This is a genomic window from Solwaraspora sp. WMMD1047 (assembly GCF_029626155.1).
Classification (GTDB): Bacteria; Actinomycetota; Actinomycetes; order Mycobacteriales; family Micromonosporaceae; genus WMMD1047.
Genome location: NZ_JARUBL010000001.1, coordinates 6,356,596 through 6,471,055, shown reverse-complemented (window position 1 = coordinate 6,471,055; position 114,460 = coordinate 6,356,596). Strand labels below are relative to the sequence as shown.

Below are 114,460 nucleotides of genomic sequence, written 5' to 3'. Positions count from 1 at the left end.
GGGCTTCTACTTCATGGGCAAGGACAACATCGTCTTCCACTCGGTGATCTGGCCCGCCCTGCTGCTCGGCTACTCGGGCGAGGGCGACCACGACGGCCAGCCCGGCGACCTCGGCCGGTTGAACCTGCCGACCGAGGTGGTCTCCAGCGAGTTCCTCACCATGGAGGGACGCAAGTTCTCCTCCTCCCGGCAGGTGGTGATCTACGTCCGGGACTTCCTCTCCCGGTACGACGCCGACGCGCTGCGCTACTTCATCGCCGTCGCCGGCCCGGAGAACCAGGACACCGACTTCACCTGGGCCGAGTTCCTGCGCCGCAACAACGACGAACTGGTCGCCGGCTGGGGCAACCTGGTCAACCGGTCGATCTCGATGGCCGCGAAGAACTTCGGCGCGATCCCGCCGATCGACCCCGCCGGCCTGACCGAGGCGGACCAGGCGCTGCTGGCCACCGCCCGGGCCGGCTTCGGCGCGGTCGGCGAGCTGATCGAGAAGCACCGGCAGAAGCAGGCGATCGGGGAGGCGATGCGGGTGGTGGCCGAGGCCAACCGCTACCTGTCCGACCAGGCGCCGTGGAAGCTCAAGGACGCGGCCGACAAGCCCCGGATGGGCACCATCCTGCACGTCGCCCTGCAGGTGGTCAGCGACGCGAACACGCTGCTGACCCCGTTCCTGCCGCACTCCGCGCAGAAGGTCCACGAGCTGCTCGGCGGGACCGGCGTACACGCTCCGATGCCGTCGATCGTGGAGGTGGACGACCTGGACGCCGGACCGTCCTATCCGGTGCTGACCGGCGACTACACGCTCGGGGCGCGCTGGGAGTCGGTGCCGATCGTGGCCGGTACGGCGCTGGCCCCGCCGAAGCCGGTCTTCCGCAAGCTCGACCCGTCGATCGTCGAGGAGGAGCTGGCCCGCCTGGCGGGCTAAGCCCGTACGTGCACGTGCGGGTGGTGCCGGCCGGGGCGGGAATGCGTCGCTGACCTTCGGACCGGCCGTGTGGTCTGCGTCCCCTTGGAGGGCAGCGGTAGCCCTACCCGACCGACAGCGACCGGGTGCGTGGCCGGTGTCGCGCGTCGAGCCGTTGATGATCTGAGCACTACTGCTGTTATCGGTGACGTTTAACAGCAGTAGTGCTCAGATCATCGAGGGGATCGCGGCGTTTACACGTCCGGGTCGTCCGGGTCTTCGGACCGGTGGTCGAGGGTTAGCTCGAAGAGTGCCCGTTGCGCCCGCCGGCCGTACCAGCACAGCCCGGTCTCCTCGCCGAGGAGTAGGCCGCACTGGCAAGTGTTCTCGTCGCGTGGCTCGTGCAACTGGAGCAACTGCCGGAGCGTGTCCGCCTGCGCACCCGGCGGGATCGCGTTCGGCATGACGGCCGGCCCGTTGTCCGGCCCCACGGGGGGCGCCGGCCGATCCGGGTTGATGTAGTCGGGGATTATCCGGGGCGTCTCGTTCCCGGACTCCAGACAGCCGCCCAAACCCATCGGCGGACCCCAACCGCCGGACAGGGTCCCGGTCGGAAACGGGGGAATCCTCCACCGGTACAGGTCCGCGTCTTCCGGGGTGACTTCGATCCCGGCGCCGCTCCCGGTGTCGATCCATTCGAGGCGGGGTCGCCCCGGGGTGTCGAAGTGGCCACCGATGCGCCGGCCGTTGATCGGTGTCCAGGGCCGTCGCCGGCCCCGCTCGGGGCCGGGGCTTGGTTCGTCGTCCGTCGTTCCCATGTGCGGCTACCTCCCGGTCGGGGTCGGTGGGTCGCGGTCCGTGGTCGGGAGACCCGGCGCCCGGGGTAGGGGGGTCGGTTGGCGATATGACAAACCCCGGGCACCGGGCGCCCCTCGGGGGGCAGCGTGTTCACTCGCTGCCCTTCGGGGCTCCCCTCACTGCACCAGAGGTGACCCCGGGAGCGCGGCGATCACGGTTGCGCCCCGCCCCAGGGCTTTCCTCGGCCCCGGTTCCCGCCGAGACGTGGCGACGGGTTCCGAGTGGCGCGACGGTTCTCACGACCGATCGCATCCTGTGGTTGATCGGCCGCGCCGGGACCCCCTTCACGAATCCCTCGCCGTGCGCCTGAGATCCACCCTGGACGACGGGACGGGGGAAGCGAAAGATGAACACAGTTGAGAGTGCGGACACCAAATTCACCAGGGGGGATAAACGTGAATGACCTTCCCGGCGAGCTACGCAGACTACGGCTCGTTCGTAGGTGGAATCAGCAACAGCTTGCGAAAGCCGTCGGTGTCTCCAAGTCCTTGATCACCAGCTTCGAAACGGCCCGACTGGTGCCACAAGACGAAACCGCTAAGGCGCTCGATCTGGCCCTCGGGTCCGGTGACCAGATACAAAAGCTGTCGGCGGAGATGCGAGGCGACCGCCGGCCGTGGTTGCGCTCATGGCGCGATCACGAGCGCCGGGCCGTACTGCTGCGTTCATGGGAACCGCTCGTGGTTCCCGGGCTGCTGCAGACCGAGGAGTACGCGCGCGCCATCTTCGAAGCCACACCAGCGAACGCGCAAAAAGTGGATGACCTCGTGTCCACACGAATGGCCAGGCAAGCAGCAGTGCTTGAGCGAGACCCGCCGGCCACGATTGCAGCCGTGATGGCTGAGGCTGCCCTGGACATGGGCGCACGCGAAATCATGAAGCCGATGCTCGGGCGCCTGGCTGATCTCGGTCACCGGCCGAACGTTCAGTTACGGGTCTTGCCTCGGAGCGTTGGCTTTCACGCTGGTCTCGCCGGACCCATCAGCATGGCCACCCTGCCTGACGGTCGACGGGTGGCCTACCTGGATGATCAGCTCAGGGGGCGCACGGCCGTTGACGCCGCGGAGACGGGCGAGCTAGAGCTAGCCTTGACCGCTATCGAAGGCTGCGCGCTCAACATCCCGCAGTCCCGCGACCTGATCTTAAGGATGATCGATGAACGCGAATGAGCCGACGTGGCGGAAGTCGTCCCGATCCAACGGAGCAAGCGGCAACTGTGTTGAGGTTGCTGACAACGTCCCGGGTCGCGTGCTGGTCCGCGACAGCAAGGACCAGACCGGTCCGGCGCTGACCTTCGGGCCGGCCGCGTGGTCCGCGTTCGTCCAGGCCGTCAAGTAGCCCCAGGGTCACCAGGAACCCGGGCCGTCGTGGTCCGGGTTCCGTCGTTCAGGGCCGCTGTCGGCAACTTCTGGGGTGAAGGCGCGGATGGCTCCGGGCAAACGTGCATGGCGAGCGCTGGATGAAACTACGCGGCGCGTTGGGTGTGCGACGCTGTCGCTGGTCCTACGGCTCGACCAGGTGGACGGCGTACCGCTGGTCCGGGTCGTAGTCCTGGCCGGTGATCTCCCGGATCACCGACCAGACGAAGTTCTCGTCGTGCCCCCAGCTCGGCACCTCGATCGACGACTCGAACGGCAGCGGCTCGCCGACCTCGTCGATCGGCTCGCCGTGCTGGAAGATGGCCCGCCGGACCAGTTCGCCGTCGTCGTGCACCCAGAATCCGTAGATGCTGGCGACGCTGCTGAAGACCACCGCCAACAGGCGGCTGCCGTCGAGCCGGCGCGGACCCTCCTCCACCACCTTCTCGGTGCCCGGCACGAACCGCAGGTCCGGGTCCCAGAGCTGACTCCAGTAGTCCCCGTCGGCGAGGTAGATCCGGCCGCCGGGCAGGTTCGCCGTCGCCTGGTCGGCCGGGACCTCCTCGTCGGTCGGCACGCAGAGCACGTCGTCGGGGAGCAACCGCAGCAGATCCGAGGCCGGCCGCTCGCTCACGAACAGCGCCGAGGTGTTCCAACCCATGCCAGCATGATCCCCCGGCGCTGGTTCCGTCGCACGGACCGAGGTGGTTCTCGATCACCCGGGTCCGGGCAGGGACGGACTTCCAGCCCGGCCTCGGTATGGACCGGCTGACCCGCTACTCCTCCGGGTCCGTGTCTAGATCGATCAGCTGGGCGAGCTCGTGAGCGGTCATCCGCTGGGCTGCTGATGCCTGTCCCCACTCGTCGAATCGGATCCCTTCGGACTCCAGAACCAGCCGGGGGTCCTCGGTGCGCTGCGGATCGGGCCACCGGAAGTCCGGCGACACGGTTCCGTGGATCTTGAGTACCCGGTGCCCGTTCGGCATCGTGACAGACGCCAGACGCCCCGCCACAGCCCGATGGTGGGTTCCGATGACCTCGGCCACGTCCGAGTAGCTGGTCCAGCGGCCGGATGGAATCGAGGCCAGGACCTGAGTCATGATCGCCCATCTGGGTGAGACGGGCAGCGCCCGGGCGTTTTCGTCCGGACCCGGCCAGATCCGTACGATCCGGTCAGCCAGCTCGCGGCCCCTCCGATGGATCTCCAAGCGACTCCATTGCGGCGCAGCGGCGATCTCCCGATTCATCGCCAGCCCGCTGTCCGCCAGGATCTTCTGCTTGGCGACGAACCCGTCGTTCGCCAGCTTCGCGTTGTAGGCGGTGAGGCTTAGATTGCCGAGTGTGTGTACCAGCGAACTGTGCACGTCTTCCGGAGTCTCGTCGGGTTCGAGGTCCAGTTCGAGCATGGCGAGCCACTCCGGGGTGGGTGACTGCGGTAGGACGTGCTCGATGGTTAGTTTCGACTGCGCGAAGTCGAGTGGCTCGCCGTGCCGGTAGTCCTCCTCAAGGCAGCGCAGGACGTACGAACGCTGGGGACCCCGGCCGGTCCAGTAGAACGGGTTGGTGAGGACGGCATCCCGGACGAGCTGATCTGTCGGAAAGCGCCGCCGGGGACCGGACAGCACCCGGGTGATCGCCTGCGCCGACGGTACGGCGCTGCCGAGCTCCTTCACCAGAGACATCAGGACCCGGTTGCTCCCGGTGCTGGCGATGCCCACGATCATGCGTCTCACCAGGTAGCTCTCGACGACCCGCAGTGAGGCCGCGGCCTCACCGGCGGTCAACCGACCACTGTCCTGGGCCAGCAGGACGTGCAGCGCGATGGGATGGACGACGTTCGCACCCCATCTGTCCAGTCGGTCGAGCGCAACGCGGAGCGAGCCGTCTGGCTCCGACTGCGGCTGCACGATCCGGCGGAACAGCCGAGCCTTGAGATGCAGATCGACGATCCACTGCTCTATCTCCGCCTCCTCCCGGAACTGCTGGAGACGTTGCTGTTGGGCGTGGTAGATCGACTCCTGTGTTGCCCTGTCGTCGCCTCGCAGCACGAGGTCGAGCCAGATCAGCTGTTCGAGCTGCTTGTCCGTCAGTAGTTCCTGCAGCGGCAACCACTGGAACTGGTAGACATGCTCGGCTCGGCTCGTCAGCCGCATGAAGAGGTAGTTCCGTAGCAGGTCGGCCTGGGTCAGGCGCAGGCCGGTGTGATTCAGCGACTCGAAGATGCGGTAGACGTTGTCGTCGATGTGGGCGGCGATCTCGACGATGCTCAGTCGGGCGGCGATGGCCTGCTCGATCCGGGCGATATCGTGCGGGTCCTCCGGGTCGTCAGCCTGAATCAGCGCCGACCGGAAGAAGCGGTACGCCTCGCCAATGCGGTCCTCGCCACCTGCTTCGGGCGCGGACTCGACGAGAGAGATCCATGATGTACGGTCGGCCTGGGTCGGCAGTAATGTGTAACGTTCATCCGCCGGTGCGTACTTGTTGATCAGGTACAGATCATCGATCCGGGCGGCTGCCTGAGGGTCACTCTCTCGCACATGGTCCCGGATGGCGCACAACAGGATGCTCAACGTGGTCAACCGTTGCTGGCCATCGACGACAAGCCAGCGCTGGACACCCGCGGGAGTGTTCGTCGGGTTGGGAGCCAGGACGACCGAGCCGAGGAAATGGGTGGACGAGCCCGGGGTATCGACCAGGCCGGTGAGGTCGCTCCACAGTTGCCGGAGATGCTGCTTCTGCCAGCTGTAACGCCGCTGGTACAGCGGTACGACGTACTGGCGCTCCCCCTGAAGGAGGCTCTTCAGAGTCGTTTCGCTGGCTTTCACGGCGCTCCCCAGATCGGCCCGAGTGGACGCTGAACCCTGTCAAGCCGTCCACCTGGACGGGAGTATCGAGTCGCCAAGCTGACAGTACTGGTCGTTGGTGGGCCGACGGGTGGAGCGGGACCGACTAGATCCGGTAGTTCACGTCCAGCCAGCGGTCGTCGGCCACCTCGTTGCCGGGCGCCCACACCTCGTACACGCCGCGTTCGAGGCACTGCGCGCCGAGATCGGTGACGCTGTCCGGGTCCGGGCGGCGCAGCCGCAGCCGCAGCCAGCCCGACTCCTCGCGCAGCACCAGGCAGTCGGCCCCCCGCCAGGTCACGTACCGGGCGCGTCGGCTGAGGGTCTCGACCGGGTATCGGGCCGCCCTTGTCATCGCCAGCACCCGGAAGCCGTCGGGTGGGTCGGCGAGCGCCTCGTACTCCTGGCCTTGATAGCCGCCGACCAGCCGGGTGGTGCTGCCGCGGGTCCCGATCGGGACGTACTCCTGGTCGCGGGCGATGCCCGGCACCGCGTCCAGCAGGTGGCGCCAGCGGGGGCCGACCATCCGCAGCCAGCCCCGCTGCTCGGCCTGGTAGCTGAAGAGCAGGACCTCCTCGCCGTCCGGCGGGTACGCCAGCAGGGCCGCGTTCGTCGGCATCGGCAGGTCGGCCAGGTCGCGGGTGACGAACTCGGGGATCAGGTGCCGGCCGCTCGGGGTGAACCCGGTGCCGAGCACCGGCGGGCCGATCCGGTAGTGCGGCGGCATCGCCATCAGGCCGCGGTAGCGGTCGCCGATCGGCGCGTCGTAGTCGACCGGGTCGATCGCGCGCCAGCGCAGCACGAAGGTCACCTCCGGCACGCCCCGGTTGGCGTCCACGTCGGTCCGCAGCACCGCCAGGTCGGCCGGGGTACGCAGGTGGGCCACGTCGTGTTCGCGGTAGCAGAAGCCGGCCGGCAGCCAGCCCTCCAGATGGCCGGCGAACTGCCGGGCGGAGAGGACCTTGACCAGTTGGGTGCCCCGGGCGATGACCGCCGACCGCCGGACCGTGGTCAGGACCGGGTCCCCGGCGTTCACCGGGCTCTGGCTGAGCTGGTGGATGTCGGCCCAGGTCCGGGTCCGGCTGAGCGGAGCCATCAGCGGGGCGTCGCCGTCCGCCGGGCCGCTGGCCCCGGCCGGTAGGTGCACGGCGCCGATCTCGCTGGCGTGCACGAAGCGGTGCCACGGGTAGCGGGCGCCGGGCCGGGTGTCCGGCAGGAAGCCGTCCTGCTGCCGGTCACTGAAGATCTCGTACGCGGACCCGCGGGCGATCTCCTCCGCCGGGTGGGTGACGCCGTCGTACGTCACGTGCAGCCCGGCTGACGCCTCGGACACGCCGCGGGCCTGCGGGGCAACGCTCACCGGGATCACGATAGGGACGTTCGATTCCGCCCGGGTGAACGGCGGGTTACCGACTGGCAGCGGTACGCGTCGCCTCGGCGGATATCCCGTCCCGGCCGGTGATCAGATGTGTGATGCTGTCGGGCGATGACTGAGCAGACCGGGTCCCGCCGGGAGCGCGCCGCGCGCCGGGCGGGCCAGTTCCCACCGTTGCCCGAGCCGCTTCCGCTGCCGGTGCTCGACAGCCACACCCACCTCGACCTGACCATCTCCGAGACCGGCGGCGCCGAACTGGGTGGCGATTCCGGCCTGGACGTACCGGCCGACCCGGTGGCCGCGGCGGTCGAGCTGGCCGCCCGGGCGGGCGTGGACCGGCTGGTCCAGGTCGGGGTGGACCTGGACTCGTCCCGGTGGGGCGCGGAGCTGGCCGGCCGGGAGCCGGCGGTGCTGGCCACCGTCGCGCTGCATCCGAACGAGGCGCCGCGCCTGGCCGACCTGGACGAGGCGCTGCGGGAGATCGAGGCGTTGGCCGGCGCGGACCGGGTCCGCGGCATCGGCGAGACCGGGATGGACTTCTTCCGCACCGGTGAGCAGGGGCGGGCCGCTCAGGAGGCGAGTTTCCGCGCGCACATCGCGATCGCCAAGCGGTACGGCAAGGCGCTCGTCATCCACGACCGGGACGCGCACGCCGAGGTGCTGCGGATCCTCGACGAGGAGGGTGCCCCGGAGACGGTGGTGCTGCACTGCTTCTCCGGCGACGAGGTGTTCGCCGCCGAGTGCGTACGCCGGGGTTATCTGCTCAGTTTCGCCGGCACGGTGACCTTCGGCAACGCCGGTGCCCTGCGGGCGGCGGCCCGGGTGACCCCGCCAGAGCAGCTGCTCGTCGAGACGGACGCGCCCTACCTGACCCCGATGCCGCACCGGGGCCGGCCGAACGCCTCGTACCTGATCCCGCTGACCGTCCGGTCGCTGGCCGAGACGACCGGTACCGACCTGGCGACTCTCTGCGCGGCGATCTCCGCGAACGGCGACCGCGCCTTCGGCCCCTGGTGATCACGGGCCGGTGACCACCTGGGCCGCCCATGGGGTGATCACGAAGCCCCGCTTGACGGTGAGCAGTTCGACGCTCGCGGTCCAGGCCCGGATTCCCTCGATGCCGCCGAGGGTCTGGGTGGTGAACCGGAACAGGTCGGCGTAGGTCGGCAGGATCACCTCGCACATCAGCGACTCCTGGCCGAGGGTGGCCGCCACCTGGCGTACGCCGTCCAGTTCGGCCAGTTCCCGGGCGACCGTGTCCAGCCGGGCCGGCGCCACCGAGAGCCAGAACAGGATCTCCGCCTCGAAACCGAGCGCGGCGGCCGGGACCAGCGTGACCACCTGGAGGCAGCCGCCGTGGTGCAGCGATTCGAACCGGCGTCGGACGGTGCTCTCGCTGACCCCGAGGCCGTGCGCGACGCCCTGGAAGCTGGCCCGGCCGTCCTGGCGGAGCGCGGCGACGATGCGTTCGTCCATCTTGTCCAGGTGCACCGAGGGGCAGTCGTGCACCGGCGGCGGTGTGGTCGGCCGGCCGCCGGGGCCGAGCAGGTGCCGGCTCCACTCGCGGGTGGACTTGTAGGTGTGCAGTCCGAGGTCGGCCACGCTGCCGCGTACCCCGGGGATGCTCTGCAAGCCGCTGAGCAGCACGCTGTGCAGGCCGGCCCGTTTCGGCACCAGCACCTCGGCGACCAGGTCGCAGCCGCCGGTCACCAGGGCGACGAACCGGACCTCCGGCATGGCCGCCAGCGCGCGGGCGGCCGGCAGTTGGCCGCCGGGTACGCATCGGATCCGGACGATGAGCAGTTCGGCCACGCCGCCGCCGGGCTGCGGGGCGACGGCGACCTTGACCCGCCCGTCGGCGAGCAGTTGCTGGGCCCGCCGGGCGACCGTGGTCACCGAGGTGCCGGTGAGCTGGGCGATCTCGGTCCAGCTCGCCCGGCCGTTGACCTGGAGCGCGGCGACGATGCGCCGGTCGGTCGTATCCAACGGGTACGCGACGGCGTGGCGACTCACGGTGATCAGGGTGGAGCACGAGGTGTCAGGCGGCAAGGGCCTTATCTACCAGTAGGACTGATTAGCGGCAAAGGCCAAGTTTCGCGTGCCCTACCGGTAACCGCCACCCCTGACCCGTTCGCCCAGGTTGGCCCCGGTGCAGAACGATCATCGATCTCGTTCGGCGCCAGACGAATTTGAGAGTTGCCCGGCCGGGCAGCCGGAGATGGTCGGTGTGGGTGGGGTTCGAGGTGGCCGTACGCTCTGGGGCGTGACCGGACTGCTCGGCCCGGCGGAGATCCGGGAGCTGGCCGCCCGGCTGGGCGTGACGCCGACCAAGAAGCTCGGCCAGAACTTCGTCCACGATCCGAACACCGTGCGCCGGATCGTGGCGACCGCCGGCCTGACGGCCGACGATGTCGTGCTGGAGGTCGGCCCGGGGCTCGGCTCGCTGACCCTGGGGCTGCTGTCGGCCGCGGCCCACGTGCACGCCGTCGAGATCGATCCGGTGCTGGCCGGGACGCTGCCGGAGACGGCGAAGGCGGCCGGCGCGGACCCCGGCCGGCTGACCGTGCACCAGGCCGACGCGCTCCGCGTCACCGCCGCCGAGGTCGGCGCGCCGGGGCCGACCGCGCTGGTGGCCAACCTGCCCTACAACGTCGCCGTACCCGTGGTGTTGCACCTGCTCGCCGAGCTGCCGGGCCTGCGGCACGGCCTGGTGATGGTGCAGAAGGAGGTCGCCGACCGGCTGGTCGCGGGGCCGGGCTCCAAGACGTACGGCATTCCGTCGGTGAAGCTGGCCTGGTACGCCGCCGCCCGCAGCGCCGGACGGGTGCCGCCCAATGTGTTCTGGCCGGTCCCGAACGTCGACTCCGGGCTGGTCGCGTTCACCCGCCGGGAGCCGCCCCGCGGCGACGTCGACCGGCGGCGGGTCTTCGCGGTGGTCGACGCCGCCTTCGCGCAGCGCCGCAAGACGCTGCGCGCCGCGCTGGCCGGCTGGGCCGGCGGCGCCGACCGGGCCGCCGCCGCGCTCGTCGCTGCCGGCGTCGACCCGGGCGCCCGGGGGGAGTCGCTGACCGTGCAGCAGTTCGCGGCCATCGCCGCGTCGGCCACGATGGGTACGCCGGCCGCCGAGTAGGCTGACGCCGTGCCGGCGGCGAGCCCGCCGGCGGGGAATCCGCCGACCCGAAGGTTGCCGGCGGGAAGATCGCCGGCAGGGAGGTTGCCAGGATGAGCGCGGAGCCGGTTCCGGCCGCTCCGGCCGGCTGGTCCGGGCCGGACCTGCGGCGTCAGCGGCTGGCCAACCACACCGTGGAGGACGTGCTGGCGCTGCCCCCTGACGCCCCCCGGGTGGAGCTGCGTGATGGAGTGATGATCGTGGTTCCGTCACCGACCTTCGGGCACCAGAGGATCAGCACGTTGCTCTGGTCCTGGCTGCGGCAGCACGCCCCACGCAATCTCGAACCGAGCATCGCCATGGGCGTGCTCGTCGGGCCCGGGCAGACCTTCGAGCCCGATGTCCTGCTGCTGGTCGCCGAGACGGTGCACCTGAACAGCCACTATGCGACCGCCGACCAGGTGGTCCTGGTGGTGGAGGTGGTCTCGCCCGGGACCCGGCGCCGCGACCGGCTGGAGAAACCCGCCGGGTACGCCGCGGCGGGCATCCGGCACTACTGGCGGATCGAGCAGGACCCGCTGCACGTCCACGCGTACGAGCTCCGGGGCGATCGGTACGAGCTGGTCGCCGACTCGACCGAGGAGCTGGTGCTGGCGAAGCCGTTCGAGATCCGGCTGCGAGTTCGGGACCTCGCCGCGTGACCGAAGCCTGGTGGCCGGAGGAGGACGACGACCGGCCGGGACGAGGGCTGTCCGGCCCGGTGAAGGTCCGCGTCCCCGCGAAGATCAACCTGCATCTCGGCGTCGGGCCGCTGCGCCCCGACGGCTACCACGAACTGAGCACCGTCTATCACGCGATCGCCCTGCACGACGAGCTGACCGCCCGGCGCGGTGACACCCTCACCCTGACCATGGAGGGCGAGGGCGCCGGCGAGCTGGCCCTGGACGAGTCGAACCTGGTGCTGCGGGCGGCCCGCGCGCTGGCCGCGTACGCCGGCCGGCCCGCCCACGCCCGGCTGCACCTACGCAAGCAGATCCCGCTCGCCGCCGGGCTGGCCGGCGGCAGCGCCGACGCGGCGGCCACCCTGGTGGCCTGCGACGCGCTCTGGGGCACCGAGCTGTCCCGCGACGAGCTGGCCGCGATCGCCGCCCGGCTCGGCTCCGACGTGCCCTTCCTGGTGTACGGCGGAACCGCGCTCGGCACCGGCCGGGGCGAGACGGTGAGCCCGGTGCTGGCCCGGCCCACCACCTGGCACTGGGTGGTGGCGGTGGCCGACGGCGGCATCGCCACGCCGGCCGCGTACGCGGAACTGGACCGGTTGCGGGCCGGCTACGCGGCGCCGGAGCCGCTGGCGGCGCCGGACGGCCTGCTGGCCGCGCTGCGCCAGCGGAACCCGCGGGTGCTCGCCGCCAGCCTCGGCAACGACCTGCAGGCGGCGGCGCTGTCGCTGCGCCCCGCCCTGGCCGACACGCTGGCCGCCGGGACGGCCGCGGGGGCGCTGGCGGGGATGGTCTCCGGTTCCGGGCCGACCTGCGTCTTCCTGGCCGCCGACGCGGCCCACGCCGACCAGGTGGCGGACTCGCTGGCGGCCTCCGGCCACTGCCGCGCGGCGTGGCCGGCCACCGGCCCGGTCGCCGGCGCCCGGGTGGTCTGAATCCGACCGCCCGGTCTGTAGCCGGCCCCGGTCTCAAGCCGGCCGCCCGGTCTGGGGCTGGCCGCCGGTCTGGGGCTGGCCGCCCGGTCTGGGGCCGGCCGTCCGGGTGGGGTGGGCCGGCCGCGCAGCCCGTCCGCGTACCCTTGAATTCTCCAGGCGTCCTTTCCGTGCCGGCCCGCCGGCGGATCGGGACGCCTTCACCATGAAGGGTGGTGGCGTGGCCAACATCGTCAACCTGGACCGGGTGTCCAAGGGCTACGGCGCGGTCGGGCAGTTGCTCACCGACGTGTCGCTCGGCCTCGACGACGCGGACCGGATCGGTGTGGTCGGGCTCAACGGCGCCGGCAAGTCGACGCTGCTGCGGCTGCTCGCCAAGCTGGAGGAGCCGGACGCCGGCCGGGTCACCCACCGCCGCGACCTGCGGGTCGCCTGGCTGCCGCAGAACCTCACCCTGGCCGCCGAGGCGACCGTCCGGGACGTGGTGCTCGGCACCGCCTGGCTCGACGAGGGCTTCGGCGCCGAGCACGAGTGGGCCGGCGACGCGGGAGTGCGGGCCATCCTGGCCGGGCTGGGCATGCCGTACCTCGGGCTGGACCAGCCGGTCGGGCCGATGTCTGGTGGTGAGCGGCGGCGGGTCGCGCTGGCCGCGCTGCTGGTCCGGCCGGCCGACCTGATCATCCTCGACGAGCCGACCAACCACCTCGACGTGGCCGGCGTGGACTGGCTGGCCAAACACCTGGTCAGCCGGTCGGCGGGCCGGGGCCGGTCCGGCGGCGGGCAGCTCGGCGCGCTGGTGGTGGTCACCCACGACCGGTGGTTCCTGGACGAGGTCTGCACCACCACCTGGGAGGTCGGCGACGCGACGGTGCGCGCGTACGAGGGCGGGTTCGCGGCCTGGACGCTGGCCCGCGCGGAGCGGGAGCGGGTGGCCGCCGCGACCGAGGCCCGCCGGCAGAACCTGCTCCGTAAGGAGATTGCCTGGCTGCGCCGGGGTCCACCGGCCCGCACCTCCAAGCCCCGGTTCCGCATCGACGCCGCGAACGCGCTGATCGCCGACGTGCCGCCGCCGCGGGACACGGTCTCGCTGCAGAAGCTGGCCACCGCCCGGCTCGGCAAGCAGGTGTACGACCTGGCCGACGTCACCCTCTACGCCGGGCCGAAGCTGATCCTGGACGATCTCACCTGGCAGGTCGGCCCCGGCGACCGGATCGCCATCGTCGGTGCCAACGGGGCCGGCAAGACCACCCTGCTGCGGTTGCTGGCCGGGGTGACCGAGCCGGACCAGGGCCGGCTGACCACCGGTTCGACGGTCCGGCCAGCGTTCCTCTCCCAGGAGCTGGGGGAGCTCCCCGGCCACCTGCGGCTGCTGGAGGCCGTGGAGGAGGTCGCCCGGCGGGTCACCCTCGGCGACCGGGAGCTGAACGCCGCCCAGCTCGCGGAGTTGTTCGGCTTCGGCGACAAGCGGCTCTGGACCCCGGTCAGCGACCTGTCCGGTGGCGAGCGGCGTCGGCTGCAGATGCTGCGGCTGCTGGCCGCCGAGCCGAACGTGCTGATCTTCGACGAGCCCACCAACGACCTGGACACCGACACCCTGGCCGCGTTGGAGGACCTGCTCGACTCCTGGCCCGGGACGCTCGTGGTGGCCAGCCACGACCGCTACCTGATCGAGCGGGTCACCGACGTGGTCTACGGGATGTTCGGCGACGGGCGGCTGGTGCACCTGCCCGGCGGCGTCGACGAGTACCTGGCCCGCCAGGAGCCGGGCACCGCCGGATCCGCCGGAACCGGGTCGGCCGCGCCGGGGGCGGCCGGGACCGGATCGCGGGGGGCCGACTCGGCCGGAGCAGGCTCGGCCGGGACCGGCTCGGCCGGGACCGACTCGGCCGGAAGCGGCGGCGCGGCGATGTCGGCCGCCGAGGCCCGGCTCGCCCGCAAGGAGCTGACCCGGCTGGAACGGCAGATCGGCAAGCTCGAACAGCGGGAGGGCGCGCTACACGAGGAGTTGGCCGCGCACGCCACCGACTACGGCCGGGTCGCCGAGTTGGACGGCCAACTGCGGCAGGTGCGGGCCGAGCGGGAAAAGATCGAACAGGACTGGCTGGAACTGGCCGAGCAGGTCCCGGAGAGCTGACAACGGTCGGGCCGCTGCCGGGCCTCGGCGCAGGGGCACGCCGCCCGGCTGCGGGCGCTGACCGGGGGTCTGCGGCAGGCCCGCCGGCCCGATGCGGGAGAATCACCGGTGACCCCCACCGGAACGGCGTTGGAGACTGACGACTATGCACAACCCGGTCAACCACCCCGCGCAGCCGATCTACCGGGCGATCGGCGGCCTGATCGGCATCTACCTGGTCATCTTCGGGGTGCTGGGGGTGGTCGAGACCGGCGGCGGGGAACTCTTCGCGCAGGACGACACCGCGGTGCTCGGGCAGGGCAGCAACTTCGGCTTCTCGATCATCTCGGTGCTGCTCGGCGTGCTGCTGCTGGTCGCCGCCGGCATCGGCCGCAACATCGACGTCGCGGTCAACACCTGGCTCGGGTACGGACTGATGGCGCTCGGCCTGCTCGCGTTGGCCTTCCTGCGAACCGACGTCAACTACCTGAACTTCAGCATCGCCACCGTCGTGGTCGTCATGATCCTCGGCCAGGTGCTGCTGGTCGCCGGGATGTACGGCCGGGTCGGCTCGGACGACGAGAGCCGGGCCTGGCAGGACGGCCGGCTGCGCGCCTGACCGGAGGCTTTCCTGGTCGTTCCGGTGACCGGGTCGGTCCCGTCGGGCGACAATTCGGGATGATTGCCGCCCGCACCGAGGAGGGGCCGTGGCCCACATCCCCGTCAACCATCCCGCCCGACCGCTCTTCCGCGCCTTCGCCGGCCTGATCGGCCTCTACGTGCTGGTCTTCGGGGTGGTGGGGGTGGCGGTCACCTGGGGTGAGCCGCTCTTCGACCGGGGCGACCACCAGGTGCTCGGCCTGCGGGCGAATCTGGCGTTCGCGCTGGTCTCCGTCGTCTTCGGCATGATCATCCTGGTTGGCGCCGTGCACCGGGGCAACCTGGGGCACTACCTGAATCTCACCGTCGGAGTGGTCTTCATGGTCACCGCGCTGGCGATGATGACCGTCCTGCAGACCGAGCTGAACTTTCTCAACTTCTCCATGTCGACGGTGATCGTCTCGATGCTCTTCGGGCTGACCTTCCTCGCCACCGGGCTCTACGACAAGGTCGGCCCGGTGGAGCACGCCGAGTCCGTCGACCGGGTCCGGCGGGGCCAGGCGGCCTGATCGGGCCGTCGCCGGGGCCGGGTGCCGGCCGGTCTCCCGCGGGCCGGGCTCGCGACCTCAGCGGGGCCGGTGGGTCAGCAGGGTGGGCTTGGCCTCCAGGTGGGACAGCCCGTTCCAGGCCAGGTTCACCAGGTGGGCGGCGACCGTCTCCTTGCGGGGCTTGCGCACCTCCAGCCACCAGCGGCCGGTGAGCGCCACCATCCCCACCAGCGACTGCGAATACAGCTCAGCCAGCTTGGGGTCGTACGCCCGGCTCTTGAACTCGGCGCCGAGGATGTGTTCCACCTGGTGCGCCACGTCGTTCATCACGCTGCTGAAGTTGCCGGTCGCGGAGAGCACCGGCGACTCGCGGACCAGCACCCGGAAGCCGCTGGTCTCCTCCTCGATGTAGGTGAGCAGCGCCAGCGCGGCCTGTTCCAGCAGCTCCCGGGGGTGGCCGGCGGTCAGTGCGGTGGTGATCCGGTCCAGCAGGGCCAGCACCTCGCGGTCGACGACGACCGCGTAGAGCCCCTCCTTGCCGCCGAAGTGCTCGTAGACCACCGGCTTGGAGACCTTCGCGCGGGACGCCACCTCCTCGATGGAGGTGGCGTCGAAACCGCGCTCGGCGAAGAGCTGACGGCCGATGGCGATCAGCTGTTCGCGACGTTGGGCCGCTGACATGCGTACCCGGGAACTGGTCTTGGTCGCCGCTGGCGGCGGCGCTGGCGGCCGGTCGCGCCCGACGCCACCGTTCGTGCTCGGGCTGTCTGTCACCCGGCCATCCTGCCAGGTACCGGTCTGGTGCGGGTTGACCGGGACGATCCGCTCAGGTCGAGCTGCCGGGTTTCACCAGCTTCGCGGCGATCCGGTCGGTCTTCGGCCAGCGCACGTTGTACGCCCAGCCGAGCTTCTCGAAGACCCAGATGGTCCGGGCCGAGATGTCGATCTGGCCGCGCAGCACGCCGTGCCGGGCGCTGGTGGGGTCGGCGTGGTGCAGGTTGTGCCAGCTCTCGCCGAACGAGATGATCGCCAGCGGCCAGAAGTTGGAGGCCTTGTCACCCTGGCGCACCTCGAACGGGCGCTCACCGTAGACGTGGCAGACCGAGTTGATCGACCAGGTCACGTGGTGCAGCAGCGCGATGCGGACCAGCCCGGCCCAGAAGAAGGCGGTGAGTGCGCCCTGCCAGGACCAGGTGAGCAGGCCGCCGGCGACGGCCGGGGCCAGCGCGGTGAAGATGACGATGGCCGGGAAGAGCCGGTCGATCCGGCTGATGTCCCGGTCGGCGAGCAGGTCGGGGGCGAACCGCTCCCGGTTGGACAGTTCGCGGTGGAACAACCAGCCGACGTGCGCGTAGAACAGGCCCTTGGTCAGGCCCCAGACGCTGGTGCCGAACCGCCACGGCGAGTGCGGGTCGCCCTCGACGTCGGAGAAGGCGTGGTGCCGGCGGTGGTCGGCGACCCACTGGGTGATGTTGCCCTCGATGGCGAGCGAGCCGGCCACCGCGAGGGTGATCCGCAGCCACCGCTTGGCCTTGAATGAGCCGTGCGTGAAGTAGCGGTGGAAGCCGACCGTGATGCCGAGCCCGGCCACCAGGTAGAACGGCACGGCGATGGCCACGTCGGTCCAGCCGAGCCAGCCACCCCAGGCGACCGGGACGGCGGCGATCAGGGCCAGGAACGGGATGACGACGAAGCCCCAGAGGGCGACCAGGATGCCGGGGGACTGCGGCCCTTCGGTGAGCGGTTTCGGGCCGGTGGGCGGGGTGACGGGCGACTGATCGAGTACGGCGGTAGACATGGCACCTCGCTGGGGGTAGATCACTAACTTACGCCTACGTCACCGTAACCTACGGAAGCGTAAGTTGCTATGGACGCGATCCCGGCCGGGGCGCCGGACGTCGGGTGATCCAGACATCGGCGGTAGGCGTTAGGCTGTGAAGCAGAGCGATCGGCCGTGGTGTAATTGGCAACACGTCGGGTTTTGGTCCCGGTATTCTAGGTTCGAGTCCTAGCGGCCGAGCTGTCCCCAGAAGTCCGAATCTGGGGTCGTTCAGGGGAAGTGCCGACCATCCCTCCCCACGCGGTTAGCATGATGCCGCGACCTGCCGGCCGTCCTGACGGGAGCATTCTCGTGTCCCAGCCCCGGATCCGCACCGCCGTCATCCTCGCCGCCGGCGAGGGCAAACGGATGAGGTCCGCGCTGCCCAAGGTGTTGCACCCGCTGCTCGGCCGCACCCTGCTCGGGCACGTGCTGGCCGCCGCCGAACCGCTCGCCGCGCACCGCACCCTGGTCGTGGTCGGACACGGCGCCGACCAGGTCACCGCCCACCTCGCCGAGATCGCCCCGGACGCCGCCACCGTCCTGCAGGCCGAACAGCGCGGCACCGGGCACGCCGTCCGGATCGCGCTCGACGCACTCACCGACCTGACCGGCACCGTCGTGGTGATGAACGGTGACGTGCCGCTGCTGCGCCCGGAGACCGTCGGCGCGCTGATCGCCGACCACGAGTCGACCGGGGTCGCGGCCACCGTGCTGGCGGCCGAGGTGGCCGACCCGACCGGGCTCGGCCGGATCGTGCGCGACCAGGCCGGCCGGCTGGAGCAGATCGTCGAGGAGCGGGACGCGACCGAGGACCAGCGGCGCATCCGCGAGGTGAACGCCGGCATCTACGCCTTCGACGCGGTGCTGCTGCGCGAGCTGCTCGGCAAGCTCTCCACCGACAACGACCAGGGCGAGGAATACCTCACCGACGTCTTCGGGCTGCTGGCCGGCGCGGGCGATCCGGTCGGCGTGCACCTCGCCGGGGACCCGGTGGAGACCCTCGGCTGCAACGACCGGGTCGAGTTGGCGACGCTGCGCGGGCTGCTGCGCGACCGGGTCAACGAGAGCTGGATGCGCTCCGGCGTCACCCTCCTCGACCCGGCCTCCACCTGGATCGACGTCACCGTGATGCTCGGCCGGGACGCGGTGGTCGACCAGAACACCCAGCTGCGCGGCGCCACCGTGGTCGGCGCCGAGGCGCTCGTCGGGCCGGACGTGACGGTCGTCGACAGCAGCGTCGGGGCCGGCGCCACCGTGCTGCGCAGCCACGTCGTCGGCGCCGAGATCGGCCCCCGGGCCAGCGTCGGCCCCTACGCCTACCTGCGGCCGGAGGCCGTGCTGCGCGAACGCGCCAAGGCCGGGACCTTCGTGGAGGTGAAGAAGTCCGAGCTCGGCGAGGGCGCCAAGGTGCCGCACCTGAGCTACGTCGGGGACGCCACCATCGGCCCGAAGGCGAACATCGGCGCCGGGACGATCTTCGCCAACTACGACGGGGTACGCAAACACCACACCACCGTCGGCGAGGCCGCCTTCATCGGCTGCGACACCACCCTGGTGGCACCCGTCGAGGTGGGGGCCGGGGCGTACGTGGCGGCCGGCAGCGCGATCACCACGAGCGTGCCGTCCGGCGCGCTCGGCGTGACCCGCGCCCAGCAGCGCGACATCGAGGGCTGGGTGGCCCGCCGCCGGCCCGGCACCACCTCGGCGGAGGCCGCCGACCGCGCCCGGCGGGAGGCGGCCGGCACCGACGAGGGTGAGTCATCGCACGAGCCGCCGCGCGGCGGTGGCGACGGCGCCGAAGCCAGGCATACTGCAACCGAATAGTCCCTGGTCCCACTGGGAACGACAGAACCAGTGGGCCACCAGTTCCGGACCGGGCCGGCAATCCTCGGCCGGAACACCGAGTAACGGGAGCAGAGCGAGCCGATGGGCAGCATCGTCGCCGAAAACCGCAAGAGCCTGATGCTCTTCTCCGGCCGGGGCTTTCCCGAGCTGGCCAGTGAGATCGGCGAGGTGCTCGGCGTGGCGCCGACGCCGACCGACTCGTACGAGTTCGCCAACGGCGAGATCTTCGTCCGGTTCAAGGAGTCGGTCCGCGGCTCCGACGCCTTCGTCGTCCAGTCGGTCACCCACGGCGTCAACAAGTGGGTGATGGAGACGCTGATCATGGTCGACGCGCTGAAGCGCGGATCGGCCAAGCGGATCACCGTGGTCCTGCCGTTCTACCCGTACGCCCGGCAGGACAAGAAGCACCGGGGGCGCGAGCCGATCTCCGCCCGGCTCGTGGCCGACCTGCTCAAGAAGGCCGGCGCCAACCGGATCCTCACCGTCGACCTGCACACCGCCCAGATCCAGGGCTTCTTCAACGGCCCGGTGGACCACCTGTTCGCGATGGACATCCTGGCCGCCTACGTCGAAAAGCGGTACGCCGGCCGGCCGATGACGGTGGTGGCGCCGGACTCCGGCCGGGTCCGGGTCGCCGAGCGCTGGACCGACCGGCTCGGCGGCTGTCCGCTGGCCTTCATCCACAAGACCCGGGACCCGCTCAAGCCGAACCAGGTGGTCGCCAACCGGGTGGTCGGCGAGGTCGAGGGGCGGGTCTGCCTGATCGTCGACGACATGATCGACACCGGCGGCACCATCTGCAAGGCGGCCGAGATCCTGGACCAGGCCGGCGCGGCCGAGGTGCTGGTCGCCGCCACCCACGCGCTGCTCTCCGACCCGGCCACCGAGCGGTTGAAGAACAGCCGGATCAGCGAGGTGGTGGTCACCAACACCCTCCCGCTGCCACCGGAGAAGCAGCTCGACAAGATCACCGTGCTGTCGATCGCCCCGCTGCTGGCCCGGGCGATCCGGGAGGTCTTCGACGACGGTTCGGTGACCACCCTCTTCGGCGGGCTGAGCTGACCCCACCCGGACGCGCGGCCGGTCCCCTGACCCAGGAGGGGACCGGCTGAATGCCTCGCCGCGCCTCGGGTAGACTGGTGCGGTTGCCACGGCGAGGGTGCCCTGCGGGCCGCTGAGGAAGCGCCTAACGGACGCACCGTCATCGACGCGGTGCTCCGGGCAGTGTTCACACGCAAGAGCCCCAGCGAGCCCCTCGCCCCAGCACCGCCAACGACGTACCGCCGCAGCGACCGTATCAGGAGTCTTCCCGTGTCCGAGGTAAAGATCAGCGCCGAGCCCCGTACCGAGTTCGGCAAGGGTGGTGCCCGTCGTACCCGCCGGGCCGGCAAGGTGCCCGCCGTGCTGTACGGCCACGGCGAGAAGCCCAAGCACATCGCGCTGCCCGCGCGCGAGTTCGCCGCCGCGATCCGGCACGGCGGCGCCAACCAGCTCTTCGCCATCGAGATCAGCGACGGCACCCAGGCCCTCGCCCTGCCGAAGGCGATCCAGCGCGACCCGATCAAGGACAGCTTCGAGCACATCGACCTCCTCCTCGTCCGGCGCGGCGAGAAGGTCACCGTCGAGGTGCCGGTCCAGCTGGTCGGCGAGCCGGCCCGCGACACCCTGGTCATGCACGAGCACGACACCCTCTCCGTGACCGCGGATGCCACCCGGCTCCCCGACCACCTGGAGACCTCGATCGACGGCCTGGAGCCCGGCTCGCAGGTCACCGCCGCCGACGTCCGGCTGCCGCAGGGCGTCGAGCTCGCCGTCGACCCGGAGCTGGTGGTGGTCGTGATCACCGCCGCACCGACCGCCGAGCAGCTGGCCGCCGAGACCGGCGAGGTCGGCGAGCCGGCCGAGGCCGAGGAGGCCGCCGAGGCGCCGGCCGAGGCCGCCGAGGGCGAGGCCGCGCCGGCCCAGGCCAACGCCGAGGCCTGACCGAACGCATGATGTGGGGGCGCCTCCGGGGAAACCGACCGGGGGCGCCCGCGCAGCATGAGGAGAGGGACATCGTGGACGAGGCGCGGCCGTGGCTGGTGGTCGGCCTGGGCAACCCCGGCCGGGAGTACGCCCGCCACCGGCACAACGTCGGCTTCCTGGTGGCCGACCTGCTGGCCGACCGGACCGGCGGCAAGTTCAGCCGGCACCGGCGGGCGGTCGCCGACGTCGCCGAGGGCCGGCTCGGCTTCGGCGGGCCGAAGCTGATCCTGGCCAAGCCGCTCACCTACATGAACCTCGCCGGCGGACCGGCGGCCGCGCTGGCCCAGTTCTTCAAGGTGCCGCCGGGGCAGGTGATCGCGGCCCACGACGAGCTGGACCTGCCGTACGGCACGGTGCGGGTGAAGTGCGGCGGCGGCGAGGGCGGCCACAACGGGCTGCGCTCGATGTCCAAGTCGCTCGGCACCAAGGAGTACGTCCGGGTCCGGGTCGGCATCGGCCGCCCGCCCGGCCGGCAGGACCCGGCCGACTACGTGCTCTCCGACTTCTCCGCCGTGCAGCGCAAGGAGCTGGACTTCATCGTGGACCGGGCCGCCGACGTGGTCGAGTCGGTGGTCAGCGAGGGCGTGGAACGGACCCAGAACGCGTACCACGGGGGGTAGCTGCGGCCGCGTTTATGGGCCGCCCGCCCGGACGCCCGGTAGGGTTTCCGGCAGTAAGGAGGCGGAAACAATCATGACACGTACGGTGAGCCCGGTGCGTGCGCCCGGCGGAGCCCGCTGATGGCCGCGCCACCGGCCAACGACGGCGCCTTCGCGAGCTGGCTGGCCGGCCGGGCCGGCCGGGCCCTGCTCGACCTGCGCGCCGAGATCGGGCACGCCGACCCGGGCGCGCTCAAGGCCGCCGGTGACAAGGTCTCCCACGATCTGCTCCGCACCGAACTGGCCCGCTGGCGGCCCGGCGACGCGGTCCTCTCCGAGGAGGACGAGGGCTCCCGGCTGGCCTGGGCCGCCGACACCGAACCCGCCGCCGCCCCCCGGCTCACCGCAGACCGGGTCTGGATCATCGACCCGCTCGACGGCACCCGCGAGTTCTCCGAGGAGGGCCGGGCGGACTGGGCGGTGCACGTGGCGCTCTGGGCGCGTACCGCGGCCACCCGGCACGGCCTGGTCGCCGGGGCGGTGGCGCTGCCCGCCCAGCACCGGGTGATCGACACCGAGAACCCGCCCTCCTACCCGCCGATGGCCGTTCGTCCGCCGGCCGGGCCGACGATGCGGCTCGCGGCCAGCCGCAGCCGCCCCCCGGTCTTCCTCACCGACCTCGCCGCCGGCCTCGGGGCCGAGCTGGTGCCGATGGGCTCGGCCGGCGCCAAGATCGCCGCGGTGGTGGCCGGCGACGTCGACGCCTACGTGCACGCCGGCGGCCAGTACGAGTGGGATTCCGCCGCGCCGGTGGCTGTGGCGACGGCCACCGGGCTGCACGCTTCCCGAATCGACGGATCCGCGTTGCAATACAACGGGGCCGATCCGCGCCTGCCCGACCTGGTGGTCTGCCGGAAGGACCTCGCCGCCCGGCTGCTCGCCGCCCTGCACCGGCACCTCCCGACCGCCTGACCGGCGCCGGGACGGAGCCGGAGAACCGAACGGAAGAGTCTGGAGAGATCGCATGACCGAGCGAAGGAGGCCCGCGACATGAGCCCGACGGCCGCGTACCGGGTGTCGCACCTCGCGGCGCTCGAAGCCGAGAGCATCTTCGTCATCCGCGAGGTGGTGGCGGAGCTGGAACGTCCGGTGTTGCTCTTCTCCGGCGGCAAGGACTCGATCGTGATGCTCCGGCTCGCCGAGAAGGCGTTCGCGCCGGCCCGGATTCCGTTCCCGGTGATGCACGTCGACACCGGGCACAACTTCCCGGAGGTGCTGGCGTTCCGGGACCGCCGGGTCGCCGAGCTCGGGCTGCACCTGGTGGTGGCGAGCGTGCCGGAGGCCCTGCAGGCCGGCCTGGTCCGCGAGTCCGCCGACGGCATGCGCAACCGGATCCAGACCCCGGTGCTGCTGGCGGCGGTCGAGAAGTACCGGTTCGACGCCCTGTTCGGCGGCGCCCGCCGGGACGAGGAGAAGGCCCGGGCCAAGGAGCGGGTGTTCAGCTTCCGGGACGACTTCGGCCAGTGGGACCCGAAGAACCAGCGTCCCGAACTCTGGTCGCTCTACAACGGCCGGCACCACCCGGGCGAGTCGATCCGGGTCTTCCCGCTCTCCAACTGGACCGAGCTGGACGTCTGGCACTACATCGCCCGGGAGAACCTCGCCCTGCCGTCGATCTACTACGCGCACGACCGCGAGGTGATCGAGCGGGACGGGATGCTCTACGCGGTGAACGAGTTCCTGCCGGCCCGCGACGGCGAGACCCCCTTCGTCGAACGGGTCCGCTACCGGACCGTCGGCGACGCCTCCTGCACGGCCGCCGTCCGCTCCGACGCCGACACCGTGCAGACGGTGATCGACGAGGTGGCCGCCACCCGGATCACCGAGCGGGGTGCCACCCGGGGCGACGACCGGGTCAGCGAGGCCGCCATGGAAGACCGCAAGCGGGAAGGTTACTTCTGATGACCGCGACGGTGCCGCACACCGCCACCGAGCCGGAGCTCCGCGCCATGGACCTGCTGCGGTTCGCCACCGCCGGCAGCGTCGACGACGGCAAGTCGACGCTCATCGGCCGGCTGCTATACGACACCAAGTCGCTCTTCACCGACCAGCTCGCCGCCGTCGAGGCGGTCAGCTCGGCCCGGGGCGACGAATACACCAATCTGGCGCTGCTCACCGACGGCCTGCGGGCCGAGCGGGAGCAGGGCATCACCATCGACGTGGCGTACCGCTACTTCGCCACCCCGCGGCGGAAGTTCATCATCGCCGACACCCCGGGGCACATCCAGTACACCCGCAACATGGTCACCGGCGCCTCCACCGCCGACCTGGCGCTGATCCTGGTGGACGCCCGCAAGGGCCTGGTCGAGCAGTCCCGCCGGCACGCGTTCCTCTGCTCCCTGCTGCGGGTGCCGCACCTGGTCCTCTGCGTCAACAAGATGGACCTGGTGGACTGGTCCCAGGAGGTCTTCGAGCGGATCGCCGACGAGTTCACCTCGTTCGCGGCCAAGCTGGAGGCGCCCGACCTGACCGTGGTGCCGATCTCCGCGCTGCACGGCGACAACATCGTCACCCGCTCCGAGAAGACCCCCTGGTACGAGGGGCCGTCGCTGCTGCACCACCTGGAGCACGTGCACATCGCCTCGGACCGCAACCTGGTCGACGTGCGGTTCCCGGTCCAGTACGTGATCCGGCCGCAGTCGACCACCGTCACCGACTACCGCGGCTACGCCGGCCAGGTCGCCTCCGGGGTGCTCAAGCCCGGCGACGAGGTGATGGTGCTGCCGTCCGGCTTCACCACCCGGATCGCCGCGATCGAGACCGCCGACGGGCCGGTGACCGAGGCGTTCCCGCCGATGTCGGTGACCGTCCGGCTCGCCGACGAACTGGACGTCTCCCGGGGTGATCTGATCTGCCGGCCGAACAACGCGCCGGCGGTCGCCCAGGACCTGGAGGCGATGGTCTGCTGGATGGACGAGTCGCAGCCGCTGCGGGTGGGCGCGAAGTACACCATCAAGCACACCACCCGGACCGCGCGGGCGGTGGTGCGCGGGCTGCACTACCGGCTCGACGTCAACTCGCTGCACCGCGACGAGTCGGCGGCCGAGCTGGCGCTCAACGAGATCGGCCGGATCCGGCTCCGGACCACCGTGCCGCTGCTCGCCGACGACTACCGGCGCAACCGCACCACCGGCGGGTTCATCATCATCGACGAGGGCACCAACCGGACGGTCGGCGCCGGGATGATCGTCGAGACCTCCTGACGGTCATCCCGCCAGCCGCCGCGCCCCCGGGCCGGCGACGGCGGGGAAGGCGACCGGGGCGGTGAAACCCCGATCCGCGTACGCGGCGGCCACCGCGCCGGCCACCCGGTCCGCGTCGGCCGCGTCGACGAGCGCCAGTACGCAGCCGCCGAACCCGCCGCCGGTCATCCGGGCCCCGTACGCCCCGGCGGCCAGCGCGGCCTCGACGGCGGTGTCCACCTCCGGCACCGTGATCTCGAAGTCGTCCCGCATCGAGGCGTGCGAGGCGGTCAGCAACGGCCCGATCTCGGTGACCCGGCCCGCCTTGAGCAGGGCGACGGTGTCGAGCACCCGCTGGTTCTCGGTGACCACGTGCCGGACCCGGCGCCGGTGCACCGGGTCGTCGAGCCGGCCCAGCGCCGCGTCCAGCGCGTCGACCCCGACGTCGCGCAGCGCCGGCACGCCGAGCCGGTCGGCGGCCGCCTCGCAGGCCCGGCGGCGGGCGGCGTACTCGCCGGTGACGTGCCGGTGCGGGGCGCGGCTGTCGATGACCAGCAGGGCCAGGCCGGCGTCGGCCAGGTCGAACGGGATCTGCTCGACCTCCAGCGACCGGCAGTCCAGGAAGAGCGCGTGCCGGTCCCGGCAGCGGATGGACGCCGACTGGTCCATGATCCCGCAGGGCATCCCGGCGTAGTCGTTCTCGGCGCGCTGGGCCAGGCCCGGCCGGTCGTCCACCGGCAGGTCCAGCCCGCCGAGGTCGGCCAGGGCGGTCAGCACGGCGGACTCCAACGCGGCCGACGACGACAGGCCGGCGCCGAGCGGCACGTCGGAGGCGATCGCGAGCCGGGCCGGCGGCACGTCGAAGCCGGCCGCCCGCAGCACCCAGACCACCCCGGCGACGTACCCGCCCCAGCCGGTGACCCGGCCGGGGGCGTCGGCGTCGGCGGCGGTGAAGGTGATCCGCTCCCCGGACTGCTCCGACCAGACCGTCCACTCCGGCCCGGCTGCGCCCGCCTGACCAGGCCCGGCCGGATCGGACCTGGCCGGGCTGGCTGGCCCGGCTGGATCGGACCCGGCTGGGCCGGCTGGGCGGGCGGCGACCACCGTGCTGTGTGGCAGCGCGAACGGCAGCACAAAGCCGTCGTTGTAGTCGGTGTGCTCGCCGATCAGGTTCACCCGCCCGGGGGCAGCCCAGACGCCGGCCGGGTGGTCGGCGTACCAGGTGTGGAAGCCGTCGGTGGCGCGGCGGGCGACGGCGTCGACGAGGCCGGCCTGCTGCTCGGTCGCGCTCATCTGTCCTGCCTCCGGTAGAAGTCCCAGGCGTCGCCGACCATCTCGGCCAGCGTCGGCTTCTCCGGCACCCAGCCCAGCTCGTCGCGGGCCAGCCGCGCCGAGGCGACGAGCGTGGCCGGGTCACCCTCGCGGCGGGGCGCGGTCTCCACGGGTACGGGGTGCCCGGTCACCTCGCGGACCACCTGCACCACCTGCCGGTTGGAGAAGCCGTTGCCGTTGCCGAGGTTGTAGATCCGGTGTTCGCCCGGCACGGCCGCGGTCAGCGTGAGGAGGTGGGCGCGGGCCAGGTCCGTCACGTGCAGGTAGTCGCGGACGCAGGTGCCGTCGGGGGTGGGGTAGTCGTCGCCGAAGAGGGTGAGCTTGTCGCGCCGGCCGGCGGCGACCTGCAGGGCGATCGGGATCAGGTGGGTCTCCGGGTCGTGCCGTTCGCCGAGCGCGACGCCGGGCGCCAGGTGGGCGCCGGCCACGTTGAAGTAGCGCAGCGACACCGCGGCCAGCCCGTGCGCGTACGCCTCGCCGGTGAGCGCCATGTCGACGGCCAGCTTGGTGGCGCCGTAGGTGCTGGTCGGTGCCGTGACCGCGGTCTCCGGGATGGGGATCTCGACCGGGTTGCCGTAGACGGCGGCGGTGGAGGAGAAGACCAGGCGGGGCACCCGGGCGGCCCGCACGGCGTCCAGCAGGGCCAGCGAGCCGACCGTGTTGTTGGCCCAGTAGCGCTCGGGGGCGGTCATCGACTCGCCGGCGGCGATCAGCGCGGCGAAGTGCAGTACGCCGTCGAAGCCGGCGTCTGCGGTGAGTACCGCGGCGGCGTCGTGTACCCGGCCCCGGACGACTGTCGCGTCGGGAGCCAGCGCCTCGGCGTGCCCGGTGCGCAGATCGTCGAGGACGACCACCTGGTGCCCGGCGTCGAGCAGCAGCCGGGTGACGATGCTGCCGATGTAGCCGGCGCCGCCGGTGACCAGAAGTTTCACGCCGCTCCCTCCGCGCCGGTGGCCGCCTAGCATTCCACCATATTCCGTCAGGCATCAACAGAGTCGAACATCGTCGGCTCCGCCCGGACCCGCCCGGAACGGGCCGTTGGTGTCTACCATCTCTGGCATGCGGGAATCCGGCGGAACCGGGATCCGGCGACGGCCGAACCGGAGCCCACAGCGGCAGCCCGGCCCGCTGGCCCGCGTACTCGCCCGGCTGGTGGTCCGGACCTCGGACGCCGCCACCCGGGCGGTCACCGCCCTGCTCGGCGCCAGCCCCACCGCCGGCCGGGAACAGATCAGCGAGGCCGAGCTGCGCGACCTGGTCGCCGCGAACACCGTGCTCGACCCGGTCGAACGGCGGATCATCGACGAGGTGCTGGAGGCCGGCGCCACCCCGGTCCGCGAGGTGATGATGCCCCGCACCGAGGTGGTCTTCCTCGCCGCCGGGCTGTCGCTGGCCGAGGCCGCCGACCTGGTACGCGCCGAGACGCACACCCGGTACCCGGTGATCGACGGCACCCACGACGACGTGGTCGGCTTCGTCCACCTGCGCGACGTGCTGCTGCGCCCCGACGGCGACCCGCGCACCACGATCGGCGAGCTGACCCGGGAGGTCAAGCAGCTACCCGGCAGCAAACGGGTGCTCGCCGCCCTGACCGAGATGCGCCGCGAGCGGCACCACCTGGCCGTGGTGGTCGACGAGTACGGCGGCACCGCCGGCATCGTCACCCTGGAGGACCTGATCGAGGAGCTGGTCGGGGAGATCCACGACGAGTACGACGACGCGCCCGACCCGGCCCCGGCCGGCGCGCCGGCCGAGGTGGACGGCCGGCTCAACCTGGCCGACTTCGCCGAGCAGACCGGCCTGCTGCTACCCACCGGCCCGTACGAGACGGTCGGCGGCTTCGTGATGTGCGCGCTCGGCCGGCTCCCGGTCGACGGCGACGAGGTGCCGGTCGACCCGGTCGACCCGGACCGCGCCGATCGGGCTGATCGCGCCGACGGCGCCGGACCGGCCGGCGGTGGCTCGGGCTGGCTGCTGCGGGTGGCGGCCCTGGACGGGCGGCGGGTGGCCCGGGTCGCCGTGGTGCCGGTCGGCGGTCAGTTGATCTGGAGCTTGCGCCAGGTCGCCCCGTCCGGCGAGTACGCCGCCCAGCCGGAGCCGAACAGGTCGTAGGCCACGTAGCCGGCGAGCGTGCGGGCCAGCCGCCCGACCGCCGGTAGGGTGCCCTCGGCCCGGGTGAACGTCCGCCCGTCGTCGGCGCTGACGTACCACCGCTGGTCGGTGTCGGTGGCGAGCAGCCGACCGTCCAGCAACGGCACCAGCTCACCCGCCGCCCCGATCGTCGTCCCGGCGTCGCCGGTCCGGGTGAACGACCGTCCACCGTCGGCCGAGTGGAAGATGGCGAGCAGGAACCGATCGGGGCCGAGCACAGTGGCGTAGACGTGCCTGCCGAGGCTCGTGACCTCTACCGACGGGAGTTCCTCGGCCGGCAGCCCGTCGGTGCCCACCGGTGGCGTCAGGGCGACCGGTTGCCAACTCGTACCACCGTCGCGGGTGACCGCCACCGTGGCGGTGCCGTCGCGTACCCCGCCGACCCACCAGGCGCCGTCGGCGGCGGCAGTGGGCGCCACCCAGCAGACGCCGAAACCGGGCTGCCGGAGGAGGGGCCGCCGGGCGGGCTGTTTGGCCCGGAGGCGATCGGGCTGCCATACCTCGACGGTGCCGGCACACCGCTGGCCGCCGGGACGGAGTCCGAGCAGGTCGTCCGGACCGGCCGGGACTCCCGGCAGGTCCGGTTCGGGCGCCGGAGCCGGGAACCAGGTCCGGCCGCCGTCGGCCGAGGCGTACCCGTCTTCGGCCGGACCTGGGTGGGCGGCGAGCGTGCCGTCGGGGAAGGCGAGGAGTTCCGCGTGCGGCCAGCCGGCGGTGTCGGCGGGCAGCTCCACCTGCCGCCAGCTGGCGCCGCCGTCGGCGGTGCTGGCGGCGGTGACCGGGCACGGGTTGCCGGTCAGGCACGCGGAGAGCAGGTGGCCGTGTTCCGGATCCACGAACTCGACGTCGGTGATCACCCCTGGCGGCCTCGGGACGTCGGTCTCGACCAGGCCGTTGATGATGATGCCGGCGTCGGAGTAGACCGGGCCGGCGGGCGGGGCGTCGGCTGGCGCCGGCGGCGCGTGCGGGTCCGACCAGTTCCACATCGGCAGGGCCACGGCGACCGCCACGGCGAGCAACGCCGCCCCGCCGGCGGTCCGGCGCCGCCGTCTACGACTCACCGCCCGCCGCCGGATCCGGGCCAGCGGCGGCTGCTCGATGCTGTCCAGCACGACGGTCCGGGCGTCCCCCAACCGGGCGTCGAGCCTCGGCTGGGCGTCGGGCGTCGGTTGGGCGTCGGGCGTTGGGCGCATGTCGGGGCCGGTCACCGGCGGTGGCTCAGGCATGGCTGTTGACCTCCGTGGTGCCGGTGGCCCTCGGGGTGCCCGGTCCGTCCGGCCGCGACCGGGACCGCTCCGGGTGCGGCTGGTCCGGATGCGGCTGGTCCGGGCTCGGCGGAATGTCCTCGCGGTAGTCGCCGAGCCGGGCGGCGAGCGCTGCCCGGCCCCGGGACAGCCGGGACTTGACCGTCCCGGACGGCAGGTCGAGCAGCTCGGCGATCTCCTCCACCGGCAGGTCGGCGAAGTAGTGCAGCACGATGACCTCCCGGTAGCCGGTCGGCAGCCCGGCCAGCGCCGTCCGCAGGTCGGTCCGCTCCGGCCCGGGGGCTGCCTCGACCAGCCGGGCCACCGGCCGGTCCCGCAGCAGGATCGCGTCGAGCAGCTGCCGGCGGCGCCACCGCCGGCGTACGACGTTCATGGCGACCGTGCGCAGCCACGCCTCCGGGTTGTCGACGTCGGTCAAACCGGCCGGCCGGGCCAACGCCCGGGCGAACGCCTCCTGCACCACGTCCTGCGCCTCCGTCAGGTCCGGAGTGAAGGCGTAGAGCTGCGCGACCAGGCGGCGGTAGCAGGCGTGGTACAGCTCGCCCATCGCCTCGTCCACCGCGGCCCGCCCGCGTCCGCCCTGCCGGCGTCCCAATCGCCTTCCCTCCCGCTTCTGAGGGTATGGAGCCACGACCCGGCCGTCAGGTTCCCGCGTTCGGGTGCGGGGTCGTCGCCGACTTCTGCCGGGCATGCTGTCAGAATTGCCGGCATGCCCGACGTGTCTCCCCGGCCCCGAGTGCTCTCCGGGATCCAACCCACCGCCGACTCGTTCCACCTGGGCAACTACCTGGGAGCGGTCCGCAACTGGGTGGCGATGCAGGAGACCCACGACACCTTCTACTGTGTCGTCGACCTGCACGCGATCACCGCTGGACACGACCCGGTGACCTTGCGGCAGCGGACCCGGGTGGCGGCGGCGCAGCTGCTGGCGGCCGGGCTGGACCCGGAGCGGTGCACCCTGTTCGTGCAGTCGCAGGTGCCCGAGCACCCGCAGCTGGCCTGGGTGCTCGGCTGCATCACCGGGTTCGGCGAGGCGAGCCGGATGACCCAGTTCAAGGACAAGTCCGCCCGGCAGGGCGCCGAGCGCTCCACCATCGGGCTCTTCACCTACCCGATCCTGCAGGCGGCGGACATCCTGCTCTACCAGGCGGACGCCGTACCGGTCGGCGAGGACCAGCGCCAGCACCTGGAGCTGACCCGGGACCTGGCCCAGCGGTTCAACACGGTGTTCGGGCCGACCTTCACCATCCCCGCGCCGTACATCGTCAAGGACACCGCGAAGATCACCGACCTGCAGGAGCCGACCGCGAAGATGTCGAAGTCGGCGTCGTCGGCGGCCGGCATCATCGACCTGCTCGACGACCCGGCCAAGTCGGCGAAGAAGATCAAGTCTGCGGTCACCGACACCGGCCGCGAGATCATCTTCGACCCGGCCGGCAAGCCGGGGGTGTCGAACCTGCTCACCATCTACGCGGCGCTCACCGGCCGGACCATCGACGACCTGGTCGGGGCGTACGACGGTCGGGGTTACGGCGATCTCAAGAAGGACCTGGCCGAGGTGGTGGCGGAGTTCGTCCGGCCGATCCAGGAGCGCACCCGCGGCTACCTGGACGACCCGGCGCAGCTGGACAAGCTGCTCGCGATCGGGGCCGAGAAGGCCCGGACCGTCGCGGCGGCCACGCTGCGGTCGGCGTACGACCGGGTGGGGTTCCTGCCGGCGGGGAGGAACGGTTAACCCGATCGGACGGGGAGAACGCTACGAGCCGGAGGTCGAGGGCGCGTCGACCCGGGTCGGTGTCGCCGTGGACATCCCTGAGCCGTGGGGCAGCTTCCTGACCCGCCGCCGGGCCGAGGCCGGTGACCCGCAGGCCGCGTACGTGCCGGCGCATCTGACCCTGCTCGGCCCGACGGAGATCCCGTTGGCCAGCCTGCCGGCGGTGGAGGCGCACCTGGCGCTGGTGGCCGCCGCCCATCCGCCGTTCACCCTGCACCTGCGGGGCACCGGCACGTTCCGGCCGGTGACCGAGGTGGTCTTCGTCGCGGTGGCGTCCGGCATCGGCGAGTGCGAACTGCTCGCCGAGGCGATCAGGGCGGCGCCGGAGTTGCGCCGGGAGACCCGCTTTCCGTACCACCCGCACGTCACGGTGGCCCACGACGTCGAGCCGGCGGCGCTGGACCGCGCGTACGAGGATCTGGCTGATTTCTCCGCCGTCTTCGACGTCGACCGGTTCACCCTCTTCTCCCACAACGGCGAGGCGCGTTGGCAACCGCGGCGGGACTATCCGCTGCGGCAACGGCCGGCGTCCGCCGGCCCGACCGCCTGACCGCTACCCCTTCCAGTCGGGGTCGCGACCGGCGAGCGCCAGCACCCGGTCGAAGAGCGGCGCGTCCGGGTCGGGGCGCAGTTGGGGGCCGAACAGTCCCGGGGTGCCGTCGTCGCTGGCCTGGTGCGAGACCAGCCCGTGCACCGCTTCGACGGTGCGCGGGTCCGGCTCGAACGGCTGATCGGTGCCGCGGGCCAGATCCCAGCCGTGCAGCGTCAGCTCGTTGAGGGCGACCACCCCCATGATGGCGCCGGGCAGGTTGGCCCCGCCGACCGCGGTCTCGCCGGTCCAGGCGGCCGGGTCGCGCCAGGCGGCCACCAGCGCGTCGAGCCGTTCCGAGAGGTCCTCGCGCCAGCTGGCGGGGAGGTTGACGGCGGAGGGTTCGGCGGGGCCGCCCGGGGCCGGGTCGGGTGCCTTCGCCGCGGCCATCCGGAACGCGACGGTCAGCCCCAGCAGGTGGTCGAGCAGATCACCGACCGTCCATCCGGCACACGGTGTCGGGTTGGTGAGCCTGTCGTCGGTCACTGCGGGCAGCAACCCGCGCAGCGCGCGGGCCGCCGGTTCCAGGTCCGCAGTGGAGGCGGTGTCGGCCATCTGGACTCTCCTTCGCTTGCCGGCTGGTTTCCCGATGTCGGGCATCCGCACGGTATCGAAGGGGGCCGACAATCCGGCACCCGTGCCGGCTCACCTCGAACCCGCTTGCCCGCCTCATGGCGGTCGGCCGGAAATCCACGCGAGACGACGGATACGAGTGGCTATGGTGGATCGAGTGTCCCTCCGGTTGCCGCACTCCGATCCCGGGACGCCGGACACCCGGGGGCCGCTGCTCTACATCTGGTGGCTGGTGCGCAGCCAGCCGTGGCGGGTGCTGCGCGGCGCCGCGATCGGCACGATCTGGATGGTCGGCCTGGCGCTGCGGCCGTACCTGATCGCCCGCGCCATCGACGACGGCCTGCGGACCGGCGACCACCGGGCGCTGCTGTTCTGGGTCGCCGCGATCGTCGTCGCCGGGCTGCTACTGGCCTACGCGGGCATCATGCGACACCGCACGATGACCTTCGTACGCGAGGACGCCAGCGCCCGCTCGGCGGCCGTGCTGCTGCGCCAGCTCACCCGGATCGGCGCTGTGCTGCCCCGCAAACTCGCCGCCGGTGAGGTCGCCACCGTCGGCGGCTCCGACATCGTGCACACCTCGCAGGTGCTGACCATGACCGGCCCGGGGGTCGGGGCGGTGATCGCGTACGCGGTGGTCGCCGTGCTGCTCTGGTCGGTGTCGCCGACGCTGGCGCTCTGCATCCTGGTGGGTGTGCCGGCGGTCGGGCTGGCGGTCGGCCCGCTGCTGCGCCGGCTGGAGCGGGTCGAGTCCGCCTACCGGCGCGAGCAGGGCGAGCTCACCACCCGGGCCGGCGACATCGTGGCCGGGCTGCGGGTGCTGGCCGGCGTCGGCGGTCGCGGCCTCTTCGCCCGCCGGTACGCCACCCGGTCGCAGGCACTGCTGGCCAAGGGCTACCGGGTCGGTGCGGTGGGCAGCTGGGTGCAGGCGCTCACCCTGGTGATCCCCGGCCTGTTCCTGGCCGCGGTGGTCTGGCTGGCCGCCCGGCTGGCCGCCGAGGGCACCATCACCATCGGCCAACTGGTCGCCGCCTACGGGTATGTGGCGGTGCTGATGGTGCCGGTCTGGTTCCTGCTGGAGGGCACCCGCCAGACCATCCGAGGCCGGGTCTCGGCCCGCCGGATCGTCGCTCTGCTCAACCTCACCCCCGACCCGGTCGACGGCTCGACCGCCGAAGCCGACAGCCCTGGCAGGGCGGTCGCCGGCTCGACTGGCGGGGCCGGCTCGTCCGCCGAGGCTGGCGGGGGCGGCTCGTCCGCCGAGGCTGGCGGGAGCGGCTGGGTCGGTGGGGAGCCCTGGCCGGCTCCGGATCGGGCGGCCGAGCTGCGGGATCCGGCCACCGGGCTGACCGTGCCGGCCGGTCGGCTGGTCGGGGTGGCCGCCGCCGATCCGGCCGAGGCCGGCGCGCTGGCCGACCGGCTCGCCCGGTTCGCGCCCAGCGACGTGAGCTGGGGCGGGGTGCCGTTGACGGCGATCGAGCTGGCCGAGGTGCGGGCCCGGGTGCTGCTCGCCGACCACGAGTCGTACCTGTTCGCCGGGACGTTGCGGGACGTGCTGCGGGCCGGCCGGACGACGGGCGGCGACGCCGAGATCCGGGCCGCGCTGCGGACGGCCGCCGCCGAGGACGTCGCCGACGCCCTGCCGTCCGGGCTGGACAGCGAGGTCGGCGCGCGGGCCCGCACCCTCTCCGGCGGCCAACGGCAACGGGTACGCCTGGCGCGGGCCCTGCTCGCCGAGCCGGAGGTGCTGATCCTGGTCGACCCGACGTCGGCGGTGGACGCCCACACCGAGGCCCGGATCGCCGACCGGCTGCGCACGGCCCGGTCCGGCCGGACCACGGTGCTGCTCGCCACCTCCCCGCTGCTGCTGGAGCGGGCCGACACCGTGGCGTACCTGCGCGACGGTCGGGTGGTCGCCACCGGCAGCCACGCCGAGCTGCTCGCCCGGGAGCCCGGCTACCGGGCGCTGGTGGCCCGCGACACCGAGGAGGTACGGCGGTGACCGGGTTGCCGGTGGCGGACCGGCCGGCGGCCCGCCGGGCGGCGTGGCAGCTGTTGGCGGCGGACCGGCGGGCGATCGGGGTGGTCCTCGCGCTGCACCTGGCCGCCGCGGTCACCGCCCTGGTCCCGCCCTGGCTGATCGGTGTCATCGTCGACGAGGTGACCGGCGGGGCCGGGGTCTCCACGGTGGACCGGCTGGCGCTGGCGATCTGCGGGTCCGCGCTGCTGCAGGCCCTGCTCACCCGGTACGCCCACTACGCGAGCCACCGACTCGGGGAGCGGGCGAACTCCCGGCTGCGGGAGGACTTCGTGCACCGTACGCTCGCGCTGCCGGTCGCCGCGGTCGAGCGGGCCGGCACCGGGGACCTGGCCACCCGCAGTTCGATGGACGTGGCGACGGTCGGCACCATGGTCCGCGACGTGGTGCCCGTGGTGATCATCGCCTCGGCGCAGCTGTCGCTGCTGTTCGGCGCGGTCTTCCTGCTGCACCCGCTGCTCGGTCTGGCGGCGCTGGCCGGGCTGCCGACGATCTACCTGGCCACCCGCTGGTACCTGCGCCGGGCCCGGGACCGCTACCTGGCGGAGGGGGCGGCGACCGCCGCGCTCACCGACGCGCTGACCACCACCGCAGAGGGTGCCCGCACCGTGGAGGCGCTCGGCCTCGGTGCCGAGCGGGAGCGGTACGGCCGGGAGCGGATCGGCCAGGTGTGGACGACCCGCCGGGCGACTCTGGCGTTGCGGTCGGTGTTCTTCCCGGCCGTGGAGGGCAGCTACCCGCTGCCGGTGGCCGCGGTGCTGCTGATCGGCGGCTACCTACTCAGCCGGGACATGGTGACCATCGGCGCCGTGGTCGCCGCCGCCCTCTACCTGCAGCAGGCGATTGCGCCGCTGGACTGGTTGCTCCAGTGGCTGGAGCAGGCCCAGCGTGGCCTCGCCTCGTTCGCCCGGGTGCTGGGCGTCGGCCAGGTTCCGCCGGAGCCGCGCGGGGTGACCACGGTGCCGGCCGACCGGCGGCTGGTCGTACGCGGGGCGCGGTTCGCCTATGGCGACGGCCCGGAGGTGCTGCACGGCATCGACCTGGCGGTGCGGCCCGGCGAACGGCTCGCCATCGTCGGCCCGTCGGGCGCCGGCAAGTCGACGCTGGCCCGGCTGTTGGCCGGGATCGATGCGCCGAGCGCCGGGGAGGTGAGCATCGGCGGCTGCCCGGTCACCGCCCTGGACCCGGCCGAACGCCGCCGCCGGATCGCGCTGATCACCCAGGAGCACCACGTCTTCATCGGGTCGCTGCGCGACAATCTGACCTTCGCCGCCCCGGGGGCCTCCGACGACCAGGTGCGGTCCGCGCTTGTCGTCGTCGGGGCCGACTGGTACGCCGACCTGCCCGCCGGCCTCGACACCGAACTCGGCGACGGGGCGCGTGAGTTGACCGCCGCCGAGGCGCAGCAGCTCGCGCTGGCCCGGCTGGTGCTGGCCGACCCGCACATCCTGATCCTGGACGAGGCGACGGCCGCGTTGGACCCGACGACGGCCCGCCGCACCGAGCGGGCGCTGGCCGCCGTGCTGACCGGCCGGACGGTGATCGCCATCGCCCACCGCCTGAACACCGCGCACGACGCCGACCGGGTGGCGGTCCTCGCCGACGGCCGCATCACCGAACTCGGCACCCACGACGACCTGGTCCGCGCCGCCGGCCCCTACGCCGCCCTCTGGCACTCCTGGCACGGCTGATGCTCCCACCGTTCCTTGATCAAATGATGAGAACGGTCGTGACAGGCGCCTGGTAGCGCCCCTTTTCATCATCTGATCAAGGTGAACCGGGTGGGACCGGGCAGGTGGACATCGGATGTTCATGTGTGGTGGGTCGGGGGGAGGTGGGTGTCGATCTAGCGTGAGCGGCATGGCCGGGGGGACGCGTTCCGTGCGGTGGTGGTGGCTGGGCGTGGAGTATCTGCTGGTCTTCTTCGTGCTGGTCGGCGGGTATGTGCTCGTTGCGGTTCCCGGGGGGCCGGTTCCGCTGCTCGTCGTCGCCGGGGTGGCGGTGGTCTGGTATCTGCGTCGTCAGCCTGGCTTCGATCGGCGGGATCTGCTGCGGGGCGGTGCGCTGCGGGCCGCGTTGCCGGCCGTCGTCGGCCTGTGGGCGGTGGCGACCGTGCTGGCCGTGGTGGGTGTGGCGGGCTACGACGAGGGCCGGCTGTTCGACCTGCCGCGGCAGGATCCGCTGCTCTGGTCGGCGGTGGTGGTGCTCTACCCGCTCTTCTCGGTGTATCCGCAGGAGCTGCTGTTCCGGGCGTTTCTGCTGCACCGCTACGCGCCGGTGTTCGGCACGGGCCGGGGTGCCGCCGCCGCGAGCGCCGCCGCGTTCGGCTTCGCCCACCTGATCTTCGGCAACCTGTTCGCCGTGCTGGTCACGCTGGTCGGCGGCTGGTTGTTCGCCCGCCGTTACCAGCGCACCCGGTCGCTGCTGACGGTCTCGGTCGAGCACGCCCTCTACGGCGTCATGGTCTTCACTGTCGGGCTCGGCGAGTTCTTCTACCACGGCGCGGCCGGGCGATGACCGACTACGTCGACGCCTACTGCGAGCGGATCGACCCCGGCCGGTGGGGGGAGCCGGCGAACGCGGTGAGCAACCTCGCCTTCCTGCTCGCCGCCGCGCTGCTCGGCTGGCTGCAGGCCGGGCAGCGGCACCGGGCACCGGTGAGCGTCCGGCTGCTGCCGGCGCTGCTGGCCGTCGTGGGGCTGGCCAGCCTGGCGTTCCACACCGCGGCCACCCGGCTGACCGGCGCGCTGGACTCGCTGGCGATCATCGCGTTCATCCTGACCGCCGTGGTGGTGCTGGCGCGGTGGACCTGGGGCATCCGGTGGCGGTGGGCCTGGCTGGCCGCCCCGGCCTACCTCGGGTTCGCCGTCGGCGTGAACGCGGCGCTGGCCGCCGTCGGTGGCACCGACGCGACGCTCGGCGGCTACCTGCCGGCGCTGCTCGGGCTGGTGGGCCTCGGGGTGGCGGTCCGCTACACGGCCCGGCCACCCGCGCCGAGGGTCGCCGGGCTGCTGCTGCGGGCGGCGGCCGTGTTCGCGCTGTCGCTGACGCTGCGGACCCTGGACGAGCCGCTCTGCGGGCAGTTCCCGGTCGGCTCCCACTTCCTCTGGCACATCCTGAACGCGGTGGTCCTCTTCCTGGTCGGCTACGCGATCACCCAGCGCCAACAGCAGGTCGGCAGGGGCGGTTGATCGAGGGCTGAACGACGCGGCGCGGGTGACGGCGTAGCCCATCAGGATGTGGTGTTGGCGTGAACCCTGACGTCGTAGATGAGCCGGACGGGGGCACCGTTTGTGGTGCCGACGAAGACCGGGTCGGCGGCGGGGGTGTGACCCCGGCGCCAGACCTCGTCGCGGGCGGCGTCCCGGGATTCGCGGTGCACCTTCCCGGCCTGGTGTAGCTCCAGCACGCGGCGGGCGGTGGACCGGTCGCAGTCCACCAGAATCCGCACCAGTGGCATCGCGCTTCCTCCTTACCGGTGCTCAGGTGACTTAACAACGTTAAATCACCTGAGCACCGTACTAGGATCGGTCGGGTGAGTGCGACCGGATTCAGCGATCCCCGAGGGCCGCGTCCGGCCCGTACCGTCTGGCTCCGGGCCGAGCCGGACCGCCCGCGCCGGGCGACCCCGCTGACCCGGCAGCGCATCGTCGAGGCGGCGGTCGCGCTGCTCGACGAGCAGCGCGACGAGGACCTGACGATGCGCCGCCTGGCCCAACGTCTCGCGGTCACCCCGACCGCGCTCTACTGGCACGTCAGCGCCAAGGAGGACCTTCTCGACCTGGCGCTCGACCAGATCTTCGGCGAGGTCCGGGTGCCGGACGCCGGCGGCAACTGGCGGGATGAGATACGGGAGCTGACCCGCGCCTGGCGGGCGGTGATGCTCCGGCATCCCTGGGCGCCCGGCCTGATCGGACGGCCGATGCTGGGTCCCAACGTCCTGGCCCGCACCGAAGCACTGCAGTCCGCGCTCGTCCGGGGCGGCTTCACCGGCGTGCAACTCGCCGTCGTCACCCGGACCCTTGCCAACTACGTGATCGGCGCGGCGCTTACCGAGAGCACCTGGCGTCGCAGCCAGGACCCAGGGGCGCGCGCCGAGGCCCGCCGGCACATCGCGGCGAACCGCGACGCCTATCCCACCCTCACCGCCTCCGGACACCTCGACGACGACCGGTGGAACGACGACGACCTTTTCGTACGCGGCATCGACGCGATTCTGGCGATTCCTAGCTCCGGCGGTTGACGACCGTGAAGGCGATCGCGCCGACCGCGATCTCGGCCAGGAGCAGCAGGGCGAGCATCATCTCCACCGAGGCGCCGAGCCCGATCGCGATCCCGGCGACACCGGTGAGCGGGACCGCGAGCAGGCCGAGCACCGCCAGGGATCGGGTCAGCACGGCGTCGTCACGTTCGTCGCCGGTCTGGGTCCAGGCCCGCTCGAAGGTGGTGGTCCGGTCCGGCCGCCTGGACAACCGCCACGCCCCGACCGCGACACCGACCAACCCGATGGCTGCTCCCACCAGGAAGCCGGTACCCATGTTTCCCGGCGCGTTGGCACGCAGCAGCAGGCCGGTGGCGACCACCACCGCCAGGATCGTCAGGAAGATCCCGAGGAAGACGGCGGTCTGCCTGCTCTCCCGCCCCCGGGTCCCGGTTTGCTGCCTCTCAGTCGACATGAAAGATCTCCTCAACGGTGCGATTGAAGTGGCGGGCGATGGCGATCGCCAGCGGGAGGGACGGGTCGTAGCGGCCGGTCTCGATCGAGTTGACGGTCTGCCGCGAAACGTTCAGCGCCAGCCCCAACTCCCGCTGGGACAACCCCGCCGCCGTCCGAAGCTCTCGCAGGTCGTTCCTCATGACCATCCAGATGTGTCAAGCAACCTTGTCTGGTCAAGTCTGCTTGACTCCGAGTGTCATGTCAAGCTCGCTTGTCACTGTCCGTCGATGCGACGAGGGCGGGCCTGCCGGAGGTGCTGATTGCTGACATTGATGAGGATGTCAGTGCCTTCTAGGCTTGACGGCGGATTGGTGAGCCGAAGCAGCCGGGGGACAGCCCATGGTCGGGAGAAATTTTGCCGGCGCCGAGCAATGGATCACTGACTGGCAAGAAACGATCGAGGAGAGGGCACGCCGAGCGTCCGACGTGTCCGACCAGATGCGGGACCTGACCGCGTACGGCGAGGCCGAGTCCGGGGCGGTCCGCGTCACCGTCGACCGGCGCGGCAACCTGATGGATCTGAAACTGGGGGATCAGGTGGATGGTTGGTCGAGGGAGCAGATCGTCCGTGCGGTACTCGCCGCGAATAGCGCGGCCCGGACGGAGCTCGCGGACCGGGTCCGGCGGACGCTGATCGCGGCCGGGTTCGACGGCGACGTTCGATGAACCCTGTCGCGGGTGTCGGCCTGACACCAGAACAGATTCGCGCCCACGCCGGGACGGTGGAAGATCTGGCCGAGCGGCTTGACCACGCGGCCGGAGCGGCCCGCACGGTGATGTTGGATCGTGCTGCCTACGGGCAGCTGTGTGCCGTCTGGCCCATGATCCTGGAGCCGATCCAGCAGCGCATCGTAGCTGCTTCACAGACTGCGGCCGAGTCACTGGACCGGGCTGGGATGGCGCTTCGCGCGGCCGCAAACAGCTACGTCGAAAGTGACGACGGGAACGCCATCGAGCTGGACACGACCTACAGCAGCGGCAGGTGAACACGCCCAACCCGCTCATCGCAGAACGGGTCGATTCGACCACTTGGTACTCCGGGATCGGCATCCTCGAGACCCTCGACATGACGCTGGACGGCATCAACAGCCAGTCCTGGGTCGACGTCAGCCTTGGCGCTGTCAGCACGGCCGCCGAGACAGCGGTATGGGTTGTCGATCCGGTTGGTGCTCTGGTCGCCGCCGGATTCGGCTTCGCGGTCGAGCACATCAAGCCGCTGTCGGATGCGTTGGACTGGTTGGCCGGTGACCCGGATCAGGTCGACGCCAACGCGCAGACGTGGCGCAATGTGGCGAAGTCGCACGGCACGACCGTGGACCTGTACGTGAAAGCAAAACTGACCGAGATGCCGGACTGGTGGGGGCGGGCAGCGGACGCGTACCGGTTCCGGGCGGACCAGGATGTCGACCTGGTCCGAGGGCTGGCCAGGGCCGCAGATGGGATGGCCTCGATGGTGGCGATCACCGGCAGCCTGGTTGCGACCGCTCGCACGCTCGTGCGCGACCTCATCGCCGAGTGCGTCTCGGTTCTGCTGGTGCGGCTACCCCTCTGGACAGCGGAGGAGGTCCTCACTCTCGGCATCGCGACGCCGTACGTAGGCTCACAGATCAGCGCATTGGTGGCCAAGTGGGCCGCGCGAATCGCTCGCGTCCTGCGGGCGGTCATTCGCAGCCTCGACAACCTGTCGCCGCTGGCCAGGCAACTCGACGAGATTGTCGGCCACATCGCGAACCTGCTGCGACGTCGTACCACCGATACCGGCCCGGTCCGGGCGATTCCGGCTGGTGACCCGTCTCTGGCCGGTGCGGGCGGCAACTGGCGCACCATCGACGAGGCGCCGGGAGGTGCCATAGCGCAGCAGAATGATGCGTCCTGCGTGTCCGCGACCGGCGCGATGTTGTCGGGGCGATCGCAGGACGAACTGCTCGACTCGCTCGGAGCGCCAGCGCCGATCGACCGACTGCCCGAAGCGCTCGGCCCCGGATGGCGCGGAGGCTACGTCGGGCCGGACGCGCTCGACCTTCTCAACCAGCGAGCACCCTGGGGCGCGGAGCTGAAAGATCCAACTAACTCGATCGGCCATGCGGTGGTGGTCGACGGGGTGCGGCCAGACGGTCGGATCGCGATCCGGGACCCGTGGGGCGGGGGATCGACATATGCTATGGATCTCGACGAATTCCTGGAGTACTGGAACGGAAACGCGGTGTTCAAGCAGTGACGGATGACCTCCCTCCCGCTCGCTGGCGGGTGACCGGTGTGACGGTCACGGGTGAGGCGACCTACAGCGTCTGCGTCGTCGGCGATGCGGGCGAGCGCAGGGACTACGAGTTCACCGCCGAGAACGTCGAGATCGCCGACGGTTCCGTCCTGATGGTTCGCAGTGTGCAACTCGGCGACGACACCATCTGGGACCGGGAGGGAGCCGTCGCGGTTTCGGAGGCGGTCAGGGCCTTTCACCTCGCCCATCAACGAGTTCTCAGGCTGGGTCGACCGTCGTAGTTAGCCCGACTCTGATGTTAGTGTCAAGCCTGCTTGTCGCTGGACGATGGGCGGCGCGCCGCCTGACCTGCGCGTCAGTCGTGTTCGATGCGGGTGACCGGGGCGATGACGATGTCGTGCACGCGCCAGTCGAAGTCGCGGGTGAATGCCGACAGGTGTTCGAGTCGTTGTACCAGCGAGTCGGTGTCGGCGCGGGGAACGACGAGGAGTTCCCCGACGAAGACGTGGCCCTCTTCACGGATGCGCAGCCACGCGTCGGTGATCCAGTCGTGGTCGCGAACGGCGGCCAGCAGTTGCTCGGGCACCGGGTGGGGTCGGCTGCCGTCGACCATCGTGGGTCGCTCGTCCATCAGGTCGGCCACGGCGCTGCGGGTGGTGCGTACCCCGTCGCGGACGATGTCACCACCGATGATCAGGGCAGCGACCGCGTCGGCCCACCAGAGCCCGGCGCCGATGCCGAGCACACCGAGAATCGCGGCGGCAGCGGTGAGCCAGTCGGCCCGGTTCATCTCCGCGTCGGCGTAGAGCACCTTGTCGTGCAGTTCGCGGGCGAGTTTCAGCTTGGCCCGGCCGAGCAGAACCGCCGGCACCATCGTGACGAACAGCACCGCCACCATCAGCCAGCCCAGCCAGAACTGGTGGCCGAGCACCTCGATGAGACCGATCGGTGCCCGTTCCCGGGCGATCAGCCGGCTGGCCGAGTCGTAGACGACGTAGCCGCCGAGGCCGAGAAGCGCGACGGAGCCGGCCAGGAACGCGACGCTGACCGAGCGGTGGTAGCCGTACGGGAATCGTTCGGTGGGTTTGCGGTTGCGGTAGCGGGCGGCGATCAGGAACACGGTCGGCGGCACCAGCCCCAACATGTCCTCGATCCACGCCGCCTTCATCGCCTGTGACTGGCCCAGCGTCAATGCCAACAGCGCGACCGCGGCGACGAAGAAGGCGATGGTCCACCACTCAAGCCGGATCGCCCGGTGATGCAGCGCGGCGCGATCCGGGGGCAACTCGAACCGGTCGTACACCTTCATCCGGCGGTCTCCTGCCGGTCCGCCTCGACCAGCAGTCGGGTGACCTCGTCGTGCGACAGGTCGAGCAGGAACCGCTCCACCGCCACCTGCCACCCGTTCTCGCCGGGCGGCACCGCCCATACGTGTTTCTGCTGGTCAAGCTCATGGTCGCTAGGGAGTAGATCCAACCGCGTCAGCTGCCATTCGTCGACGACGGCTGGCGTCCCCTCCTGACCGGTCACCGTCTCGACCGGGGTGACGACGGCCCCCGCCGCGGCCACTGCCGCGACCTGCGCCGTGCCGGCCTCGACCGTCACGGGTATCCCGTCCAGGTCGGCCGGCACCGGCACCCCGGGCGCGGCGGCCACGACGGTTCGCATCGTGACATAGGGGCGGGTGAAGGACGCCGCTTCGGTCCACGGAGCCTGCTCCGTCAAGCCGCCGATCACCAGGGCGAGCACCCGATCCTTGAGCGCGGCCATCAGCGTCGACTCCGAACCGGGATACCACTCCACCCGAGCGTCGAGTCGATCGGCGAGCCGCTGGACCAACACCACCTCGGCGCCGCGCGGCTCGCCGTCGTCGGGGAGTACGGACCAGGGCGGGTTCTCCGTCACCCCCACCCGCAACACGCCACCCTCGACCTCGACCAGGGTGGTACCGGTGTCCGCCGGCCAACCGCAACCGGCGGCCGCCAAGAGGACACTGGTCAACAATGCGGCAACACGCCGGCCACCCCCGCTGCCGTGTGCCATCCACCGCATGGGGAACTTCCTACCCCGCGGCGGGGGAGTCCACCCCTGCGCCGGCGTGGCGACGTGTCGGTCGACCCACGCGGGGTCCCCCGCTGTTCGCCCAGGGCTGGGGGCTCAGCTGGCGGGGTAGGGCTGGTCGGCGAGCAGGTGTGCCAGGTGCGCCGCGTTGGTGGCGAGGGTCTTCGTCGCCTTGCCGGTGGTGTCCGGCTTCGGTCCCGCGTCGCGGTAGTCAACGCCGCCCATCGCCTCGCCGACCCAGTAGGTCGAGGCGGCGGCCGGAATGGTGAACCCGACGTCGGTCAGGGCCTGGAGTACCTCGGCCGTGACGTGGTGCGCGCCGTCCTCGTTGCCGACCACGGCGACCGTGGCGACCTTGCCGAAGGTCAGTAGTCGGCCCTGGTCGTCGGTCTCCGACAGTTCGGCGTCGAGGCGCTCCAACACCATCTTGCAGACGCTCGACGGTTGGCCGAGCCAGATGGGCGTCGCCACCACCAGGATCTGCGCCGCCATCACCCGTTCCCGGATGGCCGGCCACTCGTCGCCGTCACCCTCGTCGGTCGACACACCGAACTTCACCTGATGGTCCACCACCCGTACCAGGTCGCCGTCGACGTCGTGGTCAGCGAGCGCGGCGAGCACCTCCCGACCCAACTGTTCCGCGCTGGACGGCGCGGGAGAAGGCTTCAACGTGCAGCACAACACGAGTGCGCGTACGGTTCCCACGGGTCTGCTCTCCTGCTCGGTTCGGGATCACTGACCCTGGTCCTCCTACCCGCACCCGGCCGTCCGAACCGGGCCGAGCCCAAGCAGCAGCGGCAGCGGTCAGTCGGGCCTGGTGGGGCCTCGTCCGTGGGCTCCCGACGCTATGAAGGCGAACCGTGCGACGACGACTGCGGCGGCGGCGAGCCACACCCACGGGTGCGGTGCTTGCTTCAGCGCGAAGGCGCCGAACAGCACGAGCCCAGGACCAGCGGGCCGACCAGCGCCACATCCCGCAGTGCTGGAACGAGCTTCATGGTCAACCTCCTGACGGGCGGTCGGCTACCACCTCAGCGACCACGCAGGTCGCCGACGAAGGCGCGCCAGGGCGCGGGGTCGAAGGTGAGGGTCGGGCCGGTGCGGTCCTTGGAGTCGCGGACCAGTACCCGGCCGGGCAGGTTGTCGGCCACCTCGACGCAGGACCCGCCGTTGGTGGAGGAGCGGGTGGCGGTGCGCCAGCGGGCGCCGGTCATTTCCATGACTCCACGGCCTCCTTGATCAGATCGAGGGACTGTCTGCGAGTGAGAGCATCGCCTCCGATGTCGTCCCACGCACCGGTCAGGCTAGCAACGTCCTTGGGTAGCACGGTGATGTCGGCGCCCACTTGAGTGTCGATATGTCCAGCACCGGTACCGTCGGGCATACCGGCGATGATGAACGCTCCTGCGAGTCCGGGATAGATCCCCACCTCCTTCGGCACAACCCGCACCTTGACGCGGGGGCGCAATGCCAGGAAGTTAAGTGCTTTCCGGGCCGGGTTTGGTGAGGTTGGTGGTGTAGGTGGCTGTGGTTGATGCTGGTTCGGTTCGTTTCTTGCCGCGGTAGGGCGAGGTAGGGCGTTTGACCGCTCGGGGGCTGGAGCGTGACCGGCGTGGGCCGGTCTGATCGTCTAGGAGTTCGTCAGCGACCGTGATCAGTGCGCTGGTGAGGTCCCGGCTGGTGGTGATCGCGGTGTTGATGACGTGTCGACGTGCCAGGCGTAGGCAGGTCAGGAACGGTAGTCGGTCGGGGTCGAGGTGATGCTCGGCGGCGGTCGTGGTGATCAGGTCCCGTAACGCTTGGTAGACGATGAGATGAGCCCACATCTCCTGCCGGACACCGGTGGGATCGTGGGAACGTAGTACGACCTTCGACCCTCGCTGGTGGGTCTTGAGGTTCTGGTAGCTGTTCTCTGTTTCCCAGCGTTGGTGGTAGCAGTCGATCAGCTGTCCCGCGGTGATGTCCTGCGGGCAGAGTAGGTTGGTGACCAGCCGGTACCGCTCGGTCCGGCATGCCGTCACGCCGTGTCGGTTGGTGGTGGCGACCGTGACGGTGTACTCGATCACCCGGACGGTGATGACCGGTTCGGTGCCCCGCCGCCGCCCTGGTGGGGGTTTGATGACTGATATCCAAGATCCATCTGGCAGTGCCCTTACCACGGGCAGGTGGCGGTTGGACTTCATCCGCCAGAGCAGTCCTGCGCCGGTGGCCTCCGCTGCCCGCCACAGGTCATAGCCGTGAAAGTTCCGGTCAGCGACGAGCAGCATGTCTTCCCGTAGCAGGGGAAGCAGGGCGCGGGCCTGGACCATTTCCGCTTCGCGGCCGAACGACGCACCGATGACCGCATGCGTGCCACACTCGATCAACGTCAACAGCCACAGCCGTGGGTAGCCCGCCGTGTTGCCACCGCCACCCGCATCACGACCAAAAGCGGCCTCATTGGCGGGACTGTCGGCCGTCTGCAGCTTGGTGCCGTCCCAGGCCACGACCCGCCGTCCGGCCACGAACACGCCGGGCATGCCCGGCTCGCCCCGCGCCCCGGCCACCCGCTCGAACAGATATCTCAGAGGCGCCTCCCCCAACCGCTGACGGGCCTGAGAAAACGCCGAGGTGGTAGGGGTGATCCTGGCCAACGCGGGCCAGCCCGAAACCAGCAACCGCCACACCTGCCGGTAGCCGTCCGTACTGAACAGGCACATCGCCAACACAAACAACACCACCACCCGAGCCGGCAGCAGACGTACCCGCCGCTGAGTGACTCCGGTCGCCGCTACCGCCTCATCGATGAGCTCTCGCGGCACCGACTGTGACAGCACGCCCAGCCCGATGTGTTGCCACGCGGCGCCCGCACCAAGCCGCGGCAACGCATCCATGGAAGAATCCCCGGACAACGAAGCTCCTGTATGAATTTAGATCTTGGTCGATCCACGTTCTACAGGAGCTTCGTCTTATTCAGGCACGTGACACACCCTTAACTTCCTGGCATTGCGCGGGGGCGACTGGCGATCTCCACGATGTGTTCGAGTTGGCGCTGCATGAGGCCGTGGTCGTCGGCGACGGTCCGGCGCAGCACCGCCTCATCGAGCAGGACAGAGAACTCGGGTGGCTCCTCGCGGTCGAGGATCGACTGCCTGTCCATCCTGGACGCCACTCGACGTGCCACCTCCTCGGTCGAGAAGTGCCGGCGGGTGCTGAGGGTGGCTTGGGCGTACTCCTCGGTTTGCAGTAGGCCAGGGACGAAGGCCGGCTCGTACCAGCGGAGATAGATTGCTTGGCGCTCGAACTCGATCCACTCGCGTAGCCATACCGGGTCGGCCCAGTCCTTGACCAGTTCCTCCCAGAGGGTCTCGAAGAAGCCGCCGGTGGGGATGGCGGCGTCGACCAGTTGCAGGTGCTTGAGCGTCGGCGGCTTGGTGCCGGTTTCGATGGCGCTGATGTGGGTGTCCGAGCAGAAGCAGAGCTTGCCCAGCTCGACCTGGGTCAGGCCGGCGGCTACCCGGCGGCGGCGCAGTTCCCTGAGCAGGTACTCCGAAGGTGTGATTCCCACGCGTTCCCAACCTTCCCCGATCTCGATCGCTGGTCCCTGGTAGGCGCTGGTCCGTCGCGACGTTCCCGCAATGGCGGTGCCGGCACTTCCGGCCAAGGCGTCATCCACATCAGAGTGTCACCAACGGGATCGTTTCTGTCACGCCCCGACTTCGATCCTGTGGATAACTCGGAGCCTGTGGACAAAGGGAGACGCCATGTGGTGGTTACGACGCATTCCACCGACGCCACCGATCCGGCCGCGCCGCCGGCCGGTGGACCGGACGCCGAATCAGGGGCCGCGATACCCCGATGATCGGCGGCCGGCTCAGCCGCCGACGCGCGATGGCGGGCCGCATGTGCCGCACCGGCCGCTCTGGCTCTGCCGGTCCTGCTCCCACCCGTGGCCGTGCGGCCTGGCCAAGCTGCGGATGATCGCCGAGTACGCCGGGGACCGGGTGGCGCTGCGGGTCCATCTGGCGAGCCGGATGCACGAGGCGATCGCCGACCTGCTCACCCTCGACCCGCACGGCGCGCCGACCGCCGCCGAGTTCTTCGACCGGTTTCTCGGCTGGGCCACCCCGGGTCCGGACGGATGACGGCACCACGCGGGTTGCTGGCTGCTGTGCGGGCCCCGATAGGCAAGGATGACCGCGTGAACGTCTTCGAACGGGCGATCGGTGGTATCGAGGGCCGGCTGAACGCCGCCCGCCGCCGGTCGCGCGGATTCGACCACTTCGCCCGCGCGCTCGGTCGCTACATGGACGTGCTCGGCGGGCGGCTGGCCGCCGGGATCGCGTACTACGGGTTCTTCGCGGTCTTCGCGCTGGCGCTGGTGGCGTACTCGGTCTTCGGCGCGGTGCTGGACGCGAGCGCGGGGGTGCGCGACGCGGTCGCCGACTTCCTGGAGCTGAACCTGCCGTTCCTGGTGCCCGAGCAGATCCAGCAGAGCAGCGGCCGGGTCGGGGTGATCGGCCTGATCCTGCTGGCGATCACCGGCATCGGCTGGGTCGAGTCGATCCGCTCGTCCCAGCGGTTGATCTACAAACTGAACCAGCAGCCCGGCTACATCGTGCTGCGGCAACTCGTCGATCTGGCCGTGCTGGTCGGGGTGTTCCTGCTGCTCGGGCTCTCGGTCGGCGCGGTGGACGCGCTCTCCTCCCTGCTCGTCTGGGCCTTCGGCGAACGGTCGCTGACCTCGGAGGTCTCCGGCTGGGTGCTGGCCGTGGTGGTCAATATGGTGCTCGCCTCGGCGCTGCTGGTGGCGGTACCGAGGCTGCGGATGACCCCCCGCCGGCTGCTCTCCCCGGTGATCATCGTGGCGGTGGGGATCACCCTGCTGAACACGCTCGGGCGGTTCTACGTGGGGCGGATGGAGCGCAACCCGGCGTACACGGTGGTCGCCGGTGCGGTCGGCTTGTTGATCTACCTGTACCTGTTCAACCAGCTGCTGCTGTTCGGGGCGGCATTCGCGGCCACCAGCCGGCACGGCCGGGTGATCGACCTGGCCACCGGCGCGGACGTGCCGGACCAGAGCGGCGCCACCGGAGGCTTCAGCGCGGTCGCCACCGGCCGTGAACGCGAAACGTATTAACCGTCAAAAAGGGCAAAAGCCATTGGTACGCGGGGCGCGCCCGCGATGATGTTCGGCGTGGGCGCACTCGTGACACTGGACCTGCCGGCGGACTCGCCGCTGCGTGACCTGCCGTGGATCATCACCTTCGGTCCGCTCGGCGACGAAGACGAGTGGGAACCGATCGTCTGCGGCCCGTACGAGCGGGCGCACGCGCTGGCGCTGGCCGAGGCGGTGGTCGCCGACGAGGACCTGATGGGCGTGGTCGAACCGCTGCTGCCGAGCCTGTCGGTCGACGAGATCCAAGGTGAGATCGCCGCCGCGCGGCTGGCCGCCGAGGAGGACGCCACCGAGGCCCGGGGCGACCTCGACGAGTACGATGCGCTCACCGACCCCGATGCGCTCACCGACCCCGATGCGCTCACCGACCCCGATGCGCTCACCGACCCCGATGCGCTCACCGACCCCGATGCGCTCACCGACCCCGATGCGCTCACCGACCCCGATGCGCTCACCGACCCCGATGCGCTCACCGACCCCGATGCGCTCACCGACCCCGATGCGCTCACCGACCCCGATGCGCTCACCGACCCGGATGTGCTGGTGCCCGACGGCCCTGAGTTGGACGAGCCGCTACCGCCCCCCAGCACCGACGAGCTACGCGCCGGCTTCGCCCGAATCGCCACCCTCCTGACCTCTCGCCGCTAATCACACCGGCCCGGCCGCCCGTTGGCGCGAAGCACGACGGACGACCGGGTCTGCGGCGGTTACCCGGCACTGCGGGGTTCGAACCAGGCGGCCGCATCGACCGGCAACGTGACCGACGCAGCGAGCTGCACCTTTGGCGATGCCTGCTGGGGAAGCTGCGGCGGGAGGTGGGGGGCGGAGACCAGGAGCGGGGTGCCGTACCCCTCGATGGTGACCGGGGCGCCGCTCAGGTTGACCACGCAGGTCAGGCTCGGCGAGCCGGGCTGCCCTTCGCGGGTGAAGGCGAGCACCCCGGGCTCGGTGTCCAGCCAGGCGAGCCCAGCGGCGGGCAGGTCGGTGGCGAGCGCGGGGTGGCTGCGGCGGATGCGCAGCGCCGCGCGGTACAGCTCCAGGGTCGAGGTCGGGTCGCCGGTCTGGGCGGCCACCGACAGGGCACGCCAGGCGTCGGGCGCCGGCAGCCAGCTCGGCGCGGCGCCGGCCGGGCCGAAGTCGTACGGCGGCAGGTCGCCGCTCCACGGCAGCGGCACCCGGCAGCCGTCCCGGCTCTCGCCGGTGCGGAGGAAGGCCGGGTCCTGGCGCAGCTCGTCGGGAAGGTCCAGCACCTCGGGCAGGCCCAGCTCCTCGCCCTGGTAGAGGTAGACGCAGCCGGGCAGGGCGAGCATCAGCAGGGCGGCGGCGCGGGCCCGGCGCAGCCCGACCTCGCCGTCGCCGTACCGGGTGACGTGCCGCTGCTTGTCGTGGTTGGAGAGCACCCAGGTGGTCGGCGCGCCCACGATCGTGGACTCCGCCAGCGCCGTGTCGATCACCTTGCGGAACGAGTCGGCCGACCAGGTGGCGTCCAGGAAGTCGAAGTTGAACGCCTGGTGCAGCTCGTCCGGGCCGATGTAGCGGGCCAGCCGCTGCGGGGTCTCGGCCCACGCCTCGGCGACCGCCATCCGGCCGCCCGGGTAGCTGTCCAGGATCGGCCGCCAGGCGCGGTAGATGTCGTGCACCCCGTCCTGGTCGAAGTAGGGCAGTCGGGCCCGGCCCAGCAGTTCGACCTGCCGGCCGCCGGCGGTAGGCCCCACGTCCGGTAGTCCGTCCGCCTTGATCATCCCGTGCGCCACGTCGATCCGGAAGCCGTCGACGCCGCGGTCCAGCCAGAACCGCAGGATGTCCTCGAACTCCGCGCGCACCTCGGGGTGGTGCCAGTTGAGGTCGGGCTGGGCCGGGTCGAACAGGTGCAGGTACCACTGGCCGTCCGGCAGTCGGGTCCAGGCCGGGCCGCCGAAGATGGACTCCCAGTCGTTCGGCGGCAGTTCGCCGTCGGCTCCCCGCCCGTCCCGGAACAGATAGCGCTCGCGGGCGGCCGAGCCGGGGGCGGCGGCCCGCGCCTCGACGAACCACGGGTGCTGGCTGGAGGTGTGGTTCGGCACGATGTCGACGATGATCCGCAGGCCGAGCGCGTGCGCGGTGGTGATCATCTCGTCGAAGTCGGCGAGGGTGCCGAACATCGGGTCGACGTCCCGGTAGTCGGCCACGTCGTACCCGCCGTCGATCATCGGGGAGCGGTAGAACGGGGTGAGCCAGAGCGCGTCGACCCCCAGGTCGCGCAGGTACGGCAGGCGGTCGTGGACGCCGCGCAGGTCACCGTCGCCGTCACCGTTTCCATCGGCGAAACTGCGTACGTAGACCTGGTAGACGACGGCGGCCCGCCACCAGTCCCGGTCGGTGGACGGGTCGGGGCGCAACATGGGGTGGCTGGTCATCTGAGCAGGATGCCGGCCCGCTCTTGCAAGAGTCAAGCAACTCTTGCGAAAGAAGGCGCGATCGCGGTCGAGCCGCGGACCACCAGCTCGGGGCGGAAGACGTATTCGGAGTGTGGGGCCGGGTGGCCGTGGATCTCGTCCACCAGTGCCCGGACCGCCGCCACCGCCATCGCGATCACCGGCTGCCGCATGGTGGTCAGCGGCGGATCGGTGAAGGCGATCAGCGGCGAGTCGTCGTAGCCGACCACGGAGAGCTGGTCCGGGACCGAGATTTCGCGCTGCCGGGCGGCCCGGATCGCGCCGAGCGCCATCAGGTCCGAACCGCAGACCAGGCCGGTGACGCCGCGGTCGAGCAGCCGGCCGGCGGCGGCCTCGCCGCCCTCCACTCCGAACAGCGACAGCTCGGCGAGCTCGGCCAACTCCGCGTCGCCGGTGCCGAGCAGCCGCTGCATCGCGGACCGGAAGCCGGCCAGCTTGCGGCGTACCGGAATGAAGCGGTCCGGGCCGCTGACCAGGCCGATCCGGCGGTGGCCGAGCGCGACCAGGTGGGCCACGGCCAGCTCGCCGGCCTCCCGGTCGTCGCAGGAGACGAAGGGCGCCGCGATGTCCGGGGCGTGGCCGTTGATCATCACGATCGGCAGTGGCCGGGCGAGCAGCTTGCGGTACCGGTCGTGGTCGGCCGAGGTGTCGGCGTGCAGCCCGGAGACGAAGACGATGCCGGAGACCTGCCGGTCCAGCAGCATCTCCACGTACTCGTCCTCGGTGACTCCGCCGGGGGTCTGCGTGCACAGCACCGGGGTGTAGCCGGCCTGGGCCAGATTCGACTCGATGACCTGGGCGAACGCCGGGAAGATCGGGTTGTCCAGCTCGGGCACCACCAGGCCGACCAGGCCGGCACTGCGTTTGCGCAGCCGGGCCGGTCGTTCGTAGCCGAGCACGTCGAGCGCGGTCAGGACGGCCTGCCGGGTCTCCGGCGCGACGCCGGGCCGGTCGTTGAGGACCCGCGACACCGTGGCCTCGCTCACCTCGGCCTGCTGGGCGATGTCGGAGAGTCGTGCGCGCATGGCCGCACTGTAGCCCAACAGACAGTTCTTGCGCAGGTTCCTGCAAGCTCTTCCATTCCATGCAACGCCTTGCTAACGTCCCGGCAACACGCGACAGCAGTGGCGCCGGAATCGGGCGTCTGATGCAAGAACTTTCGAACCTTTACCGGCCGGGCCGCCCCTCGGCTGCTTCGGCACGACCGACCGACAGGAGTTCCCCATGCGCATCCGTACCGCGGGTGTGGTGACCGCGCTGACCCTCGCGCTGGTCGGCGCCGGCTGCGGCGGCGACGAGCCGGCCACCTCCGCCGCCCCGGAGGCCGCGACCGGCAAGCTGGTCATCTGGGCCGACGACAAGCGCACCGCCGCTCTCCAACCGTTCGCCGAGAAGTTCGGCGAGGCAAACGGCGTCACCGTCGAGGTCCAGGCCGTCTCCAAGGACCTGCAGACCACCTTCGTCACCGCCGCCCAGCAGGGCAGCGGCCCGGACGTGGTGATCGGCGCCCACGACTGGATCGGCAACCTGGTCCGCAACGGCGCGATCGAACCGGTCCAGCTCTCCGCCGCCCAGCAGGACGGCTTCAACGAGATCGCGGTCAAGGCCACCACCTTCAACGGCCAGCTCTACGGCGTGCCGTACGCGATGGAGAACCTCGCGCTGATCCGCAACACCGAACTCGCCCCGCAGGCCCCGACCACCGTCGAGGAACTGGTCACCGCCGCCAAGAAGCTGCAGGCCGAGAAGAAGACCACCGAACTGCTCTGCCTGCAGGTCGGCCAGAACGGCGACGCCTACCACCTGTACCCGTTCTACAGCTCGGCCGGCGGCTACCTCTTCGGCACCACCGCCGGCGGCGACTACGACCCGGCCGACCTCGGCGTCGGCAAACCCGGGTCGATCGCCGCGTTCGAGAAGATCAGCGCGCTCGGCGAGAAGGGCGCCGGCCTGCTCAAGCGCTCCATCACCCCGGAGAACTCGATCGCCACCTTCACCAGCCGCAAGTGCGCCTTCCTGGTCTCCGGCCCGTGGGCGGTCACCGACGCCAAGAAGGCCGGCATCGCGTACGACATCTCGCCCGTCCCCGGCTTCGCCGGCGGCCAGGCCGCGGCGCCGTTCGTCGGCGTGCAGGCCTTCTACGTGGCGGCCAAGGGCGCCAACAAGGCCCTCGCCCAGGAGTTCGTCGCCAACTACACCACCACCCCCGAACTGGCGGTGGCGCTCTACCAGGCGGAGCCCCGCCCGCCGGCGCTCACCGCCGCGCTCGACCAGGTCTCCGGCGCCGACCCGGACCTGGCCAAGTTCCAGGAGGCCGGCCGCAACGGCCAGGTGCTGCCCGCGATCCCGGAGATGGCCGCGATCTGGGACCCGTTCGGCAAGGCCGAGGCGGCGATCGTCGGCGGCGCCGACGTGACCGCCACGGTCACCGCCGCCGGCCAGACCATCGCGGGGCAGATCAAGTAATGCGCCCGTCGGATTCGACCCCGGGGCCGGCCGGCGCGCCGGCCCCGGGCCGCCCGCCCCGAGGCCACCGGAGCGCGGCGCCGGGCGCCGCCGGCCCGGTCACCGCGCACGGGCTGGCTATCAAGGTGATCCTGCTCGGCCTCACCGCCGGGATCGCGATCTGGGCGGCCTTCCCGCTGGCCGAGGCGCGCGCCTGGCCCGGCCTGGCGCTGCTGGCCGCCACCACCGCCGGCCTCGGCTACCTCTACCTGACCCGCCGGCACATCCCGGCCAAGTACCTGATCCCCGGCACCCTCTTCCTGATCGCGTTCCAGGTCTTCCCGGTGCTCTTCACGGTCAGCACCGCGTTCAGCAACTTCGGCGACGGGCACCGGGGCGGCAAGGACGACGCGATCGTGGCGATCCAGAGCGCGTCGGTGGTCCAGGTCCCCGGCTCCACCGAGTACGCCCTCACCGTCGCGACCACCGGCGATCCGGGCAACGGCCCGCTGGTCTTCCTGGTCACCGACCCGGCCACCGGCGCCGTCTCGGCCGGCGACGCGGACGGCCTGCGCCAGCTCGCCGCCGCCGAGGTCACCGTCACCGACGCCGGCAAGGTCACCGCCGCCGACGGCTACACGCTGCTCACCGTCGGCCAGGCCAGCGCCCGCAGCCAGGAGATCACCGAGTTCACCGTGCCCACGGCCGGCGGCGCCATCCGCTCCGCCGGGCTGTCCCGCGCCTACGAGGGCCGGGCGGTGCGGGCGTACGACGCCGGCTGCGACTGCGTACGCGACAGCGCGAGCGGCAAGGTCTGGACCGCCGACGACGCGCTCGGCTCGTTCGTGGCCGGCGACGGCGAGCGGCTGATCCAGGGCTGGCGGGTCAACGTCGGGCTGGACAACTTCGCCCGGGTGCTCACCGACCGGAACATCTCCGGGCCGTTCCTCGGCTCGCTGCTCTGGAACGTCGCCTTCGCGGTCGGCTCCACCGGCGGCACCTTCGTGCTCGGCCTGCTCTGCGCGATCGCCCTGCACTCGCCCCGGGTCCGCGGGCGCAACCTCTACCGGGTGCTGCTGATCCTGCCGTACGCGATGCCGTCGTTCGCGATGCTGCTGGTCTGGCGGGACCTGTTCAACGCCGACTTCGGCCTGATCAACAACCTGTTCGGGCTGGACGTGGACTGGTTCGGCCAGGCGTGGTCGGCCCGGACCGCGGTGATCGCCGTGCAGCTGTGGCTGGGCTACCCGTACATGTTCCTGGTCGCCACCGGCGCGCTGCAGGCCATTCCCCGGGAGCTGACCGAGGCCACCTCGGTGGACGGCGCGTCGCCCTGGCAGTCGTTCCGGCAGGTCACCCTGCCGCTGCTGCTCGTGGCGCTGTCGCCGCTGCTGATCGCCTCGTTCGCGTTCAACTTCAACAACTTCAACGCGATCTACCTGACCTCCGACGGGGCGCCGTTTCCGGCGGACAACCCGACGGTGGGCGCCACCGACCTGCTGATCACCTACACCTACCGGCTGGCGTTCGGCGGGCAGGGCGCCGAGTACGGCTTCGCCGCCGCCATCTCGATCTTCATCTTCGCGCTGGTCGCGATCATCTCGGCGGTGAGCTTCCGGCGCACCCGCAAGCAGGAGGAGGTGTACTCGTGACCGGCCGATGGTTCGCGCGGGTGGGCTGGCGGCACCTGGTGGCGCTGCTCGCCCTGGCCTTCTCGCTCTTCCCGATCCTGTTCGTGGTCTCGGCGGCGGTGAACCCGCTCGGCACGCTCTCGTCGTCCGGGCTGGTGCCGGCCGGGGTGTCCGGGGAGAACTTCGCCGACCTCTTCGCCGACACCGCGTTCGGCCGCTGGTTCGCCAACTCGCTGCTGATCGCCGGGCTGGCCTCGGTGCTGTCGGTCTTCCTGTCGGCGCTGGCCGCGTACGCGTTCAGCCGGATGCGGTTCGCGGGCCGGCGGGTCGGCCTGCTGTCGCTGCTGCTGATCCAGATGTTCCCGCAGTTCCTGGCGATCGTGGCGATCTTCCTGATCTTCACCACGGTCACCGACCACTGGCCGGCGCTCGGCTTCAACACCCCGTGGGGGCTGATCCTGCTCTATCTCGGCGGGGCGCTCGGGGTGAACACCTGGCTGATGAAGGGCTTCTACGACACCCTGCCCCGGGAGATCGACGAGTCGGCCACCATGGACGGCGCCAGCCACGCCCAGGTCTTCTTCCGGATCATGCTGCCGCTGGTCTCGCCGATCCTCGCGGTGACCGGGCTGCTGGCGTTCATCAACACCATCAACGAGTTCCTGATCGCCAGCGTCTTCCTCACCGACACCGACGCGAAGACCCTGGCCGTGGGCATGTTCGGCCTGGTGGCGGGGGAGCGGGACAGCAACTTCGGCAGCTTCGCGGCCGGCACCCTGCTGACCGCGATCCCGACCGTGCTGGTCTTCCAGTTCCTGCAGCGCTACATCGTCTCCGGACTCACCTCGGGAGCGGTGAAGGGTTGAGCAGGGCGGGGTGATCGACACTGCGACCTTTCGCGCGGCCCGCCAAACGTCGTAGTCTGTCGATGGAAGCGCTCCCACGCCTGGTGAGCTGCTGGCGGCGAGTCCCCGTCCCGGATCGGACCGCCGCGCGACGACAAGGAGTCAAGGAACGTGTCACATAGACGTGTCTGGTGGGCCGCCACAGCGCTGGCCTGCCTTCTCGCCGGGGTGGCCGCGGTGTCCGGACCAGCCACGGCAACCGTCACACCGAGGACGGCCACCCAGCTCGCGCAGGCCGCGCCGACGAGCGACTGGCTGCACACCGACGGCAACCGGATCGTGGACGAGGCGGGCAACCAGGTCTGGCTCACCGGGGCCAACTGGTTCGGATTCAACGCCACCGAACGGGTCTTCCACGGCCTCTGGGCGGCCAACATCGAGACGGTCACCCGGCAGCTGGCGGAGCGCGGCATCAACCTCGTGCGGGTGCCCGTCTCGACCCAGCTCCTGCTGGAGTGGAAGGCCGGCCAGACCGTGAGCCCCAACGTCAACCTGGCGGTCAACCCCGAACTCTCGGGGATGAACAACCTGCAGGTGTTCGACCACTGGCTGCAGCTCTGCGAGCGGTACGGGCTGAAGGTCATGCTCGACGTGCACAGCGCGGAGGCCGACAACTCGGGCCACGTCTATCCCGTCTGGTGGAAGGGCGCGATCACCTCGGAGCTGTTCTACCAGGGCTGGGAGTGGGTCACCACGCGCTACCGCACCAACGACACCATCGTCGCGATGGACATCAAGAACGAGCCGCACGGCACCCCGAACGACCAGCAACGGGCCAAGTGGGACTCGTCGACCGATCAGGACAACTTCAAGCACGCCTGTGAGACGGCCGGCCGGCGAATCCTGGCGATCAACCCGAACCTGCTGATCCTCTGCGAGGGGATCGAGGTGTACCCGCGGGCGGGTGCCACCTGGAACTCTCCCAACACCAATCCGGACCGGAGCCCCAACTACCACTACAACTGGTGGGGCGGCAATCTGCGCGGAGTCGCGGAGCACCCGGTGAACCTCGGCGCCAACCAGGACCAACTGGTGTACTCCCCGCACGACTACGGCCCGCTGGTCTTCGAGCAGCCATGGTTCCAGGGGGAGTTCGACAAGGCGTCACTCACCGATGACGTGTGGCGGCCCAACTGGCTCTACATCCACGAGAACGACACCGCGCCGCTGCTGATCGGCGAATGGGGAGGGCGGTACGGACAGGACGCCCGGCAGGACAAGTGGCTGCACGCCCTGCGCGACCTGATGATCGAACACGGCATCCACCACACGTTCTGGAGCCTCAACCCCAACTCGGGTGACACCGGTGGCCTGCTGCGCGACGACTGGACCAGCTGGGACGAGACGAAGTACAACGAGGTCCTCAAGCCGGCGCTCTGGCAGCACAACGGCAAGTTCGTCGGCCTCGACCACCAGGTCCGCCTGGGCGGGGCGACCTCGACGACCGGCATCAGCCTCGCCGAGCGCTACGCCGACGGCGGCGAGGACGACGACACCGCGCCGACCGCGCCGGGCCAGCCGGCCGCGGGTGAGGTCACCGCGAACTCGGTGACGCTCAGCTGGGCACCGTCCACCGACAACGTCGGCGTCACCTCGTACGAGGTGCTCCGGTCGGCCGGCTCCGGGCCGGCGACCGTCGTCGGCACCGTCTCGGCGGCCACCTACCGGGTGGTCGGCCTCTCCCCGGCGACGGCGTACACCTTCACCGTCCGGGCCCGGGACGCGGCCGGGAACGTCTCCGCGCCCTCGCCGGCGCGCACCGTGACCACGGCGACCGACGGCGGCGGCGAGACCGGCGGCTGCTCCGCGACATACACGGTGACCGGTAGCTGGCAGGGCGGCTTCCAGGGACAGGTCGTGGTCCGCAACACCGGCACCGCCGCCATCAGCGGCTGGGTCGTCACCTGGACCAACCCGAGTGGGGTAGCGGTGACCTCGCTGTGGAACGGCCGGCTGACCACGTCCGGCGGGGTGAACACGGTACGCAACGAGCCGTACAACGGCGCTCTGCCGCCCGCCGGCAGTACTGCCGTCGGGTTGGTCGGCACCGGCAGCAGTGCGGTTCCGACCGGTCTGAGCTGCTCCGCCTCCTGACCGAGCGGTAACGGACGAACCATGTCCGGACGCGGTGGTCTGCCTGGTCACCAGCCAACTGACCAGGCAGACCACCGCGCCGTCACCGGCCGGTCCGGCTCCGGCGGGTCATGGCTCGCGGACCGGGACGGGGAGCAGGGTGCGGATCCCGGCCAGAAAGGTCTTCCGGTCCGGCTGTCCGACGAGTACCTGCTGCAGGGCGTACCCGGGGATCATTCCGAAGAGCACGCTGCCGACCGCGTCCACGTCGGCGTCCGCCGGGAGTTCTCCGGCGTCGCGGGCCTGCCGGGCGATCCGGTTGAAGGTCTCCCGCAGCATCGCGTACTTGCCGGCCACCATCTCGGCCAGCGTGACGTCCCGGACGGTCTCGGCCCAGACCTGCAGGGCCAGCCGGAACATGCCGTCCGGGCCGGTCTGCGCGTCGATGACGGTCAACACCCGGTCCATCGACTCGACAAGCGGGTACGGCGGGCGGTGGTCGGCGATCTCGGCCAGCGCCAGGTTGATGCCGTCGACCGTCTCGCCGGCGATGGCGCTGACGATCTCGTGCTTGCTCTTGAAGTAGCGGTACACCGCGCCCACCGACAGGTCCGCCTCGGCGATCACGTCCTGCATCGAGGTGGCGTGAAAGCCGCTGCGCAGGAAGCAGCGCCGGGCGGCGGCGAGGATCTGCTGGCGGCGGGCGGCGAGATGTTCGTCGGAGACGCGTGGCACGGAGCACATTCTAAAACGAACGCTCGTTCTTGACGACCCACGCGCCGGAGTGGGACGCTTCGATCGATTAAGAAGAACGAGCGTTCGTTTTTAGGAGCGGATGATGAGCCGAGTTCCCACCCGTACCGGATCGCCCCTGGTCCTGGCGGTGCTGCTCGCCGGGCTGGCGGTGCTGGCCCAGGCGTTGCTCGTACCACTGTTCGCGGCCCCGGCCGCGCACCTGGCGCCGCGCGACCTGCCGGTCGCGGTCGCCGGCCCGACGCCCGCCACCGCCGAGATCGCCGCCCGGATCGGCGCCGCCGACCAGGGCGCCTTCGAGATCACCCGGCTGCCCGACGCGGCCGCCGCCGACGCCGCCCTGCGCAACCGGGAGGTGTACGCCGCCTTCGTGGTCGGCCCGGCCGGTGTCGAACTGCACACCGCCCCGGCCGCCAGTCCCGCGGTCAGCAACCTGCTCATCCAGGCCGCCAGCGGTCTCGCCGGCGGGCAGCCGCCCCGGGTGGTCGAGGTGGTGCCGGCCGACCCTGACGACCCGCGCGGCGCCGGGTTCGCCGCCGGCTTCCTGCCGCTGGTGATGACCAGCCTGCTCGCCGGTGCGCTGCTGGTGCTGCTGGTCGCCGGCCGCCGCGCCCGGCTGGTCGGGCTGGCCGGCTACGGGCTGCTCGCCGGCCTGGCCGGGGCCGGCCTGCTGCAGGGTTGGCTCGGCGTGCTGCCCGGTGACCATCTGACGAACGCGGGGGCGATCGGCCTCTTCGCCCTCGCCACGGCGGCCACCGTGGCCGGGCTCGGGTCGGTGCTCGGCCGGGCCGGGATCGGTCTCGGCGCGCTGCTGGTCTTCCTGGTCGGCAACGCGCTCTCGGCGGTCGGTTCGGCGCCGGAGCTGCTGCCGCAGCCCTGGGGGGCGCTGGGCCAGTGGCTGCCGGTCGGCGCCGGCGGCAGCCTGCTCCGCTCGACGGCCTTCTTCGACGGGGCCGGCGCGGCCACGCCGCTGGCGATCCTCGCCGGCTACGCCCTGTTCGGGCTGGTCCTGGTCGGGGTCGGTCGACGACCCCGACGCGAGGTGCCGGCGGCCCCGGCGACTGTCGCCCCGACCCGGGCACCGGTTCGCCCGGCGGGCGGGTAGGGGAGGATGTCCGGGTGGAAGCTCTTCGACTCGTACTTCTCTATCTGCATCTGATCGGGTTCGCGCTGCTGCTCGGCGGCGCGTTGACCCAGTACTTCACCGGCAAACTGCGGATCAACCCGGCGATGCTCTGGGGCGCCGTCATCCAGGTGGTGACCGGGCTGGGTCTGGCCGCGCCGCTGCGGGACGGCGACGAACCCGCCCCCGCCAAGCTCGCCGTCAAGCTGCTGCTCGGGCTGGCGATCTTCGCGATGGTCTTCTTCTCCCGCAAGCGCGAAGCGGTCAACTCGGGACATTTTCTCGCGATCATCGGTCTGACCCTGGTCAACGCCGCCGTCGCGGTCTTCTGGCGCTGACCTGCCGCGGAAAAGCCCTGAATGGGGGGTTCCGCTTGGGTAGCGTCCCATTCCGGGGACCCCGTTCCAGGTGATCTCCCGCGCTCGACAGTTACGTGAGGATAACGAGCGTTCAACAGTCGTGCACGATCATCGGCCGGTGGACGGACGCGGGCGTACGCTCGGCGTCCGTAACGTGGGACGCCGGCGGGCAGCCGCAGGCCGGCTTAGGGCTGCCACCGCGCGTGTGCGGTGTGCAATGGGAAGGAGACCGTCTTGCGCGCAGTGCGTGGGATGCGATTCGTTTCGCTGGTCGCAGTGGGTGGGCTCGCGCTGGGCGCCGCCGCCTGTGGTGAGGCGCCGGAAGAGGAAGAGGGCGGCACCGCCGCCGAGCAGTACAGCGCCTGCATGGTGACCGACGTCGGCGGTATCGACGACAAGTCGTTCAACACCTCGGCCTGGCAGGGCCTGGAGGCGGCGAAGGCCGAGAACGACAACATCGACATCAAGTTCGTCGCCTCGGACGCCGAGGCGGACTACGAGCCGAACCTGACCCAGTACGTCAACCAGGACTGCGACTTCATCCTGGCCGTCGGCGGGCTGATGGCCGAGGCGACCGGCAAGGTGGCCGCCGCCAACCCCGACCAGCAGTTCGCGATCGTCGACGCCAAGCTGGAGCAGACGAACGTCTTCCCGATGCAGTTCGACACCGCGCAGGCCGCGTTCCTGGCCGGCTACGTCGCCGCCGGGATGTCGGAGACCAAGAAGGTCGCCACCTACGGCGGCATGAAGATCGCCCCGGTGACCATCTTCATGGACGGCTTCGCCGACGGGGTCGCCTACTACAACCAGGCCAAGGGCGAGAACGTCCAGGTGCTCGGCTGGGACAAGGCCAGCCAGAACGGGTCGTTCACCAACGACTTCGTCAAGCAGGACGAGGGCAAGAAGGTCAGCGACACCCTGGTCGCCCAGGGCGCCGACATCGTGATGCCGGTCGCCGGTGGCGCCGGGCTCGGCACCACCGCCGCCGCCCAGGCCTCCGGCGGCAAGTACTCCGCGATCTGGGTCGACGTCGACGGCTGCGAGAGCACACCGAACTGCCCGGCCCTGATCACCACCGTGGTCAAGAACATCACCGACGCGGTGAAGGACGCCGTGCTGCGGGCGGCCGACGGCGAGAAGCTCACCGCCGACCAGGGCACCATCGGCACGCTGGAGAACAACGGCGTCTCGATCGCCCCGTACCACGAGTTCGAGGACAAGGTGCCGGCCGAGCTGAAGTCCGAGGTCGACAAGCTCAAGGCCGACATCATCGCCGGCACGGTGACCGTCACCTCCGCGGCACAGCCGACGAAGTAAGCAGGGAGCAAACGGGTCGGGCCGCCGGGTGTTTCCCCGGCGGCCCGGTCCGCGTACCCGCCGGTGGCCTAGGCTGCCGGACATCCGCCCGCACCCGAGGAGGTCGCGCTGAGACTCGAACTGCGGGGCATCACCAAACGGTTCGGTGAGCTGGTCGCCAACGACCGGATCGACCTGACGGTGGAGCCCGGAGAGATCCACGCGCTGCTCGGCGAGAACGGCGCCGGCAAGTCCACCCTGATGAACGTCCTCTACGGGCTGCTGCAGCCGGACGAGGGCGAGATCCTGGTCGACGGCGTACCGCTGCGGATCAAGGGTCCGTCGGACGCCATCGCGGCCGGCATCGGCATGGTGCACCAGCACTTCATGCTGGTGCCCGTCTTCACCGTCGCCGAGAACGTGATGCTCGGCGCCGAACAGATCCGCGGCGGGCCGCTCGGCGTGCTGGACCGGCGCCGCGCCCGCCGGCAGGTCGCCGAGGTCTCCGAGCGTTACAACCTGCGGGTCGACCCGAACGCGGTGATCGAGGACCTGCCGGTCGGCGTGCAGCAGCGGGTGGAGATCGTCAAGGCGCTCACCCGCGACGTCGACCTGCTCATCCTGGACGAGCCGACCGCCGTGCTCACCCCGCAGGAGACCGACGAGCTGCTCACCGTGATGCGCTCGCTGCGCGACGCCGGCAAGTCGATCGTCTTCATCACCCACAAGCTCAAAGAGGTGAAGGCCATCGCCGACCGGATCACCGTCATCCGGCGGGGCCGGACCGTGGGCACCGCGGCCCCCAGCGCCAGCGAGGACGAGTTGGCCGCGCTGATGGTCGGCCGCAGCGTCATCCTGCGGGTCGACAAGGAACCGGCCCGGCCCGGCGAGCCGGTACTGCGGGTCGACCGGCTGGTCGTGGACGACGAGCGGGACTGCCGCGCGGTCGACGGCGTCGATCTGACCGTCCGGGCCGGCGAGGTGCTCGGGATCGCGGGCGTGCAGGGCAACGGCCAGACCGAGCTGATCGAGGCGATCATGGGGCTGCGGCCGGTGCTGGCCGGCACGGTCTCGCTGGCCGGCCGCCGCATCGACGGCTGGTCCACCAAGAAGGTGCTCCGCGCCGGGGTCGGCTACGTCCCCGAGGACCGCAGCGTCGACGGCCTGGTCAAGGAGTTCAGCATCGCGGAGAACCTGGTGCTGGACATCTACGACCGGCCGCCGTTCGGGTCCGGCCTGGTGCTGCGCCCGGACGCGATCGCCGAATCGGCCCGGGAGCGGATCGAACAGTTCGACGTGCGTACCCCGTCCGCCGAGGCCACCGTCGGCACCCTCTCCGGCGGCAACCAGCAGAAGGTGATCGTGGCCCGGGAGCTGTCCCGGCCGCTGAAGCTCTTCGTGGCCGCCCAGCCCACCCGGGGCGTGGACGTCGGCTCGATCGAGTTCATCCACCGCCGGATCGTGCACGAGCGGGACGCCGGCACCGCCGTCCTGCTGGTCTCCAGCGAGCTGGACGAGGTGATCGGCCTGGCCGACCGGATCGCGGTGATGTACCGCGGCCGGATCATCGGCGTGGTCGGCCCGGACACCCCACGCGAGGAGATCGGCCTGCTGATGGCCGGCGTCACCCCGGACCAGGCCGCCGAGGCGACCCCGGCCGCCGGCAGCGAGGACCAGGAGCGATGACCGAGCAACCCGAGACCGGCGCCACCGCGCCGTCGCCCGACAAGGACCCCGCCACGGGTACGCAGACCACCCGCGCCGCCGCGGCCGACAACCCGGCCGACGGCTCCGCGGGCGGCGGGTCCTTCCTGCAGCACTTCCTGCACAACCTCTGGGCGGCCAACACCTTCACCGTCACCGTGCTGGCGATCGTGCTGGCAATGCTGATCGGCGCCGTGCTGATCATCGTCTCCGACCCGGACGTGCTGGCCACCTACGGCTACCTCACCTCCCGCCCGTCGGATGCCGTCAACTCCAGCTGGACGGCGGTCAGCGAGGCGTACGCCAACCTGTTCAAGGGCGCCGTCTTCGACCCGGCGGCGATCTCCGCCTGGGCGGACGGATCGGGCAGCTGGCAGGCGGTCTTCGCGCCCATCTCGGAGACCCTCACCTACACCGCGCCGCTGGTCTTCACCGGCCTGTCGGTGGCGCTCGCCTTCCGCGGCGGGCTGTTCAACATCGGCGCCCAGGGCCAGGCCACCATCGGCGTGATCCTGGCCGCGCTGGCCGGCTTCCTGCTGCCGCTGCCGCCGGTCGTGCACCTGGTCGTGGCGGTGCTGGCCGGTGCGCTCGGCGGCGCCATCTGGGGCTTCATCCCCGGCTTCCTGAAGGCCCGCACCGGCGCCCACGAAGTGATCAACACGATCATGCTCAACTACGTGGCGGTCTACTTCCTGGCCTGGCTGGTGGTCCAGCAGGGCATCCAGGCGGAGGGCCGGACCGACGCGATCAGCCGGTCGGTGGACTCCTCGGCCCAGCTGCCCCGGCTGCTCGGTGACGACCTGCGGGTGCACGCCGGCATCCTGCTCGCGGTCGCCGTCACCTGGGCGGTCGGCTGGCTGCTCAACCGCTCCACCCTCGGCTTCGAACTGCGCGCCGTGGGAGCCAACCCGGACGCGGCCCGGACCGCCGGCATCAGCGTCACCCGGACCTACGTACTGATCATGGTGATCGCCGGCGCGCTGGCCGGGCTCGGCGGCGCCAACATGGTGGTCGGCACCACCGCCGCGGCGCTCACCCCGCTGGTCATCGCCCAGATCGGCTTCGACGGCATCCTGGTCGCGCTGCTCGGCCGGGTCCAACCGTGGGGCGTGCTGCTCGCCGCCCTGCTCTTCGGCGCGCTGCAGGCCGGCGGCAACCGGATGCAGTCGTACGCCGGGATCTCGTTGGAGCTGGTGACCGTGCTGCAGGCGCTGATCGTGATCTTCATCGCCGCGCCGGCCCTGGTGAAGGCGATCTTCCGGCTCCGCGCCGCGCGGGCCGCCCGGTTGCAGACGAGCCTGGCGAAGGGCTGGTGAGCGGCATGTCCACCACGGCTGTCGAAGAGGTCGCCGTCGCCCCCGTACGCCAGGGCTTCTGGACCCGCGACCGGAAGGTCGGCGCGGGGCTGGTCGGCGTCGGCCTGCTCGCGGCGGTGCTCTTCGGGGCGCTCGCCACCGACCAACGGGCCCGCTTCACCCTCAGCGAGGACGCCGCCGGTGCCGCGTTGTCCATCAACGGCACCTTCGGCGCGGTCCTGTTCGGGCTGGTCGCGGCGGCCGTCGGCGGCGCGCTGCTGGCCGGCGTGCCGCCCCGCTGGTTCCCGCTGCTGCTCGGCGCCGGCATCGTCGGCGTGGTGCTGTCGTTCCTGTGCTGGCAGGTCTCCGCCGCGCCGACCGGGCAGAACTTCATGCCCATGGTCAACATCCTGCGGGGCACCTTCATCCTCGCCCTGCCGCTGATCTTCGGCGCGCTCGCCGGGGTGCTCTGCGAACGCTCCGGCGTGGTGAACGTCGCCATCGAGGGCCAACTGCTGATGGGCGCCTTCGCCGGGGCGCTCTTCGGCAGCCTCACCGGCAGCGCCTGGGTCGGCCTGGTCGCCGCCGCCATCGGCGGGGCGTTCATCTCCCTGCTGCTGGCGATCTTCACCATCCGGTACCTGGTCGACCAGGTGGTGATGGGGATCGTGCTGAACCTGTTCGCGCTGGGCCTGACCGGCTTCCTCTACGAGCGGCTGATGCAGACCGACGCGCAGCGCTACAACCAGCCGCCGCGCTTCGACTCCTGGGAGATCCCGCTGCTGTCGGACCTCCCGGTGCTCGGGCCGGCGCTGTTCCGGGGCAACATCTTCCTCTACCTGGCGCTGATCCTGGTGCTTGTCGTACACGTCGGGCTGTTCCGCACCCGGTGGGGGCTGCGCACCCGGTCGGTCGGCGAACACCCCACCGCCGCCGACACCCTGGGCGTGCGGGTGCTGGCGCTGCGGTACCGCAACGTGATCATGGCCGGGCTGGTGGCCGGCATCGGCGGCGCCTCCTACACCCTGGCCCTCTACACCTTCACCAAGAACATGATCGGTGGGAAGGGCTTCATCGCGCTCGCGGCGCTGATCTTCGGCCGGTGGAGCCCGACCGGGGCGCTGCTCGCCGCGCTCTTCTTCGGCTTCGCCGACCAGCTCGGCACCTACCTCGGCGCGATCAACAGCATCATCCCGAGCCAGTTCCTGGCGATGCTGCCCTACCTCGCCACCATCCTGGCGGTCGCCGGGCTGGTCGGAAAGGTGCGGGCACCGGCCGCCGACGGCAAGCCCTACATCAAGGGCTGACCGGCGACGGGCAGGATGGAGACGTGACGATCGAGATCGACTGGGCGGGGCTGCGGGCCGCCGCCACCGAGGCCATGCGGCACGCGTACGCGCCGTACTCGAAGTTCCCGGTCGGCGCCGCCGGGCTCGTCGACGACGGCCGGGTGGTGGTCGGCTGCAACGTCGAGAACGCCGCGTACGGCGTGACGCTCTGCGCCGAGTGCGGGGTGGTCTCCGCCCTGCACGCCTCCGGCGGCGGCCGGCTGCTGGCGCTCTCCTGCGTCGACGCGACCGGTGAGCCGCTGATGCCCTGCGGCCGCTGCCGCCAACTGCTCTGGGAACACGGCGGCCCGGACTGCCTGGTCGAGGCCGTGCCGGCGCCGCTGACCATGAGCCAACTGCTGCCGTACGCGTTCGACGTGGACGACCTGGAGGCGGTCGTCGCCGACCCGGCGGTGCCGGCGGTGCCGGAACGGCTGGCCGCCTGGCGCGGCCGGGGCACCGTCTTCCTGCACCCGGACCTCTCCGGCGGTCGGCAGGTCTGGACCGGCTACTGGGAACGGTCCGCCGGCGACGACGGTTCACCCACCGGCGTCCTCGAGGAGGCGCCGAGCTGGGGCACCCCGCAGGAGGGCATCACCTGGGGGCTGGCCCGCACTCCCCGGGTGGTGGTCGTCGACGCCGACGGCGTGATGTTCTGGGCCGGCGAGGGCGAGCCGCCGCTGGAGATCCCGACCCGCTGGCCCGGCTCGGCGCCGTCATGACGGCCGGCGGGTTCGCCGCGGTCGAGGTGATCCGCACCAAGCGCGACGGCGGGACGCTCAGCGACGGGCAGATCGACTGGGTGATCGACGCGTACACCCGCGGGCTGGTGGCCGACGAGCAGATGTCGGCGCTGGCGATGGCGATCCTGCTGCGCGGGATGACGCCCGCGGAGGTGGCCCGCTGGACCGCCGCGATGATCGCCAGCGGGGAGCGGCTGGCGCTGGGTGACGTCGGGCGGCCCACCGTGGACAAGCACTCCACCGGCGGCGTCGGCGACAAGATCACCCTGCCGCTGACCCCGCTCGTCGCCGCCTGCGGCGCGGCCGTGCCGCAACTGTCCGGCCGCGGCCTCGGCCACACCGGCGGCACCCTGGACAAGCTGGAGTCGATCCCCGGCTGGCGGGCCGGCCTGACCAACGACGAGTTCATCCGGCAGCTGCGCGACGTCGGCGCGGTGATCTGCGCCGCCGGTGACCAGCTCGCCCCGGCGGACCGCAAGCTCTACGCGCTGCGCGACGTGACCGGCACGGTCGAGGCGATCCCGCTGATCGCCAGCTCGATCATGAGCAAGAAGATCGCCGAGGGCACCGCCGCCCTGGTGCTGGACGTCAAGGTCGGCACCGGCGCCTTCATGAAATCCCTCGACGACGCCCGGGAACTGGCCGCCACCATGGTCGGCCTCGGTGCCGCCCACGGAGTCCGCACCGTCGCCCTGCTCACCGAGATGTCCACCCCGCTCGGCCTCGCCGTCGGCAACGCCGTCGAGGTGACCGAGTCGGTCGAGGTGCTGGCCGGCGGCGGCCCACCGGACGTGGTGGAGCTGACCCTGGCGCTGGCCCGGGAGATGCTCGCCGCCGCCGGTCTGGCCGACGCCGACCCCGAGCGGGCGCTGCGCGACGGCCGCGCGATGGACCGGTGGCGGGCCATGATCAGCGCCCAGGGCGGCGACCCGGACGCACCGGCGCCGGTCGCGGCGGAGACCGAGCACGTCCGCGCCGGGCGGGACGGGTACGTCGCCGCCGTCGACGCGTACGGGATCGGGGTGGCGGCGTGGCGGCTCGGCGCCGGCCGGGCGCGCAAGGAGGACCGGGTCAGCGCCGCCGCCGGCGTGCTGCTGCACCGCCGGCCCGGCGATCGGGTCCAGGCCGGTGACGTGCTCTACGAACTGCGCGCCGACGACGCGGCCCGGATTCCGGCCGCCCGGGCGGCCGCGGAATCCTCGGTGCGGATCGCCGACGATCGGCCCACGGTGGCGCCGCTGGTCATCGACCGGGTCGGCTGACCGCGGCGGGGGAGCGTGGTGTCCGGCACCGGGAAGGGCTATCCTCCGTCGCCAGGGGGGACCACCCGGCCTTCGGGCCGACGTCGATTAGCAGGGAACGCTGCCGTGACCGTACCCGCTCCCGACCCCCGGGCCGTCCGGGCCGCCAATGTCGACGAGATGCGCCGGCTGCGGCTCCCGCTGCCGCCCGCGCAGTTCCCGCTGGTCTGGGAGCCGGGCGACGAGGTCGAGCTGCGGCCGACGGCCGACATCGAGGCCCGCACGGCGGTGCTGCACCTGGTGCTGGCCCGCTGCTTCGGGATGCCCGCCCAGGCGGGCATGAGCTGGCTGCTCAGCTCCCACCTGGTGGCCGCGGTCACCCCGCCCGAGTGGCAGTTCGTCGCCGGTAGCCGGGGCGACCACCGCTCGTTCGTGCTGCACCACGACGCGGTCTTCGCGCTCTCCTGGGTGCTCGGACTCACCAAGCACCTGGACCCGGAGGCGCCCACCGACGAGCGGCTGATGGAGGTGCTGCCCAACCTGCCGGCCGGCGAGACCTTCAGCCAGTGGCGGTCCCGCACCCTGGCCGCCCCCCGCGACGCGGCGGAGGCAGCCGCCCTGCTCGACCTCTACTACTGCCTCGACTGGGGATACCTGGAGGTCGAGCGGCGCGGGGAGGCCCGGCCGGGCTTCCTGGACGCCAACGCCATCGGGCAGCGCCGGTGGGCGCTGGAGTGGGCGATCATCTTCCACGGGCCCTACCACGACCCCCCCGCCGGTTGGGAGGAGATCGACCTGTCCACCTGAGACCGGCGGCGCCCCCGGCCCCCGCCGGCTCCACGGTCAGCGCGGCCGGTAGACGGCCAACCGGATCGAGGCGGTCGCGACAACCGGCTCCGGCAGTCCGGCCAGCCGGTCGGAAAGCCGGTCCGGGTCGGCGTGCCAGGCGCTCGGACCCATCCCGACCAGCGTCCGCACCTCCGCCCGGGACAGCGCGAGCCGCCGCCGGTACGCCCCGAAGCTGGCCAGCTCGAACCGCCCGGCCAGGCTGTCGGCGACCCGGGCGGCCTTGGCCGGATCGACCCGGAGCAACTCCAACGGCCCGACCAGCTCGCCGAGGTGGTCGGCGGCCGGGGTGACCACCAGCAGCGCCCCGTCCGGCCGGAGCACCCGGTGGAACTCCGGGCCGTTGCGCGGGGCGAAGACGTTCAACACCAGCCCGGCCGAGGCGTCCGCGAGCGGCAACCGGGCCCAGGTGTCGCCGCGTACCGCCGAGGCGCGGGGGTGGCTGCGGGCGGCCCGGCGCAGCGCCGGCTTGGCGACGTCCACGGCCAGCCCGACCGCGGCCGGCAGCGCGTCGAGGACGGCGGCCAGGTGCCGACCGGTGCCCGCCCCGGTGTCGACCACGAACGCCCCGGTCGGCGGGATCATCACGGTGGCGGCGCGGGCGAGCACGGCGGAGATGAAGTCGTAGTGACCGGCGTCGAGGAACTCCGTCCGGGCGGCCACCATCTCGGCGCTGTCGCCGGGCGGAACGGCACGGCCGGCGGTGAGGTCGGCGTACCCCTGCCTGGCCCGGTCGAAGCTGTGCCCGCGCGGACAGCGCAGCGGCCCGGCGGCCGGAACCGACGGCCCGGCGCCCGGCCCGGGCGTGGTCAGTGGACCCGCGCAGACCGGGCAGCGCAGATGCCGCAGCACCTCTGCCCGCACCATGACCTGAATACTGGCACGCCCGCCGGACCGGCGCCGATGCCGCCCCGGCCGGCGTCGACCGCCGGGCACTACTGTGCTGGACATGGTGGCAATCGGATACGACGAGATCGTCAGGGCGCCCAAGGCGTTGCTGCACGACCATCTGGACGGTGGGCTGCGGCCCGCGACAATAGTCGAACTCGCCGCCGAGGTGGGCCACGAACTGCCCGCCACCGACGCCGACGGACTGGGCCGGTGGTTCGTGGCCGCGGCCGACTCCGGGTCGCTGGAACGGTACCTGGAAACCTTCCGGCACACGGTGGCGGTCATGCAGACCCCGGGCGGGCTACGCCGGGTGGCCGCCGAGTGCGCGCGCGACCTGGCCGACGACGGGGTGGTCTACGCGGAGGTGCGGTTCGCGCCCGAACAGCACCTGGAGAAGGGCCTCACCCTCGACCAGGTGGTCGAGGCGGTGCTCGCCGGGTTCGCCGACGGGGCGGCCGAGGCGGCCCGCGCCGGCCGCCCGATCCGGATCGGCACCCTGCTCACCGCGATGCGGCACGCCGCCCGCTCGCAGGAGATCGCCGAGCTGGCCGTCCGGCACCGCGACGTCGGGGTGGTCGGCTTCGACATCGCCGGCGCCGAGGCCGGTTTCCCGCCGACCCGGCACCTGGACGCCTTCGAGTACCTGCAGCGGGAAAACTTCCACTTCACCATCCACGCCGGGGAGGCGTTCGGGCTGCCCTCGATCTGGCAGGCGATCCAGTGGTGCGGCGCCGACCGGCTCGGGCACGGGGTGCGGATCGTCGACGACATCACCCCGGGCAGCCCGCCGACGCTCGGCCGGCTGGCCGCGTACGTGCGGGACAAGCGGATCCCGCTGGAGCTCTGCCCGTCGTCGAACGTGCAGACCGGGGCCGCCGCCTCGATCGCCGAGCATCCGATCGGGCTGCTGCGGGACCTGCGCTTCCGGGCCACCGTGAACACCGACAACCGGTTGATGAGCGGCACCTCGATGTCCCGGGAGATGGCCCTGCTGGTGGCGGCGTTCGGGTACGGCTGGGCGGAGCTGCAGTGGTTCACGATCAACGCCATGAAGAGCGCCTTCATCCCGTTCGACGAGCGGCTGGCCATCATCAACGAGGTGATCAAGCCAGCGTACGCCAAGCTGATGGCCTGAGCCGGCGACAACGGATCGTGATCGGCGCGCCACCGGTACGGCCACGATCGGGCGCCTGTTCGGCGCCGGAAAACTGGCGATCCGGTCAGCTGCGCGCCGTCCGCACGTCCATTTGCCGGTTCGCGCCGATTCGAGGTCGAGTGGGATCGCGGTCGCGTCCAGGTCGCGCGGTGGTCTCGGTACGGCCGCGCCGGGCCTGTCGCCTGGTCCGAAAACGGCGCCCACCGGTCCGCATGAAACGCGTAAACCGGCACTTCGCCCTTGCCGTCCCGTTCCGGTGCGGCAACGGATCCAGGCCCCGGACGGTCGCCGCTGTCAGCGGTCGGACACCTGGCGGTCGCATCCGCCGGACCGGAGGGCGTAGGGTCGTCGGCAGCCTCGGGAAAGACTCCGGGGTGCGCCTGCGGAAAGATCGGTCGGCACCGCTGCGACCGGCGTCCGGGGCGCTGGCGGGCTCGGTCGGTTGAGCAAACCCAGACAGGTCGTGTCGACACGGTGAGTAACTTCGGGCAGACGGATTGCTATCAAATTGCATCATCAACCCGCCACACTCCCGGCAACGGACAACCTGGGCTTTCTCTTTGTGGTGAGGCGTGATGGAATCTCGGAGGTCCGACCCGCCCGGGTCGGTCGATGAGCGGTGCCCACGGCATGTGGCCGGGCGCCGACAGGGAAGGCGGTGACGTGAGCAAGCGGCCGAAGACGGCGAACACTTTCCTGTCGCGTCTCCGCCGGCCATTCGGCCGGCTCCGCGACATGCCGATCTGGTCGAAGCTCGGTCTCATCATGATCGTGCCGACCCTCGCCACCGTCGTGGTCGGCACGACCGGGCTCATCGACCACCTGGAGACCGCGGGTGACGCAGACCGCGCCCGCACCCTCGCCAACCTCTCCGCCGTCTCCGGCGAACTGGTGCACGACCTGCAGGACGAGCGGGCCGCCGCGGTGCTCCTGCTGGGCGCCCAGAGCGAGGCGAACAAGGAGAAGTACCTCGACGTCTACAGCAAGCTGCACCCGGTCGTCGACGAGGCGAAGGGGCCGTACTCCCAGCAGCGCAGCGCGCTCACCGACCTACCGGCCAACTTCGACGCCCTGCTCACCCGGATCGACCAGAGCCTGGCCGACCTGCCGGGCACCCGCAGCCAGGTCGTCAACGCCCGGCTCAAGCTCACCGACGCGGCCCAGTCGTACGAGGGCCTGATCAGCGACCTGCTCGACATCCGGGACTCCGCCACCCAGCTCGCCGGCGACACCGGCCTGAGTGAGCGGATGCGTGCCGCCGCGGCGACCGCGCGGGCCAAGGAGTTCCTTTCGGTCCGCCGGATCGTCGTGCACCGGGCCCTGATCCAGAACGCGCTGACCCCGGTCCTGCGGACCGACTACATCGCCACCGAGACCGGCCAGCAGCAGGCGCTGCAGACCTTCCAGGCGGTGGCGAGCCGGTCCGAGGCCGAGTTCTACGAGCAGACCGTGGCCGGCTCCGACCAGCGGGAGGCCGACAACTACAGCGGCTGGATCCGGGGCCGGACGACCGAGAGCATGGCCGACGCGCCGTTCGACGCGGACGCCTGGGACGCCGCCATGGTCGGCAACGCCGCGCTGATCCGGGCCGTCGAGTCCCGGCTCGACTCGGACGTGGTCGACCAGGCCGCCGCGCTGCGCAACGACGTACGCCAGCAGGTCTTCGTCGAGACCGGCCTGCTGCTGAGCATGCTGCTGCTGGCGATCCTGCTCGCCTACCTGGTCGCCCGGTCGATGGCCCGCTCGCTGCGGGAGCTGCGCCAGGGCGCGCTCTCCATCGCCCAGTACGGCCTGCCGCACGCGGTGTCCCGGCTGCGCGATCCCGCGCTGACCGCGCACATGTCGCCGGTCCAGGCCGCGAACCAGATCGCCGAACCGCTACCGGTCCGGAGCCGGGACGAGTTCGGCCAGGTCACCGAGGCGTTCAACGCGGTCCACCTGGAGGCCGTCCGGACCGCCGCCGAGCAGGCCGCGCTGCGCTCCTCGGTCGCGACGATGTTCGTCAACCTGGCCCGCCGGTCGCAGATCCTGGTCGACCGCCTGATCGGCCACCTCGACCGGCTGGAGCGCGGCGAGGAGGACCCGGACCGGCTGGGCGAGCTGTTCCAGCTCGACCACCTCGCCACCCGGATGCGCCGCAACGACGAGAACCTGCTGGTGCTCGCCGGGGCGGACTCCACCCGGGTGCAGCGCGAGCCGGCCGCCCTGATCGACGTGCTGCGGGCTGCCCAGTCCGAGGTCGAGCACTACACCCGGATCGAGTTCGGGGTGGTCGACCGCGACATCGAGGTCGCCGCGCACGCCGTCAACGACCTGGTGCACCTGGTCGCCGAGCTGTTCGACAACGCCACCGCGTTCTCCCCGCCGGACTCGCAGGTCATGGTCGAGGCCCGGCGGGTGGGAGACCGGGCGGTGCTCTACGTCGAGGACCGCGGCATCGGTATCTCGCCCGACCAGCTCAGTGACCTCAACGAACGGCTCGCCACGCCCCCGCAGGTCGACGTGGCGGTGTCCCGGATGATGGGTCTCGTGGTGGTCGCCCGGCTCGCCGCCCGGCACGGCGTCAAGGTCGAGCTGCGCCCCGGATCCGACCGCGGCACGGTCGCCGACGTCACGCTGCCGACCTCGGTGCTGGTGCCCCGGGCCCTCGCCGGTCGTGGTCAGCCCGGCGCCTTCGCCGGCGCGAACGGTGGTCAGCCCGGCGCCAACGGTGGTCAGCAGGCCCCACCGCCGCAGCGCCCCGCCTTCCCCGCGCCGCTGGCGCTGGAGAGCGGGCCGGCGGCACGGGACCCGGAACCGGCCCCGGCGGCCCGCCCGTTCGAGTTCGACGCCCCGCTCAACGGCGGCGGGCTCTCCCGCAGCGGTCCACCCAGCCGATCCATGCCGGCCTGGTCGGACCTGACCGGGGCGCGGTCCGGCATGAACGGCGGCAGCGCCTTCACCCCGAGGCCGGCCTCGAACGGCCGGGGTGCCGAGCCCCTGCCACAGCGCCGGGCCATCGAGGAGGAACCGGCCGAGGGCGACGCCACCACCGGCGGCCCCGTCGGCGGCATCCCCCGCCAGATGCCGAGCAACCCCGAGGCCCGCTCCGGCCTGGAATCGATGGCCCCACCGGTGCCGTCCGCGCCGCCGGCCCGCCCGGTGTCGGCCCCGCCCGTCCGGTCGGCGCCACCGACGCAGGGCCAGCCGGGCGCCGCGCCGCCGGCCTGGCCCCCGGTCAGCGCCCCGGAGCGGGACCAGTCCACCCCGGCGGTGCCGGAACGGCTGGCCGCCGCCCTGGACATGACCGCCGAACTGCCCCGGGTGGCCCGGCCCGCCCCGGCGACCCCGGTCACCGCACCGCCGCCCGCCCCGGCGACGGCCGCCCAGGGTCGGTTCGCGGACGAGACGATGGAGCTGCCGATCTTCCGGGAGCTGGAGTCGGCCTGGTTCCGGACCCGCCGGCCGGCGTCGGAAGAGGCGGCCGGTCCGGGCGCACCCAAGCCCGTCGCCGCCAGCGAGTCGACGGCTCAGTTCGTCACCGCCGACGCCACCAGCGGAGCCGGGCAGCCGGTCCCCGCCTCGGCGGCCAGCCGGCCCGCGGCCACGCCGACGCTCACCGGCCCGGCGGCCGGGTCGGGCATCGGCAACGGCGCCGCCGGCCGACGCGGCGAGGCGACGTCGAGCGACTGGCAGACGGCGGCCGACGACGGCTGGCGGGCGGCCAGCGCGGCCGCTGACGCCCGCGCCGCCGAAACCACCAACACCGGGCTACCCAAGCGGGTACCGATGGCACAGTTGGTGCCCGGCGGGGTGGAGAAGCCGAACAACTCGGTGCAGCGCCGTACCCCGGAGGCGGTGCGCGGGCTACTCTCCGCGTACCACCGTGGGGTTCAGCGCGGCCGTAGTCACCCCTCGGACGAACACCCGACCAACCCGGAGGCAACTCCGGCAGGGCAGCAATCCTCGCAGGCCGACTCGGGCCGCGCGGCCGGGAGCAGCCAGAAGGAGCATGAAGGATGACCACTACGCAGGATCTTGGTTGGCTGCTTGCCAACTTCGCCGACCGGGTACCCGGGGTCGCGCACGCGATCGCCGTCTCGGCCGACGGTCTGCTCCTCGCGTCGTCGCGAGACCTTCCACGCGACCGGGCCGACCAACTCGCGGCGATCTCGTCGGGGCTGGTCAGCCTGACCCAGGGCGCGGCCCGCTGCTTCGAGGGTGGGGCGGTGTTGCAGACGGTGGTCGAGATGGACAATGGGTTCCTGTTCCTGATGTCCATCTCGGATGGTTCGTCATTCGCAGTCCTGGCTGCCCGCAGTTGCGACGTGGGGCAGGTCGGGTATGAGATGGCATTGCTCGTCGACCGGGTGGGTGACGCGTTGACGCCAGCGCCCCGGGCCGCCGCGGGAATGCTGGGCTGACCGGCGCCGGTTGGTGGGACAGCCAGCCAGTGCCGACGCAACTGACATAGCGACGAGTTCGATGGCTTCGATGTTCGAGCAGGACGAGGAGGGGGTGAACGGCGATGATGGCTGACCGCGATGAGCCGACCGGTGCGCTGGTCCGGCCATACGCCGTCACCCGTGGCCGTACCCGCCCGAGGCTCGATATCGCCATGGAGGCGCTCGTCGAAACGACGGTGCGCGGTCGGTCCGCCGGAAACGGTAACGGCGGACAGGGTCGTGAGCATCAATACATCGCCGCGCTGTGTGACGGTCGGCTGCAGTCGCTCGCGGAGATCGCGGCGCGGATGCAGCTGCCCCTCGGCGTCGCCCGGGTTCTGATCGCCGACATGGCCGCCGATGGCCTGGTGGCGGTGCACGAACCGACAATCCTGGACGACGCCGACGATGCGGTGGGCACTGAACTGCTGGAGAGGGTGCTGAGTGGACTTCGCAGGCTCTGACATGTCTCACCGCCCGAGTGGTGGGCGCGTGACCTCGGCGAAGATTGTCATCGCCGGTGGGTTCGGCGTCGGCAAGACGACGCTGGTCGGCTCGGTCTCGGAGATTACGCCGCTGACCACCGAGGCGATCATGACCTCGGCCGGCGTCGGGGTCGACGACACCCGCCAGGTGCCGGGCAAGACGACAACGACCGTGGCCATGGACTTCGGTCGTATCTCGATCGACCGGGACCTGATCCTCTACCTGTTCGGCACGCCTGGCCAGACGCGGTTCTGGTTCATGTGGGACGAACTGGTGCGGGGGGCGATCGGTGCCGTCGTGCTCGTCGACACCCGCCGGTTGGCCGACTGCTTCGCGGCCATCGACTTCTTCGAGCATCGGCGACTGCCGTACCTGGTCGCGATCAACTGCTTCGACGGCATGCAGTACCACGACCCGCAGGACGTCCGGGACGCGCTGGCGATCTCCGCCGACGTTCCGGTGGTGGCGTGCGACGCCCGCAACCGGGAGTCGACGAAGCACGTTCTCATCTCGCTCGTCGAGTACGTGCTGACCATGCGCCGCTCCCGGGCCGTGGCGCCGGCCTGACAGCTGTCGACAGCGCCGGGCGGGGCAACCCCGTCCGGCGCTTCGTCGTGTCCGCAGTGGAGAAACGGGACCGCTCAACGGGCCGCTGAGCCGATGCGTGCCCGCCTCCTGCGGGAAGCAGCGAGCCGGGGCGGTCAGCCGTCTCGGGCGAACTCAGGGCGGACGGAGTGGCCACCCGCGTAGACAGCCGACGACGCACCGCCCCGATCGGACGGTGCGTCGTCGGTCAGCTGTGGTAGCCGGTTAGGAGCGGTAGCTGGCCGGCCGGAACTCGAAGTCGCGGTCGTCCCGCTCGATCGGGTCGCGGCTGAAGTCCCAGCCGCCGGCGGCCTCCCGGCCCGGCCGACCGCCGACCGCGTAGCCGCCGATCTCCTGGCCGCGCCGCCAGCCCCGGAAGTAGCCGGTGGTGTGCTCGGCGATCCGCGCCGCGTCGCGCACGATCCGCAGCGGTCGCTCGTCGCGCAGCGGCGAGCCGGGAACCAGGTTCGCCTGCGGCACCCGCTTCGGCAGCCCGGCCTCGGTCTCCGCGCCGACGGCCGGTTGGGCAGCCTGCTCGGCGGCCCGCCAGCCGGTGTCGGCGGCGGTCGACGACCAGTCGAGCTCGCTCTCCTCGGCGTGCCCGGTGAACCAGGCGGACCGGGTCGCCGCGAAGATCAGCAGGTCGCCGTCGCCCTCACTGGAGACGGGAGCCGACGGCGGATCGCCGATCTCGGCGGCCCGCCGGGATCGACCGGAGCGGCCACCCCGATCGGTCGACTCCTGGTCGACGAGCCGCAACGGCGGGGCGTCGAATCGGGGTTCCTCGCGCTGGGCGAGCCCACCGACCGGTGACCGTTCGGGCAGCCGCCCACCGTCGAGCGCGTCCCGGCGCGACCGGCCTCCGTCGAGCGGGTCGCGGCGCGACCGGTCGCCGTCGAGCGCGTCGCGGCCGGCCCGGTCAGCGGCGTGGCGGCGGTCCCCGTCGAGCACCCGTTCGCCTCGGCGGGAGCGTTCCTCGCCGAGCCGTTCTTCGGTCGGCGGTTCCACCAGGCGCAGCGTCGGCGGCTCCGGCGGGAGGTCGTCGGCAAGCCACGGCGGGGTGACCCGGCCCTCGGCGGCGGCTCCGGTCCGCCGCTGAAGCTCGGCGGGCGGGTCACCGAAGGTGAACGGGCGGTCCTGGGCGGCCGGTGCGTCCGGACGGTCGCCCGAGTTCACCAGGGGCCAGTTGGCGCGTGAACCGGGGGCCGGAGCGTTGTCCGGGCGCGGCGCCGGCATCGGCAGGGTCAGGTCGGTGGCGCCGAAACCGCCCGTCGGCGGCCGCGACTCCCCGTTGGTCTTGGGTCGCGGGGTGATCGGGGTCGGTCGCCGTTCGCTGCGGGCGCTGTTGATCGCCGCCGTGGTGAGGGTGGCCCGGAAGGGCTCGCCCGCGTCCGCCGGCGGCACCGGACCGCGGGCGGCCGGCGAGATCGGGGTGATGCCGGGCGGCGGCGGAGGTGGCGCGGAGATCGGCCGGTTGGCCGGCGGATCCGACCGGCGTCCCGGGCCGGGCGGCGCGGAGGTGGGCGCGGGCGCGGCCGAGACGGGGGCGGCGTGCGCTGCCGCCGGAGCCACCGGCCGAGGGGCCACCGGAGGCGGCGCGACAGGTGCCGGAGCGACCGGTGGTGGGGCCACCGGACGGGGCGGCAGCGGCAGGCTGGTGGCCGGCTCGGGTCGGCTGCGCCGGCCGCCGCTCGGCACCGGCTCGTGGGCCGGCCGGCCGTTCGGCCGGTTCTCGGTCGCCACCCGCCCGGCCAGGACGGCGGGCTCGGGTGCGCCGCGGTCGTCGTAGGCCGCGCGTCGGTCGGACCCGGACCGGGCGGGCGCGAGGGCCGCCGGTGCCTCGGGCGCCGCCCGGCGGACGGTCCGTCGGCCCGAGACCGGAGCCGGGGTGGTGACCCGGGCGTCGAGGGTCGCCACGAGCGCGTCGCAGGCGGCGTCGCAGGCACGGACGGCGGCGACCGCCTGCCGTACCGTCTCGGCCACCGCTGAGGTGAGGGCCTGGTTCGCCGGTGCCCGGCGGGGCGTCTCCGCTATCGCCACCCGCAGCGCCGTGACGGCGTCGGTGATGGCCGCCGCGTCGGCGACGCCGTCCGCGGCGAGGTGGGCCGCGATCGCGTCGGTGGCCACCGACGTGTCCCGGCCGCGGGCGCTGGTGCCGCCGAGCAGGCCCGGCTCCGGCAGGGCGTCGAGGACGGCGAGCGAGACCGGCTCCGCCGGATCCGGGTACGCCCGCAGCGCCGCCGGATACAGCTCACGCAGTACCTCGCGCAGTGCGACGGCGGCGCCGTGCCGACCGTTCGCCAGTGCGGCGTGGGCGGCGAGCACCGGCTTGAAGCCGGCCAGGTCCCGGGGAGCGGGCAGGGTGGTGGCGGAGAGGGCGCCGGCCTGTAACGCCCGGGCCAGCCCCACCGCGCGCCGCTGGGCGGGCGGGGATTCCATCTCCTCCACCGACTCGTCGTCGGCGAACCGCTCGGCGAAGTCGTCGACCAGGTCGTCGTCGACGATCGCCAGGGGGCGGCCGGCGGCGCTCAGCAGGGAGGTGACGACGTGATCGTCGCTGTCCGCGGCGATCGCGGCGCCGCTCGGTCCGCTGGACCGTTCGACGAGCAGCGACCCGAGCTGTGCGTAGCCGGCCGGATCGTCGCCGATCTCGCAGACATGCAGCAACCGGCCCGCGTCGTCCACCACGGCGGCCGTCAGCGTCGAGCCGGCCGAGACCGGTCGACCAGCTGAATCCGCCGAGGCCAGACCGCAGTACACCCGCACGAGCGCCACGGCGTCGTCCTCCTCCCGGGACACAGGTGGTGTGCCAAAGACTGATGCTCCCTGGTGAGTGGTCAGTCGCGCCAGTCCACGGCGGCAGAGATCTTGCCGATAATTGTCCGCCAACCCAAACTTGCCGTTTGTGCCCCGATTTTGCGCAACCTGCGCCGACCCATGAAGCCGCCGATCCCGCCACCGGCCGCGGCCCGCAGTGCCTCGTCCAGGTCATCCAGGCTGGACCCGGTGGAGAGCATATCCAGCACCGCCGGCAGCCGCAGCGCGTACGCCAGGTCGCGGGCCACCTCGCCGGCCTCGATCAGCAGGGTGGCGTCCCAGGTGTCGTGGCCACCGCGCAGGTTCTCCACCACCAGGTCGAGCTCGTAGGAGTCCTCGTCCAACGGCACCACGTCGGCGGGCTGAAGCCGGTCGACGAGCTGGTCCCAGGTGTCCAGCTGGGCGAGGTCGTTCGGCGCGCCGGAGCGGACGAAGCTGACGAGCGATTCCGGGCTCTTGAACAGCAGCAGCTTGCCGCCGTGGCTGAGGAAGATCGGCACCTCCTCGGCGGCCGGCTCCTCCTCGTCCTTGTCGTCCTCGTCGGCCGCCGCACTCTCGGCGTCGCTGTCGACTGCGTCACTGTCGGCCTCGTCGTCGGCGGCGTCGTCCTCGTCGTCGGAGTCGGTACGCCGACCGCGGGCCTTCCGGTCGCGCGGGTCGTCGGTCTCCTCGTCGGTGTCGAACTGGTCGCCGAACTCCTCGTCGAGGATCACGACCGTCTCGTCGTCGTCCGCGTCCTCCTCGGCCCGTCGGGACCGGGCGGCGAAGAGGTCGTCGTCCTCGCGTTGGCCGATGTCGGTCGGGGTCAGCTCGGTCGACAGCCGGTACGCCCGGAGCGTGAAGCCGGCGCCGGCCGGCAGCGCGATCTCGACCGGCTCGATCCGGACGTCCTCCCAGAGAGAACGGTCGATGTCGCCGCCGGCCGCGTCGTCGGCTGTCGAGTCCGCGTCGATGTCGGTCTCGGCGGCTGGCTCATCGACATCGGTCTCCGCGTGGGGGTCGTCGATGTCGTCGAGTGCCGTGCTCTTGCTGTCGAGCTCTTCGCCGGGCTCGTCGGCGTCCGGCCGGTTGGGCGACTGGCGGGCCACGCTGACCTCCGTTGAACTCTGGTTCGGCACCCTGCCGGGCGTGGAGGGTCCGGCAGACGGGTGACTCTGCGCACACACCCTAATGGGTGGCCGGTCCGTTCGGATGCCGGCACCCCATTGGAGATCGGTCGGCGGACTAGTAGCCTTGCTACTTATGAAGGCCCAGGCGCTGCACGGACACCTCGACGCACTCCTGCTCGCGGTGCTGGAAGGGGGCGCGCTGCACGGCTACGCGATCATCGAGGAGCTCCGGGCCCGCAGCGGCGGCACCCTCAACCTGCCGACCGGCACGATCTATCCGGCCCTGCGTCGCCTGGAGCGGGCCGGCCTGGTGGAGAGTGACTGGAGCACGGTCAACGGCCGGGAGCGGCGCACCTACCGGCTGACCGGGGCCGGTCACCGGGCACTGGCCGGGGAGCGGGTGAGCTGGGGCGAGTTCAGCGCGACCGTGGGCCGGTTCCTCGGCGCCGGCGCGCCGCCGCAGGCGTTGTCCTGACCGGTCGGGCCGCGCACTGTGGACCGCGGTCAGCGGGCGGCGGTGAGGCAGGACCGGACGGCGCCGCCGAGCCAGGCGTAGGCCCCGGCCAGCACGACCATGCCGATGAGCATCGGTGGCCAGGTCCGGGCGGCGTCCCAGAGCACCAGCGACCAGACGAAGAGCCCGACCCCGGCCAACCCGCCCAGCGTGAGCGACCCGGCGAGCGCCCGCCCGACGGCCCGCACCCGGGGCACCGAACCCGGCTGCCCGCGGCGCGCGCTCCAGATCAACCAGAGATACCCGCCGGCCGCCAGCAGCCCCGAGCAGACCCACAGCCAGGTCACCGAACCGGAGAGCAACAGGTAGCTCGACGACGGACGCGGGCCCGACCAGGGCGCGCCTCGCCAGGTCAGGTCGGCACCGGCGACCAGCAGCAGCCAGACCAGGACCACCCGGCCGGTCAACGAGCGGGTCGCCGTGGCCGCCAGTTCGGCCTGGTAATCGTCGGCGAGCTGGCCCACCGTGCCGAACTCCGCCACCGCCCGGCGCTCGGCCTCCGCCGCCGGCAGGCCATCGTTCTGGTACGCCTCCGCCGAGTCGATCAGGCTGTGCCGAGCCTCGGTCAGCACCTCGCGCTTGAGCCGGCGGGGACCGTGCAGCGCCCGGTCGAGGCGGTGCACGTACTCGTCGATCATGCCGGCACCGGCCGGACCCGGGTGGCGACGACGCCGCGCACCGCCCACCGCACCATCAGCGCGAACATGGTGTTGAGCAGCACCCAGGCCGCGATCATCGGCGGCCAGGTGAGCGCCCGCGAATCCTCGGCGACGGCGTGCACCGCGGCGAACGTCCCCAGTGTCCAGACGAAGCCGGCGGTGCCGAGGGTGAGCACGGCGAGGGACCGGACCACCAGCCGTGGGTCGACCGGGCGGCGCCGGCTCGCGGAGCCGAGCAGCAGGAAGGCCAGCAGGGCCGCCGCGCCGGCCAGGTAGGAGGTCCAGTCGAGCGTCTCCACCAGGATCAGGAACCGCGTCGGGGGCCGTTCCGCAGCACCGCCCGGCGGCTGCCACCACAGCAGGTCGGAGGTGAGCATCCCGGCCGGCAGCAGCGCGACCAGCAGCGCCAGTCGGCGGCCCTGACCGGCGGTCAGCTCGGTCTGGTAGAGGCGGGCGAGCTCGGCCGGGGCGCCGAACTCGGCCACCGCCCGGCGCCGCGCGGCCCGCGGGTCGAGACCATCCCGGGTGTACGCCAGCGCGGCGTCCTCCAGGCCACCGCGTGCCTCGGTGAGCAGGTCCCTCTTGAGTCGGCGCGGGCCGGACAGCTCACCGGCGAGCTGGCGCAGATAGTCGTCGATCTCGGTGTTGGTGGGCGCCTGCATGCCGCCAGCCTGCCACGGTCGACGGGCGGACGCGTCGGGACTTTCCCGGGTCCGCCCCGGAGAACCACCCGGGGGCATCCCCGACGACCGTCCGGGTGCCCGCCGGTCCGTTCGGGTGTCCGCCGGTCCGTTCGGGTGTCCGCCGGTCCGTTCGGGTTCAGTCCGGGCCGGGGGTCTGTCCGGGGCCGGACAGCGCCAGGTAGCCGCGCTCGGCCACCTCCTGGCGCAGCCACTGGTCGCGGTACCAGCCGTCGGCCGCGACCAGGTCGTCGTGCGGACCACGCTGGACGACGCGGCCCTCGTCGAGCACGACGATCTCGTCGTACCGGTCCAGGCCGCGCAGCCGGTGGGTGACGAGCACCACCGAGCGGTCCGCCGGCAGGGATTCGATGATCGAGTCGAGCACCCGGTCGGCGGCCGGCGGGTCCAGCCCTTCGGTCGGCTCGTCGAGCAGCAGGATGGCGGGGGCGGCGAGCAGCGCCCGGGCCAGGGCGAGCCGCTGTCGCTGACCGCCGGAGAGCTGGCCGCCGTCCGCGCCGACGATGGTTTCCCAACCGTCCGGCTGGTCCCGTACCCAGTCGAGCAGGCCGGCCGTCCGGGCCGCGGCGGCGAGGTCGTCGTCGTCGGCTCCGGCGCGACCGACCAGCAGGTTCTCCCGGACCGTGGCGTGGAAGACGTGCGCCTCGGCGAGCAGCCCGCTGACCGCCCGGGGCAGCCGCCGAGCCGGGTAGTCGGCCAGGTCGACGCCGGCCAGCGTGACCCGCCCGGCGGTCGGGCGGACCGCCCCGGTCAGCACACCGAGCAGGGTGCTCTTGCCCGCGCCGCTCGGCCCGACGACGGCGACCCGCCGGCCCGGGGGCAGCGCCAGGTCGACCCGGTCGAGCGCGGGCGGCGCCCCGGCCCGGTACCGGACACTCGTCCCGATCAATCGGGCGTCGACCGCTGCGCCGCCGCCGGTCGAGTGGCCGGGAACCGGGGTGCCGCCGTCGCCGCTGAGGTCGCCGGATGCCGTCCTGCCGCTGCCAGTGGGGTGGCCGGCCGGGATGGCGTCGGCGGCGGGTAGCAGGGCCACCACCCGGGTGAGTCCGGCTCGCAGTTGGGTCCACTGGCGGGCCGCGCCGACCAGCGCCAGGGTCGCCTCCACCGCCGCGAGGGTGCCGACGCCGAGGACCCCGACGAGTACGCCGTCCACCCCGCCACGCACCGCCACCGCGACGACGGCCGCACTTGTGGCTCCGGCGACCAGCAGGCCCAGCCCGTCGAGCGCCCAACCGGCGGCCGCTAACCGGCCCTCCAACCGGGCCAGTTCCCGAGCGCGTTGGTCGGCCCGGGCCAACGCGGTCCCGGTGGCGCCGAAGGCGGCCAGGTCGGCGGCGCCCTGGGTCAGGTCGATGGCGTCGGTGGCGAGCGCACCACGCAGCGGGGCGACCCGGTCGGCGGTCCGCCGGGTCAGGGCGGTGGCCGCGCCCGGCAGCGCGACGGCGGCGACCAGCAGCCCTCCGGCGAGGACCGCCGCCGCGACCGGCGAGATGGTCGCCGCACCGGCGACCGCCAGCAGCCCGACGACGCCGGCTGCGGCGGCCGGCACCAGCACCCGCAACAGCAGATCCTGAACAGCCTCCACATCGGAGACCAGCCGACTCAGCGCATCCCCGGACACCGGCCCCGCGTCCCCACCGACCGCGTCGGCGGCGCCGCCGCCGGCCCCGCCGCCGTCTTCGACCCCGCTGCCATCCACGTCGGCGCTGACGCCCGCCGCCGGGCTGCTGTCGGGGGCGGTCGTGCGGACGGTGCGACCGGGGCCTCCGGCGGCCAGCGAGGCGAAGATCCCCGCGCGTACGTCGGTGATGATCCGCAGCACCGCGTCGTGGCCGGCGAGTCGCTCGGTGTAGCGCAACACCCCTCGGCTGATGGCCAGTGCCCGGACCGCGACGATGGCGACGGTGAGCGCGTCCAGCGGCGGCCGGCCGGCGGCCGTGATCAACAGCCAGGTGGCGGTGGCCATCAGGGCCAGCCCGGCCAGCTCCGTGCCGGCGGCGAGCAGGCCGGCGCCGACCAGCCGGCCCAGGTACGGGCGGGCGAGCCGGAGCACGGCCCGTTCGGGTGTCAGCATCACGCCACCACCTCCCGGGCGGTGCCCGCCGCCGCGCCGGGCGGCCCTTCGGGGTCGGCGGGCGGGTGGTGCCCGGCCGTGGGACGGCTCGGGGTGACGTCGGTGACCCGGCCGGCCTCGACCCGCAGCACCCGGTCCGCCTCGTCGAGCAGCGCCGGGCGGTGGGCCACCAGCAGGGCGGTCCGGCCGGCGACCAGCCGGCGGGTCGCGTCCAGTACGGCCGCCTCCGAGGCGGCGTCCAGCCGGGCGGTGGGCTCGTCGAGCAGCACCAGCGGCGCGTCCCGCAGGAACGCGCGGGCCAGCGCCACCCGTTGCCGCTGCCCGCTGGAGAGGCCGTGTCCGCGCTCACCGAGCAGGGTGTCCAGCCCGGCCGGGAGCCGGCGTACCGACTCGTCGAGGGCGGCGGCGTCGACGGCCCGGTGGACGGCCTCGATGGGAGTGTCGGGGGCGCCGAGCCGGATGTTGTCGGCGACCGAGGCGGCGAAGAGATGGGGGCGTTGCGGGACCCAGGCGACCTGCCGCCGCCACCGGTCGAGGTCGACCGTGTCGAGGTCGATCCCGTCCACCAGCACCCGACCCTCGGTCGGTACGGCGAAGCCGAGCAGCAGCGCGAGCAGGGTGCTCTTGCCGGCCCCGCTGGGGCCGACCACGGCGGTCCGCTCGCCGGGCCGGAGGGTGAGCGTCACCTCGCGCAGGGCCGTGGTGCGCGGGTACCGCACCGTGACCCCCTCGAACCTGATCTCCCCGGTGCCGGCCGGAGCAGGGCCGCGGCCCGGGTTCAGCTCCGGGTCGCCCACCGACCTCCGCGCCGGCTCGGTCCGGGCACCGCCGGGCAGCGCACCGCCGGGCAACACACCGCCGGACTGGTCGGCGCCGGGCCGGTCGGCTGGCGGGGCGGCCAGCACGGTGAGCGCCTCGTCCAGCGCGGTCAGCCCTTCCATGCTGGCGTGGAACCGGCTGCCGGCGGCCCGCAGCGGCAGGTACGCCTCGGGCGCGAGCAGCAGCACCAGCAGCGCCGTCTGCAGGGCCAGTCCGCCGCCGAGCAGCCGGAGCCCGATCGGCACCGCCACCAGCGCCACCGAGAGGGTGGCCACCAGCTCCAGGACCAGGGCGGAGAGGAATGCGATCCGCAGCGTCTTCATGGTGGCGACCCGATGGCCGTCGGCCATCCGGCGGACCACCTCGACCTGGTCGCGGGCCCGGCCGAACACCCGCAGGGTGGGCAGCCCGGCCACCATGTCCAGGAAGTGGCCGCCGAGCAGGCTGAGCCGGCGCCACTGCCGTTCGGTCGCCGCCTGCGCCTGCCAGCCGAGCAGCGCCCCGAAGATCGGAATCAGCGGCAGGGTGACCGCGATGATCAGCGCCGAGCTCCAGTCGGCGAAGGTCACCCGGGCGAGTACCGCCACCGGCACGGTGACGCTCAGCAGGAGCTGGGGCAGGTAGCCGGTGAAGTAGCCGTCGAGCGCGTCCAACCCGCGACCGGCGAGGGTGGCGAGCCGGCCGGTCTGCTGCCCGGCCAGCCACTGCGGGCCGCGCCGGCCGACCGCGGCGAGCAGGTCGGTGCGCAGCGCGGCCTTGACCGTCGCGGCCAGCCGGGCCGCCACGGTGCCCTGCGCCCAGAGCAGGAGCGCGCGGCCGGCCACGGCGGCCAGGAAGCCGATCAGGGCCGGCCGGTCCAGTCGCCCGCCCGCGGCGGCGGCGAGCAGGGCGGCCAGGGCGGTCGCCTGGGCGATGACCAGCAGCGCCGTCAGGACACCGAGGGCGCCGAGCGTGGCGAGCGGGCGCCGGGCCGCCGGAACCCGGCGCACCAGACGCGGGTCGAAGGGGCGGCGACTCACCAGTACACCGGCGCCCTTTCGTCGATCCGTCCGCGGAACACCCACCAAGACATCAACTGGAAGCCTAGTAGGGCCGGCAGGAGCGGCACCAGCAGCCAGGTCAGCACCCGCAGGGTGGGCTCGCTGGCCGCCGCCTCGGCGACCGTCAGGCTGGCCGCCGGGTCGGCGGTCGAGACCAGCGCGTAGGGCCAGTTGGCGGCCCCGACCAGCAGCACCGGCAGGGCCACCGCCGTCGCGGTCAGGGCGAAGGCCACCCCGGTCCGCCGCCGGCCGAGCGCGCGGCCGGCCGCCAGCACCGTCGCCGCCAGCAACACCACTCCGAGTACGCCGACCGCCGGCTGCCGCACGCTCTGTCGTACCGGACCGGAAAGGCCGGCCAGGACGGCGGCGGCGCCGAGCGCGGCGAGGGTGACCGGCACCAGCCGGCGTCCCACCGCGACGTGCTGGTCGGCGGCCCCCGGCGGCAGCCGGAGCGCGAGGAAGGCGGCGCCGTGCAGGGTCACCAGTGCGCTCAGGGCGAGCGCGGCGGCGGCGACGAACGGGGTGAAGAGGTGGCCGATCCCGTCGAGGTGGCCGTCCGCGCGCACCGGTACGCCCTGCAGCAGGCCGGCGAGGGCCGCCCCCCAGCCACCCGCGGCGAGTACGCTGCCGACGACGATGATCCGGTCCCACCGGGTCCGGGCGCGCTGGCCGGCGGGCCGGCTCCGTAGCCCGACGGCGGCGATGACCGTGATCACCCCGGCCAGCGCCACCGCGATCGCCGGGTAGAGGCCGGCGAGCAGTTCCCCCTCCAGCAGCGGGAACGCTCCGAAGAGGATGCCCACGGCGGCGACCAGCCAGACCTCGTTGCCGAGGAGGAACGGGCCGAGTGCGGTCAGCGCGGCTCGGCGCGGGTCGGCCGACCCGGTGGCGGGGGTCCGGGCCAACAGGATGCCGACGCCGTAGTCGAACCCGCCGAGCACCAGGTAGCCGGCGAAGAAGAGGCCGAGTAGGCCGTACCAGAGGATCTCCACGGGGTTTCTCTTCTCAGACGAGGGCCGGTTCGGGGCGGTCGTCGGCCGGTTGTGCGGTTGGCGGGCGGCCGAGTGCCGGGTCGGCGGCGCCCCGGCCGGCGTGCCGGACCAGCAGCGTCCAGTTCGCCACCGCCAGCGCGCCGAGCAGCAGGGTGAAACCGAGGTACGAGGCGAGTAGCACCTCGGCGTCGATCGGGCTGACCGCGTCGGAGACCGGCAGCAGTCCGTAGACCGCCCACGGTTGGCGGCCGACCTCGCGGGCCAGCCAGCCGAGGATGGCGGCGATGAACGGCAGTGGCAGGGCGAGCAGGATGAGGTAGAGCGGGAACCGCAGCCGGATGATCCAGTCCCGCCAGAGCAGGGGCAGCAGCAGGTAGCTCCAGGCCAGCGTGAAGCCGATCAGGATCATGAAGCCGAGCGACGCGGCGGCGAGCGTCGGCGGTTGGTAGTCGCCCGGCCCGAACCGCGCGGTCCACTCGGCGATCTGGTCCTGCCCGGCCGCGGCGTCGCCGTACTTGATCGGCTGGACCTGGCTGAGCGGGGCGAACTGGGTGAAGCCGAAGCCCATCACGAAGGTGATGCCGAGCACGGTGGTGACCAGGCCGATCCGCAGCGAGGTGCGGAACAGGGCGTAGTCGTTGGTGCGCCGGATCAGGTGCCAGGCGCTGACGGCCGACATCAGCATGCCGCCGGTGAGGACGGCGGCGGCCACCACGTGGCCGAGCGCGAAGCCGAGCATCGGGTTGCCGAGCAGGGCGGTGAAGTCGGTGAGGTGGGCCACCCCGTCGCGGATCTCGTAGCCGACCGGGTTCTGCAGCCAGGAGTTGGCGACCAGGACCCAGAACGCCGACGCGTACGCGGTGAGCGCCACCCCCCACAGCAGCGCGAGGTGTACGCCGCGCCGCAGCCGGTGCCAACCGAAGATCCACATGCCGAGGAAGGTGGATTCCAGGAAGAACGCGACGAGCGTCTCCATTGCCAACGGGGCGCCGAAGACGTTACCGACGTAGCGGGAGAGGCCGCTCCAGTTCAGTCCGAACTGGAATTCCAGTACCACGCCGGTGGCGATGCCGAGGACGTAGTTGATCACGTAGAGGGTGCCCCAGAACCGGGTCAGCCGCTCGTAGACCGGTTTGCGGGTGATGAACCAGGCGGTCTGCAGATACACCAGCAGGGTGACCAGGCCGAGGGTGACGAGCACGAAGAGGAAGTGGAACGAGGTGGTCGTGGCGAACTGCAGGCGGGCGATGAGCAACGGGTCCATGGCCACCCCAACGTGTCGGCTGACATTTCATAGACAGCCTACACGTAGGCGTACTACCTATTCCTACTACGACCTGTCGTAGCTCATGGTACGACGAGGCGTAGTAGTTGCGCTGGGTGGGGCCGGATCAGGCCAGGAAGAGCGAGAGCGGCAGGGCCAGCAGCAGGCCGGCGATCCCGAGCGCCACGGCGCCGCGTACCGGGGCCGGCCGGGCGGGGCCGAGCAACCGCTGCAGCCGGGCCTCAAGCTGGTCGTCGGTGAAGCCGAGGGCGCCGGCCGGCGCGACCCGGGGCCCGGCCGTGGCGAACCGCTGCAACGCCGCCACCAGTGGCCCGGCGGACGCCGCCCGGCGGGCCCGGTCGTCCGCGCGCATCTCCACCAGCAGCGCCACCATCTGGCGCGCGGCCCGCACCCAGCACACCCCGGGCAGCGCCCGACACAGCGCGGTGAACGGCAGCAGCACCAGATCGTGCCGCTCGGTAGCGTGCGCCCGCTCGTGATCGAGCACCGCCGCCAGCTGCGCCGGCTCCAACAGGCTCAGGGTGCCGGCGCTCACCACCACCCGGGGCCGCACCCCCGGCAGGCAGTACGCGGCGGCACTCGGATGGTCGAGCACCAGCGCGCCGGGCGCGGCCGGATCCTGCCGCGCCACCAGGGCGAGCAGGTCACGATGCCGGCGCTGGGCGCGCAGCGTACCGGCCACGCTGCGTACCGTCGCCCCGAGCAGCAGCGTCGCCACCGCCGTGGCGAGCCCGACGAGGCCGAGGTGCACCGGCCCGAGCCCGGCCGGCAGCGTGTCGCCCACCGGCGCCCCGGCCGCCAGCGCGGCCAGGTCCGCGGCGAACTCCCGCGCCGCCGTGCCGGTGCCGACCGCGTACGGGGCCAGCCCGAGCGCCAGCGGCAGCCCGATCGCGCAGAGGCCGACCGCCAGCCCGATCGCCTGCCAGCAGACGATGGCCAGCCGAGGGTGCTGCCAGGCCCACCCCTGCCGCAGCCACCGCGCCCGGATCAGCACCTGGACGGCCAGGTAACAGGCCACCAGCGCGCCGCCGAAGTGCAGGGCCTGGACCACCGGTCAGCCTCGCCGTGGTTCCGGTGCGGTGCTCGGGGCATCGGTCCCGTCGCCCCGGGCCGGGTCCGCCTCGGCGGCGAGCGCGGCGCGCAGCACCTCGGCCTCGGTGCCCGACACCGAGCGGGCGAACCGCACCAGCGCGGCGTCCCGGCTGCCGGCCAGGTCGAGCGCGTCCAGCATCAGCCCGGCGATGTGCGCCTCCCGGCTGGCGGCCGGCCGATAGCTCCAGGCCCGGCCGGCCCGTTCCCGCTCCACCATGCCCTTGCCGGCCAGCCGGTCCAGCACCGTCATCACGGTGGTGTACGCCAACTCCCGGCCCGGCAACGCCTCGGCGACCTCGCGAACCGTGACACCCGCCCCGGTCCCGGCGGGCCAGTCCCAGAGCACGTCCATCACCGCGCGTTCGAGGTCACCCAGTCGCGTCACGCCCCCAGCCTACCGCCCGTAGTACGACCTCCCGTCGTCCTGCGTCCGCTGACCGGCGCCCGCCCGGCTTGCCCGAGATCGTAAGGACATTGAGCACGCCATTCGCCGTCAGTGCGTGCAACTTGTCCTGTGGATCTTGATTCCACCCTGGTCGACACCTGCGGAGAGGCCGATCAGGTGCCCTTGGGGTGCCAGACGGTCTTGGTCTCCAGCAGGGCGGTCATCCGGGCGAGGCCGGGGTCGGCGGTCCAGTCCGGTTCATCAGTCGGTGGGCGCAGCACCCGTTTGAGGTTGCCGGCTGCTGCCCGTTCCAGCTCGACGGCGAGTTCCGGGTCGGCGACGCCGGTGAGGTCCAGCGCGTTGACGTCGAGGTGGGCGGCCAGCCACGGTGCGGTCTCCGCCGGCCGGCCGGTGAGGAGGTTCACCACTCCGCCGGGCAGGTCGGAGGTGGCCAGCACCTCGGCCAGGGTCACCGCCGGCAGCGGTGCTTCTTCGGCGACCAGCACCAGGACGGTGTTGCCGGTGACGATGGCCGGGGCGATCACCGACACCAGCCCCAGCAGCGCCGGCCGGGCCGGGGCGACCACTCCGACCACACCGGTCGGCTCCGGGGCGGAGAGGTTGAAGTACGGACCGGCGACCGGGTTCGCCCCGCCGTACACCTGGGCGATCTTGTCGGCCCAGCCGGCGTACCAGACCCAGCGGTCGATGGCGGTGTCGACCTCGTCGGTGGGAACGCCCAGCCCGACGAACTGGTCGCGGCGGCCTTCCAGCATCTCGGCGATCCGGTAGAGGATCTGACCCCGGTTGTAGGCGGTCGCGCCGGACCACCCCTTGACCGCCGCACGGGCCGCAGTCACGGCATCCCGGACGTCCTTGCGGGAGGCGAGCGCCACGTTGGTGTTCTGCACGGGATAGGACCGCCCCGACTCGCTGCGCGGGAACTTCCCGCCGATGAAGAGCTTGTACGTCTTACGCACGGCCACCCGGTCAGACATCGAGGTACGCCTCCAGCCCGTGCCGGCCACCCTCGCGGCCGTAGCCCGACTCCTTGTACCCGCCGAACGGGGAGGTGGGGTCGAACTTGTTGAAGGTGTTGGCCCAGACCACCCCGGCGCGCAGCCGGTCGGCCAGCCAGAGGATCCGGGAGCCCTTCTCCGTCCAGATCCCGGCCGACAGCCCGTAGGGGGTGTTGTTGGCCTTCTCGACCGCCTCGGCGGGGGTGCGGAAGGTGAGCACCGACAGCACCGGCCCGAAGATCTCCTCGCGGGCGATCCGGTGCGCCTGACTGACCCCGGTGAAGATGGTCGGGGCGAACCAGAACCCCCGGTCCGGCAGGTCACACGGCGGTGACCAGCGCTGCGCGCCCTCCTCAGTACCGACATCGGAGAGGGTGCGGATGCGGTCGAGTTGGGCGGCGGAGTTGATCGCCCCGACGTCGGTGTTCTTGTCCAGCGGGTCACCGACGCGCAGCCGGGCCATCCGCCGCTTGAGCGAGGCCAACACCGGCTCGTACGCGGATTCCTGGACCAGCAGTCGGGACCCCGCGCAGCAGACGTGGCCCTGGTTGAAGAAGATCCCGTTGACGATCCCCTCGACGGCCTGGTCGATCGGGGCGTCGTCGAAGACGATGTTGGCGGCCTTGCCGCCCAACTCCAGGGTGAGCTTCTTGCGGCTGCCGGCCACCGCGCGGGCGATGGCCCGCCCGACCTCGGTGGAGCCGGTGAACGCGACCTTGTCGACGCCGGGGTGCTCGACCAGCGCCCGACCGGTCTCACCGGCCCCGGTGATGATGTTCACCACCCCAGGCGGCAGGTCGGCCTGCTGACAGATCTGCGCGAACAACAACGCCGTCAACGGGGTGGTCTCGGCCGGCTTGAGCACCACCGTGTTCCCGGCCGCCAGCGCCGGGGCGATCTTCCACGCCAGCATCAGCAGCGGGAAGTTCCACGGGATCACCTGCCCGGCCACCCCCACCGGCCGCGGGTCCGCGCCGAACCCGGCGTGGCCGAGCTTGTCGGCCCAGCCCGCATAGTAGAAGAAGTGCGCGGCGACCAGCGGAATGTCGACATCGCGGGACTCCCGGATCGGCTTGCCGTTGTCCAGCGACTCCAGCACCGCCAACTCCCGGCCGCGCTCGGCCACGATCCGCGCGATCCGGTACAGGTACTTGGCCCGGTCCCGCCCCGGCATCGGCCCCCACACCCGCTCGAACGCGGCCCGCGCCGCCGCCACCGCCCGATCCACATCCGCCGACCCGGCCTCGGCGACCTCGGCCAGCACCTCCTCCGACGCCGGGTTGATCGACTTGAACATCCCCCCGTCACCCGGTTCGACGAACTCACCGCCGATGAACAGCCCGTACGACGGCGCGATGTCGACGACCGAGCGGGATTCGGGCGCGGGCGCGTACTCGAAAGCCATGATCAGTCCAGGGTGACGTAGTCGGGACCGGAGTACACGCCGGTGGCCAGCTTCGCCCGCTGCATCAGCAGGTCGTTGAGCAACGTCGAGGCGCCGAACCGGAACCAGTCCGGGTGCAGCCAGTCCTCGCCGACGGTCTCGTTCACCGCGACCAGATACCTGATCGCGTCCTTGCTGGTGCGGATCCCGCCGGCCGGCTTGACGCCGACCTGCCGGCCGGTGGTGTCCCGGAAGTCGCGAACCGCCTCCAGCATCACCAGGGTGACCGGGAGCGTCGCGGCCACCGGCACCTTGCCGGTCGAGGTCTTGATGAAGTCGGCGCCGGCCAGCATCGCCAGCCAGGAGGCCCGCCGGACGCTGTCGTAGCCACCCAACTCCCCGGTCTCCAGGATCACCTTCAGGTGGGCGTCGCCGCAGGCGTCCTTGACCGCCACGATCTCGTCGTACACCCGCTGGTGGTCCCCGGCCAGGAACGCACCCCGGCTGATCACCATGTCGATCTCGTCGGCGCCGGCCGCCACCGCGGACCGGGTGTCGGCCAGTTTCACCTCAAGCGGCGCCTGCCCCGACGGGAACGCCGTCGCCACGCTGGCCAGGTGCACCCCGGAGCCGCGCAGCACCTCGGCGGCGACCGGCACCATCGACGGATACACGCACACCGCCGCCACGCTCGGACACGGCCCGGGACCACCCTCGGTGTCGGTCGCACCGGCCGGATCCGGCCGGATCGCCTTCACCGACAGCGCCCGGACCTTGCCGGGGGTGTCAGCCCCCTCCAGGGTGGTCAGGTCGACCATCCGGATCGCCAGATCGATCGCCCACGCCTTCGCGCTGGTCTTGATCGACCGGGTACCCAGCATCGCGGCCCGCTGCTCCACGCCGACCTGGTCCACGCCCGGCAGGCCGTGCAGGAACGCCCGTAGCGCCGGCCCGGAACGGCCCAGCTCGGACAGGTCGGAGCGCGTCGACGTCGGTGTCGCGGTCATGCCGACGAGTCTACGCACCACCCCGCTGGATGATCTTGTGAGCGGGCGGCGATGCCGGTCCCGGCTCTGCCCGGTAGGTTGGGCGACCGTGGACGTACTCGTCGTTGACCACCCGGTGGCGCAGACCCGGCTGACCGTGATGCGCGACACTCGCACCGATCCGGCGGCGTTCCGCGCCGCGCTGCGCGAACTCACCACCCTGCTGGTGTACGAGGCCGCGCGCTCCTTCCCGGTCGAGCGCTACCAGGTGCGGACGCCGGTCGCACCGACCGAGGGGATCCGGCTGGCCAACCCGCCGCTGCTGGTGCCCGTCCTGCGGGCCGGGCTCGGGATGGCCGACGCCGCGCTGGCGCTGTTGCCGGAGTCCTCGATGGGCTTTGTCGGGTTGGCCCGGGACGAGGAGACCTTCGAGCCCCGGGCGTACATGGAGTCGCTGCCCACCGACCTGACCGGGCTGCCGGTGCTGGTGCTGGACCCGATGCTGGCCACCGGCGGGTCGCTGGAGCACTGCTGCCGGCTGCTCGCCGATCGGGGCTGCACCGAGATCGTCGTGCTCTGCGTCCTGGCCGCGCCGGCCGGGATCGAGCGGCTGGAGCGGTCCGGGCTGCCACTGCGGCTGGTGACCGCCGCGATCGACGAGCGGTTGAACGAGAAGATGTTCATCGTGCCCGGTCTCGGCGACGCCGGTGACCGACAGTTCGGCGGGATGCCCCGGTTCTGACAGCAGGCATGCGCGACGTGCGCGGAGCGGCTACCGTCTCGGGCCATGACCACCGATGTTGCGCTCGCCGAGGAACTGCTGCTGCTCGGGTACGACGACAAGTCCGGCAAGGCCACCGGCTCCCGGATCGGCCTGGATCTGGGCATGGCGGCGGCGGTCCTGGTCGAGTTGGCGCTGGCCGGCCGGGTCGCCTTCTCCGAGGGCTCGATGGTGGTGGTCGACCCGACGCCGACCGGTAACCCGATCGACGACGAGGTGCTGGCCCGGATGGCCGCCGACACCCCGCACACCCCGGCGTCCTGGCTGCAACGGCTCCGGCACGGGCTGCGCTCCCGGGTACTTGCCGACCTGGTGGAGCGGGACATCGTCTGCGACATCGACGAGACGGCGATGGACGGCTACGTCCACGTGCACCGCTACCCGTCGGTGGACTCCACGGTCGAGGCCGGGATCCGGCAGCGGCTGGCGACCGCGCTCACCGGCGACGAGGTGCCCGACGAGCGGACGGCGGCGCTGGCGACCCTGGTGGCGGCGGTCCGGATGGAACCGGCGCTGGGCCTGACCGGCGCGGCCGTCCAGGACGCCCACCGGCGGCTGGAGGAGATCGCCGGCGGCGCCGGCTTCTCCGGCACCGTGAGCCTGGACTCCTCGACCGTGCGCCCCTCGGTGGCCCTTGTCGTCGCCGCCCTGACCCGCGCCATCGACGCCGCCCTCGGCGCCCGCGCCTGACCACCCCGCCCCGTCCGGCTCGGCCGCGACACCCATGATCATGGCGCGCGGAGCCGTGGAACACCTCGGCTGAGCAACGGCTGGGTGCGCCACGACGCCGCGCCACGGCGCGACGCGGCGTGGACCGGCTCGGTCGCTGAGGTTCGAGGAACCGGGTCCGGCGGACAGCCGCCGGTTCGCGGTCAGCTGAGGCCGAGCACGGCGGCGGTCTCGGCGCGCAGGTCGGCCAGCGCGGCCGCCGCCCGCCCATGCGCCGCCGGCAGCTCACCCGCCGCGCCCACCGGCTCCACCACCTCCAGGTACGCCTTCAGCTTCGGCTCGGTGCCCGACGGCCGGATCACCACCCGGGCGGCGGCCGTGCGCAGGATCAGCACGTCGGCGTCGGGGGCCAGATCCTCGACCCCGGTCAGCGCGACGCCGAGCAGTTCGGCCGGCGGCCGCGCCCGGACCCGGGCCATCGCCGAGGTGATCTCGGCCAGGTCGTCCACCCGGACCGAGAGCTGGTCGGTCAGGTGCAGCCCGAACTCGACCGCCAGCTCGTCCAGCCGGTCGGCGAGCGTCCGCCCCTGGGCCTTCAGCCCGGCGGCCAGCTCGGCGACGGTGAGCGCGGCGGTGATGCCGTCCTTGTCGCGGACCAGGTCCGGCGCCACGCAGTAGCCGAGCGCCTCCTCGTAGCCGTAGACCAGCGGGGCGTCGCCCGCCGTCGCCCGCACGATCCACTTGAAGCCGGTGAGCGTCTCGGCGTAGGGCAGGCCGCGGGCCCGGCAGATCCGGCCCAGCAGCGCCGAGGAGACGATGGTGGTGGCATACAGGCCGTGGACGCCGCGCCGCATCAGGTGGTCGGCGAGCAGCACCCCCACCTCGTCGCCGCGCAGCATCCGCCAACCGCCGCCCGCCCCCGGGTCGGGCACCACGACCGCGCACCGGTCGGCATCCGGATCGTTGGCGATGGCCAGGTCGGCGCCGATGCCGCCGGCCACCTTCACCAGCCGGTCGACCGCGCCGGGCTCCTCCGGGTTCGGGAACGCGACGGTGGGGAAGTCCGGGTCCGGCTCGACCTGGTCGGCCACCAGCCCGGGTACGGCGAAGCCAGCCCTGGCGAACGCCGCCGTGAGCACCGCCGCCCCGACCCCGTGCAGCGCCGTGTACGCCACCACCAACTCCCGCGCCCCACCGCCGTCAGCGCCGCCGCCCGTGCCACCGCCGTCAGCGCCGCCGTCCGTGCCACCGCCGCCCGTGCCGCCCGTGCCGTCGTCCGTGCCGCCGCCGGTAGTGCCGACGTCGGTTCCGGCACGGAGCAGGCCGGTGGCGGCGGCGACGTAGTCGGCGGTCACCCGGTCGTCGAGTGTCCCGCCGGCCGGACCGAGGGGCACCTCCAGTAGCGGACCGACGGCCCGGATCGCCGCCTCGATCTCGGCGTCGACCGGGGTGACGATCTGGGCGCCCGCTCCGCGCGGGCCGCCGAGCGCGGCCCCGAGATAGACCTTGTAGCCGTTGTCCCGTGGCGGGTTGTGACTGGCGGTCACCATCACGCCAGCCACCCCGTCGAGGGCGCGCACCGCGTACGCGAGGATCGGGGTGGGCAGCGGTCGGGGCAGCAGCAGCGCCGGCCGGCCGGCGCCGGTGGCGACCTGCGCGGTGCGCTCGGCGAACGTCCGCGAACCGTGCCTGGCGTCGTACCCGATGATCAGTGGACCCGGCGCTTCGCGGGCGGCGAGCCAGCCGACCAGGCCGGCCGCCGCCCGGGTCACCACGGCGAGGTTCATCCCGTTGGGGCCGGCGCGCAGCGGGCCGCGCAGCCCGGCGGTGCCGAACGCGAGCGTGCCGGCGAACCGGTCGGCCAACTCGGCGCGGCTGCCGGGCAGCCCGTCGAGCAGGTTCTGCAGCTCGGTACGGCTGGCCGGGTCGGGGTCGTCGGCGAGCCAGCGCTCCGCGCGGGCGCGCAGCTCGTCGAGGTCCCCGGTGCCGGCCGTCATGCCCGGGTCAGCCGGCGGCGCTGAACTGGAACGAGCGGACCATCTCGTCGTAGATGACCTTGCTCTCCTCGAACCGGCCGTCGGTGGTGGTCAGGTAGAACGAGTACGCCTTGCCGTCCTGCGGGACCATCCGCCACACCCCGTGCCGCATGTTGTCGCCGGAGCCGCAGGTGTACTCGAACTCGGCGCCGGCCCGGCCGGCCAGCTCCGCCTCGGTCATCGAGATCTGGTTGTACGGCTTCGCGCAGGTCCGGCTGCGGCTCTCCAGGCCGTTCTCGGCGACCTCCGCCCAGCGCAGCGCCTGGGTGCCGCCGAAGGGCTCGACGATGATGCGGACCCGGCGGCCGCTGTCGTCGGGGTCGGTGAAGTCGACGTACGACCCGCCGGTGGCCCGCTTCCAGCCCGCCGGCACGTTCACCGACAGGCCCTTCTCGGCGTACGTCTGGGTCTCGAAGGAGGCGCCGACCGGGGCGGGCGTGGTCGGTGCGGCCTGCGGTGGCGGGGTGGGCTGCTGGTCGGAGCCGTTGAACAGCAGCACCGCGCCGAGCAGCAGCACCACGGCCAGCCCGCTGGCCGCGGCAAGCTGCAGGTTGCGCGGCCAGCCCTTGACGGTCTCGACCGCGGTGCCGCCGGTGCGCTTCGCGCCGACCAGCGCCCGGTCCAGCAGCGCCTTACCGCCCGCGGCGGCGCCGACCGGCCGGACCCCGGTGCCGGGCCCACCGGCCTCGGTGCCCGGCCCGCCGGCGGGTGGGGCGGCACCCCAGCCGGCCCGGGTGGGCTGGTCCCAGGGCTTGCCGGGCATCGCACCGGTGGCGCCGGTGAGCGCGCCGGTCGGGGCGTTGACCGCCGGGACCGGCGGCTGGGTCGGGTTGGTGTCGGCCAGGCCGGCCGCGGCGTACTGGGCCGGGGTGGGCATCTGGTGACCGGCGCGCTGCAGCTCGGCCAGCCGGTCGGTGAGCGACTCGCCGGGGGCGAGCATCGCCCGGCCGCCGATCTGGCCGGTCGGCTGCGGCTGCGGCTGGGCGGCCGGCGGCTGCCACGGCGAGCGCTGCGGCGGGACGACCGAGTACGGGTCGGTGGTCAGGTGGCCGGGCGCCTTGCTGGCCAGCGGGCCGGCCAGCAGCTCCCGGAGCATGCCGCGGGCGGTGGGCACGTCGAACCGGCGGGCCGGGTCCTTCTCCAGCAGCCCCATCAGCACCCCGGTCAGCGGCCCGGAGCGGCTCGGCGGCGCGGGCGGGTCCTCGACCACCGCGTGCATCGTCTCGATCGGGTCGCCCTTGTCGAACGGAGGTCGGCCCTCGACCGCGGTGTAGAGCGTCACGCCGAGCGAGAAGAGGTCGCTGGGCGGCCCGAACTCCTGCCCCATCGCCCGCTCGGGGGAGATGAAGTGCGGCGAGCCGAGCACCATGCCGGGGGTGGTGAGCTGGACGTCGGTGGGCATCCGGGCCACCCCGAAGTCGGTGAGCACACAGCGCCCGTCGTTGCAGATCAGCACGTTCGCCGGTTTCACGTCCCGGTGCAGGACGCCGATCGCGTGGGCGACCTCCAGTGCGCCGAGCAGCGCGATGCCGATCTTGGCGACGGCGCGCGGGGCCACCGGCCCGTCCTCGATCACCATGTCGGCGAGGCTCCGCGCGTCCAGCAGCTCCATCACGATCCACGGGCGGCCGGCCTCGGTCACCACGTCGTACACCTGCACGACGGCGGGGTGCTGCAGGGCGGCGGCGGCGCGCGCCTCGCGCAGGGTGCGTTCGTACATGGCGTCGCGGTCGCTGGGCGCCAGGCCCGGCGGCAGCACGACCTCCTTGACCGCCACGTCGCGGCGCAGCAGCGTGTCGGCGGCCCGCCAGACGGTGCCCATCCCGCCGTGGCCGACCGCGGCGCGCAGCGAGTACCGGCCGCCGATGGTGGCGCCGGGCGCCGCGCGTCCATTGGTGGGGTTGACTGGTCCGCCGCTCCACGTCGGGATCTGAGTCACAGGTAAGGCCACCGGGAAATCGAGAGGGGCACGGGACACAACCCCCCTATATTGCGGGTTCGGTACCCCCGAGGGAAAGGCGACGGGCGGGGGTTCTCCGGAACTGACTTTCCGTACCGGTGAACTCACCTCGGGTATGCCGGCTCGGACGCGCTGTGCGCAATACCTCACCCGGCCTCCCACCAGCACGTCCTACCATCCGGAGATGAGTGAGTCTCGGTTGAGCGAGTCCGGATTCCCGATCAGGGCCGTCTACGACGCCGGCGATCTGCCCGCGGACCCGGCGGGTCGGATCGGGGCGCCGGGGGAGTTTCCGTACACCCGCGGGGTGTACCCCACGATGTACACCTCCCGGCCGTGGACGATGCGGCAGTACGCGGGCTTCGGCACCGCCACCGAGTCCAACGCCCGCTACCACCAGCTGCTCGCGGCCGGCACGATGGGCCTGTCGGTCGCCTTCGACCTGCCCACCCAGATGGGCTACGACTCGGACGACCCGGTCGCGCACGGCGAGGTCGGCAAGGTGGGGGTGGCGATCGACTCCATCCAGGACATGCGGCTGCTCTTCGACCGGATCCCACTGGACCAGGTCTCCACCTCGATGACGATCAACGCGCCCGGGTCGGTGCTGCTGCTGCTCTACCAACTCGTCGCCGAGGAGTCCGGGGTGCCCGGCGCCGCCCTCAAGGGGACCATCCAGAACGACATCCTCAAGGAGTACATCGCCCGGGGCACCTACATCTTCCCGCCCAAGCCGTCGCTGCGGCTGGTCGCCGACACCTTCGCGTACTGCCGCAAGGAGGTGCCGAAGTGGAACACCATCTCCATCTCCGGCTACCACATGGCCGAGGCGGGAGCCACGCCCGTGCAGGAGATCGCGTTCACGCTCTCCAACGGACTGGCCTATGTGCGCGCCGCGCTCGACGCCGGGCTGGCGGTGGACGACTTCGCGCCCCGGCTGTCGTTCTTCTTCGTGGCCCGGACCACCCTGCTGGAGGAGGTGGCGAAGTTCCGGGCCGCCCGGCGGATCTGGGCCCGGCTGATGCGCGACGAGTTCGGCGCGGTGGACCCGAAGTCCTGGATGCTGCGCTTCCACACCCAGACCGCCGGGGTGCAGTTGACCGCCCAGCAGCCCGAGGTGAACCTGGTCCGGGTCGCGGTGCAGGGGATCGGCGCGGTGCTCGGCGGCACCCAGTCGCTGCACACCAACAGCTTCGACGAGGCGATCGCGCTGCCGACCGAGAAGGCCGCCCGGCTGGCGCTGCGGACCCAGCAGGTGCTCGCCCACGAGACGGACCTGACGGCCACCGTCGACCCGTTCGCCGGCTCCTACGTCGTGGAGGCGATGACCGACCGGATCGAGGAGGAGGTCGACGCGTTGATGGCGCGGGTGGCCGAGCACGGGTCGGCGGTGGAGGCGATCGAGGCGGGCTTCCAGAAGCGGGAGATCGAGACCTCGGCGTACCGGACCGCCCAGGAGATCGACTCGGGGGACCGGGTGGTGGTCGGGGTGAACCGCTTCACCGTCGACGCCGAGGAGGCGTACGAGCCGCTGCGGGTCGACCCGACCATCGAGGCCGCGCAGGCCCGCCGGCTGGCCGAGCTGCGGGCCGCGCGGGACGCCGGCGCCGTCGAGCGCGCCCTCGCCGCCCTGCGCGAGGCGGCCGCCGGTACGACGAACGTGCTCTATCCGATGAAGGAGGCGCTGCGGGCGCAGGCGACCGTCGGTGAGGTCTGCGGCACGCTGCGCCAGGTCTGGGGGATCTACCGGCCGACCGACCGGTTCTGAGCGCCCCGGTTCGGCGCGATTTTCCGAACCGTCCGCCGGATTTTCCGGGCCGGTTCCAGGACTTTCCGGGCGCGTCGAGCGGTTCGCGGTCGACCGGGTGGCCCGACGCCTTTTGCCCCGGGTGATTCGGGGTAAGAGCCGGGCGTGTTCGTCGCGGTGGCCGGGGTGTCGCGGGGCGGTGGCCGGCTGCCGCGGGGCGGCCCGGCCGGCCCGCCGGGTTTGACGGACGCGCGGTGCGCACCGCCTCCGACCTGGTGTGCGAGCTTGATCAAGGGGGTCGTCCGGGGTGCCCGGGGCCGGTCGCGGACCGGTCGGGGACCGCCGTCGGTTCCGGCGAATCGGACACCAGAAGATTGCGGATCGTGACCGGCAATATCGTCACGCGTTGTAGGAGGTGTGACACTAATGTCGGTGAACGGCGTCGATCCGTACGGCCGTCTTGGCGTTTTTGGCCGCTCTCACCAGGCACTTTGTGACGCTGCGCGGTCCGATCGCTACCAAAACGACGTTGCGCAGAGTTACCTTCGGCGGTCTAGGCTGTCCCCTGTTGGTCCAGATCCATCCACCTCTAGTGATCGAGACATCGACGTGACGAGTGTGTTGACAATGCCGACAGGCAGTGGGCTGGCTTCATCCTGGCCGGAGACGCCTGCCGGGGCGGAGCCCCTCCCAGCCGGGCTGGACGAGTTGCTGGCCTTCCGGCTGCCGGACCTGATCGCGACCCGCCGGCACCTGCACGCCCACCCCGAACTTTCCGGGCAGGAGTACGACTCCGCCGCCCTGATCGCCCGGGAACTCTCGCTCGCCGGCCTCAACCCCCGGCTGCTGCCCAAGGGGAACGGGGTGATCTGCGACATCGGCAGCCGCAGCACCGGGCCGGTGATCGCCTTCCGGGCCGACCTCGACGCGCTGCCGCTCACCGACACCAAGGACGTGCCCTACCGATCCACTGTGGATGGTGCCTGCCACGCCTGCGGGCACGACGTGCACACCACCGTCCTGCTCGGCCTGGGCCTGCTGCTGGCCCGGCTCGCCGAGCGGGGCAAGCTCACCGGCCGGGTCCGGCTGATCTTCCAGCCGGCCGAGGAGATCCTGCCCTGCGGCTCGCTGGAGGTGATCGAGGCGGGCGGTCTGGACGAGGTCGCCCAGATCTTCGCCCTGCACTGCGACCCGAGCCTGCCGGTCGGGCAGGTCGGCCTGCGGATCGGGCCGATCACCGCCGCGGCCGACAACATCACCGTCCGGCTGACCGGGCCGGGCGGCCACACCGCCCGACCGCACCTGACCGTGGACCTGGTCGACGCGCTGGGCCGGCTGGTCACCGAGGTGCCGGCACTCGTCAGCCGCCGGGTCGCCGCCAACAGCGGACTGCTGCTGGTCTTCGGGCAGGCGTCGGCCGGCACCCAGTACAACGTCATCCCGGACGAGGCGATGGCCGCCGGCACCCTGCGGGTGCTCGACCGGGACACCTGGGACGCCGCCCCGAAGATCGTCGCCCAGGTGGTCCGGGACGTGATCGCGCCGACCGGCGCCACCGTTGACCTGGAGTACCTGCGCGGCCGCCCGCCGGTGGTGAACGACGCCCGGGCGATCCGGCTGCTGACCGCCGCCACCAAGGCCACCGCCGGCCCCACCGCGGTCGCCGAGACGCCGCAGAGCATGGGCGGCGAGGACTTCTCCTGGTACCTCGAGTACGTTCCCGGCGCGCTGGCCCGGCTCGGCGTGGGCCGGCTGTCACCAAACGCCGACCTGCACCGGCCCACCTTCGACGTGGACGAACGGGCGATCGGGGTGGGGGTCCGGCTGCTGGTGCACACCGCGACCCGGGCGCTGGCCGCCATCGCCTGATCCGGCGTCTCCGGGCCGACCCGGGGGCGCCGGCATCGCCCCGCGTCCGGCCTCCGCCCCGCGTCCAGCCCGCCCCCTACCCGCGCCGCGACGCGTCGGCCCCGGCAAGCCGCCGGGGCCGACGCGCGTCGTACCGGATCAGCCCGGTGGTGGTGGCGGGGACCCGGCGGCGGCGGTCGGCGCCGCACCCCCAGCCGGCCGGGACCGCCGACCCAGCCGCCGGACCAACCAGAGCACCGCGAACGCCGGTACGCCGAGCGCGACCAGCCAGGGCAGCAGCGCACCCAGGACGGTCAGCAGCACCCCCATCGAGGCGAGGAACGCCGTCCAGCCCGCGCCCAGGCCGACCAGGAAGCCGGTGTCAGGTCCGTCGTCGGTGTCGTCCGGCGCGTCCGGCCCGAGCAGGGTCACCGTGATGGTGGAGAGCGCGACCAGATCGGCCAGCCGGCGCTTCTTCGCCTCCAGCGAGGCGAGGTCCGCCTCCCGACTGGCCAACTCCCGCTCCAGCATCACCAGGTCGCTGAGGCTGTCCGCCTCGGCCAGCAACCGCCGGCCGCTGGCCACCCGGGCCTGCTGGGTGGTGATCCGGGCGTCCAGGTCCAGGGACTCCTCGGTGACGTCCTCCGTCTTGATGTCGCGGTGCTGCTGCTCACCGAGTTCGGCGATGCCGTCCACCACCCGGGCGAACTGGTCGGCCGGCACCCGCAGCGTGAGCGACGCCTCACTGGACGAGTCGTTGCTGGTCCGCTGGTCCCCGCCGACGAACCCGCCGGCGCCGGTCACCAGCGCGACCGCGCGGGCCGCCTTCGCCTCGACGTCGTCGACCCGGACGGTCATCGAGCCGGTGTAGACGATCTGCCGTTGGTCGACCCGCAGGTCGGCGGCGGCCCCCGCCCCGGCGTCGGCCTCGTTGCCGTCCTCGGCGCCCCGGTCCGCGCCCGCCGGCGGCGCGCCCTCCCGCTGGGCCGGCGCGTCGGCCGCCGATCCGGTCTCGACCCCGGCCGAGTCTTCCGCCGCGCCGCAGCCGCCCAGGATCAGGGCCGCCGCCAACCCCGCCACGCCGACCAGCGCGGCCATCCGGCGCTGTACGTTCCTCCCCATGTCTCCTCCGCTCCGCAACCCCCCGTGTCGGGGTGTTCCGTGAGACGCGCGGCGGTCGCGGTCCGGTTCCGGCAGACTGCCGGGAAGGACATCACGATTCGGTTGTGAGGGAGTCACGGTGCGATTGACCAAGTTCGGCCATTCCTGCGTACGCGTCGAGCATGATGGTGCGGTGCTGGTCATCGACCCCGGTGCCTTCACCGAGCGGGCCGCGCTCGACGGTGTGGACGCGGTGCTGGTGACCCACGAGCACGCCGACCACCTGGACGTGGACGCCCTCGCCGACGCGCTCGGCAAGCGCCCGGCCGTCACGGTGCACACCCACCCGGCGGTGGTGTCCAAACTGGACGCCCTGGCCGGGGTGGTGACGGCGGTGGAGTCCGGCGACGAGTTCACCGCCGCCGGCATCGACGTCCGGGCCTACGGCGGTTGGCACGCGGAAATCCATCCGGACATTCCCCGGGTGCCCAATCTCGGGTTCCTCCTCAACGACGAGATCTACCACCCGGGCGACTCGTTCGACGTGCCGGCGGGCGTTCAGGTCGACACCCTCTTCGTGCCGGTCTCGGCGCCCTGGCTGCGGCTGGCCGAGTCCGTCGACTTCGTCCGCGCGGTCGCCCCCCGGCGCGCCTTCGCCCTGCACGACGGCCTGCTCAACGACGCCGGCCACAGCGTCACCGACGGCCTGATGAGCCGCCTCGCCGGCTGCGACTACGCCCGCCTGGAATCCGGCTCGCAGGTCAACTGAACCTCGATGGTGGAGAAGATGGCAGCGGTCTCCCGGGAACTCGTCGACCGGCTCTACACCGCGCCCCCGGACGGGTTCGTCGCCGCCCGCGCCGAGGCGGTGGCCGCCGCCCGCGCCGCCGGTGACACCGCCGCCGCCCGCGAGATCGGCCGGCTCCGCAAGCCCACCGTGGCCGCCTGGCTGGTGAACCTGCTGGCGCTGCGCCGGCCGCAACTCGTCGCCGACCTGGTCGACCTCTCGGCCGCGCTGCGGTCGGCGCAGCGGGAACTGGCCGGACCCCGGCTCCGCGAGCTGTCCGGGCAGCGCCGGGGGGCGGTGAACGCGCTGGTCGCCGAAGTGCGCGCCCTCGCCCGGGAGGCCGATCCGGCGCTGTCGGCCGGGAAGCTCCCGCTGGCCGAGGTGGAGGCGACCCTGAACGCGGCGCTGTCGGACGAGACCGTCGCCGAGCAGGTACGGACCGGGCGGCTGCTCCGGGCGACCAGCTACGCCGGCTTCGGCGAGGTGCCCAGACCGCAGCTCCGGCTGGTCACCGGCGGCGCGGGCGAACTCGACGAGGCCGCCGTCCGGCCGGCCGGGTCCGGCCGCGACCCGGGTGTACCGGGCCGGCCCCGGCCGGCCGGATCGCCGCCGGCCGAACGCGCCGACTCGGCGGCGGCACTGCGGGTGCGGCGGCGCGCGCTGCGGCGCGAACTCGACGGCGCCCGCGACCGACAGGCGCAGGCCGAGGCGGAGCTGACCGAGTCGGTGGCGGCCGAACGCGACGGCGCCGACGCCTTGGCCGGCATTGAGGCGGAACTGGCCGCCCTGGAACGCGCCCGGGCCGCCGCCGAGGCCGAGTTGAGCCGGCGGCGGTTGGCCCGTAAGGCCGCCGAACGGTCCGTGGTGGCCGCCCGCCGACACGTCGGCGAGGCACAGGCCGCCGCCGAGGCCCTCCCGGACGACGACCAGACGCCCTGACCGGGCTGGTCGGGACGGCCGGGACGGACAGCGGGTGAGGGATTGGCCGCTTCGGGGTGTCCGGGGGGCGGTTCGAACGGGCAGACTTTCTCATGAAGTCGGAAAGCGCCCAACCGACCCGGCGGGCGCCAGCTGCGGAGAGGGCGGCGTCGTTGACCCCTGAACAGGCCGCCAGCGCCGCGAAGCCCTGGGTGCTGGAGCTCGGCGGCGCGTTCATCGAGTGCCCGCACACGCTGCGCCGAGCCCGGTTGATGGGGCTGTCCGGGTGGGCCTTCCACATCGCCGGCCGGGCCGGTGCCCTCGGCGACGTGCGGACCGAGACCGTCGCCGCGACGATGGGCTTCATCGCGCCGGAGGCGGTCGCCGACGGCTGGGAGGCCGCCCGGCGGGTGGCGATGCCCGGCGAGGTGGCCGTGATCAGCCTCACCGAGTGCTGCCGGTGGGGAGCCGAACACCTGGCCCACTCGCCGGGCGTACGCCGGCTCGCCGAGCTGACCGAGCGGGTGGTCGCAGCCGCCGACCCCACCGGCATGCCGCTCTTCGCCGCCTGGCGGGCGATGCCGATTCCGGACGACGCGCCCGGGGCCCGGCTGGCGGTCCTGCTGCACCTGCTCCGCGAACACTTCGCCGCGGCCCACCTGCTCGCCGTGCGGGCCAGCGGGATGAGCCCGCTGGAGGCCATCATCGCCGGGCCGGAGGGCGAACCGGGCGCGGTGGCCTACGGCTGGCAACCGCCGTACCCGCCGGTCGGTCCGCTGCTGCGCCGGTGGCACTGGGCGGAGGCGGTTACCGACGGGATCGCCGGCCGGGCCTTCGCCGTACTCGATCCGGACGAGCGGATGGAGCTGGCCCAGCTGCTGGTCAAGGCCGCCGAGGCCGACCGGGTGGTGCCGGTCGGGGACTGAGCGCGATATTGGGAGGCGGCCCGGCGCGCGCCGGGGTTCAATGCACGGCGTGGAGCTTCCCGCTGGCTGGACCGCGCGCCGGCCGAGACCGACCGACATCCCCCAGATCCTGGCCGTGGTGCACGCCAGCGACATCGCGGCCGTGGGCGAGCCGGACTTCAGCATCGAGGAGGTACGGGAGGTCCTCGCCGCACCGAACTTCGACCCGGACCGCGACTCGTGGTTGGCGGTGGACCCGGCCGGTGAGGTGGTCGGCTGGGCCTATCTGGACAAACCCGGCCGGGGCGACCAGGAGTTCGTCGAGGTGTACGCGCATCCGGAGCGCGGCCACCCGGCGCTGGCCCCGCTGCTGGCCGGACAGCTCGCCCGGGTGGCCGAGCGGGCCGCCCAGGCCGGGCTCGACCGGCTGACCGTGCGGGCCGGGGCGGTCCCGACCGAGCAGCGGTGGATCGACACCCTGCGGGCGGCGGGGTTCGCCTTCGTCAAGCGGTACGCCCGGATGCGCCGGTCGCTGGCCGGGGTGTCGGCCGAGCCGCCGGCACCCCCGGCCGGGGTGCGGATCCGGCCGGTCCGGCCGGCCGACGAGGAGGATCTGCGGACCTTCCACCGGGTCTACGACACGGCGTTCCGGGACACCCCGGACTATCCGCCGCGAAGCTACCCGCGGTGGCGGGCGGAGATCGCGGCCCTGCCGAGCGTGCCCTGGGACGAGTGGTACGTGGCCGAGGTGGACGGTGAGCCAGCCGGAGTGCTGCAGTCCTCGGACCAGTCGCTGGACGCCAACGAGGGTTGGGTCCGCAACCTCGCGGTCCTGGCCGGGCACCGGCGGCGCGGGGTGGGCGCGGCGCTGCTCCGGCACGCGTTCGCCGGCTATGCCGCGCGGGGACGCGCCTACGCCGGGCTCGGCGTGGATCTGAGCAATCCGACCGAGGCGGTCCACCTGTACCGGGCCGTCGGGATGACCCCGCAGTACGAGGCGGACATCTTCGAGCGGTCGGTCCAGGCCGCCCACTGACGCGGGCCGACGACGGCGGGACCGGTCCGCCGTCGTCGCGCAGGGGTCAGGCGGAGGCGGTCCGGGTCGGCCGGGACCGCAGCTCGGCGACGTAGTCGTCCGGTGCGCCGGCCTTCTCGGCCGCGTTGGCGATCTCGGAGAGGTACCACGCGGTGGGCAGCCCGCCCTCGTACCCGGTGAAGACGAAGACCCAGGCGGTGACCTCACCGTCCAGGGTGACCACCCGGACGTGGAGCTTGCGGTAGGTGCCCGCGACCACCCCCTCGACCTCGTCGAGTTGCGCGGCGTCCCACGGGTGCACGTCGTAGAGTGCGACGAAGACCCGGTCGCCCGGCGACTCGACGATTGTGGTGACCGCCCCCTCCCAGCCGATGACTTCCTCACCGGCGAAGGTGAGCCGCCAGCCTTCCAGCCAGCCGGTGCCCACCATCGGTGAATGCGGACAGTAGGCACGCATCCGGGCGGGATCGAGGTTTGAGCCGTACGCGGCGTAATGACGCACGGCGATGACGATAGCCCGACACGGGGGTGGGGGAGAATACGACGGTGCGTGTCGGACAGCTGAGAAGAAGAAAGTCACTGTGAGCATCGAGGAGGGGCGAGAACTGTGAGCCGGATCGTGATCATCGGCGGCGGGCCGGCCGGCTACGAGGCGGCCCTGGTGGCCGCCCAGTTGGACGCCGAGGTGACCGTCGTGGAGGCCGAGGGCGCCGGCGGCGCCTGCGTGCTCCAGGACTGTGTGCCCTCGAAGACCTTCATCGCCAGTTCGGAGGTGATGACCGGATGCCGGGACACCGAGGAGTTCGGGGTGCGCTCGGCCGGGCTGACGTCGGTGAGCGTCGACGCGGCGGCGGTGCACGGCCGGGTCAAGCGGCTCGCGCTGGCCCAGTCCGCCGACATCCACGCCAAGTTGATCAAAGCGGGGGTGACCTTCGTGCCGGGGCGGGCCCGGCTCGGGGACGACACGCTCGGTCATACCCATCGCGTCGTCATCACCCCGACCGATGGTCACTCTGAGTACTCGATCGACGCGTCCACGGTCCTCTTCGCCACCGGCGCGACCCCCCGGGTGCTGCCGACGGCCGTCCCGGACGGGGAGCGGATCCTGGACTGGCGCCAGGTCTACGACCTGCCCGAACTGCCCGAGCACCTGATCGTGATCGGTTCCGGGGTGACCGGCGCCGAGTTCGCCAGCGCGTACCTGGCGATGGGGGTGCAGGTGACGCTGGTCTCCAGCCGGGACCGGGTGATGCCGCACGAGGACGTCGACGCGGCGACCGCGATCGAGCGGGTGTTCCGCACCCGCGGCATGAGCATCCTGAACAACTCCCGGGCCAACTCGGTCCGGCGGACCGCCGACGGGGTCGAGGTCGAGCTCGCCGACGGGCGGGTCGTCACCGGCACCCATGCGCTGATGGCGGTCGGCTCGGTGCCCAACACCGAAGGGCTGGGCCTGACCGAGTACGGCGTCGAGGTGGCCCCGGGTGGCTACCTCACCGTGGACCGGGTCTCCCGCACCAACGTGCCGGGCATCTACGCGGCCGGTGACTGCACCGGCGTGCTGCCGCTGGCCAGCGTCGCCGCGATGCAGGGCCGGATCGCGATGTGGCACGCCCTCGGCGAGGCCGTCCAGCCGCTGCGGCTGCGCACCGTCGCGGCGAACGTCTTCACCGATCCGGAGCTGGCCACCGTCGGGGTGTCCCAGGACGAGGCGGATTCGGGCCGGACGCCGGCCCGGCCGATCATGCTGCCGCTGGCCGGCAACGCGCGGGCCAAGATGGCCGATCTGCACGACGGCTTCGTGAAGCTGTTCTGCCGGCCGGCGACCGGCCAGATCGTCGGCGGCGTGGTGGTGGCGCCGAACGCCAGCGAGCTGATCCTGCCGATCACCATGGCGGTGGAGAACAACCTCACGGTCAACCACCTCGCCCAGACCATCACCATCTATCCGTCGCTGTCCGGTTCGATCACCGAGGCCGCCCGGCAACTGATGCTCCACGAACTTCAGTGAGTTTCCCCACCCGCCGCATATATCGACGACAATCACTGGAATGCATCCGGTCGCGGTCGGCCGCGCCCCGTCCGCCGCGCCGGCTGACCGCGCTCCAGTCAGGAGGAACCCGTCGTCGTGACCAGACCCCGCCCGACCCCCCGGATCCGCCCGAACCCCCATCGCCATCCGGACCCTCGTTCCTGGTGGCGGCACCGGTTGGCCGCCGTCGCCGCGATCGCCGTCACCGCCGCGGTGGTGGTCGCGGCCCCCGGCTCGGCGGCCGCCGCCGAGCCGCCCGCGCCGCTGCTGTCGGCCAGTGGCACCGCGATCCCCGGCAGCTATCTCGTCGTACTCGAAGGCACGCCGGACCGGGCGCGGACCCGGACGGCCGCCACCCGCGCGGCGAGGATCGGCGCGCAGGTCACCCACCGGTACGGCCACGCGCTCAACGGCTACGCCGCCACCCTGACCCCCGACCAGGTCGAGACGCTGCGTAACGACCCCGCGGTGGCCTACCTCGTCCCGGACCAGCGGGTCGGCCTGGCGGCCAGCCAGTACCCGGTGACCTGGGGCCTGGACCGGATCGACCAGCGGAACCTGCCGCTGGACAACAGCTACCACTACGACCAGACCGGCGCCGAGGTCACCGTCTACGTCATCGACAGCGGCATCCGCGCCGGCCATCGGGACTTCGGCGGCCGGGTCGCCGCCGGGTACGACGCGACCGGCGGACGCGACACCACCGACTGCATCGGTCACGGCACCCACGTCGCCGGCACGATCGGGTCGGCCACCTACGGCGTGGCAAAAGAGGTGAAACTGGTGCCGGTACGGGTCTTCGGCTGCTCCTCGTTCACCACCATGGGCAGCGTGGTGGCCGGCGTGGACTGGGTCACCGCCAACGCCGCCGGCCCGGCGGTGGCGAACATGAGCCTCGGCGGGGTGGCCGACCCGGTCCTGGACGCGGCGATCTCCAAGTCCATCGCCACCGGCGTCAGCTACGTGGTGGCGGCGGGGAACTACGGCACCGACGCGTGCCGCTTCTCGCCGGCCCGGCTGCCGGCCGCCGTCACCGTCGCCGCCGTCGACCGCGCGGACTCCCGGGCCTACTTCTCGAACCGGGGCGGCTGCGTGGACCTGTTCGCGCCGGGCGTCGACATCACCTCGCTCAGCAACGGCTCCGACACCGGCACTCTGGTCGCGAGCGGCACCTCGATGGCCGCCCCGCACGTGGCCGGGGTGGCCGCCCTGCACCTGGCGGCCCACCCCACCGACACCCCCGACCAGGTCACGGCCGCGCTGCTCGGCAACGCCACTCCGGACCTGGTGACCGACCCGCAGGGTGCACCGAACCTGCTGCTGTACGCGAACCAGCGGGCAGCCGCTGATTGATCCGGAGGCAGGGTCCCGGCCGGAGCTGACTGCTCGTCATGCCGCCGGCCGGGGCTCCGCCGAGCGGCGGGATCGTCGCCCCGGCACGGTCTGTGACCGGCGCCACATCGACTTCCCGCGGGTGTTCCGCCCCCGGCGGACGGGGTACGACCCCGTCGCATGATCGCACTCACCGAGCTCCCACCCGCCACCCCGCGGACGGTCCGTGACCAGGTGGGTGCGCTCCGATGACGGCCGGCACCTGGCCGCTGCTGCCGAGCCTGCTGGCCCTTCTCGTGGCGCTCGTCGCGATCGTCTTCGCCGGCAGGGCCCTGGCCGGCACGGCCGACGAACTCGCCGACCGGACCGGCATGGGCGAGGCGGTTGCCGGCGCGCTGCTGCTCGGCGCGGTGACGTCGCTGCCGGGCATCGGCACCACGATCGTCGGCGGTCTCCAGGGTGACGCCGAGTTCGCGTTGGCCAACCCGATCGGCGGGATCGCCGTCCAGACGGTGTGGCTGGCGATCGCGGACCTGCTCTACCGGCGGTCGAACATCGAGCACGCGGCCGCGTCGCTGGAGAACGTCATGCAGGCGCTGGTGCTGGTGGCGCTGCTCTGCCTGCCGGTCGTCGCGTACGCGACGCCGACCCTGCGGATCCTCTGGGTGCACCCGGCGAGCCTGCTGATCCCGGTCATCTACCTCTACGGTCTCTTCCTGCTACGTCGGTTGCGGCAGGAACCGATGTGGCTGGCCCGGCAGACCGAGGACACCCGGGAGGACGTCCCCGCCGACGACTCGCCGAGCGGGGCCAGCACCACCCGGCTGTGGCTGCGGCTGGCGGCGCTCGCCGCGGTGGTCGCCGGCACCGGCTACCTGATCGGCCAGGGCGGCCTGGGACTCGTCGCGGCGACCGGCCTGCCGAGTGGATTCGTCGGATTCACCGTGACCACCGCGATCACCTCGCTGCCGGAGCTGGTCACCCTGATCGCGGCGGTCCGGATCGGCGCGCTGACCCTGGGGATCGGCAACATCCTCGGCGGAAACGCGTTCGACTCTCTGATGATCTTCCTGGCGGACGCCGCGTACCGCCCCGGGTCGATCTACTCCGACGCGGCGTCGGCGGGACTGTTGCTCACCGGCTCCACCACGCTGCTGACGGCGACGCTGGCGGCCGGTCTGATCCTGCGGGAACGTCGTGGCATCGGCTTCGAAGGGGTGGCCATCCCGCTGATCTACCTCGGCACCGTCGCGCTACTGCTGATCCGGGGAGTTTGATCGGTGCCGACCCGTGGACCGCGTACCGTTGTCGGCGGCGCGAGCCGTGAACCGTAGGGTCCCCCGTTCCCGGCGGTGCCGGTTCGCCGCCGGACCGCCGGGAGGTCCCGTCCCGGCGGTCCACCACCTCGCCCGCCCGGCAGATCCTTCGATGTCGATGCGAAGCCGCGGTGGCCTGCGGGATCGGCGGGGGACAGGTGATCAACAGGTGGTTGTCCGTTACCCGCCGGCAACGGAATCGGCGTAACGTCAGGCCATGGCGGACTTGTTCGAGGACTACCGCCTCGGCCCCGGGTGGGACGAGATGTTCGGCGAGGCCGGCATGCCGCGGGAGACGTACGAAGCGCTCTACGCGACGCTGCAGCCGCTCTCCAGCGCCGAGCTGGGCATCCGGGCCGAGGTGCTGGCCAGCGCCTTCCTCGACCAGGGCATCACCTTCGCGCTCAAGGGCGTCGAGCGGCCGTTCCCGCTCGACATCGTGCCGCGCATCATCGCCGCCGACCAGTGGCGCACCGTGGAGGCCGGGGTCGCCCAGCGGGTCCGCACCCTGGAGGCGTTCCTGGCCGACATCTACGGCGCCGGCCAGGTCCTCGCCGACGGGGTGGTGCCCCGCCGGCTCGTGGTCACCAGCGCGCACTTCCACCGCGCGGCCGCCGGCATCAACCCCCACAACGGGGTACGCGTGCACGTCGCCGGGGTCGATCTGGTCCGCGACGAGCAGGGCGCCTTCCGGGTGCTGGAGGACAACGTCCGGGTGCCGTCCGGGGTCAGCTACGTGATGGAGAACCGGCGCGCGATGGCGCACGTGCTGCCCGAGGTCTTCGCCGCCACCCGGATCCAGCCCGTCGAGTCGTACCCGGCGCAGTTGCTGCGGGCGCTGCGGGCCGCGGCGCCGGTCGGGGTCGCGGACCCCACGGTGGTGGTGTTGACCCCCGGCGTGCACAACTCGGCCTACTTCGAGCACGCCCTGCTGGCCCGGGAGATGGGCGTCGAGCTGGTCGAGGGTCGGGACCTGGTCTGCGTGGGTAACGAGGTCGCCATGCGGACCACGGGCGGCGAGCAGCGGGTGGACGTGATCTACCGGCGCATCGACGACGACTTCCTCGACCCGGTGCACTTCCGGGCCGACTCGGTGATCGGGGTGGCCGGCCTGCTCAACGCCGCCCGCGCCGGCCGGGTCACCATCGCCAACGCGGTCGGCAACGGGGTCGCCGACGACAAGCTGCTCTACACCTACGTGCCGGAGCTGGTCCGCTACTACCTGAACGAGGAGCCGATCCTGCCGAACGTCGAGACCTACCGGCTGGAGGACCCGGACGCCCTGGAATACGCGCTGGCGCACTGCCACGAGCTGGTGCTCAAGCCGGTGGACGGCTCCGGCGGCGCCGGCATCGTGATCGGCTCCCAGGCCGGCGAGGAGGAGCTGGACCGGCTCCGGGAGCGGGTCCGGGCCGACCCGCGCGGCTGGATCGCGCAGCGCGAGGTGGCGCTGTCGATGGTGCCGACGCTGGTCGGCAACCGGCTGCGGGCCCGGCACGTGGACCTGCGGCCGTTCGCGGTCAACGACGGCGAACGGGTCACCGTGCTGCCCGGCGGCCTGACCCGGGTGGCGCTGCCGGAGGGCGCCCTGGTGGTCAACTCCAGCCAGGGGGGCGGCTCGAAGGACACCTGGATCCTGGCCGCCGCGCCGGCCCCGGCCGAGCCGATCGACCTGGCGCCGGTGGGCGAGCGCGCCGACGACCTGGCCGACCTGGCCATCGGCCCCGACCCGGACCAGCGGGGCGCCGTCCCGGTGCCCGCCCCGCGCAGCCCCGATCCCGGGCCGGGTGCCGGCACCGAGACCGCCCAGCAGCAGCAACAGCAGCAGGCCGCCCGGCTGGGGGAGGGGCGCGGATGCTGAGCCGGATCGCCGAGTCGCTCTACTGGATCGGCCGGTACGTCGAGCGGGCCGAGGACACCGCCCGCATCCTCGACGTGCACCTGCACCGGATGCTCGCCGACCCGTGGGTGGACGAGGAGACCGCCTGCCGGTCGCTGCTCGCCGTGATGGGGGTGCCGCCGCCGGAGCGGCCCGTCTCGGCGGCCCGGGTGGTCGGGCTGCTCGCCCTCGACGAGGCCAACCCCAGCTCGGTGGTCGGTTCGCTGCGGGCCGCCCGGGAGAACGCCCGGGGCGCCCGGGAGACCGTTTCCGCGGAGATGTGGGAGTGCCTGAACTCCACCTGGCACGGCCTGCCACACGCCCGGCGCCGGGTCGAACAGCAGGGCGTACACGCGTTCTTCCGGTGGGTGCGGGAGCGCTGCGCGGTGCTGGCCGGGCTCGCCGACGCCACCATGAGCCGGGACGAGGGCTGGCTCTTCCTGGTGCTGGGCCGCAGCGTGGAGCGGGTCGACATGACCGCCCGGCTGCTCTCCACCCACGTGCGCGCCGGCGGCAGCATCCCGTCCTGGCTGACCCTGCTGCGCTCCTGCGGCGCCTGGGAGACCTTCCTGCGCACCTACCGGGGGTCGCTGGACGACCGGCACGCGGCCGAGTTCCTGCTGCTGGACCGGCTCTTCCCGCGGTCGGTGTTCGCGGCGCTGTCCCGGGCCGAGAGCTGCCTGGCCGAGCTGGAGCCGCCCACCGGCCCGGCCCAGTCCGGTGGCCGGGCCGGGGTGGCCACCGACGCCC

Annotated in this window: 105 protein-coding genes, 1 tRNA gene and 3 pseudogenes (2 of these 109 running past the window's edge); 65 read left to right on the top strand and 44 right to left on the bottom strand. The window is 72.4% G+C overall.

The window, feature by feature from the left end:
- Nucleotides 1–925, top strand: partial view of a methionine--tRNA ligase gene (gene metG, locus O7627_RS29635; RefSeq protein ID WP_278096744.1) — the 3' portion only. 878 nt of this gene lie to the left of the window's left edge; only the last 925 of its 1,803 coding nucleotides appear in the window; its start codon lies off the left edge, out of view; its stop codon occupies nt 923–925.
- Nucleotides 926–1,158: 233 nt separating this feature from the next.
- Here the strand turns inward: metG and O7627_RS29630 are convergent, their stop codons facing one another.
- Nucleotides 1,159–1,722: a hypothetical protein gene (locus O7627_RS29630; protein ID WP_278096743.1), complete on the bottom strand. Its 564-nt coding sequence runs from the start codon at nt 1,720–1,722 to the stop codon at nt 1,159–1,161.
- Nucleotides 1,723–2,157: 435 nt separating this feature from the next.
- Here O7627_RS29630 and O7627_RS29625 point away from each other — a divergent pair, with 435 nt between their 5' ends.
- Both O7627_RS29625 and O7627_RS29620 read left to right on the top strand, forming a co-directional pair.
- Nucleotides 2,158–2,931, top strand: coding sequence for a helix-turn-helix transcriptional regulator (locus O7627_RS29625; RefSeq protein ID WP_278096742.1), 774 nt, complete (start codon nt 2,158–2,160; stop codon nt 2,929–2,931).
- Complete coding sequence (locus O7627_RS29620; protein ID WP_278096741.1) at nt 2,918–3,100, top strand: DUF397 domain-containing protein; 183 nt, start codon at nt 2,918–2,920, stop codon at nt 3,098–3,100. The genes O7627_RS29625 and O7627_RS29620 overlap by 14 nt, the downstream gene beginning before the upstream one ends.
- A gap of 165 nt (nt 3,101–3,265) precedes the next feature.
- On the opposite strand, the gene O7627_RS29615 is transcribed toward O7627_RS29620, so the two are convergent.
- From O7627_RS29615 to O7627_RS29605, 3 genes are all read right to left on the bottom strand, one after another.
- Nucleotides 3,266–3,781 carry a hypothetical protein gene (locus O7627_RS29615; RefSeq protein ID WP_278096740.1) on the bottom strand — a complete coding sequence of 172 codons (516 nt, stop codon included), beginning with the start codon at nt 3,779–3,781 and terminating at the stop codon, nt 3,266–3,268.
- Nucleotides 3,782–3,896: 115 nt separating this feature from the next.
- Nucleotides 3,897–5,945, bottom strand: a complete 2,049-nt coding sequence (locus O7627_RS29610) for a DUF262 domain-containing protein (protein ID WP_278096739.1) — start codon at nt 5,943–5,945, stop codon at nt 3,897–3,899.
- Between the two features lie 124 nt (nt 5,946–6,069).
- The gene (locus O7627_RS29605) at nt 6,070–7,323 is read right to left on the bottom strand and encodes a hypothetical protein (RefSeq protein ID WP_278096738.1); all 1,254 of its coding nucleotides are present in this window, start codon (nt 7,321–7,323) and stop codon (nt 6,070–6,072) included.
- 126 nt (nt 7,324–7,449) lie between these two features.
- Between O7627_RS29605 and O7627_RS29600 the strand changes: the two genes are divergently transcribed.
- Nucleotides 7,450–8,355, top strand: coding sequence for a TatD family hydrolase (locus O7627_RS29600; RefSeq protein WP_278096737.1), 906 nt, complete (start codon nt 7,450–7,452; stop codon nt 8,353–8,355).
- On the opposite strand, the gene O7627_RS29595 is transcribed toward O7627_RS29600, so the two are convergent.
- Entirely contained in the window at nt 8,356–9,351 is a 996-nt protein-coding gene (locus tag O7627_RS29595) for an Lrp/AsnC family transcriptional regulator (RefSeq protein WP_278096736.1), read from the bottom strand.
- A 250-nt stretch (nt 9,352–9,601) separates the two neighbouring features.
- On the opposite strand from O7627_RS29595, the gene rsmA reads away from it, so the two are divergent.
- The 6 genes from rsmA (at nt 9,602) to O7627_RS29565 (ending at nt 15,380) form a co-directional block, all read left to right on the top strand.
- Nucleotides 9,602–10,468: a 16S rRNA (adenine(1518)-N(6)/adenine(1519)-N(6))-dimethyltransferase RsmA gene (rsmA, locus tag O7627_RS29590; protein WP_278096735.1), complete on the top strand. Its 867-nt coding sequence runs from the start codon at nt 9,602–9,604 to the stop codon at nt 10,466–10,468.
- Nucleotides 10,469–10,560: 92 nt separating this feature from the next.
- Nucleotides 10,561–11,148, top strand: a complete 588-nt coding sequence (locus O7627_RS29585; protein WP_278096734.1) for a Uma2 family endonuclease — start codon at nt 10,561–10,563, stop codon at nt 11,146–11,148.
- Complete coding sequence (locus O7627_RS29580; RefSeq protein ID WP_278096733.1) at nt 11,145–12,101, top strand: 4-(cytidine 5'-diphospho)-2-C-methyl-D-erythritol kinase; 957 nt, start codon at nt 11,145–11,147, stop codon at nt 12,099–12,101. Before O7627_RS29585 ends, O7627_RS29580 begins: the two co-directional genes overlap by 4 nt.
- A 217-nt stretch (nt 12,102–12,318) precedes the next feature.
- Complete coding sequence (locus O7627_RS29575; RefSeq protein ID WP_278096732.1) at nt 12,319–14,232, top strand: ATP-binding cassette domain-containing protein; 1,914 nt, start codon at nt 12,319–12,321, stop codon at nt 14,230–14,232.
- Between the two features lie 145 nt (nt 14,233–14,377).
- Nucleotides 14,378–14,830 carry a DUF4383 domain-containing protein gene (locus O7627_RS29570; RefSeq protein ID WP_278096731.1) on the top strand — a complete coding sequence of 151 codons (453 nt, stop codon included), beginning with the start codon at nt 14,378–14,380 and terminating at the stop codon, nt 14,828–14,830.
- Between the two features lie 88 nt (nt 14,831–14,918).
- The gene (locus O7627_RS29565) at nt 14,919–15,380 is read left to right on the top strand and encodes a DUF4383 domain-containing protein (RefSeq protein ID WP_278096730.1); all 462 of its coding nucleotides are present in this window, start codon (nt 14,919–14,921) and stop codon (nt 15,378–15,380) included.
- A 57-nt stretch (nt 15,381–15,437) separates the two neighbouring features.
- Here the strand turns inward: O7627_RS29565 and O7627_RS29560 are convergent, their stop codons facing one another.
- Both O7627_RS29560 and O7627_RS29555 read right to left on the bottom strand, forming a co-directional pair.
- Nucleotides 15,438–16,133 (bottom strand): TetR/AcrR family transcriptional regulator, encoded by a 696-nt coding sequence (locus tag O7627_RS29560; RefSeq protein ID WP_278096729.1) that lies wholly within the window; start codon nt 16,131–16,133, stop codon nt 15,438–15,440.
- Between the two features lie 52 nt (nt 16,134–16,185).
- Nucleotides 16,186–17,157, bottom strand: coding sequence for an acyl-CoA desaturase (locus tag O7627_RS29555; protein ID WP_278096728.1), 972 nt, complete (start codon nt 17,155–17,157; stop codon nt 16,186–16,188).
- A 150-nt stretch (nt 17,158–17,307) separates the two neighbouring features.
- Between O7627_RS29555 and O7627_RS29550 the strand changes: the two genes are divergently transcribed.
- The 8 genes from O7627_RS29550 to O7627_RS29515 all read left to right on the top strand — a co-directional run bounded on the left by O7627_RS29550 (nt 17,308) and on the right by O7627_RS29515 (nt 24,913).
- A tRNA-Gln gene (locus tag O7627_RS29550) sits at nt 17,308–17,379 on the top strand.
- Between the two features lie 72 nt (nt 17,380–17,451).
- Entirely contained in the window at nt 17,452–19,005 is a 1,554-nt protein-coding gene (gene glmU / locus O7627_RS29545; protein WP_278098483.1) for a bifunctional UDP-N-acetylglucosamine diphosphorylase/glucosamine-1-phosphate N-acetyltransferase GlmU, read from the top strand.
- 102 nt (nt 19,006–19,107) lie between these two features.
- Nucleotides 19,108–20,088, top strand: coding sequence for a ribose-phosphate diphosphokinase (locus tag O7627_RS29540; protein WP_278096727.1), 981 nt, complete (start codon nt 19,108–19,110; stop codon nt 20,086–20,088).
- A gap of 249 nt (nt 20,089–20,337) precedes the next feature.
- A complete protein-coding gene (locus tag O7627_RS29535; protein WP_278096726.1) occupies nt 20,338–21,009 on the top strand; it encodes a 50S ribosomal protein L25/general stress protein Ctc in 672 nt (223 codons plus the stop codon).
- A 71-nt stretch (nt 21,010–21,080) separates the two neighbouring features.
- Nucleotides 21,081–21,671 (top strand): aminoacyl-tRNA hydrolase, encoded by a 591-nt coding sequence (pth, locus tag O7627_RS29530; protein ID WP_278098482.1) that lies wholly within the window; start codon nt 21,081–21,083, stop codon nt 21,669–21,671.
- A gap of 120 nt (nt 21,672–21,791) precedes the next feature.
- Complete coding sequence (locus O7627_RS29525; protein ID WP_278096725.1) at nt 21,792–22,622, top strand: 3'(2'),5'-bisphosphate nucleotidase CysQ; 831 nt, start codon at nt 21,792–21,794, stop codon at nt 22,620–22,622.
- 78 nt (nt 22,623–22,700) lie between these two features.
- Nucleotides 22,701–23,612 carry a sulfate adenylyltransferase subunit CysD gene (gene cysD, locus O7627_RS29520; RefSeq protein WP_278096724.1) on the top strand — a complete coding sequence of 304 codons (912 nt, stop codon included), beginning with the start codon at nt 22,701–22,703 and terminating at the stop codon, nt 23,610–23,612.
- Entirely contained in the window at nt 23,612–24,913 is a 1,302-nt protein-coding gene (locus O7627_RS29515) for a GTP-binding protein (RefSeq protein ID WP_278096723.1), read from the top strand. The genes cysD and O7627_RS29515 overlap by 1 nt, the downstream gene beginning before the upstream one ends.
- Before the next feature lie 3 nt (nt 24,914–24,916).
- Here O7627_RS29515 and galK read toward each other — a convergent pair whose 3' ends face one another.
- Together galK and galE are read right to left on the bottom strand one after the other, a co-directional pair.
- A complete protein-coding gene (gene galK / locus O7627_RS29510) occupies nt 24,917–26,185 on the bottom strand; it encodes a galactokinase (protein ID WP_278096722.1) in 1,269 nt (422 codons plus the stop codon).
- Nucleotides 26,182–27,189 carry a UDP-glucose 4-epimerase GalE gene (gene galE, locus O7627_RS29505; protein WP_278096721.1) on the bottom strand — a complete coding sequence of 336 codons (1,008 nt, stop codon included), beginning with the start codon at nt 27,187–27,189 and terminating at the stop codon, nt 26,182–26,184. Before galE ends, galK begins: the two co-directional genes overlap by 4 nt.
- A gap of 94 nt (nt 27,190–27,283) precedes the next feature.
- Between galE and O7627_RS29500 the strand changes: the two genes are divergently transcribed.
- Nucleotides 27,284–28,336 (top strand): hemolysin family protein, encoded by a 1,053-nt coding sequence (locus O7627_RS29500; RefSeq protein WP_278096720.1) that lies wholly within the window; start codon nt 27,284–27,286, stop codon nt 28,334–28,336.
- Here the strand turns inward: O7627_RS29500 and O7627_RS29495 are convergent.
- Together O7627_RS29495 and O7627_RS29490 are read right to left on the bottom strand one after the other, a co-directional pair.
- Nucleotides 28,261–29,601 (bottom strand): hypothetical protein, encoded by a 1,341-nt coding sequence (locus tag O7627_RS29495; RefSeq protein WP_278096719.1) that lies wholly within the window; start codon nt 29,599–29,601, stop codon nt 28,261–28,263. The two genes, O7627_RS29500 and O7627_RS29495, sit on opposite strands and share 76 nt — an antisense overlap.
- Nucleotides 29,594–30,235: a sigma-70 family RNA polymerase sigma factor gene (locus tag O7627_RS29490; protein ID WP_278096718.1), complete on the bottom strand. Its 642-nt coding sequence runs from the start codon at nt 30,233–30,235 to the stop codon at nt 29,594–29,596. Before O7627_RS29490 ends, O7627_RS29495 begins: the two co-directional genes overlap by 8 nt.
- A 114-nt stretch (nt 30,236–30,349) precedes the next feature.
- Here O7627_RS29490 and trpS point away from each other — a divergent pair, with 114 nt between their 5' ends.
- Entirely contained in the window at nt 30,350–31,375 is a 1,026-nt protein-coding gene (trpS, locus tag O7627_RS29485) for a tryptophan--tRNA ligase (protein ID WP_278096717.1), read from the top strand.
- Between the two features lie 4 nt (nt 31,376–31,379).
- Nucleotides 31,380–31,964: a 2'-5' RNA ligase family protein gene (locus O7627_RS29480; RefSeq protein ID WP_278098481.1), complete on the top strand. Its 585-nt coding sequence runs from the start codon at nt 31,380–31,382 to the stop codon at nt 31,962–31,964.
- A gap of 3 nt (nt 31,965–31,967) precedes the next feature.
- On the opposite strand, the gene O7627_RS29475 is transcribed toward O7627_RS29480, so the two are convergent.
- The gene (locus O7627_RS29475; RefSeq protein WP_278096716.1) at nt 31,968–32,558 is read right to left on the bottom strand and encodes a TIGR03086 family metal-binding protein; all 591 of its coding nucleotides are present in this window, start codon (nt 32,556–32,558) and stop codon (nt 31,968–31,970) included.
- A 175-nt stretch (nt 32,559–32,733) separates the two neighbouring features.
- Between O7627_RS29475 and O7627_RS29470 the strand changes: the two genes are divergently transcribed.
- From O7627_RS29470 to O7627_RS29455, 4 genes are all read left to right on the top strand, one after another.
- Nucleotides 32,734–34,578, top strand: coding sequence for an ABC transporter ATP-binding protein (locus O7627_RS29470; protein ID WP_278096715.1), 1,845 nt, complete (start codon nt 32,734–32,736; stop codon nt 34,576–34,578).
- Nucleotides 34,575–36,305 (top strand): ABC transporter ATP-binding protein, encoded by a 1,731-nt coding sequence (locus O7627_RS29465; RefSeq protein ID WP_278096714.1) that lies wholly within the window; start codon nt 34,575–34,577, stop codon nt 36,303–36,305. Before O7627_RS29470 ends, O7627_RS29465 begins: the two co-directional genes overlap by 4 nt.
- A 169-nt stretch (nt 36,306–36,474) precedes the next feature.
- Entirely contained in the window at nt 36,475–37,131 is a 657-nt protein-coding gene (locus O7627_RS29460) for a CPBP family glutamic-type intramembrane protease (RefSeq protein WP_278096713.1), read from the top strand.
- A complete protein-coding gene (locus tag O7627_RS29455) occupies nt 37,128–37,805 on the top strand; it encodes a ceramidase domain-containing protein (RefSeq protein ID WP_278096712.1) in 678 nt (225 codons plus the stop codon). Before O7627_RS29460 ends, O7627_RS29455 begins: the two co-directional genes overlap by 4 nt.
- Nucleotides 37,806–37,846: 41 nt before the next feature.
- Here O7627_RS29455 and O7627_RS29450 read toward each other — a convergent pair whose 3' ends face one another.
- Nucleotides 37,847–38,074 carry a hypothetical protein gene (locus O7627_RS29450; protein WP_278096711.1) on the bottom strand — a complete coding sequence of 76 codons (228 nt, stop codon included), beginning with the start codon at nt 38,072–38,074 and terminating at the stop codon, nt 37,847–37,849.
- A gap of 75 nt (nt 38,075–38,149) precedes the next feature.
- On the opposite strand from O7627_RS29450, the gene O7627_RS29445 reads away from it, so the two are divergent.
- On the top strand, nt 38,150–38,857 hold the full coding sequence (locus tag O7627_RS29445; protein WP_278096710.1) for a TetR/AcrR family transcriptional regulator C-terminal domain-containing protein: 708 nt from the start codon (nt 38,150–38,152) through the stop codon (nt 38,855–38,857).
- Here the strand turns inward: O7627_RS29445 and O7627_RS29440 are convergent.
- Both O7627_RS29440 and O7627_RS29435 read right to left on the bottom strand, forming a co-directional pair.
- Entirely contained in the window at nt 38,841–39,290 is a 450-nt protein-coding gene (locus O7627_RS29440) for a hypothetical protein (protein WP_278096709.1), read from the bottom strand. The two genes, O7627_RS29445 and O7627_RS29440, sit on opposite strands and share 17 nt — an antisense overlap.
- Nucleotides 39,280–39,471, bottom strand: coding sequence for a helix-turn-helix transcriptional regulator (locus O7627_RS29435; protein ID WP_278096708.1), 192 nt, complete (start codon nt 39,469–39,471; stop codon nt 39,280–39,282). Before O7627_RS29435 ends, O7627_RS29440 begins: the two co-directional genes overlap by 11 nt.
- A gap of 199 nt (nt 39,472–39,670) precedes the next feature.
- Here O7627_RS29435 and O7627_RS29430 point away from each other — a divergent pair, with 199 nt between their 5' ends.
- Genes O7627_RS29430 through O7627_RS29415 form a run of 4 tightly spaced genes read left to right on the top strand, consistent with a single transcriptional unit; the run spans nt 39,671 to nt 41,830 of the window.
- The gene (locus O7627_RS29430) at nt 39,671–39,997 is read left to right on the top strand and encodes a YbaB/EbfC family nucleoid-associated protein (protein ID WP_278096707.1); all 327 of its coding nucleotides are present in this window, start codon (nt 39,671–39,673) and stop codon (nt 39,995–39,997) included.
- Complete coding sequence (locus tag O7627_RS29425) at nt 39,994–40,317, top strand: type VII secretion target (RefSeq protein WP_278096706.1); 324 nt, start codon at nt 39,994–39,996, stop codon at nt 40,315–40,317. The genes O7627_RS29430 and O7627_RS29425 overlap by 4 nt, the downstream gene beginning before the upstream one ends.
- Complete coding sequence (locus O7627_RS29420) at nt 40,314–41,549, top strand: papain-like cysteine protease family protein (RefSeq protein WP_278096705.1); 1,236 nt, start codon at nt 40,314–40,316, stop codon at nt 41,547–41,549. The genes O7627_RS29425 and O7627_RS29420 overlap by 4 nt, the downstream gene beginning before the upstream one ends.
- Nucleotides 41,546–41,830 (top strand): hypothetical protein, encoded by a 285-nt coding sequence (locus O7627_RS29415; protein ID WP_278096704.1) that lies wholly within the window; start codon nt 41,546–41,548, stop codon nt 41,828–41,830. Before O7627_RS29420 ends, O7627_RS29415 begins: the two co-directional genes overlap by 4 nt.
- A gap of 74 nt (nt 41,831–41,904) precedes the next feature.
- On the opposite strand, the gene O7627_RS29410 is transcribed toward O7627_RS29415, so the two are convergent.
- The 7 genes from O7627_RS29410 to O7627_RS29380 all read right to left on the bottom strand — a co-directional run bounded on the left by O7627_RS29410 (nt 41,905) and on the right by O7627_RS29380 (nt 47,157).
- Complete coding sequence (locus O7627_RS29410; RefSeq protein WP_278096703.1) at nt 41,905–42,858, bottom strand: cation diffusion facilitator family transporter; 954 nt, start codon at nt 42,856–42,858, stop codon at nt 41,905–41,907.
- On the bottom strand, nt 42,855–43,550 hold the full coding sequence (locus O7627_RS29405) for a transporter substrate-binding domain-containing protein (RefSeq protein WP_278096702.1): 696 nt from the start codon (nt 43,548–43,550) through the stop codon (nt 42,855–42,857). Before O7627_RS29405 ends, O7627_RS29410 begins: the two co-directional genes overlap by 4 nt.
- A 156-nt stretch (nt 43,551–43,706) precedes the next feature.
- Entirely contained in the window at nt 43,707–44,315 is a 609-nt protein-coding gene (locus tag O7627_RS29400; protein ID WP_278096701.1) for an NAD(P)H-dependent oxidoreductase, read from the bottom strand.
- A gap of 326 nt (nt 44,316–44,641) precedes the next feature.
- Nucleotides 44,642–44,830 (bottom strand): DUF397 domain-containing protein, encoded by a 189-nt coding sequence (locus tag O7627_RS29395; RefSeq protein WP_278096700.1) that lies wholly within the window; start codon nt 44,828–44,830, stop codon nt 44,642–44,644.
- Entirely contained in the window at nt 44,821–45,078 is a 258-nt protein-coding gene (locus O7627_RS29390; RefSeq protein WP_278096699.1) for a Scr1 family TA system antitoxin-like transcriptional regulator, read from the bottom strand. Before O7627_RS29390 ends, O7627_RS29395 begins: the two co-directional genes overlap by 10 nt.
- A 10-nt stretch (nt 45,079–45,088) precedes the next feature.
- Nucleotides 45,089–46,483: an IS4 family transposase gene (locus O7627_RS29385; RefSeq protein WP_278091547.1), complete on the bottom strand. Its 1,395-nt coding sequence runs from the start codon at nt 46,481–46,483 to the stop codon at nt 45,089–45,091.
- Nucleotides 46,484–46,581: 98 nt separating this feature from the next.
- Nucleotides 46,582–47,157 carry a helix-turn-helix transcriptional regulator gene (locus tag O7627_RS29380; protein WP_278096698.1) on the bottom strand — a complete coding sequence of 192 codons (576 nt, stop codon included), beginning with the start codon at nt 47,155–47,157 and terminating at the stop codon, nt 46,582–46,584.
- Nucleotides 47,158–47,494: 337 nt separating this feature from the next.
- On the opposite strand from O7627_RS29380, the gene O7627_RS29375 reads away from it, so the two are divergent.
- The 3 genes and pseudogenes from O7627_RS29375 to O7627_RS29365 all read left to right on the top strand — a co-directional run.
- Nucleotides 47,495–47,734: a hypothetical protein gene (locus tag O7627_RS29375; RefSeq protein ID WP_278096697.1), complete on the top strand. Its 240-nt coding sequence runs from the start codon at nt 47,495–47,497 to the stop codon at nt 47,732–47,734.
- 56 nt (nt 47,735–47,790) lie between these two features.
- Nucleotides 47,791–48,729, top strand: coding sequence for a YihY/virulence factor BrkB family protein (locus O7627_RS29370; protein ID WP_278096696.1), 939 nt, complete (start codon nt 47,791–47,793; stop codon nt 48,727–48,729).
- 57 nt (nt 48,730–48,786) lie between these two features.
- Nucleotides 48,787–49,050, top strand: a pseudogene (locus O7627_RS29365) (hypothetical protein); the annotation flags it as partial.
- Between the two features lie 425 nt (nt 49,051–49,475).
- Here the strand turns inward: O7627_RS29365 and O7627_RS29360 are convergent.
- Together O7627_RS29360 and O7627_RS29355 are read right to left on the bottom strand one after the other, a co-directional pair.
- Nucleotides 49,476–51,149, bottom strand: a complete 1,674-nt coding sequence (locus O7627_RS29360; protein ID WP_278098480.1) for a glycoside hydrolase family 13 protein — start codon at nt 51,147–51,149, stop codon at nt 49,476–49,478.
- A 47-nt stretch (nt 51,150–51,196) separates the two neighbouring features.
- Complete coding sequence (locus tag O7627_RS29355; RefSeq protein WP_278096695.1) at nt 51,197–52,246, bottom strand: LacI family DNA-binding transcriptional regulator; 1,050 nt, start codon at nt 52,244–52,246, stop codon at nt 51,197–51,199.
- A 181-nt stretch (nt 52,247–52,427) separates the two neighbouring features.
- On the opposite strand from O7627_RS29355, the gene O7627_RS29350 reads away from it, so the two are divergent.
- The 4 genes from O7627_RS29350 to O7627_RS29335 all read left to right on the top strand — a co-directional run bounded on the left by O7627_RS29350 (nt 52,428) and on the right by O7627_RS29335 (nt 58,278).
- Entirely contained in the window at nt 52,428–53,669 is a 1,242-nt protein-coding gene (locus O7627_RS29350; RefSeq protein ID WP_278096694.1) for a maltose ABC transporter substrate-binding protein, read from the top strand.
- Entirely contained in the window at nt 53,669–55,300 is a 1,632-nt protein-coding gene (locus O7627_RS29345; RefSeq protein ID WP_278096693.1) for an ABC transporter permease subunit, read from the top strand. Before O7627_RS29350 ends, O7627_RS29345 begins: the two co-directional genes overlap by 1 nt.
- Nucleotides 55,297–56,145, top strand: a complete 849-nt coding sequence (locus O7627_RS29340) for a sugar ABC transporter permease (protein ID WP_278096692.1) — start codon at nt 55,297–55,299, stop codon at nt 56,143–56,145. Before O7627_RS29345 ends, O7627_RS29340 begins: the two co-directional genes overlap by 4 nt.
- 150 nt (nt 56,146–56,295) lie before the next feature.
- Entirely contained in the window at nt 56,296–58,278 is a 1,983-nt protein-coding gene (locus tag O7627_RS29335) for a cellulase family glycosylhydrolase (protein WP_278096691.1), read from the top strand.
- A 108-nt stretch (nt 58,279–58,386) separates the two neighbouring features.
- Here O7627_RS29335 and O7627_RS29330 read toward each other — a convergent pair whose 3' ends face one another.
- Nucleotides 58,387–58,992, bottom strand: a complete 606-nt coding sequence (locus tag O7627_RS29330) for a TetR/AcrR family transcriptional regulator (protein ID WP_278096690.1) — start codon at nt 58,990–58,992, stop codon at nt 58,387–58,389.
- 103 nt (nt 58,993–59,095) lie between these two features.
- On the opposite strand from O7627_RS29330, the gene O7627_RS29325 reads away from it, so the two are divergent.
- The 9 genes from O7627_RS29325 to O7627_RS29285 all read left to right on the top strand — a co-directional run bounded on the left by O7627_RS29325 (nt 59,096) and on the right by O7627_RS29285 (nt 68,906).
- A complete protein-coding gene (locus O7627_RS29325; RefSeq protein WP_278096689.1) occupies nt 59,096–60,115 on the top strand; it encodes a hypothetical protein in 1,020 nt (339 codons plus the stop codon).
- Between the two features lie 14 nt (nt 60,116–60,129).
- On the top strand, nt 60,130–60,471 hold the full coding sequence (locus O7627_RS29320; RefSeq protein WP_278096688.1) for a hypothetical protein: 342 nt from the start codon (nt 60,130–60,132) through the stop codon (nt 60,469–60,471).
- A 273-nt stretch (nt 60,472–60,744) separates the two neighbouring features.
- Nucleotides 60,745–61,809, top strand: a complete 1,065-nt coding sequence (locus O7627_RS29315) for a BMP family ABC transporter substrate-binding protein (protein ID WP_278096687.1) — start codon at nt 60,745–60,747, stop codon at nt 61,807–61,809.
- 108 nt (nt 61,810–61,917) lie between these two features.
- Nucleotides 61,918–63,474: an ABC transporter ATP-binding protein gene (locus O7627_RS29310; protein ID WP_278098479.1), complete on the top strand. Its 1,557-nt coding sequence runs from the start codon at nt 61,918–61,920 to the stop codon at nt 63,472–63,474.
- Complete coding sequence (locus O7627_RS29305; protein WP_278096686.1) at nt 63,471–64,808, top strand: ABC transporter permease; 1,338 nt, start codon at nt 63,471–63,473, stop codon at nt 64,806–64,808. Before O7627_RS29310 ends, O7627_RS29305 begins: the two co-directional genes overlap by 4 nt.
- 5 nt (nt 64,809–64,813) lie before the next feature.
- On the top strand, nt 64,814–66,094 hold the full coding sequence (locus O7627_RS29300) for an ABC transporter permease (RefSeq protein ID WP_278096685.1): 1,281 nt from the start codon (nt 64,814–64,816) through the stop codon (nt 66,092–66,094).
- A gap of 29 nt (nt 66,095–66,123) precedes the next feature.
- Nucleotides 66,124–66,837 (top strand): cytidine deaminase, encoded by a 714-nt coding sequence (locus O7627_RS29295; protein ID WP_278098478.1) that lies wholly within the window; start codon nt 66,124–66,126, stop codon nt 66,835–66,837.
- On the top strand, nt 66,834–68,120 hold the full coding sequence (locus O7627_RS29290) for a thymidine phosphorylase (RefSeq protein ID WP_278096684.1): 1,287 nt from the start codon (nt 66,834–66,836) through the stop codon (nt 68,118–68,120). The genes O7627_RS29295 and O7627_RS29290 overlap by 4 nt, the downstream gene beginning before the upstream one ends.
- A gap of 159 nt (nt 68,121–68,279) precedes the next feature.
- A complete protein-coding gene (locus tag O7627_RS29285; RefSeq protein WP_347404723.1) occupies nt 68,280–68,906 on the top strand; it encodes a DUF4272 domain-containing protein in 627 nt (208 codons plus the stop codon).
- 36 nt (nt 68,907–68,942) lie between these two features.
- On the opposite strand, the gene O7627_RS29280 is transcribed toward O7627_RS29285, so the two are convergent.
- Nucleotides 68,943–69,812, bottom strand: a complete 870-nt coding sequence (locus O7627_RS29280) for a methyltransferase domain-containing protein (protein WP_278096682.1) — start codon at nt 69,810–69,812, stop codon at nt 68,943–68,945.
- Nucleotides 69,813–69,894: 82 nt separating this feature from the next.
- Here O7627_RS29280 and O7627_RS29275 point away from each other — a divergent pair, with 82 nt between their 5' ends.
- The 5 genes from O7627_RS29275 to O7627_RS29255 all read left to right on the top strand — a co-directional run bounded on the left by O7627_RS29275 (nt 69,895) and on the right by O7627_RS29255 (nt 76,469).
- Nucleotides 69,895–70,971 carry an adenosine deaminase gene (locus O7627_RS29275; RefSeq protein WP_278096681.1) on the top strand — a complete coding sequence of 359 codons (1,077 nt, stop codon included), beginning with the start codon at nt 69,895–69,897 and terminating at the stop codon, nt 70,969–70,971.
- Nucleotides 70,972–71,655: 684 nt separating this feature from the next.
- Entirely contained in the window at nt 71,656–74,994 is a 3,339-nt protein-coding gene (locus O7627_RS29270) for a nitrate- and nitrite sensing domain-containing protein (protein ID WP_278096680.1), read from the top strand.
- Nucleotides 74,991–75,395, top strand: coding sequence for a roadblock/LC7 domain-containing protein (locus tag O7627_RS29265; protein ID WP_278096679.1), 405 nt, complete (start codon nt 74,991–74,993; stop codon nt 75,393–75,395). Before O7627_RS29270 ends, O7627_RS29265 begins: the two co-directional genes overlap by 4 nt.
- 107 nt (nt 75,396–75,502) lie before the next feature.
- Complete coding sequence (locus O7627_RS29260; RefSeq protein ID WP_278098477.1) at nt 75,503–75,880, top strand: DUF742 domain-containing protein; 378 nt, start codon at nt 75,503–75,505, stop codon at nt 75,878–75,880.
- A 1-nt stretch (nt 75,881) separates the two neighbouring features.
- Nucleotides 75,882–76,469: an ATP/GTP-binding protein gene (locus O7627_RS29255; protein ID WP_278096678.1), complete on the top strand. Its 588-nt coding sequence runs from the start codon at nt 75,882–75,884 to the stop codon at nt 76,467–76,469.
- A gap of 243 nt (nt 76,470–76,712) precedes the next feature.
- Here O7627_RS29255 and O7627_RS29250 read toward each other — a convergent pair whose 3' ends face one another.
- The gene (locus O7627_RS29250) at nt 76,713–79,286 is read right to left on the bottom strand and encodes a transposase (RefSeq protein WP_278096677.1); all 2,574 of its coding nucleotides are present in this window, start codon (nt 79,284–79,286) and stop codon (nt 76,713–76,715) included.
- 38 nt (nt 79,287–79,324) lie between these two features.
- A complete protein-coding gene (locus O7627_RS29245; RefSeq protein ID WP_278096676.1) occupies nt 79,325–80,392 on the bottom strand; it encodes a DNA primase in 1,068 nt (355 codons plus the stop codon).
- 154 nt (nt 80,393–80,546) lie between these two features.
- On the opposite strand from O7627_RS29245, the gene O7627_RS29240 reads away from it, so the two are divergent.
- Complete coding sequence (locus tag O7627_RS29240; RefSeq protein WP_278096675.1) at nt 80,547–80,888, top strand: helix-turn-helix transcriptional regulator; 342 nt, start codon at nt 80,547–80,549, stop codon at nt 80,886–80,888.
- Between the two features lie 29 nt (nt 80,889–80,917).
- Here the strand turns inward: O7627_RS29240 and O7627_RS29235 are convergent, their stop codons facing one another.
- From O7627_RS29235 to deoC, 11 genes are all read right to left on the bottom strand, one after another.
- Nucleotides 80,918–81,565 carry a permease prefix domain 1-containing protein gene (locus O7627_RS29235; protein WP_278096674.1) on the bottom strand — a complete coding sequence of 216 codons (648 nt, stop codon included), beginning with the start codon at nt 81,563–81,565 and terminating at the stop codon, nt 80,918–80,920.
- The gene (locus tag O7627_RS29230) at nt 81,562–82,248 is read right to left on the bottom strand and encodes a permease prefix domain 1-containing protein (protein ID WP_278096673.1); all 687 of its coding nucleotides are present in this window, start codon (nt 82,246–82,248) and stop codon (nt 81,562–81,564) included. The genes O7627_RS29235 and O7627_RS29230 overlap by 4 nt, the downstream gene beginning before the upstream one ends.
- 157 nt (nt 82,249–82,405) lie before the next feature.
- Nucleotides 82,406–84,361, bottom strand: coding sequence for a thiol reductant ABC exporter subunit CydC (cydC, locus tag O7627_RS29225; protein ID WP_278098476.1), 1,956 nt, complete (start codon nt 84,359–84,361; stop codon nt 82,406–82,408).
- Nucleotides 84,361–86,199 carry a thiol reductant ABC exporter subunit CydD gene (gene cydD, locus O7627_RS29220; protein ID WP_278096672.1) on the bottom strand — a complete coding sequence of 613 codons (1,839 nt, stop codon included), beginning with the start codon at nt 86,197–86,199 and terminating at the stop codon, nt 84,361–84,363. Before cydD ends, cydC begins: the two co-directional genes overlap by 1 nt.
- The gene (locus O7627_RS29215; protein WP_278096671.1) at nt 86,196–87,212 is read right to left on the bottom strand and encodes a cytochrome d ubiquinol oxidase subunit II; all 1,017 of its coding nucleotides are present in this window, start codon (nt 87,210–87,212) and stop codon (nt 86,196–86,198) included. The genes cydD and O7627_RS29215 overlap by 4 nt, the downstream gene beginning before the upstream one ends.
- Nucleotides 87,213–87,225: 13 nt before the next feature.
- Nucleotides 87,226–88,476 (bottom strand): cytochrome ubiquinol oxidase subunit I, encoded by a 1,251-nt coding sequence (locus O7627_RS29210; RefSeq protein WP_278096670.1) that lies wholly within the window; start codon nt 88,474–88,476, stop codon nt 87,226–87,228.
- Between the two features lie 127 nt (nt 88,477–88,603).
- Nucleotides 88,604–89,548 carry a M56 family metallopeptidase gene (locus tag O7627_RS29205; protein WP_278096669.1) on the bottom strand — a complete coding sequence of 315 codons (945 nt, stop codon included), beginning with the start codon at nt 89,546–89,548 and terminating at the stop codon, nt 88,604–88,606.
- 3 nt (nt 89,549–89,551) lie between these two features.
- On the bottom strand, nt 89,552–89,974 hold the full coding sequence (locus tag O7627_RS29200; protein WP_278096668.1) for a BlaI/MecI/CopY family transcriptional regulator: 423 nt from the start codon (nt 89,972–89,974) through the stop codon (nt 89,552–89,554).
- 173 nt (nt 89,975–90,147) lie between these two features.
- A complete protein-coding gene (locus O7627_RS29195) occupies nt 90,148–90,972 on the bottom strand; it encodes an aldehyde dehydrogenase family protein (protein ID WP_278096667.1) in 825 nt (274 codons plus the stop codon).
- Entirely contained in the window at nt 90,965–92,398 is a 1,434-nt protein-coding gene (locus tag O7627_RS29190; RefSeq protein WP_278096666.1) for an aldehyde dehydrogenase family protein, read from the bottom strand. Before O7627_RS29190 ends, O7627_RS29195 begins: the two co-directional genes overlap by 8 nt.
- Nucleotides 92,399–92,400: 2 nt before the next feature.
- Nucleotides 92,401–93,384 carry a deoxyribose-phosphate aldolase gene (gene deoC / locus O7627_RS29185; RefSeq protein WP_278096665.1) on the bottom strand — a complete coding sequence of 328 codons (984 nt, stop codon included), beginning with the start codon at nt 93,382–93,384 and terminating at the stop codon, nt 92,401–92,403.
- 88 nt (nt 93,385–93,472) lie between these two features.
- On the opposite strand from deoC, the gene upp reads away from it, so the two are divergent.
- Both upp and O7627_RS29175 read left to right on the top strand, forming a co-directional pair.
- The gene (upp, locus tag O7627_RS29180; protein WP_278096664.1) at nt 93,473–94,105 is read left to right on the top strand and encodes a uracil phosphoribosyltransferase; all 633 of its coding nucleotides are present in this window, start codon (nt 93,473–93,475) and stop codon (nt 94,103–94,105) included.
- A 45-nt stretch (nt 94,106–94,150) separates the two neighbouring features.
- Entirely contained in the window at nt 94,151–94,834 is a 684-nt protein-coding gene (locus O7627_RS29175) for a GPP34 family phosphoprotein (RefSeq protein ID WP_278096663.1), read from the top strand.
- Between the two features lie 182 nt (nt 94,835–95,016).
- Here the strand turns inward: O7627_RS29175 and O7627_RS37235 are convergent.
- From O7627_RS37235 to O7627_RS29165, 3 genes and pseudogenes are all read right to left on the bottom strand, one after another.
- A pseudogene (locus O7627_RS37235) lies at nt 95,017–96,009 on the bottom strand (phospho-sugar mutase); the annotation flags it as partial.
- Between the two features lie 141 nt (nt 96,010–96,150).
- A pseudogene (locus O7627_RS37230) lies at nt 96,151–96,810 on the bottom strand (phospho-sugar mutase); the annotation flags it as partial.
- Nucleotides 96,811–96,817: 7 nt separating this feature from the next.
- Entirely contained in the window at nt 96,818–98,788 is a 1,971-nt protein-coding gene (locus O7627_RS29165; protein WP_278096661.1) for a serine/threonine-protein kinase, read from the bottom strand.
- Nucleotides 98,789–98,993: 205 nt separating this feature from the next.
- Here O7627_RS29165 and O7627_RS29160 point away from each other — a divergent pair, with 205 nt between their 5' ends.
- Nucleotides 98,994–100,577 (top strand): methylmalonyl-CoA mutase family protein, encoded by a 1,584-nt coding sequence (locus O7627_RS29160; protein ID WP_278096660.1) that lies wholly within the window; start codon nt 98,994–98,996, stop codon nt 100,575–100,577.
- A gap of 588 nt (nt 100,578–101,165) precedes the next feature.
- Nucleotides 101,166–102,425: an amidohydrolase gene (locus tag O7627_RS29155; protein WP_278096659.1), complete on the top strand. Its 1,260-nt coding sequence runs from the start codon at nt 101,166–101,168 to the stop codon at nt 102,423–102,425.
- A gap of 138 nt (nt 102,426–102,563) precedes the next feature.
- Here the strand turns inward: O7627_RS29155 and O7627_RS29150 are convergent, their stop codons facing one another.
- Entirely contained in the window at nt 102,564–103,526 is a 963-nt protein-coding gene (locus O7627_RS29150; RefSeq protein WP_278096658.1) for a DUF4349 domain-containing protein, read from the bottom strand.
- A 118-nt stretch (nt 103,527–103,644) separates the two neighbouring features.
- Between O7627_RS29150 and O7627_RS29145 the strand changes: the two genes are divergently transcribed.
- From O7627_RS29145 to O7627_RS29130, 4 genes are all read left to right on the top strand, one after another.
- A complete protein-coding gene (locus O7627_RS29145; protein ID WP_278096657.1) occupies nt 103,645–104,274 on the top strand; it encodes an MBL fold metallo-hydrolase in 630 nt (209 codons plus the stop codon).
- 18 nt (nt 104,275–104,292) lie between these two features.
- Complete coding sequence (locus O7627_RS29140) at nt 104,293–105,231, top strand: hypothetical protein (protein ID WP_278096656.1); 939 nt, start codon at nt 104,293–104,295, stop codon at nt 105,229–105,231.
- Nucleotides 105,232–105,383: 152 nt separating this feature from the next.
- Complete coding sequence (locus O7627_RS29135; RefSeq protein WP_278096655.1) at nt 105,384–106,136, top strand: hypothetical protein; 753 nt, start codon at nt 105,384–105,386, stop codon at nt 106,134–106,136.
- Nucleotides 106,137–106,185: 49 nt separating this feature from the next.
- Entirely contained in the window at nt 106,186–107,151 is a 966-nt protein-coding gene (locus O7627_RS29130; RefSeq protein WP_278096654.1) for a GNAT family N-acetyltransferase, read from the top strand.
- 46 nt (nt 107,152–107,197) lie between these two features.
- Here the strand turns inward: O7627_RS29130 and O7627_RS29125 are convergent, their stop codons facing one another.
- Nucleotides 107,198–107,653 carry a gamma-glutamylcyclotransferase gene (locus O7627_RS29125; RefSeq protein ID WP_278096653.1) on the bottom strand — a complete coding sequence of 152 codons (456 nt, stop codon included), beginning with the start codon at nt 107,651–107,653 and terminating at the stop codon, nt 107,198–107,200.
- A 105-nt stretch (nt 107,654–107,758) separates the two neighbouring features.
- On the opposite strand from O7627_RS29125, the gene O7627_RS29120 reads away from it, so the two are divergent.
- From O7627_RS29120 to O7627_RS29100, 5 genes are all read left to right on the top strand, one after another.
- Complete coding sequence (locus O7627_RS29120; protein WP_278096652.1) at nt 107,759–109,162, top strand: NAD(P)H-quinone dehydrogenase; 1,404 nt, start codon at nt 107,759–107,761, stop codon at nt 109,160–109,162.
- A 117-nt stretch (nt 109,163–109,279) separates the two neighbouring features.
- Complete coding sequence (locus O7627_RS29115; protein ID WP_278096651.1) at nt 109,280–110,536, top strand: S8 family peptidase; 1,257 nt, start codon at nt 109,280–109,282, stop codon at nt 110,534–110,536.
- Between the two features lie 227 nt (nt 110,537–110,763).
- Entirely contained in the window at nt 110,764–111,792 is a 1,029-nt protein-coding gene (locus O7627_RS29110) for a sodium:calcium symporter (RefSeq protein ID WP_278096650.1), read from the top strand.
- 256 nt (nt 111,793–112,048) lie between these two features.
- A complete protein-coding gene (locus tag O7627_RS29105) occupies nt 112,049–113,692 on the top strand; it encodes a circularly permuted type 2 ATP-grasp protein (RefSeq protein ID WP_278096649.1) in 1,644 nt (547 codons plus the stop codon).
- Nucleotides 113,686–114,460: the 5' portion of an alpha-E domain-containing protein gene (locus O7627_RS29100; RefSeq protein ID WP_278096648.1), read on the top strand. Its footprint extends 182 nt past the window's final position; 775 of the gene's 957 nt are visible here — the first part of the coding sequence; it begins with the start codon at nt 113,686–113,688; its stop codon lies beyond the right edge, outside the window. The genes O7627_RS29105 and O7627_RS29100 overlap by 7 nt, the downstream gene beginning before the upstream one ends.

What these genes read in the sequence shown, in the direction of transcription:
- O7627_RS29630 (WP_278096743.1), bottom strand. Translation starts at nt 1,722, where the DNA reads ATGGGAACGACGGACGACGAACCAAGCCCCGGCCCCGAGCGGGGCCGG.
- O7627_RS29620 (WP_278096741.1), top strand. Translation starts at nt 2,918, where the DNA reads ATGAACGCGAATGAGCCGACGTGGCGGAAGTCGTCCCGATCCAACGGA.
- O7627_RS29615 (WP_278096740.1), bottom strand. Translation starts at nt 3,781, where the DNA reads ATGGGTTGGAACACCTCGGCGCTGTTCGTGAGCGAGCGGCCGGCCTCG.
- O7627_RS29600 (WP_278096737.1), top strand. Translation starts at nt 7,450, where the DNA reads ATGACTGAGCAGACCGGGTCCCGCCGGGAGCGCGCCGCGCGCCGGGCG.
- O7627_RS29585 (WP_278096734.1), top strand. Translation starts at nt 10,561, where the DNA reads ATGAGCGCGGAGCCGGTTCCGGCCGCTCCGGCCGGCTGGTCCGGGCCG.
- O7627_RS29570 (WP_278096731.1), top strand. Translation starts at nt 14,378, where the DNA reads ATGCACAACCCGGTCAACCACCCCGCGCAGCCGATCTACCGGGCGATC.
- O7627_RS29555 (WP_278096728.1), bottom strand. Translation starts at nt 17,157, where the DNA reads ATGTCTACCGCCGTACTCGATCAGTCGCCCGTCACCCCGCCCACCGGC.
- glmU (WP_278098483.1), top strand. Translation starts at nt 17,452, where the DNA reads ATGCCGCGACCTGCCGGCCGTCCTGACGGGAGCATTCTCGTGTCCCAG.
- O7627_RS29540 (WP_278096727.1), top strand. Translation starts at nt 19,108, where the DNA reads ATGGGCAGCATCGTCGCCGAAAACCGCAAGAGCCTGATGCTCTTCTCC.
- O7627_RS29525 (WP_278096725.1), top strand. Translation starts at nt 21,792, where the DNA reads ATGGCCGCGCCACCGGCCAACGACGGCGCCTTCGCGAGCTGGCTGGCC.
- cysD (WP_278096724.1), top strand. Translation starts at nt 22,701, where the DNA reads ATGAGCCCGACGGCCGCGTACCGGGTGTCGCACCTCGCGGCGCTCGAA.
- O7627_RS29515 (WP_278096723.1), top strand. Translation starts at nt 23,612, where the DNA reads ATGACCGCGACGGTGCCGCACACCGCCACCGAGCCGGAGCTCCGCGCC.
- galK (WP_278096722.1), bottom strand. Translation starts at nt 26,185, where the DNA reads ATGAGCGCGACCGAGCAGCAGGCCGGCCTCGTCGACGCCGTCGCCCGC.
- galE (WP_278096721.1), bottom strand. Translation starts at nt 27,189, where the DNA reads ATGCTAGGCGGCCACCGGCGCGGAGGGAGCGGCGTGAAACTTCTGGTC.
- O7627_RS29500 (WP_278096720.1), top strand. Translation starts at nt 27,284, where the DNA reads ATGCGGGAATCCGGCGGAACCGGGATCCGGCGACGGCCGAACCGGAGC.
- O7627_RS29495 (WP_278096719.1), bottom strand. Translation starts at nt 29,601, where the DNA reads ATGCCTGAGCCACCGCCGGTGACCGGCCCCGACATGCGCCCAACGCCC.
- trpS (WP_278096717.1), top strand. Translation starts at nt 30,350, where the DNA reads ATGCCCGACGTGTCTCCCCGGCCCCGAGTGCTCTCCGGGATCCAACCC.
- O7627_RS29475 (WP_278096716.1), bottom strand. Translation starts at nt 32,558, where the DNA reads ATGGCCGACACCGCCTCCACTGCGGACCTGGAACCGGCGGCCCGCGCG.
- O7627_RS29460 (WP_278096713.1), top strand. Translation starts at nt 36,475, where the DNA reads ATGGCCGGGGGGACGCGTTCCGTGCGGTGGTGGTGGCTGGGCGTGGAG.
- O7627_RS29455 (WP_278096712.1), top strand. Translation starts at nt 37,128, where the DNA reads ATGACCGACTACGTCGACGCCTACTGCGAGCGGATCGACCCCGGCCGG.
- O7627_RS29450 (WP_278096711.1), bottom strand. Translation starts at nt 38,074, where the DNA reads ATGCCACTGGTGCGGATTCTGGTGGACTGCGACCGGTCCACCGCCCGC.
- O7627_RS29440 (WP_278096709.1), bottom strand. Translation starts at nt 39,290, where the DNA reads ATGTCGACTGAGAGGCAGCAAACCGGGACCCGGGGGCGGGAGAGCAGG.
- O7627_RS29435 (WP_278096708.1), bottom strand. Translation starts at nt 39,471, where the DNA reads ATGAGGAACGACCTGCGAGAGCTTCGGACGGCGGCGGGGTTGTCCCAG.
- O7627_RS29430 (WP_278096707.1), top strand. Translation starts at nt 39,671, where the DNA reads ATGGTCGGGAGAAATTTTGCCGGCGCCGAGCAATGGATCACTGACTGG.
- O7627_RS29425 (WP_278096706.1), top strand. Translation starts at nt 39,994, where the DNA reads ATGAACCCTGTCGCGGGTGTCGGCCTGACACCAGAACAGATTCGCGCC.
- O7627_RS29410 (WP_278096703.1), bottom strand. Translation starts at nt 42,858, where the DNA reads ATGAAGGTGTACGACCGGTTCGAGTTGCCCCCGGATCGCGCCGCGCTG.
- O7627_RS29395 (WP_278096700.1), bottom strand. Translation starts at nt 44,830, where the DNA reads ATGGAAATGACCGGCGCCCGCTGGCGCACCGCCACCCGCTCCTCCACC.
- O7627_RS29385 (WP_278091547.1), bottom strand. Translation starts at nt 46,483, where the DNA reads ATGGATGCGTTGCCGCGGCTTGGTGCGGGCGCCGCGTGGCAACACATC.
- O7627_RS29360 (WP_278098480.1), bottom strand. Translation starts at nt 51,149, where the DNA reads ATGTTGCGCCCCGACCCGTCCACCGACCGGGACTGGTGGCGGGCCGCC.
- O7627_RS29350 (WP_278096694.1), top strand. Translation starts at nt 52,428, where the DNA reads ATGCGCATCCGTACCGCGGGTGTGGTGACCGCGCTGACCCTCGCGCTG.
- O7627_RS29345 (WP_278096693.1), top strand. Translation starts at nt 53,669, where the DNA reads ATGCGCCCGTCGGATTCGACCCCGGGGCCGGCCGGCGCGCCGGCCCCG.
- O7627_RS29325 (WP_278096689.1), top strand. Translation starts at nt 59,096, where the DNA reads ATGAGCCGAGTTCCCACCCGTACCGGATCGCCCCTGGTCCTGGCGGTG.
- O7627_RS29315 (WP_278096687.1), top strand. Translation starts at nt 60,745, where the DNA reads ATGCGATTCGTTTCGCTGGTCGCAGTGGGTGGGCTCGCGCTGGGCGCC.
- O7627_RS29305 (WP_278096686.1), top strand. Translation starts at nt 63,471, where the DNA reads ATGACCGAGCAACCCGAGACCGGCGCCACCGCGCCGTCGCCCGACAAG.
- O7627_RS29300 (WP_278096685.1), top strand. Translation starts at nt 64,814, where the DNA reads ATGTCCACCACGGCTGTCGAAGAGGTCGCCGTCGCCCCCGTACGCCAG.
- O7627_RS29290 (WP_278096684.1), top strand. Translation starts at nt 66,834, where the DNA reads ATGACGGCCGGCGGGTTCGCCGCGGTCGAGGTGATCCGCACCAAGCGC.
- O7627_RS29285 (WP_347404723.1), top strand. Translation starts at nt 68,280, where the DNA reads ATGCGCCGGCTGCGGCTCCCGCTGCCGCCCGCGCAGTTCCCGCTGGTC.
- O7627_RS29280 (WP_278096682.1), bottom strand. Translation starts at nt 69,812, where the DNA reads ATGGTGCGGGCAGAGGTGCTGCGGCATCTGCGCTGCCCGGTCTGCGCG.
- O7627_RS29275 (WP_278096681.1), top strand. Translation starts at nt 69,895, where the DNA reads ATGGTGGCAATCGGATACGACGAGATCGTCAGGGCGCCCAAGGCGTTG.
- O7627_RS29265 (WP_278096679.1), top strand. Translation starts at nt 74,991, where the DNA reads ATGACCACTACGCAGGATCTTGGTTGGCTGCTTGCCAACTTCGCCGAC.
- O7627_RS29260 (WP_278098477.1), top strand. Translation starts at nt 75,503, where the DNA reads ATGGCTGACCGCGATGAGCCGACCGGTGCGCTGGTCCGGCCATACGCC.
- O7627_RS29255 (WP_278096678.1), top strand. Translation starts at nt 75,882, where the DNA reads ATGTCTCACCGCCCGAGTGGTGGGCGCGTGACCTCGGCGAAGATTGTC.
- O7627_RS29240 (WP_278096675.1), top strand. Translation starts at nt 80,547, where the DNA reads ATGAAGGCCCAGGCGCTGCACGGACACCTCGACGCACTCCTGCTCGCG.
- O7627_RS29235 (WP_278096674.1), bottom strand. Translation starts at nt 81,565, where the DNA reads ATGATCGACGAGTACGTGCACCGCCTCGACCGGGCGCTGCACGGTCCC.
- O7627_RS29230 (WP_278096673.1), bottom strand. Translation starts at nt 82,248, where the DNA reads ATGCAGGCGCCCACCAACACCGAGATCGACGACTATCTGCGCCAGCTC.
- cydC (WP_278098476.1), bottom strand. Translation starts at nt 84,361, where the DNA reads ATGCTGACACCCGAACGGGCCGTGCTCCGGCTCGCCCGCCCGTACCTG.
- O7627_RS29210 (WP_278096670.1), bottom strand. Translation starts at nt 88,476, where the DNA reads ATGGACCCGTTGCTCATCGCCCGCCTGCAGTTCGCCACGACCACCTCG.
- O7627_RS29195 (WP_278096667.1), bottom strand. Translation starts at nt 90,972, where the DNA reads ATGTCTGACCGGGTGGCCGTGCGTAAGACGTACAAGCTCTTCATCGGC.
- O7627_RS29190 (WP_278096666.1), bottom strand. Translation starts at nt 92,398, where the DNA reads ATGGCTTTCGAGTACGCGCCCGCGCCCGAATCCCGCTCGGTCGTCGAC.
- deoC (WP_278096665.1), bottom strand. Translation starts at nt 93,384, where the DNA reads ATGACCGCGACACCGACGTCGACGCGCTCCGACCTGTCCGAGCTGGGC.
- O7627_RS29175 (WP_278096663.1), top strand. Translation starts at nt 94,151, where the DNA reads ATGACCACCGATGTTGCGCTCGCCGAGGAACTGCTGCTGCTCGGGTAC.
- O7627_RS29160 (WP_278096660.1), top strand. Translation starts at nt 98,994, where the DNA reads ATGAGTGAGTCTCGGTTGAGCGAGTCCGGATTCCCGATCAGGGCCGTC.
- O7627_RS29150 (WP_278096658.1), bottom strand. Translation starts at nt 103,526, where the DNA reads ATGGGGAGGAACGTACAGCGCCGGATGGCCGCGCTGGTCGGCGTGGCG.
- O7627_RS29140 (WP_278096656.1), top strand. Translation starts at nt 104,293, where the DNA reads ATGGCAGCGGTCTCCCGGGAACTCGTCGACCGGCTCTACACCGCGCCC.
- O7627_RS29110 (WP_278096650.1), top strand. Translation starts at nt 110,764, where the DNA reads ATGACGGCCGGCACCTGGCCGCTGCTGCCGAGCCTGCTGGCCCTTCTC.
- O7627_RS29105 (WP_278096649.1), top strand. Translation starts at nt 112,049, where the DNA reads ATGGCGGACTTGTTCGAGGACTACCGCCTCGGCCCCGGGTGGGACGAG.